The sequence below is a fragment of the Kribbella ginsengisoli genome (genome assembly GCF_039537185.1).
GTDB classification, from domain to species: Bacteria; Actinomycetota; Actinomycetes; order Propionibacteriales; family Kribbellaceae; genus Kribbella; species Kribbella koreensis.
Genome location: NZ_BAABAA010000005.1, coordinates 112,501 through 227,376, shown reverse-complemented (window position 1 = coordinate 227,376; position 114,876 = coordinate 112,501). Strand labels below are relative to the sequence as shown.

Sequence of the window (114,876 nt, the reverse complement as noted above, 5' to 3'; positions counted from 1 at the left end):
CGGCCTCACCAAACACTTCCCCGTCCGCCGGGGGTTGCGCGACCTGTTCACCAAGGAGCGCAAGGCAGTGCACGCGGTGGACGACATCCAGCTGACGCTTCGCCGGGGGCGGGTCACCGCACTCGTCGGCGAATCCGGCTCGGGCAAGTCGACCGTGGCCCGGCTGATGGCCCAGTTGTACGGCCGTACCGCCGGCGACATCCGGCTGCACGGCGAGACGATCACCGTCAAGGGCGGCCGCGGTTTCCGCGCGTACTGCCGCCAGGTACAGATGATCTTCCAGGACCCGTTCGCCTCGCTGAACCCGGTCCACACCGTGCGGTACCACCTGACCCGCGCGCTGAAGATCCACGGCCGGGCGGGCAAGGGCTCCGCCGAGCTCGAGCAGAACCTGAACGCGCTGCTGCTGCGGGTCCAGCTGACCCCGCCGGAGCGCTACCTGGACAAGTTCCCGCACGAACTGTCCGGCGGCCAGCGCCAGCGGGTGTCGATCGCCCGCGCGCTCGGCGCCAACCCCGAGGTGCTGCTCGCCGACGAGCCGGTCTCGATGCTCGACGTCTCCATCCGCCTCGGCGTACTGAACCTCCTGCGTGACCTGAAGGAACGCCTCAACCTGGCGATCCTCTACATCACCCACGACATCGCCTCGGCCCGGTACTTCGCCGACGAGACCCTGGTGATGTACGCCGGCCGGATGGTCGAGGGCGGCGACTCCGAGACCCTCACCCAGAACCCGGCGCACCCGTACACCCGGCTGCTGATCGAGAGCGCGCCCGACCCCGACCGGCTCGACCGGGTTGGGGACGCGAAGGACGCTCCCGAGGACACCGCGGGTGGTGAGCCGCCGAGCCTGATCGCTCCGCCGACGGGCTGCCGGTTCCACCCGCGCTGCATCCACGCGATGCCGAAGTGCTCCACCGAGCTGCCGCCGCGGTTCGAGCTGCCGATCGTCTCCGGCGAGGGCGAACACTGGGCCGCGTGCTGGCTCTACGAGGAAGGGGCCGCGAAGTGAAGTTCCTTCTGCAGCGGATCGCGTTCTACCTGTTCACCGCCTGGGCAGCCGTCACCATCAACTTCTTCATCCCCCGGCTGATCCCGGGCGACCCGGTCCAGTCGCTGATCAACAAGCAGCAGGGCAACATCAGCACCGAGGCGGTCCACTCCCTCTACGTGCTGTTCGGGCTGGACAAGAACGCCAGCATGCTTTCGCAGTACAAGGACTACTGGATCCAGATCTTCCACGGTGACCTCGGGACGTCGTTCACCTTCTTCCCGGCGCCGGTGTCGCAGATCCTGACCCAGTCGCTGCCGTGGACCATCCTGCTGGTCGGCATCACCACCATCGTCAGCTTCGCGCTCGGTACCGGGCTCGGTGTGCTGGCCGGCTGGCGGCGCGGCTCCTGGATGGACGGGCTGTTGCCGGTGACGACGTTCATCTCGTCGATCCCGTACTTCTGGCTCGGTCTGCTGGCGATCACCCTGCTGGCCGGCGCAGGCAGCTTCTTCCCGTCGTCCGGCGGCTACGAGCCCGGCCTGGTGCCGTCCTGGAACGGCGAGTTCATCGGCAGCGCGATCCAGCACAGCCTGCTGCCGGCGCTGACCATCCTGATCTCCTCGGTCAGCGGCTGGATCCTCAGCATGCGCAACATGATGGTCACCGTCGCGTCGGAGGACTACATCACCGTCGCGCACGCCAAGGGCCTGTCCGAGCGGCGGGTGATGGTCAGCTACGCCGCCCGCAACGCGCTGCTGCCGAACGTGTCCGGCTTCGCGCTCTCGCTCGGCTTCATCGTCGGTGGCACGCTGCTGGTGGAGATCGTCTTCTCCTATCCCGGTATCGGCTACAACCTGTTCCAGGCCGTCGGTTCCAAGGACTATCCGCTGCTGCAGGGCATCTTCTTGATCATCACGCTCTCGGTGCTGGTCGCCAACCTGCTCGCGGACGTCGCGTACCTGCTGCTCGATCCCCGCACCCGCAAGGAGGGCTGACCGATGTCCGCACCAGCCAGCACCATCACGGCGGTCACCCCCGGCGGACCGGCCGCGGCGACCGCCCCGGCCAAGCGTCAGCGGCTGCGGTTCGTCGCCAACGGCAAGGCCGCGACCGGACTGGTCACGCTCGCCTTCTTCTGCCTGATCGCGATCATCGGGCCGTGGATCGCGCCGTTCGATCCGTCCAAGCGCAGCAGCGACATCCTCCAGAGCCCCTCCGGCAAGCACTGGTTCGGGACCACGCACCTCGGCCAGGACATCTTCAGCCAGATCCTGGTCGGCACCCGCGGCGTCATGTTCGTCGGCCTGCTGGCCGGCATCATCGCGACGGCGCTGTCGGTCCTGATCGGGGTCAGCTCCGGCTTCCTCGGTGGCGCCGCGGACGAGACCCTGTCCGCGCTCTCGAACGTCTTCCTGGTCATCCCGGCCCTGCCACTGATCATCATCGTCGCCTCGACCATCCCCGGCGCGGGCGACCTGATGGTTGCCTTGGTCATCGGTCTGACGTCGTGGGCCTGGGGAGCGCGAGTACTCCGTGCGCAGACCCTCTCCCTGCGACGGCGTGACTACGTCGAGGCGGCCCGGGCCACCGGTGAGAGCACCTGGCGGATCATCACGGTCGAGATCCTGCCGAACCTGACCGCGATCATCGCGTCGGGCTTCGTCGGTACCGTGATCTTCGCCGTCATGTCCGAGATCACCCTGGCCTTCATCGGCATCTCGACCATCTCCGAGTGGAACTGGGGCACCATCCTGTTCTGGGCGCAGAGCCAGCAGGCCCTGGCCCAGGGCGCGTGGTGGTGGTTCGTCCCGGCCGGTCTCGCGATCGCGATCCTCGGTACGGCGCTGTCGCTGATCAACTTCGGCATCGACGAGTTCGTCAGCCCGCGGTTGCGCAGCAGCGGCCACACCAAGGTGAAGACCGCCGACGGCCACACGGTCAAGATGCGCGTCGGGTTCACCCCGGTCCTGTCCCAGAACGGCAAGAAGGACCCGGTCACGCCCGTGGTGCGGAAGGCCACTGACGAAGCGAAGGGCGCCGCATGAAGCCGCCAGTGCTCGAAATCAAGAACTTCAACGTCGACTACGGTCTGGGCGACCAGGCCGTCCAGGCGGTCCGCGACGTCACGCTGACCCTGCACCGCGGTGAGGTGCTCGGGCTGGCCGGCGAGAGCGGCAGTGGCAAGTCGACGCTCGCGTACGGCGTCACCCGGCTGCTCCCGCCGCCCGGCGTGATCAGCGGCGGCTCGGTCATCTACCACCCGCCGGGCGGCGAGCCGTACGACGTGATGGCACTCAGCAACTCCGAACTGCGCGCGTTCCGCTGGGCCGAGACGTCGATCGTGTTCCAGGGCGCGATGAACTCGCTCAACCCGGTGCACAAGGTCTCCACCCAGATGCTCGACGTGATCCGCGCGCACGAGCCGCAGCTCACCCAGGAGGCACGGGTCGCTCGGGCCAAGGAGATGCTCAAGCTGGTCGGCATCTCGGCGGATCGGATGGACGCCTACCCGCACCAGCTGTCCGGCGGTATGCGGCAGCGGGTGATGATCGGGATGGCGCTGGTGCTCGAGCCCCAGGTCGTCATCATGGACGAGCCGACCACGGCCCTCGACGTGGTCATGCAGCGGCAGATCCTCGCCCAGTTGGTCGAACTGCGCGAGCGGCTCGACTTCTCGGTGCTGTTCATCACCCACGACCTGTCGCTGCTGGTCGAGTTCTCCGACCGGATCGCGATCATGTACGGCGGCCGCATCGTCGAGCAGGCGAAGTCGGCCGACCTCTACAAGGACTCCCTGCACCCGTACAGCGAAGGACTGCTCAAGTCCTTCCCGGCGCTGCGCGGTCCGCGCAAGGAGCTGGCCGGGATCCCCGGATCCCCGCCCGACCTGCGCGGGATGCCGACCGGTTGCGCGTTCCACCCGCGGTGCCCGCACGCGTTCGACCGCTGCTCGACGGAGATCCCCGTCCTCGGCGTACCCGAGGCCAGGAACGACCCGAACCGCGAGGTGGCCTGCTGGCTGCCGGGTCGCGTTCCGGTCGGCTGATCTCTCACCTCTACCTTTCGAAGGGAGCCAGTACGGCGCTCGCCCACCGGCGGGCGCCGTACACACGCCTATGAACAGCACCGCTGCCCCCACCTCCACAGCGTTCACCGCGCCGGCGGCCGAGCAGGCCCTGATCGACACCCTGCCACCGGGCTTCCGCTGGGGCGTCGCGACCTCGGCGTACCAGATCGAGGGCGCCATCGACGTCGACGGCCGCACGCCGTCGATCTGGGACACCTTCTGCAAGGTGCCCGGCGCGATCGACAATGGCGACACGGGTGACATCGCCTGCGAGCACTACACCCGGATGCCGGCCGACGTCGCCCTGATCAAGGACCTCGGGCTGGACACGTACCGGTTCTCGGTCTCCTGGCCGCGGGTGCAGCCGGGCGGTCGCGGTGGGGTGAACCCGGCCGGGATCGCGTTCTACGACCGGCTGGTCGACGAGCTGCTTGCCCAGGGCATCGATCCTTGGGTGACCCTGTACCACTGGGATCTGCCGCAGGAGCTCGAAGACGCGGGCGGCTGGCCGGTGCGCGATACGGCGTACCGGTTCGCGGACTACTCGATGCTGGTGTTCGACGCGCTGAGCGACCGGGTCGACACCTGGACGACACTGAACGAGCCGTGGTGCTCGGCGATGCTCGGCTACGCGTACGGCGCCCATGCGCCGGGCCGGAAGGAGTACCCGGCCGCTGTTGCCGCGGTCCACCACCTGCTGCTCGGCCACGGTCTCGCCACCGAGAGGATGCGGGAGGCAGCGCCTCGCAAGCTCGACATCGGCATCACGTTGAACGCGGCAACGGCGTACCCTGCCAGCGACCTGGAGCCGGACCTCGAGGCAGCCCGTCGCGCCGACGGCATGGGCGCGCGGCTCTACCTCGACCCGCTCGTCCACGGCCACTACCCGGCCGACGTCATCGCCGACCTCGCCGCCGAAGGCATCGAGATCCCCATCCAGGAAGGAGATCTGGCCACCATCTCGGCCCCCTTCGACGTCCTGGGCATCAACTACTACTTCAGCCAGAAGTTCACCGGCTTCGGCGAAAACGGCGAAACGGTCGGCGAAGACGGCCTCCCCATCACCCGTACCCTCCCCCTGAACCGCCCCCGCACCGCCATGGACTGGGAGATCGTCCCCGAAGGCTTCACCGATCTTCTGGTCCGTATCTCCAAGGACTACCCCGGCGTCCCCATGGTCATCACCGAAAACGGCGCCGCCTTCGAAGACACCGCCGACACCACCGGCTACGTCGCCGACGAAGGCCGCACCGCCTACTTCGCCTCCCACCTAGCGGCGGTAGCCTCCGCCATCCAACAGGGCGCCGACATCCGCGGCTACCTGGCCTGGTCCCTCCTGGACAACTTCGAATGGGCCTACGGCTACGACAAACGCTTCGGCATAGTCCGAGTCGACTACGAAACCCAGGCCCGAATCCCCAAGCAAAGCGCCCTGTACCTCAAAGAGGTAGCCCAGCAACACCGCTCCAAGTAGGCAAGAACCGAACGGCCCGGACGCCTCCGTCCGGGCCGTTACCATTCCCCCGTGCCGCCGCCTTCCGCACCCGACCGAGCCTTGGGCCACATCACCGCTCTCTCCTCGGGACCGCCGCTGGATGAAACCCTCCGCATCACCCTCAACTTCCACCCCGACCGCGACGGCGGGTCTACGGCGCCCTCAACTACCGGCACCAGCCCACCGGGGCAGCGCCGCGCTTCGGCTCCGCCCACTTCCGCCTGACCGCCGACGCCCTGGCCGAGGCCGACGACCGAGATGCCCTGGACAACTACGTCGAAGCCCAGGTCCACGGCCCGGTCCGACTGGACCGCGACGTCGAGGCATTGGTCCTGGACCCCAGCCACCGCGGCACACCAATCGAGCAAGCAGCCCGCCGACTCCCCTGCCCAATCGAGTGGCACGCCGGCTTCCGCCTCACCACCGACGACCTACGCCGCCACCCCGACTACAGAGGCCGGCAGTACGTAGACCTCGGCCTGTCGATCGAAGTAGACGGCTGGCTGACGCCGTCAATCCTCGGCGACGCGGCGGCGCTCGGACAGCACGACCCCCAGGCCTTCAAACGCGTCTGGCACTACTTGGCCCGCTTCGGCGACGAGTCCAGGTGACCTCAGCACCGGTCAATCGGATCGAGCGGTGATGCACGGTGTGGCCGGAGGCAACGCTGTGAGTGTGCCCGGGCGGCCGGGTCAAGGGACCTATGGCATGAATCCTCGAACTCTTTCGGCTCTGGCTCCGCCGACGGATGTCGCGACCCTGAAAAGGACTGCTTGGCGCAGGGGACTGGGGGGCGATCCAGGCAGGATCCGAGTCCAGAGGGAGGCTGATCGTGAATGTCAGAAGATCCACCACGTGCCTGACGGTATTGGCGGTGATCGCGGGTTCCATGACGTGGCTGGCGGGGCCCGTCAGTGCGGTCACGCCGGCGCGCGTGTCCGCTGCGGGTCCGGTGTCGCCGACTGACGAGACCAAGGTCCCACACTACTTCGGGCCCTATCCGAACTGGGCCAACAGCCCGGCCACGCTGTCGACCGCGGCGGTGAAGATCAACGGGACGGGGACCGGGGCGGCGGCTGTGGCCCAGGTCGACCCGGCGACCGGTGGGATCACATCGATCACGGTCACCGCTCCCGGTCACGACTACGACGCGACGACGACGGTGACCGTCGATGGCAGCACTGGTACGCCGGCCGGCGCGACTGCGACGGTCAACCCGACCGGCGCGGTCGTCAACCTCACAGTAGGCAGCGCCGGCACCGGGTACAGCGGGTTCGGCGTCGCGATCACCGGTGGCGGTGGCACCGGTGCGACCGCGACCGCCTCTGGGGGCGTGGACGCCGTTCACATCGCCGACGGTGGCAGCGGCTACACGATGCCGACTGTCGACTTCGACCTGCCCGACGATCCCAACGGCACCGTCGCCAAGGGACACGTGCCGATGATCGCCAACGGCGACCCGGTCGACGGGATGAACGCCAACGGCACGATCACCGCGGTCGTCGTCGATTCACCCGGCTCGGGTTACAGCACGGCGCCCGCAGTCACGGTTCGCGACGGCACGATCTTCGACCCGATCACCGGGTCCACCCCGGCCACTGCCACGGCCGATCTGAAGCTGGTCGCTGCCACCGTGACCGACCCTGGTACCGGCTACACGAGTACGCCGGCGGTCGCGGTCACCGACCCGACCGGGACCGGCACAGGGGCGGCCGTGACGGCAGTCACCGACGTCGGCTCGATCAGCGGGATCACCGTGGACACGCCTGGAAACGGGTACCTGTCCCCGGGCCTCAAGAAGTTCCAGGACGAGCTTCCGGTCACCTGCAACCCGGGCACCGACGGTACGGGCTGCCCGCTGGCGCCGAGTACCCCGGCGATGGGGCCGGCCGCGAAGTTCATTCCCACCGCGGTTCCGGAGGCCAAGACCTACAACGGCAAGGCGAGCGACGAGTACGTCATCGGTCTGGTGCAGTACCGGACGAAGTTCTCCTCAGACCTGCCGCCGACCTTGGTCCGCGGCTACGTGCAGCTATCCACCCCTGGAGTTCCGGGCCGGCAGGTGCCGCTCTACAACGAACTGGTGGACGGCACCCGGCAGCAGATCGCCGGCTACACCGGTGTCGCCTCGCCGCAATGGCTCGGCCCCATCATCGCCGCGACGAAGGACAAGCCGGTACGGATCGTCTTCCGCAACCTGTTGCCCACTGGTGCCGCCGGTGATCTGTTCCTGCCCACCGACAGCACCATGATGGGATCGGGCACAGGCCCGACCGGGCAGGCCGCACCGACCAACGCCGGCACCGTCATGGACGGCGTACGCAACCCGGCCTGTACGCAGTACCCGAAGGACGCCGCTTGCTTCAAGGACAACCGCGCCACGCTGCACCTGCATGGCGGGGTCACGCCGTGGATCAGCGACGGTACGCCGCACCAGTGGATCACGCCGGCCGGGGAGAACACCCCATGGCCGCAGGGTGTGAGTGTTCGCACCGTGCCTGACATGGTCGACGGCTCGGGCGCCGAGGTCTGCGCCGCCGCCGACGACGGCTGCTCCACCTTCTACTACACGAATCAGCAGAGTGCGCGGATGATGTTCTACCACGATCACTCGTGGGGGATCACCCGGCTGAACGTGTACGCCGGCGAGGCCGCCGGTTACCTGATCACCGACGACACGGAGAAGGCGCTGGTCAGCAGTGGCACGATCCCTGGTGAGGCCGACAGTCTCCCGCTGATCGTGCAGGACCGGACGTTCACCCCGGACCAGGCCCAGCTCAAGCTGCAGGACCCCACCTGGGACGAGCAACGCTGGGGCGCCAAGGGCAGCTTCTGGTACCACCACGTCTACATGCCTGCACAGAACCCGGGTGACCCCTCGGGGATGAGTGCCTACGGCCGCTGGATGTACGGGCCATGGTTCTGGCCGCCGGCCACCGGCACGGTCAACGGCCCGATCGCCAACCCGTACTTCGACCCCGCCTGCAAGCTCGACGTCCCGTCGACCTGGCAGTACCAGACCGATCCGTTCTGTGAGCCCGAGCAGATCCCCGGGACGCCGAACATCTCAGCAGGGATGGAGCAGTTCAACGACACCCCGATCGTCAACGGGGTGGCCTACCCCAAGGTGACTCTGCAGCCGAAGAGCTACCGGCTGAGGATGCTCAACGCCGCCAACGACCGGTTCTTCAACCTCCAGTGGTACACCGCCGATCCGACCCAGGGTGACGGCACCACCGAGGTAGCGCTGAAGCCCAACGAGCTCCAGGCAGCGCAAACAGATCCGACGGTGTCACCGACACCGGTGGGCGCCAACAACAACGCTTTCGGCCCCGACTGGGTTCAGATCGCCAACGAGAGTGGCTTCCTGCCCGCTCCCGCGGTGATCGACGGCCAGCAGCCGACGACCTGGATCACCGACCCGACCCGGTTCGACGTGGGCAACGTCGACAAGTCGTCGTTGCTGCTCGCACCGGCGGAGCGGGCCGACGTCATCGTCGACTTCTCGAAGTTCGCCGGCAAGACGCTGATCCTCTACAACGACGCTCCCGCCGCGTTCCCGGCCAGGGTGCCGTCGTACGACTACTACACCGGAGCACCGGACCTCCGCCCGGCCGGCGCCCCGTCCCCATTGGCCGGCTACGGCCCCAACACCCGCACGGTGATGCAGGTGACGATCGCCGCCAGCACGCCCGCGGCCGCGTTCGACCTCACCAAGCTCCGCGCCGCGTTCACGCACAAGGCCAACGGTTCCGGGGTCTTCGAGTCGGGGCAGAACCCGATCGTCGTCGGTCAGGCGGCCTACAACTCGGCGTACGGCTCGTCGTTCGCCGCCAGCAGCAACTGCAACGTCGCGAACACCAACGTACAGCGGTGTGACGGCCTGCTCCGGGTGAACGACACCGGCACCTTCGGCTTCAACACGTTGCGGTCGCCGGCCACGAAGGTGTCCATGAAGCTGGAGCCGAAGGCGATGCACGACGAGATGAACTCCTCGACCTTCGACGAGTTCGGGCGGATGCAGGCCAACCTCGGCCTCGAGGCCCAACCACCGAGTCCAGGGCAACAGAACGTCACCCTGTACCCGTACGTCAATCCACAGACCGAACTGATCGACGGCACCAAGCTGCCGACCGCCGACGTCAAGGCCAGTCCGATCAGTGACCTGAAGGACGGCACGCAGATCTGGCGCTTCACCCACAACGGGGTGGACACGCACCCGATCCACTTCCACCTCTTCGATGTCCAGGTGCTGAACCGGGTGACGTGGGACAACATCATCATCCCGCCGGACCCTGGCGAGCTGGGGTGGAAGGACACGGTGCGGATCAGTCCGCTGGAGGACACCATCGTGGCGCTGCGCCCGATCATCCCGAAGGTGCCGTTCGAGGTGCCGAACTCGGTGCGGGCCCTCAGCCCGATGAGTCCGATCGGGTCGGCGGTGGGCTTCAACAGCATCGACCCGCAGGGCAATCCGACGGCGGCGATCACCAACCAGCTGGTCAACTTCGGCTGGGAGTACGTCTACCACTGCCACATCCTGTCCCATGAGGAAATGGACATGATGCGACCGGTAAGCCTCGCGATGCCGCCGCTCAAGGCCGAGAACCTCGCCTTCACCTTCACCGGCAGCGGCGCCAACCGGAGGGTGCGCCTGACCTGGACCGACAACTCGATCACCGAAACGTCGTTCGTGGTCCAGCGCACGACCAACGGCATCGACTGGACCACCGTCTCAACGGTGCAGTCGCCGCTCAACCAGACCAACACGAAGGGATCAACACTGGTCACGGTCGACCCGACGTCCAATGCGACGACGCCTTACCGCTACCGGGTACAGGCTGTGAACACAGTCGGCTACGGGTCGGGCTTCCCGACCATGTCGGTCCAGTCGACCTCGAGCGAACTCGGCGTCAACCTCCCGGCAGCTCCGACACTGCTCACGGCGGCGCTGCAGGCAGGGCCTCCCAGGGTGGTGCTCACCTGGCGTGACAACGCGAGCAACGAGTCCGGCTTCGCGGTCGAGCGCTCGACCGACGGCGGCACGACGTTCAGCAGGATCGCGACAAGGGCCGCCGGCGCCGGCACCGGGAACGTCACGTTCACCGACACCGGCGTGGCACTCGGTTCCACGTACGTCTACCGGGTCGCCGCCGAGAACGCCGCCGGAACCTCGGCATTCACCCCGGCGTTGACCGTCACCGTCGACGTCCCGGCCGTACCGACAGCCCTGGTCGGCAGCGCCGCTCGGCAAGGCGGCGGGGAGCGGGTCACCCTCACTTGGAACGGTGTCGCCGGAGCTTCCGGCTACACCATCCAATGGAGCGCAACCCCAGCATTCACGACGGTTGCCGGCACCACGAACCTCGGAGCCGTCACGACCGTCACGACCGGAACCATCGCTCGACAGGCGTGGTACTTCCGGATCCGTGGCACCAACGCACTAGGTACCGGCGCCTGGTCGACACCGGTCCTGGTGGCCGCTGCTCTCTGACCAATCACCGGCTCATCAAACACCCAGCTGGAGGAGGTACCGAACCAAAGGAACGGAGCGGCGCCGGGTCACACAACGTGCCCCGGCGCCGCTCCACGAGCAGGCGAGCCCGGCGGCGGCTAGCGCCAGGTGATTTCGGGGGCTCGGTAGAAGTTGATGCTTAGGGTGTCCCAGCGGGAGCCTTGGGCGCCTAGGCGGGTTTTGTAGGTGGTCCAGTCGAGGGCGGAGGACGGGGACCAGCCGAGCTCGGCGATGCCTGGTAGGCGGGGGAAGGCCATGTATTCGAGCTTGTCGAGGTTGTCGAGGGTTTCGGACCAGATGGGGGCTTCTACGCCGGCTACTGCGGTGGTGGGGAGGTTCGGGATGAGGGTGGACGGGTTCCAGCTGTAGGACTTCTGGATGCTGACGTAGCCGGCCCAGGACAGGCCGTACGGAGTACTGGAGTTGTACTTCATGTCCAGGTAGGCGCGGTTGGCCGGGGACAGGACTACCTTGGCGCCTTGGGCGGCGGCCTTGCGGGCCAGGTCGCGGGAGCGGGTGTCGTCAGTGCCCCAGTACTGCGCGATGCTGTTGGCCGGGAGGCTGGTCTCGGCGATCTCTTGCCAGCCCATCACTCGCTTGTTCTGCTTGGTGACAAGGGCGGACGCCTTCGGGACAAAGGTCAGGTAGTCGGAGTGCGGGGTCGAGTGCGCCTCATCCCCGCCTAGGTGGACGATGTCGCCAGGGGTCTGCTGGGCCACCTCACGGAACACGTCGTCGAGGAACGTGTACGTGACGGGCTTCGCGACGCAGAGGGAGCTGAAGCCGACATCGGTGCCGGTGTAGAGCGGCGGAGCGACCCCGTTGCAGTTGAGCTGCGCATAGGACGCCAGTGCCGCGTTGGTGTGGCCGGGGGTGTCGATCTCGGGGATGACCTGCAGGTAGCGCTCACCGGCGTACCGGACGATCTCGGCGAAGTCTGCCTTGGTGTAGAAGCCTCCTGGCGTGCCGCCGACCTCGAGGCTTCCCCCGTACGTCGTGAGCCGCGGCCACGAGTCGACCTGGATGCGCCAGCCCTGGTCGTCCGAGAGGTGCAGGTGGAGCTTGTTGAGCTTGTAGAGGGCGGCGAGGTCGATGTACCGCTTCACCTCGGTCAGTGAGAAGAAGTGGCGGGATACATCGAGCATGGTGCCGCGGTAGGCGTAGCGCGGTGAGTCGTCGATCGTCGTACCGGCCACTGTCCACGGGCCGGCCTGCTGGGTCGACGCCTCGGACTTGGCGGGCAGTAGTTGCCTGACGGTGGTGAGGCCGCGGTACAGGCCTTCGGGGGTCGCTGCGGTCACGCTGAGCGCGGTGCTGTCGGCGCGCAACTGGTAGCCCTCGGCACCGAGCGAGGCGGGGCCGTTGGTGGAGAGCTTGATGGTGGCGGTGCCCGGCACTATCGCTAGTGGGTAGCCGGTTGAGACGCGCAGTCTGGCGGCGAACTGTTCTGCGACCTTGCCGGCGGCTTGGCTTTCGGCGGCGTCGGTGGCGACGTTGATCGCGCTCGAGCTGGTCAGGGTGAAGGTCTGGCCGGTGAGCGCGGTTTGGCTGACCGGCTTGGGGATCAGGCTGGGTGCGGGGTCTGCTTGTGGCGTGGCCAGGGCAGTCGTTGTGGGTGCGAAGAGGGGTGTCGCGAGCAGAGCGGCGGTGAGGATGCCGGCTAGCGAGACCCGTCCTGGGCGGCGGGCGAGTCGTGTCATAACCGTGAGTGTTCGGGCCCTCACCGGTCGAGTCAAGGCCCGGTCCGTGGGGTAGCTTTTCGGCATCCGGACATTGGGGAGCGTTATGGGTGAGTACGTGCAATTGGGGGCCGTGAAGACCTGGTACGACGAGCACGGGGCGGGCTCGGGTGAGCCGCTTGTGCTGATGCATGGCGGGCTGGTGGACGCACGGTTCTTCGAGGCGAACACGCCCGCGCTGGCCGAGCACTTCCACGTCTACACGCCGGAGCGGCGTGGGCACGGGCATACGCCGGATGTCGAGGGCCCGATCAGCTACCAACTCATGGCCGACGACACGATCGCGTTCCTCGAGACTGTGATCGGCGGGCCGGCCGATCTGGTCGGGCACAGCGACGGCGCCTTCACCGCGATGCTCGTCGCGATGCAACGCCCTGAGCTGGTCAATCGGCTCGTGCTGATCAGCGGCGGCTTCAACAAGTCGGGCGAGGCGGGCCCGGAGACGGAGTGGGACGTCCCGGCGATCACCCAGTTCCTCGGCCCGGCGTACGGCGAGGTCTCCCCCGACGGCGAGGACCACTTCCCCGTCGTCGCCACCAAGATCGGCGAAATGGCCGCCAAGGAACCCGACCTGCGCGCCACCGACCTCAACGTGATCACCGCCCGCACCCTGGTGATGTTCTCCGACGACGACCTGGTGACGCTCGCCCACGCCGTCGAAATGTACGACAACATCCCCAACGCCGAATTCGCCGTAGTCCCCGGCACCTCCCACTTCCTGCCCCAGGAAAAGCCGGCCCTCGTCAACGCCCTGGTCCTCGACTTCCTCACCAACACCCCCGTCCCAACCGTCGCCCCCATCCGCCGAGCACCTGCCCCCGAAAACACCTGACCCAACCGACCACTGGCCCCTAGCCGCAACGATCCACCACACCGCGACCCAACTCCTCGGCCAGAACCGGCGACCTTGAACAGGTTCCGGTGGGTTTGAACACCGAATAGCTTGTTCAAGGTCACCGTTTGGTGTTCGAGCCCACCAGTGGTGGGCTCGGACACCAAGGGCTGCGCGAGATCTGGTTCGGGTGGCGGGGATCGGTCATGATGGCGAGTTCCGAGTGCACCGATCTGGGGACGGGTGAGCCATGCGCGGAATCGTCAGGGCGGCCGTGGTCGCGATGCTGTTGGTACTTCCGGCGACGGGGTTGGCGCCGGCCCGCGCCACGGTGGGGACCGAGCGGGGAGCGGCCGAGTCGGCGGCGGTTGGGTCCCCGGCGACCGGGTCGGGCGGCGTACCGGCGTACAGGGCTGAGGTGGTGCCTGCGTGGACGCCGCCGCTCAGTACTCGGGGGCGGTGGATTGTGGATGCCAACGGGGACCGGTTTCGGTTGAGGTCGGGGAATTGGCATGGGGCCAGCGGGACCTGGAACGGGTCCGGTGACAGCGAGGTCGATGCCAATCACCATGCGGGCGAGAACAGTGGGCGGATGCCGCTGGGGCTTGATCGGGCGGCGATTGCGGACATCATCGGCGGGTTCGGCGAGCTGGGGCTGAACAGCATTCGGTTGCCGTTCTCCAATGAGATGGTGCATGACGCGCGCCCGGTGACGGACGCTTCGGTGGCGGCCAATCCTGAGGTGCGGGGGAAGACGCCGTTGCAGGTGTACGACGCGGTCGTACAGGCGCTCACCACCGCCGGGTTCGCCGTGATCCTCAACAACCACACGAACACGACCCGCTGGTGCTGCGGCATCGACGGCAACGAGCGCTGGAACAAGAGCCAGTCCGACCAGACCTGGGAGAGCGACTGGCTCTTCATGGTCAACCGCTACAAGACCAACCCCCGCGTCGTCGGAGCGGACCTGTACAACGAGGTACGCCGTGACATCCTCGACGACCCGAACTGGGGCCTCGGCGACGCCCACGACTGGTTCGCCGCAACCCAACGCCTCGGCGACCGCATCCTCACCGAAGCCAACCCGAACCTGCTGATCGTTGTCGAAGGCATCAACTGGACCGGCATCCCGATCGACGGCTTCCCGCACGAACGCCCGACCCTCGAGCCGGCCCGCAGCCTGTCCCACACCCTGGTCGCGTCCAGCAAACTCGTCTACTCCGCGCACTTCTACGGCTACACCGGTCCCCGCCACAGCGGCGCGACCGGCACCGGCGAGACCAGTGATCCGCGCTACCAGGACCTCTCCCCCGCCGATCTGATCAGCGAACTCAACCGTCAAGCCTTCTTCGTCACCGGCGAGGACGGCCACTTCACCGCGCCCTTGTGGATCAGCGAATTCGGCGTCGGCGGCCGCGAGGAGACCGGCGCCAAACCACGCGCCTGGTTCGAGAACTTCGTCGACCAATTGATCCGTACCGACGCCGACTTCGCGTACTGGCCACTGGTCGGCTGGCACACCAACCGAACCGGCAACGGCTGGGCGTTGCTGCACTGGGATTCCGCCGGCCACCGAATGGGCCTGTACGACGGCGACGACTGGCGCGCCTCCGCGTGGACCCGCCTTCTTGCCGCCCCGAGTAGAACCGGCCAGATCCCACCCACGCCGTACTGGAAAATGCTCAGCCCCGACCACGGCGACTTCGTCGAGTCCCTCCGCATGCGAGCCGCCGGCGACTGGGACTCCGGCGCCCGCAAAGCCGCCTGCCCCGACGGCACCCGCCTGATCGCCCTGGCCCACACCAACAACCGAGCCCTCTGCCGCTCCGGCGTCTCTTCGACCGGCTACGAAGTGGTGAAAGACGAACGCCACGTCTCCCCCGACTGGGCCTCCGGCTACACGAAGTACCAATGCGCCCCAGGCTCCTTCGTCATCGGCTACAGCGTCCGCGGCGCCCGCCTCTCCTCCGCCCTCTGCGCCTCCGCCGCCCTCCCCCCAGGCACCTCCGCCCGAACCGTCTGGTTCGACCGAAGCGACAACCGCCCACCCACCAACGGCGGCGACTTCGCCCCCAACAACTACAAAGGCCAGTGCACCGACACCGAATACATCGCAGGCATAGCCTTCACCACCCGCGTAGGTTCCTCCGGCACCCCAGCCGCCCTCTACTGCCGCCAACTCGGATAACGCTCCTCACGCCGGACTAGCCCGCAGTGACACTCCGCCCGCCCCTACAGCCCCCTCGTCAACCGGATCCGGCGACCTTGAACACCCAGCCCACCACAGCCGCCCGGCTCCATCCGCCATCAGTGGTTGGTGCAGAGGGCGTGGTCGATCAGGGCTCCGGTGGCTTTGTCTTGGGCGATGACGTTGGCGACGGAGTCTTGGCGTTCGGTGATTCGGCGCCCGTCGTTGCCGTTGCCTCGGACAACACCCGGCAACCACCGCTCCACCGAGTCGTCCAGCGAAACCTTCCGCTCTCCGACCAGCTGCAGGATCACCGTCGCCACGAACGTCTTCGTACTGCTACCAGTCCGGAAGAACCCGTTCGCCGGTACCGGCGCCCCGGTCCGCAGATCAGCCACCCCACTCACCGCCGTCGTCGTCCCAGACCTGTTCGAAACCCGAGCCTGTACGCCGACCGCCCCCGTCGCACGAATCGCGTCAACATCCCGCTGCAACTCGCCGCCGGCCCGCGCGACCGATGCGCCACCGACCGGCGCGCTCGCCGCCAACGCGGCCGTCGCCGGTGGGGTCGTCGCCGGTGGGGTCGTCGCCACTGCTGTCGTCGCCAGCGCGGTTGTCACCAGCGCCGCACCCAAGATCGCTGTCAGCACACCCCTCGGACAGTTCGTCATCATCATCTCCCTGCCTAGCTTGAACGGTCCTCCTCAAGCTAGGCAGCGCCGAGGACGAGCACAGTCACCCTCACACCCGTTCCGAGGTAGAGCAGACTCAACCATCAGCCCAATCAACAAGCCGAGCGCCCAACTCAGCCACCAGCCGCCGCAACTCCAGCGGCTCCTCAACCACAAACGGCCGATCAAGCCCCGCCAGCAACGCCGGCACCCAATCCAACCGCTCAGCCCAAAACTCAACCCGCACCTCGGCATCAAGCGGGGTGATAAGGGCGAGGCCGAGTGGGAGCTTGCGTTGGACGTCGTCGACCGAGCCTTGAACTCGTACTGAGATCTTGTGGGCCCAGGGCGCGGTTGCCAGTGACCTCAGGACGGTGCTCGGCAGGTCCGCGGGAGCAGGCTCGGAGATGGTTGCTGCTAGCAACGATGCTGATGTGATGCGATCCAGGCGGAAGGTGCGGTCATGGGTGGCGACGTACCAATGGCCGGCATGGCCGACCACTCCATCCGGTGCGATCGTGCGGGTGGTGCTGATGCTGCGCCTGTCGACGTAGGTGATCTCAACGGTCCGGCGGTCGCGGGCGGCCTCGGCGATGGTCAGTAGGAGGTCGGTGTCGACGGCCGTGGTGGATCGCGGCGGAGCGGTGAACGATGAGGTGGCGAGCAACGCGCCGAGTCGATCGGCCAATCGGGTTGGGAGCACTCGACGGAGTTTTGCCAGCGCGCTCTCGGAGGCGTGCGACTCCGGTACCAATCCCGCCCGACGGCCAACCACCAGGCCAAGGGCGACGGCGACCGCTTCGTCGTCCGTGAGCATCAGCGGTGGCATCCGGTAGCCGGGGGCGAGTCGGTAGCCGCCGTAGCGGCCGCGCACCGAGCGGACCGGGATGTCGAGCTCGACGAGATGCTCGGCGTACCGGCGTACCGTCCGCTCGTCGACGCCGAGCCGCTCGGCCAGATCTCCGACCCGCCGCGTGCCACCGCCCTGGAGCAACTCCAGCAGCGCCAGCACCCGCGAAGTCGGCCTCGTCACACCGAGAAGAATACCGGGCGGATCCTGTCCGGTATCACCTCTACCGTCGACGACATGACAACCTTCGCCTCAGTCCGCATCGTCACCGACAACCTCGACCGCCTGACCGCCTTCTACGAACACGTCACCGGCCTCACCGCGAGCCGCCCGGCGCCGGTGTTCGCCGAGTTCCGCACCAACGCCGGCACCTTCGCCATCTCCAGCAGCGACCTGACCACGAAGCTGTACGGCGAAGACGTCGTCCGCCCCGCCGCCAACCACACGGCGTTCCTGGAGTTCCAGGTCGAGGATGTCGACGCCGAGTACGAACGGCTCAGCGACCTCGAGTTCGTCCAGAAGCCGACCACCATGCCCTGGGGCAACCGCTCCCTGCTCTTCCGCGACCCCGACGGCAACCTGGTCAACCTCTTCACCCCGCCCGGCTCCGTCCCGACCGACAGGACATAGTCCTTCGATCAGGCTCCACCGGCGCCTCCGTGAGCGTGGCGAACGGGCGGACCACCGACTATGTCCTGTCGATCGGGACGCCCCACCGGAAGGGGCAGACCGCGTAGGCGATCTGCCCCCTGTACTTCAGCCTCAGCAGGTGGCCGTCGGCGCTGCCCAGTCGGCGCGGTCGTTGTAGCCGCCGTCGCCGGCGTCGCTGACCACCAGGTCGAGGACCCGTACGCCGGTGAGGTCGACATCGACCGGCTTCGGGTGATCGCGATCGACGACCCCGGAGTCGAACAGCACCTTGCCGTCACCGATCACCTGGAAGGTCGAGGTCCCGCCCTCCGGCCCGACGTTCCGCACCGCGTCATCGATCCCGACAGTCGCCGTGAACTTGGTGCACTGCTGCCCGACGTAGTACCGGACCAGCGACGGCGAAGCGACGCCGATACCCGTCGGATACGTCTGGCTGACCAGGCTGATCGGCGAACCGCCGCCGACACTCTCATCGACCGTCGGCGACATCCAGCCGCTGGTCGCGCTGATCCAGGGGTGGTGCGAGAGCGCCGCGACCCCGTCCGGCGGCACCGGCGCGATGACCAGCGGCGACACCGTCACCTGCTGCTGCTTGCCATACCCAAGAGTCTCGTACTGCGTGGTCGCGGTCAGCGACGCGTTCCCCGCAACCGCCGTCGCCGGCAGCGTCACCTTGAAGGCCAAAGTGGTCTTCTGGCCGGGAGCCAGCAACGCCGGAGCCTTGCCGACCGGAGTGACCGTCCAACCAGCAGCGGCGGTCAGCGCGACGGTCGGCTTGAAGACCGGAAGCACACCGTCGTTGCGCACGGCAACCTCTGCCCGCAGCTCGTCGCCACCGGCGACAACGGGAGCGCTGCCTTCCGGAAGCACCTGCGTGCCGACCTGGGTGACCTGCGGGATGCCGGCCGTGACGTGCGGGATGCCCGGGACACCAACTGCCGGGCTGACCCGGAACAGGGCAGTACCGTGAGCCGGTACGGCGGCGCTGATCGTGCCGGCGCTTTCGGTGACCGCGTTGGTCCAAGCGTTCTTCAGCGTGAAACGACCACCCTGCAGACCGACTGCCGAGGCGGTCGTGGTGAGGGTCTTCGCGCTGTCGCCACGGTTGAGCAGTACGACCGCGCGGCTGCCGTCCGCAAGACGCTTGACCCACGTCTCCGTAGTACCGGCCGCACCAACACGCACCGCTTGTACGGCCGCCTTGTCCTGGTTGATCGCGATGACATCGGGGTCGGTCAGCATGCCGATCGTGGTCGCGCTCAGCTTGCGAATGTCGCTACCCACAACGAGCGGAGCGGCCGCAACCGACCACAGCGTCAGCTGCGTACGAAACTCCTCGTCGGACATTCCAAGCTCAGGCGCCAGGTAGTCCGGGTCACTGAACGCGCCGGGCTTGACGACCTCGGGGTGCCGGGCGTTCGCGTCGTAGTTGCGCAGGACGTCCTTGAACTTGATGTCGCCCTGGAAGCCGACATCGGTGTACGTCCGCCACGACTGCGCGATCCCCGGCGCGTACGACCAGGAGTTGATCGACTGCTGCGACTCGGGGTAGTTGCCCCAGTCCGGCGACGTCACCGGGTTGCAGAGGTTGAAGATCAGCGGCCGGTGACTCGCGTTGTTGTGCAACGCGTTGGCGAACTCGGTGAAGACCGTCTTCGGGTCGAGGTTCGCGGCGATACCGCAGAGGTAGTCGACCTTGACCGCGTCGAAACCCCAAGCAGCGAAGGTGTCCGCGTCGTGCTGGTAATACCCGCCGCTACCGAGACCACACTTGCCCGGGATGTACGGGCCGGCGTCGGTGTAGATGCCTGCCTTCAGGCCCTTGCTGTGGATGTAGTCGACGAGCGGCTTGAGCCCGTTCGGGAACTTGGCCGGGTTGGGGACCAGGTCGCCCGCCGCGCTGCGCGACTCGTCGGCCTGCCAGCCGCCGTCGAGCCAGACGATGTCGTAGCCGGCCTTCTTCAGGCCGCGGCTGACCATGGAGTCGGCGACGGAGCGGATGGTCGTCTCGGTGAAGTCGCCGCCGAGGCCGTAGTACGTGTTCCATCCCATGTACGGCGTGGGGCTGAGTACCGGGGATGTGGTGGCGGCTGCTTGGGGCGTGGCGCTGGTGGTCGTGGCTGCTGCGGTGGTCGCGACCGCGGCGGTCACCAGGACCGCCGAGAGCGCGCCGCCGAGCAGGGCGGATAGTCGTTTCACGTCTTCATCCTTTTAGTTGGACGGGGTGATGACCAGGCATTGCGAATCGGTCGAGTCATCCCGGGGGACGCCGACCTGCAGCAGGTAGCTGCCCGGGTAGACCTCAGTTCCCACCCGGTAGTTCTTGGCAGGATCCAGCTGAACGAGCGGGATCCCACGGGGTCGCGTCGGCAGAGTGCCGCGGACGTTGCCGTCGCCCGTGTTCCACAAGAACACGACGCTCCGGTCTTCTGCTACGTACTGAGTGCCCTCGGCAAGCTGATAAACCTTGCCGTGAGCAACCACATCACGGATTTCCTTGTACTGCGCAACGTGCCGCGCCGCCGTCGCCAACTGCTCGTCGGTCCAGCGCGACAGATCCGCGCCGATCCCGAGCCCGCCGGCCATCGCGACATGGAACCGGAAGTCGAGCGACCGCTCGCGCCCGTCATGAGTCCCCTCGGCGTCCGTCACCCACGAGCTCATCAGGTGCGGCGAGTACCCGGTCAGGAACCCACGCTGGATGCTCAACCGATCGAGCGGCGCGGTGTTGTCACTCGGCCAGAGCGTGTCGACGCGAGCAGCCATGCCGAGATCGACCCGCGCACCTCCGCCGGCGCATCCTTCGACGACTACTTGCGGGTGCTCGGCGCGGAGCCGGTCGAGGATCTTGTAGAGGTTCTCGACGACCCTGCCGTCGAGATCGCGCCGCTGATCCCCGGCGTCGAGCCGGGGCCGGTTCGCGTCCCACTTGAGATAGCTGATCTCGTACGACGAAAGCAGCCGGTCGAGCGTCTCCCAGATCCACTCGGCGACATCGTCCCGACTCAGATCGAGCAGCAACTGATTGCGAACCAGCAGCGGCTCGCGACCCGGCGTCTGCAGGATCCACTCGGGATGCTTGGCCGCCAACTCCGACGACGGACTGACCGACTCAGGCTCCACCCACAGGCCGAACCCGAGTCCGAGCTCCTTCAGGTCGTCGATGAATGCGCCGAGGCCGCTAGGAAAGGCCGCCGGATCGACATCCCAGTCCCCCAGCCCGCCGGTGTCATCCGACCGCCCGACAAACCACCCGTCGTCGACGACGAACGTCTCGACCCCGGCCCGCACCGCGCGCTTGGCCAGCTCGAGCTGGTGCGCGGCCCGTACGTCGAACTCGGTCGCGAACCACGAGTTGTACAAGACCTTCTGCGGCAATCCCCGCGAGAAGGTCCGCTGGTAGGCATGGAAGACCCGCGCCAATCCGTCGACACCCTCGGTACTACACCCGCCGACCGCCACCGGGGAGACCCAGCTGGATCCCGGGGCAAGAGCGAGCCCGAGGCTGGACGGAGCCCGGCCCGCCTGAATCCGGGTCTGCCCGGTGGTGTCGACGTCCGCGCTCAACTCCCAGCTCCCCGACCACGCGAGCTGTACGCCCCACGTAGTACCGGCTGGATCTTCCAAGTCGGCAACGGACAGAAATGGCGAGTACGAATGCCCGGTAATCCCCTGCCGGCTGTCGACGGAGAACCGCCCCCGCCGCAACTCAACAGCCCCTCGCTGGAACTCGCTGTTCCACTCCCCCCACAAGTACCTGACAACAGCCCCGTTGCTGGTCGGCACGACAAACCCCGCAGACGCATGCTGCCGAAGCGTCAGTTCCTCGCCGCCAAGGTTGTGCACGGAAACCCACCGCTCAACAACATCGAGTCCCGCGGGAATCCGGTAGTGCAGGACCACACGCACTTCGCGGAGGTCGTCAACGAACGCCAACTCCAGCCAGTCCCCGCCTCCGGCGGCGACGGGCCGGAGGGCGGAGGGAGAGCCGTGCTGCGCTCCAGTGGCGTGGGTTGGGTCGTACGAGGAGGTCTCGGCTGTGGCGGATCCGCTCGCGCCTACGAAGAGCGGGCGTAGCTCGTCCGAGCCGTCTGGGCCGACGACCACCAGGTCGGTCGGGGCGGTGTAGCGGACGCCTCGGGTGGCGTACTCCAGCGGCTCCACGTCAGCGCGAGGGATGAAGTGTTCGGTGCCGACCGGGGCGAGGAGCGACGGGCCGTCCGCTACAGCGTGCGGACCCCAGGCGACCAGGGCCGCCCACTGGCCATGCGACGGGACCTCCACGGCGTACGAGGTGGTTGCTCCGCGCAACGTCCATCGGGTCACTTGACGGCTCCGATCGCGAGTCCCGAGACGAAGTGCTTCTGGAACTTCAAGAAGACCGCAAGGGTCGGGACGGCCGCAATAACGGTGCCTGCGGCAATCACGTTCCAAGACGAGACGAACAGCCCCTGCAGACCGAGCAGCGCCGGCGTGACCGGCATCTTCTCGCCGGACCGGATCACCGTGATCGACCAGAGCAGATCGTTGAAGATCCAGGTGAAGGACAGAGCACCGAGCGCCGCCATCGCCGGCCGCGTGAGCGGCAGGATCACGCTGGCATAGATCTTCCCCGGCCCGGCACCATCGATCGTGGCCGCCTCCTGAATCTCCCGCGGCAGGTCACGCATGAAGCCGTGCAAGACAAAGGTGTAGAACCCAAGCCCAAACCCGACGTGCACCGCGATCAACGCATACAACGTGTCGTAATACCCAGTCAGCTCGACGAACCGCGAGATCGGGATCAGCAAGATCTGCGGCGGCAGCAAGTTCCCCATCAGCATCAGCAACAACACCGTCCGCCGGAACGGGATGTTGTACCGAGCCAACCCGTACGCCGCGATCGAAGCCAACCCAAGACTCAGGATCACCGCCGGGATCGTCACCCCCAACGAGTTCATCAGCGCCCGGAACTCGTCCGCGTCCTGCCAGGCCGACTTGTACGTCGAGAACGTGAACGAATGCGGCAACGACCCGAGCCCATTGGCCGCCACATCGTCGAAGCTCCGCAGCGAGATCACGACCACCCACAGAATCGGCGCGATCCACAGGAACGAGACGATGCTCATCGCCACGTGGTACCCACCGGTCTTGAAGCGGTTCGTCATGTCTCCTCCCGGAAGGCGCGGATCAGATAGCCGAGGATGACGGCGAGCGCGAGGATGAAGATCACCACGGCGATCGCCGACGCGTAGCCCAGTTGGGTGGACTGGAACGCGGTCGAGTACATGTACGTGCTGAGCAGCTCGGACGAGTGGTACGGCCCGCCCTTCGTCATCGACCAGACGATGTCGAAGGAACGTAGCGAGTCGATCACGATCACCGACAGCACGACCGAGTTCACGCCCTTGAGCTGCGGGATCGTCACGTACCGGGTCCGCTGCCAGGCGGACGCGCCATCGACGCGAGCCGCTTCGTAGAGAGCCGGATCGACTGCCTTCAGCCCGGCCAGATACAGCACCATCACGTACCCGATCTGCCTCCACAGAGCCGGCAGGATTACGGCGTACAGGGCAGTGTCCGGATCAGCGAGCCAGGGATGGATCCAGCTCTCGAGGCCGATGCCGCGAAGGATCGAATCGATCAGGCCGTCCGGCTGGTAGAAGACCCGCCAGATCAGCGCGGTGACGACCAGCGAGAAGACCACCGGAGTGAACAGCGCCGCCCGGTAGATGCCGACACCGCGACGCTCCTTCTGCAGGAGCATCGCCATGCCGAACCCACCGATGACACTGAGCCCACCGAACAGCACCAGCCAGATGGCCGTGTTCTTCAGCGCCGTCTTGAAGATCGGGTCGGAGAACATGTCCGCGAAGTTGCCGAAGCCGACGAACTTCGGCGCCGACAACCCGTCCCAGTTCGTCAGCGACAACCAGAACCCCTGCAGTGCGGGCCAGAACACCCACACCGCCTCGACCGCGAACGGAACGAAGACGAACGCCAGGATCAACGGCGACACTCGCCAGGGGCGTCGCTCAGCGCGTCCCGATCCGGCCGGCGCCCTGGGCGGCGACTCCGGTTCCACCGTGGTTGCGGTCACGCCTTGAACACTTTCTCGGCCGCCGCCTGCCAGTCCTTGAGGATCTTGTCGATCTGGTCCGGCTTGTCCATGAACTTGGTCAGCGCGGCGTCGGCGGTCGGCTGCAGCGCGTCGCTGGAGTCACGGTTGAAGAACTGGGTCAGCTCCTTCGCGCCCTCGATCATCGCCTTGCCCTTCTTCACCAGCGCGGTGTCGGCCGATTTGCCCAGCGGGTTCGCCGGGATCGCCGTACCGGAGGAGCTCTCGACGTAGATGTTCTGCGCCTCGGGCGTGGCCAGCCAGGTGAGGAACTTCTTCACGCCTTCGGGGTCCTTGGCCTTCTTGGAGGCGAAGTAGCCGTCGGTCGGGGCCTCTTCGGCGACCGGTACGGACGGGTCGATGATCGGGAACTGGAAGAAGTCGATGTCGTCGAGGGCGTCCTTCGGGGCCGAGTCGGCGAAGAAGGTGCCGATCAGGAACATCCCGGTCTTGCCACCGAGCAGCGCCGAGGTCGCCTCCTGGAAGGGGAACGACTTGCCCTTCGGGTCGAAGTACGGAAGCACTTCCTGCCACTTGGTGAAGACGGCCTTGACCTTCGGGTCGTCGAACCGGCCGCGGCCGGCCAGCAGGTCGCGGTGGAACGGCGCGCCGTTGATCCGGATGTCGAGGTAGTCGAACCACGCCGACGCGACCCACGGGGTGTCGCCGAGGCCGATGCCGATCGGCGGGATGCCCTTGGACTGGATCGTCTTGCAGACCGCGATGAACTCGTCCCAGGTCTTCGGCGGCGTCACGCCCCACTTGGCGAAGTTCGACTTGCGGTAGAACATGCCCCACCAGTAGTAGCTGGTCGGCACGAAGATCTTCTGCCCGTTGCTGCTGGTGGACAGCGTCTTCATCGACTCCGGGTAGTTGCCCATCGTGTCCCAGACGCTGGTGATGTCGAGCAGCAGGTCCTTCTTGGCGTAGGAGTCCGCGACCGATCCGGCGTACCAGGTGTAGACGTCCGGCGGGTTCGCCGAGGTCAGGTACGTCGGGAGCTGGGTGCGGTAGATCTCCGACGCGACGGTGTTGAGCTTGACCGTGGCGCCGCCGGTCTTGTTGTACGCCTCGACCAGCTTCTCCATCGCGGCCTTCGCCTGCTCCGCGGAGAGGTTGGACTGCAGCGAGAGATTGCCGGTCGCCCCGGTACTGGAACCCGAGCCCGGTGACGAGGTCGAGGTGGCGCAACCCGGGATCAGGGTGGCCGCCCCGAGTACTCCGAGCCCCTTGAGGAACGTCCGCCGATCAGCTGCCAGACCCGCCATGACTACTCCAGTCGATTGAGTGGTTCGTTCTGCCGAGGATCTTGCAGCCGGTCCGTCGAGCATGTCAATATTAATTCGTAAATTACGATGAAATCGCTTGACGTGGTTACCTGCTCACGGTCAACTAGTGACTCGTTCATCGTTGGAGATCGGGAGGCTTCTGGTGCGGCTGGCTGAGCGGGTGATCGTGGTGACCGGTGCCGCGACGGGTATCGGCGCTGCTTGCGTGCAGCGGCTGCTCGACGAGGGCGCTTGCGTCGTCCAGGTCGATCTCCAACCGTGCAAGGAGGTCCCGGGCCGTGCGCTGGCGGTCGTCGGCGACGTCTCCTCCCCCGACACCTGGCACGAGGTCCGGTCCCGAAGCCACGACGCGCTGGGCCCGATCGACGGACTCGTCAGCAACGCGTACACGGTCGACGTCCGGCCGGCGCACGAACTGCCGCCGGCGTCGTGGCAACGCCAGCTCGACGTGAACCTGACCGCGGCCTTCCTCGCCTTCCAGATCCTGTACGCCGACCTGGCCGCGCGCGGCGGATCGGTGGTGCTCGTCTCGTCGGTGCACGCGGTCGCGGGCATCCCCGGCCATCCGGCGTACGCGGCATCCAAGGGCGCTCTGCTCGCACTGGGCCGGCAACTCGCCGTCGAGTACGGCGGATCGATCCGGGTCAACACGGTGCTGCCGGGCCCGATCGACACCGCCGCGTGGGACCGTGTCACAGCGGAAGGCAAGGCACAGAGCGCGAAGGCCACGGCCGTCGGGCGGCTGGGTCGTCCGGACGAGGTGGCCCAGGCGGTGGCGTTCCTGCTGTCCGGGCAGGCATCGTTCATCACCGGCGCCGAGCTGCTGGTCGACGGCGGCTGGGCCGCGGCCAAGGACTCGGCATGACGAAGACGGCGGTACCGGAGTACGGCGCGGCGATGCCGGGAACTCCGATGACAGTGAGGTCCGGCGCGAAGCGCGCGAGCAGCGGAGTGGGGAGAGCGGCGTGACGGGGATTCAGCGCGGGATATCGCGGGGACTGCACGGGCAGATCGTGGAGGTGATGGCGCAGCGCATCCTGTCGGGGCAGATCCCCGAGGGGTCGACGATCAACGTGCCCGATCTGCAGGCAGACCTCGGGGTCAGCCTGACCGCGGTCCGCGAGGCGCTCAAGGTGCTGACCGCGAAGGGCCTGGTCGACGCGCGGCAGAAGCGCGGCACGTTCGTCCGCCCGCGGTCGGACTGGAACCTGCTCGACGCGGACATGATCCGCTGGCATTTCGATGACGATGACGTCCGGCCGGAGCTGCTCGAGGAGCTGCACGAAGTACGGGGCATCGTCGAGCCGGCGGCCGCGCGGCTGGCCGCAGTACGGGCCTCTGACGCGCAGATCGATCTGCTCGACACCGCCTTGGCCGCGATGTCGTCGGCGACCAACGACCTCGATGCGGCCGAGGCGGATGTCGCGTTCCACAAGGCTTTGCTCGCCGCCACCGGCAACGAGTTGCTCACCAAGATGGAGGTCGTCATCGAGACCGGGCTGGCTGGTCGCGATCGGCTGGTGCACAAGGTGAAGTCGTCGGACGATCCCGTACCGAGCCACGCGCGCGTGGTGGACGCGGTACGGGCGCACGACCCCGAGGGCGCCGAGCTGGCGATGCGCGAGTTGCTGGCCAAGGCTGCTGAGGACCTGTCCGCAGTACGGAAGACGACCGGCCGGGGTGGCAAGTGAAGATCGAGCGGATCGAGACGTTCCTCGTCGCACCGCGCTGGCTGTTCTGCCGGATCGAGACCAGCGATGGCGTCGTCGGGTGGGGCGAGCCGGTGGTCGAGGGGCGCGCCGAGGTGGTGCGGACCGCGATCGAGGTGCTGTCGGAGTACCTGATCGGCCAGGATCCGTTGCAGATCGAGCGGCACTGGCAGATCTTGGCCAAGGGCGGCTTCTATCGCGGCGGGCCGGTGCTGAGCAGCGCGCTGGCTGGTCTCGATCATGCGTTGTGGGACATTGCCGGGAAGGTATATGGGGCGCCGGTTGCCTCGCTGCTTGGTGGGCGGGTGCGGGACCGGGCTCGGGTTTATGCCTGGGTCGGCGGAGATGAGCCGGCTGAGATCGCGGATCAGGTCGCGGCGCAGGTCGAGGCCGGGATGACCGCGGTGAAGATGAACGCCAGTGGGCGGATCCAGCCGTCGCCTTCGTTGGCTGAGGTGCGGTCTGTTGTCGCGCGGCTTGAGGCTGCTCGGTCGGTGCTGGGTGATTCGCGGGATGTGGCGATCGATCTGCATGGGCGGGTCGGGGTTGCTGCGGCCCGACGGATCTTGCATGCGGTTGAGCCGTTGCATCCGCTGTTTGTCGAGGAGCCGGTGCTGCCGGAGCATCTGCATCACCTGGCGTCGGTGGTCTCGGCGTCGACCGTGCCGGTGGCTTTGGGTGAGCGGTTGTACGGACGGTCGGAGTTCATGCCGGCGCTGGAGGCGGGGGTGGCGGTGGTCCAGCCCGACGTTTCGCATGCTGGTGGGATTTCTGAGTTGCGGCGGATCGCAGTACTGGCTGAGGCACACGGCGCTTTGCTGGCGCCGCACTGCCCGCTCGGCCCGATCTCGTTGGCGGCCTCGTTGCAGGTCTCCTTCGCCACGCCCAACTTCCTGATCCAGGAGCAGAGCCGCGGCATCCACTACAACGCAGACAGCGACCTGACCTCCTACGTGACCGACCCGACCCCCTTCACCTGGGTCGACGGCCACGCCGAATGGAATCCCCTCCCCGGCCTGGGAATCACCGTCGACGAAGACGCAGTCCGCGCCGCCGACAAGAAGGGCCACGCCTGGCGCAACCCGATCTGGACCCAAGAGGACGGATCCTTCGCGGAATGGTGACCACCCCCGGCCCCGGTCCCGACCTGCCAACCTCGACGGCCGACCTGCCAACCTCGACGGCCGACCTGCCGACCTCGGTGGCCGGCCTGCCGGCGAACGAGGTCGCGGTCGACCTGGACGACGGTGGCCGCTGGACGTCGCTGATCCTCGGCGGCCGCGAATGGCTCTGGTCCGGCCCCGGCCTGCTCTCCGGCCCCCGCGACGGTCTGACGACGTACGTCGATGTCGGCGGTCTCGACGAATGCTTCCCCACCGTCCGCGGCCTCCCCGACCACGGCGCCCTCTGGAACCAACCCTGGTCCTCCCTCGACGAAGACGAAGACTGGGACGCCGTCCAACACGCCGAAGCAGTCCTCCTCCGCCGCTTCAACGGCGGCGAACCCCCTGCAGAAATGGACGAAACCGGCGCCATCTGGGTCGACTACCGCCTGATCGCCCCACCCGGCTACCACTTCCTCTGGGCCGCCCACGCCCTCCTCGACTGCTCGGTCGGCACCGTCGTCGACCTACCCGCCGACGCAGTCGGCCGCTTCTACCCGCAGGACGGCACCAACTGGAACGAAAGCAAAACCTGGTCCGAACTCGACCTCGCCACCTACGGCCCATCCGACGGAACAGCAGTTGGCGCCGTCCTCATCGACTGCCCAACGGCATCCGTCGTGGACGGTCCACTGGCATTGGACTTCAACCTCAGTTGCCCCGGGCAACCGGTTTCGACTGCGGTGTGGCGGAACCTGGGTGGGTATCCGGCGGAGGCGCCGTACCGGAGTTTGGGTGTGGAGCCGATGCTGGGCAGGGTTTTCGGGCTGGACGAGGCCGGGCCGGGTGACGCGGCCGTCGTACCGGAGGCGGGTGAGCTGACCTGGCGGCTCGTGGTGTCCGCCAGGTCAGTCTGATGTCTGGCCTACCCGAGCGGCAGGTCGAGTACTACGTTCGGAACCGTCGTGACGTTACTGGTCCGGATGCTGCCCAACTCGGCCGCCGTCAGCGCCCGCTTGTACAACCGGACCTCATCCAGCGACCCGTCGAAGTGATGAGCACCATCGATCCGCTGGCCGACGTACATCTTGAACGGCCGCCCCGGACTGACCGACCCAGCCGGCGACGCCACACTGGCGACCTGAACCCCATCGACCCAGATCGACAGCGTCAACCCCTTCCGCTGCAGCGCAACGTGATGCCAGGCGTTGTCGTTGTACGCCTTGGCCGTCGCGACCACTGCCGTATTGCCGCCGGTAGTGATCAACCCCCGGATCCGGGCATCCGCAGGCTCCGCCCGCAGCCAGAACTGCGAGAACTCATTGATGTTGTACCCCCAGAAGATCGCCTGAGGAGTAGTACGAGCCCCGTACTTTATCCAACTCATAGCCGTAAAGTCTCCAGCTCCAACAGCCAGCGACTCGGCGAACGGCAACTGGATCGCGTCATCCGTCCCGTCGAGATCCCGCGCCTGCCCGAACTTCCCGGCGACAACGGTCGTACCGCCGCGCAGAATCCCGTTGTTCCCCAGCCCGGAAACATCCGGCGTCGTCGGCCCAGCCGGCCCGTCCGGCAGCCCGATGTCCGTCTCGGTGAACCGCGCGAACCGGATCTGATCCCGCGCATCCACCGAGCCGCCCTCGTAGAGCAACCCGATCTCACCGGTATCGAGCACGGTCATGTCGGAGTACCCCGACCAGTCACTGGTGATCCTGGTGCCATCGGCAACGGATTCCCAGGTCTTCCCCTCGTCGAAGCTCGACCGGATCGTCATGTACCGGCGACGATCCGGATCAGCCGGCGAAGCGAACAGGATCCGGTTGTACTTCGCCCCCTGATCCGTCGCCCGCAACCGCAGCAACGACCCCTGGACGGTCGGCGTCGTCAGCCCCGGGACACTCGCGTACGGCGCAACGTAGGTCTCACCACCATCGTTGCTCACGGCAAACGCCCGACTGTTGCCGGCGCTGCCGTTGTTGTTCCGGGCGCCCGCATAGATGCCGCCGTCGACCTTCTCCACGACGCTGATCTCCTGCGGAAGGAGACCGGCGGCGCTGCGCAGATCGGTCGCACCCTTGTGCCAGGTGTCGCCGCCGTCATCGCTGTAGACCAACTGGCCTGCGACCTTGTTGTCATCAGGGTCGTTCGGGTCGCCGGCGACGTCGTAGTTCGTACCGGCCACCAGGCGGCCCTTGTGCGCGCCTCGCGTCAACTGGATGCCGTGCACGGGGCCCGTCGCGTACCAGCCCCAGCTCGGATCGTCGATCTGGGAGCCGATGTTCTTGGCCTCGGAGAACGTCTTGCCGTCGTCGTCGGAGTACTGGACGTACGGCGTACGGGGTTTGCTCGAGGTTCCCGGGTCCATCGTCGTGAGCAGGACGATCCGGCCGGTGTCCATGTCGACGATCGGTGTCGGATTGCCGCGGGTGGCGACGGCATTGGGGTCGGAGTCGGTGCCGGACAGGACGATCTCCTGAGGGGACCAGGTACGGCCGTCGTCTTCGGACCGGCGTACGACCAGGTCGATCTCCTGCGAGTCGGCGCACCAGGTACGGCGGGCTTCGGCGAACGCGAGCAGGGTGCCGAGCTTGGTGCGCACGATGGCGGGGATTCGGTAGCAGCCGTAGCCGGCGCCGCCCTTGTCGAACAGGACGGTCTGGGTCACGGCGGCTTCGGCGGGCTGAGCCTGCTGCGGCACGGCGACAAGGCCGGCGACCAGCAAGGCGAGGGATGCCATCAAGGGGCGGAATTTTGGCATGAGTACGTGGACCTGCCTTCCGGTGAACGGAAAGTAAACAACGGAGCGGGTTGTTCGATCGGTAATTTATCCACAAAACCGCCGCCTGGGAAGGTGAACATCCCACGTCCTATGTCTGAATCGATCCAATCCCCGTCAAAGAGGTGTTCTCAGTGGATTTGCTAGCCGAACTGACCCAGCGCAAGGTGCTCGCGATCATCCGGGCCGACGGCCCCGACCGAGCCCTGGAGTGCATCCACACCCTGGTCGCCGCCGGAATCACCATCCTCGAGGTCTCCCTCACCACCCCCGGCGGCACCGAAGCAATCGCCAAGGCCCGCTTCGAATTCGACTCCTCGGTCCTGATCGGCGCCGGCACCGTCATCACCCCCGCCCAGGCAGACGAGGTAGCCGCGGCCGGCGCCGACTTCATAGTCACCCCCGCCATCACCCAAGGCGCCCACCGCAGCGTGGCCCTGGACCTGCCGCTGCTGTGTGGCGCCCTCACCCCCACCGAGATCATCACCGCCCTGGACCTGGGCGCCCTGGCCGTAAAGGTCTTCCCCGCCAAACTCCACGGCCCCGGCTACTTCCGCGAACTCCGAGCCCCGCTCCCCACCGCTCCCTTGATCGCGGTCGGCGGAGTAGACGCCACCACGACCCCCCAGTACCTGCAGGCGGGCGCCCTGGCTGTCGGCCTCGGCTCGCCCCTCTTGGGTGATGCCGGCAAGGGCAGCTCTCAGACCGACCTCGCCGACCGAGCTGCCACCTTCCTGGAGGCGGTCACCAATGCCTGACCCCGCCGTCAGCGAGATACCCACAACCCCCAGCCCATCAATGCCCGGCATACCGACCGCCGCCCCCGCTCACCGCCACCCCGATAGGCACCGATTGATGGGCTGGCGGTCCGCACCAACCTCAGCCACTGGCCAACTGATGCGCGAGCCCCGGCCAGCCCCACATCCAGGAGCCCTCCATGCCTGACGTCCTGACCATCGGCGAGGCAATGGTCTCCTTGCGTTCCTCCCGGGCCCTCCGCCTAGGCGGCGACGTACACCTCTCCATCGCCGGCTCCGAAAGCAACGTAGCCATCGGCTTGGCGAGACTAGGCCACGATGTCGCCTGGTTAGGTGCCGTAGGCAACGACGAACCCGGCCACCTCATCCAGCGGACCCTCCGCGCCGAAAACGTAGACACCACCCACCTACGCTTCACCGACGTGTCCTTCACCGCCTTCATCGCCTTCGACCAGCCGGCCCACGACATCACCCGAGTCAGCTACCACCGCCGAGGCTCAGCCGCCTCCACCCTCACCGCCGCAGAATGTGTAGGCGCCCTAGAGGCCGCCCCTCCCCGCATCCTCCACGTCACCGGCATCACCCCCGCCCTCTCCGCCACAGCCCGCGAAGCAACCCTCGCCGCAGTACAAACCGCCTCCGCCGCCGGCATCCATGTCTCCCTGGACGTCAACTACAGAGCCCGCCTCTGGTCCCGCCCCGAAGCAGCCACCGCCCTACGCCCCCTGCTCCCCCACCTCACCACCATCTTCGCCTCGGACGACGAACTAGACATCCTCACCGACGCCCCCAACCCCACCGCCGCCCTACTCTCCACCGGCATCAAAGAGGTAGTAACCACCGCTGGCTCCAAAGGCGCCTGGACCCACACAGAATCCGGCACCATCCACCACCCAGCCCTATCAGTCACAGTCGTCGACTCGATCGGCGCCGGCGACGCCTTCGTCTCCGGCTACCTCTCCGCCACCCTCGACAACCTCACCCCCGAAGCCCGCCTATCCCGAGCCACCACCTCCGGCGCCTTCTGCGTAGGCACCCACGGCGACTGGGAATCCCTCCCCACCCGCGCAGACCTCCCCCTACTCGAAACCCCCAACGGCACAGCCCTCCGCTAACTCTCCCGACTTATCCACAACTTCCCCAAACCACCCCACCAGTACTTCCTACCGTTGATGAATGGGGACAACGGGAGGCGATCAACCACCAGGCCTGCACTCGCTCCCCGACCCCGCCCAGCTACACCGCACCTTGAGCCGCCATCACGCACCGAACTGGGGCGAGCCTCTCCCGACCAAGGCTCGACTCGTCGCGGAGTTCGACCACGAGGCAGTGCGACTTGCTCTGGACGCACTGCGCGCGAGGGTCGCAGCCGAGCCTGCTGCAACGGCGGAGTTCGTGGGCGCACTGTCCAACCAGAGCACCGGCTACAAACTGGACTCGAGGGTGAAGTCACCGCAGCCCTCACCCGCAAGTACGCCGACCAGTTGGAAGCTCTCGACGACGGCAAGCCGGACGACATCCTCCGCTACACGATGCTCACGGATTCGCCGGATCAACTCGTCGCCGAGACCCAGTCGACTGTCGACCAACTCCGCAAGGCCGGTTGGCAACCCGAGTCCGCCATGCAGTCGTACACGGAAGGCAGCCGGTACAAGGGAATCCACGTCAGCTTCCGGCGTCCCTCGGGCGAGACCGTCGAGCTGCAGTTCCACTCGGCCGTGTCCGCGCGGGTGAACGAGGCGACCACCCTGTTGAACGGCCTTTGCCTCGACCCCGCCGTGACGGCCGAGTGGGCTCCCCGGCGTACGCCGATCCTGCAACCTTCACCGAGCAGGAGATCGCTCCACCAGCCGATCGGAGCCACTCGATCGGTCACAGTCGTCAGGCGGTCGGAGGCGCCAGGCCGGCGGAAGTCACCAGGGTTGATCGGGTGTCAGCCGCCGGATTGAGAGTCGCAGTTGGACTGGGCTTCGATGTCGGCGGGGGTGGCGCGCTTTCCGTTCAGGTCGTAGGTACCGGCGGGAAGGTCTTTGAGTAGCGGCTCTTCGATCACCCCGCCACCGTACGAGCGCTTCGTCGCGTCGATGTCCATCGTGACCTCTTGGTTGTCGTACATGTAGGAACCGGTCTGCTGCTTCCAGTCGGCGCCGCCCAGGCGGACGACCTTCGACGTCGGTTGCGCCGGGCCCTTGGCGCTCCAGAGTTGCTTGCCGTCTCCACTTGGGTCATCCAGGGTGGCGCCGAGCACCTTCTCGCCCGGACACAACGGGACGTACACGCTCAGCACCCCGTCATCGACGCGGATGCCGATGCTCGGTCCGACCGGATCGCCGGGAAGGAAGCAGCCCGAGGCGGCTGCGAGGACGGCTGCTGCGATGACGAGCCGGCCGGCCGCGATTGACGTCTTCATGGGAGTTCGAGGGTAGAGGAACTGAGCGGCCGCGCCGACCCGATTGCCGCTTCTGACATTGACAGAAGCGTAGTCGATATGGTTCTTTCATTTCATGAGCATCGAAGTAGGAGATCCGTGGTTTCTGCAGAACCTGGCAACGGACGTCGTCCTCGAGGGCGTTGTCATGAACGGGAGCGTGCGCGGCCCCGAGCGGGTGACCGAGCAGATCAGGACCGTGGTCGGGCTGTACCGCGACTACACCCTGCTCTGGAGTGCCGATCTGGACGACCGCCGAGTCCAGGAGTACACCGCCGTCGTGGACGGCCGCCCGGTCACCGGAGTCGGCACCTTCCATCTGAACCCCGAAGGCCAGGTCGACCACATCGTCGTCAACCACCGCCCGCTGTCAGCAGCCCTCACCGTCTCCCGCCTCCTCGGCGAAAGCCCCCTGGGCCAACACCGCGACCCCAACGAGTTCTACCGCCCAACCGGCCAGTCGTACGAGGATCTCGTCGCCTATGCCGCCACGCACGGTTCGGCCAACGTATAAAGAGATGTGGCGACCTATCCGGAGTTGATGCACACCGCGTTGGATGCGACTGACGCTCGGGGACTGGCGGAGTTCTACCGTCAGTTGCTCGGGCTGCGTTACCGGCCGGGGGATGAGCCGGCGGCGGACGGCGTGGAGGATGACGCGGACTGGCTGGTGCTGGTCGATGCCGACGGCAGGCGAAAGTTGGCGTTCCAGAAGGTGGATGTGCTGCCTCGGTCGACCTGGCCCGACGAGGGCGTACCGATGCAGCTGCACCTCGACTTCGCAGTGCCGAGGCTGGATGAGCTGCAGCGGCACAAGAAGCGGGCAGAGGACCTCGGTGCGACCTTGTTGCTTGATCGCACCGAGGAGGAGGGTGAGCCGCTGTACGTCCTAGCGGATCCGGCGGGTCACCCCTTCTGCCTACTGGTCGGGAAGGCCTAGGTCAGGTCGGCCTGGGCTTGGATCTCGGCCTCCGGGTGGATCGGGAGGACGATCTTGAACCAGGTCTCGCCGGGCTTGGAGTCGACCCGCAGGTCACCATGATGCTTCTTCACGACGATCCGCCAGGAGATGTCCAGGCCGAGGCCGGTGCCCTCGCCGATCGGCTTGGTGGTGAAGAACGGCTCGAAGATCCGGTTCTTGATCTCGTTCGGGATGCCCGGGCCGGTGTCGCCGATCATCACCACCGCGTAGGCGCCGTCGCGCTTGGTCCGGATCGTCAGCGTGCCGGAGCCGTTCATCGCGGCGACGGCGTTGTCGATGATGTTGGTCCAGACCTGGTTCAGCTCGGCCGCGTACGCCGGGATCGGCGGCAGATCCGGATCGAGCTCCTTCACCACGGTCAGGCCCTCGAACTTGCCCGACATCATCACCATCGTCGACTTCAGCAGCTCGCGCAGATCGACCACCTGGTACGGCGCCCGGTCGATCTGCGAGTACTGCTTGGCCGCCCCGACCAGCGTCGAGATCCGGGTCACCGAGTCGTCGATCTCGTTCATCAGCGACTCGGTGTCGATCGTGTACATCAGCCAGCGAACAGCGCCTTCCAGGTACTCCGGGCCGACCGCCGTCAGCACCTCCTCCATCCAAGGCACATCCAGCCCGACCGCGGCCAGCACCGGCGCGACATCCCAGCTGTTCCGGACGTCGTGGTCGTCGAGCCAGTCCGACAACGAGTCCTCGGCGTCGGACAACTCCATCGGCGACAACTCGCGGGCCTTGGCGACCCGCTCGACGGCGTCCTCCTGGATCGCGACGATCTTGTGCAGCTTGGTCGAGTCAAGGGTGCCGTCGGCAAGCATCGCGAGCTTGGACCGCATCCCGGCGACCCGTTGCCGCAAGGTCGCCGCAGCTCTAACCGCCGCTGCAGCAGGGTTGTTGAGCTCGTGCGTGAGGCCGGCCGACAAGGAGCCCAGGGCAAGCAACCGCTCGCGCTGCCCCATCGTCTCGTTGGTCCGTTGCATGCCCATCACGAAGCCCTCGATCAGGTGCACCGCCATCGGGAACCAGGTGTTCATCATCTCGGCCATCGCGGCCGCGTCGACGACGAAGAACTCCGAGGGCTCCAGCACGTACATCGACGCGGTGTAACCCTTGCGGTCGTCGGCGCCGAAGAAGGCGTTGAACGCACCTGCGTACACGCCGCGCTGGGTCGAGCGGTTGATCTCGACCTCTTCGCCCTGGAGCAGCTTGCACATCCGCAGCCCGCCGGTCATCAGCACGTAGCAGCAGGTCGCCTCGTCGCCCTCGGCGAAGACGCGACCCTCCTCGACCGCCTCGACATGGCCGGCCCGGACCAGCCAGTCGAGCTGCTCGTCGGTCAGCGACTCGAACAGGAACAGCGTGCGCAGCTCGTCCCGGGTGATCCGGCGCACGCCGTCGTCGGTCCCCGAGCCGGTCTCCGCAGCGGCCGCGGAAACAGAGCCGGACACAGTCTCGGAAGCAGACTCGGTCATCAGAGCATCTCCAGGTATCGGTGCACCAAGGTCACGGCCATCGCGCCGTCACCGACTGCCGAGGCGACCCGCTTGACCGACTCGGCCCGGACGTCGCCCGCCGCGAAGACGCCCGGCATGCTCGTCTCCAGGTGGTACGGGTCCCGGTCCAGCGCCCAGCCCGGTGGTCGCCCACGCAGGTCCGGCCCGGTCAGTACGAACCCTCGCTCGTCACGCAACAGGTCACCCGGCAGCCAGTCGGTCAGGGGCGCCGCGCCGATGAACACGAACATCCACTCCGTGTCCACCTCCCAGCTCTCCCCGGTCGTGCTGTTGGTGAGCGTCACGCACTCCAAGTGATCAGAACCCTTGCAGGACACCACCTGCGTACAGGTGTGCACCTCGATGTTGTCGATGCCGCCGATCTGATCGATCAGGTACGACGACATGGTCGCCTCGAGTGAGGGACCTCTTACCAGCATATGCACGCGTTTCGCATGCCGGGAGAAATAGACCGCGGCCTGACCGGCGGAGTTCGCCCCGCCGATGATGTAGACCTCCTGGCCGGCGCAGGCCGGACCCTCGGTCGTCGCGGAGCCGTAGTAGATCCCTCGGCCGCTCAGGTCGTCCACGCCGGGCGCCTGCAGCGTCCGGTACGAGACGCCGGTCGCCAGGATCACCGAGTGCGCGGCGATCTCGCTGCCGTCGGAGAACTGCAGCCGCCGGGCCGATCCGTTCGTCTCGAGCTTGACCACCTCGCGGGCGGTCAGCAGCTCCGCACCGAAGCGGATCGCCTGCCGCCGGGCCCGATCGGTCAGCTGTGCCCCGGACACCCCATCAGGGAAGCCCAGGTAGTTCTCGATCCGGCTCGACTGACCCGCTTGCCCACCAGTCGCCACCTGCTCGACCAGTACTGTCCTCAGGCCCTCGCTAGCGCCATACACGGCAGCACCGAGCCCAGCAGGCCCGCCACCGACCACCACGAGGTCGTAGAACTCCTCGGCCGGGTGGGTCGACAGCCCGACCTTGTCGGCCAGCTCGGCCTCGGACGGCGCGACCAGGACCGTACCGTCCGGGGTGATGATGACCGGCAGCGTCGTACCGTCGATGTCGGCGGCCGCAAGCAACCGTTGGCTCTCCTCGTCGTCGACGCCCATCCAGCGGTACGGGACGGCGTTGCGGGCGAGGAAGTCACGGGCGGCGAAGGACGGGGCGGACCAGCGGTGGCCGATCACCCGGGTCTCGTCGCTGGGCGCGTCCGGGGTGGACTTCCACAGGTCGAGCATCGAGTCGACCACCGGGTAGAGCTTCTCCTCCGGCGGGTTCCACGGCTTGAGCAGATAGTGGTCGAGGTCGACCACGTTGATCGCCTGGATGGCGGCGTCGGTGTCTGCGTACGCGGTCAGCAGGACTCGGCGGGCGAGCGGGAACAGGTCCATCGCCGCTTCGAGGAAGTCGATGCCGGACATCCCGGGCATCCGGTAGTCCGCGAGCAGCAGGGCGACGGGCTCGCCCCGCAGCTTGAGCTCCTTGAGTGCGTCAAGGGCCTGGTCCGGGCTCTCCGCCCGGACGATCCGGTTCTCCTCGGCGTACCGGCGGCGCAGGTCGCGGGCGATCGACCGGGAGACCCCCGGATCGTCGTCCACGGTCAGGATCACCGGGCGGGTTGTTGACGTTGGCATGCCTCAGTAATACCAGCGCCCGGCGAATTCCGGGCGCTGTTCATCCACAGGCTTACTACGGCAGGGCCGCGAGGTACGGCGCGTGGCTGTTCTGGAACTCCCAGTTGTAGTACTTGTCCCAGTTGATCGACCACGTCATCAGGCCGCGGAACGACGGGGAGGATCCGCCGCGAAGCGTGTACCCGCCGCAGTTCTGGCCCTTCACCAGGCAGTCGAGCGCGGTGTGGACGGCTGCGGGGGCGGTGTAGCCGTTTCCTGCGCTGGTGGCCGCCGGAAGCCCGAAGGCGATCTGGTCCTCACGGAGCCCGGGGAAGGTCTGGCCGGTGGTACCGACCGGGAAGCCGGCTTTGATCATGTCGGTCATCGCGATGTGGAAATCGGCGCCGCCCATCGTGTGGTACTGGTTGTCGAGCCCCATCACGGGCCCGGAGTTGTAGTCCTGGACGTGCAGCACGGTGAGCGAGTCGCGCAGCGCGTGGATCACTGGCAGGTACGAGCCGCGCCGGTTGTCGCCGCCGTTGCCGCCGTCGCCGTAGAACTGGTAGCCGATCTGCACGAAGAAGGTCTCGGGCGCCATCGTCAGGACGAACTTCGTCCCGTACTTCGCCTTGAGCGTCTTGAGCGCGCTGATCAGGTTGACCACCACCGGCGTGGTCGGATTGCGGAAGTCGTTGTCGCCGGGGTTGAGGTAGAGCGAGTGCCCCTCGAAGTCCACGTCGAGCCCGTCGAGGCCCCAGCGGTCGATGATCGCGCTGACCGAGTTGACGAAGGTGTCGCGGGCAGCGGTCGTAGTGAGCTGCACCTGTCCGTTCTGGCCACCTATAGACAGCAGGACCTTCTTACCCTGGGCCTGCTTGGCCTTGATGGCGGCAAGGAAGTCCGCGTCGCTCTCTACGTTCGCGCACTCGCTAGCTGGGCAGCGGTTGAAGCGGATGTCGCCTGACGTGACGGAGGTCGGCTCACCGAAAGACAGGTTGATGATGTTCCACTGCGACGGGATGTCGGCCATCCGGACGTAGCCGGAGCCGTTGGCGAAGCTGGCGTGGAGGTAGCCGATCAGCGCGTGCTTCGGGAGGCCGGTACTGGTGCAGCCTGAGGTGGTACCGGAGGCTGCTGCGCTCTTGGCCGACTCACCGTTGCTGTTGTACGCCGTAACTGTGTAGCTGTGGCTGGTGCACGCCGCTAGTCCGTCGACGGTCGCTGAGGTTCCGGTGACCGTCTTGACGACGGCGGAGCCTTCGTAGACCCGGTAGCCGGTCACTGTCCCAGTGGATGCGCCCCAACTCAGGGAGATCGCGCTGCTCGTAGTACCGGTCACAGAAGGAGTCCCTGGTACTCCGGGAGCGCCACCGGTCGGCGGGGTGCCGCCAGGGCCGTCGAGGTTCACGTCATCGGCCTGGTACGCCGGCTGGCCGTACCAGCCGTGCAGGTAGATCTGTGCCGAGGTCTGGCTCGCACCACTCGTGAAGGCGACCGTCAGCTGGGTGTAGCCGCTCGCTTGTGGTGTCCAGGTGGAGGCACCGCCCGTGACGCCCAGGTAGACGTACGAGCCGCGCACCCAGGCAGACAGCGTGTACGCCGTGTTGGGCTGCACCGCGACTGTCTGGCTGCACTGGGCGAAGTCCGAGCCGGACACTGCTCCATTGAGCGCGAATCCCCCGCTGTGCGTCGGGCTGGTGATCACCGAGCCGCCGGAGCAGGTCCAGCCGCTCAGAGAGCCCGCCTCGAAGCCAGGGTTGGTCAACAGGTTCGCCGCCTGCGCGGTCTGGGTGACGCCGACCAGTCCGGCGATGACGAGCAGGAAACCGAGGACAGCGGCAGAGAGCCGTGAACGCATGGGCGGACCTCCAGCGGTGAGAGTGCATTAAGTAGAGAGCTTTCAAAACTCACCGTCAAGGCATCGCGCTGTCGGATCTCCGCCCCTGTGGGAAACCCGCCGCCAGTCTCTTTCCGTGCCCGCCGGCCCGGCTGGCAGTTTTTCGCCAGCGGCTAGTTGAAGCCAAAACGATGAACTCCTGGCGACTTCTTGGCACTGTCATCGTCGCTAGCCCCCACTGCCCTGGAGGAATCGCGTGAACCACCTGTCCTTGCGCCGACGGACCGCGTTGATCGCGGCCGCCGTGCTCACTACTGCCGCCTTCACCGCATCTGCCGGTAATGCGGCCCTTGGAGAGTCAGCACCCGGCACGCCCCGGCCAGACAACCTGGCGAGCGCGCTGCAGCTCCCTCACTTCGCCCCCGGCCGGTACGTCGTGACGCTGGCCGACAAGCCGCTGGCGACGTACCAGGGTGGTGTGGCCGGGCTGAAGGCCACCAAGCCGGCCAAAGGGAAGAAGGTCGACACCACGGCCCCCGACTCGAAGCGGTACAGCAACTGGCTCGGAAGCCGGCAGAACACCGTCGCGGCCGCAGTCGGCGCCAAGGCGACCCGGCACTACTCGACGGCTGTCAATGCCTTCGCTGCCTCACTGACCAGCCAGCAGGTCTCTGCGTTGAGCAAGACCCCTGGTGTCGTCGCTGTCACCCCGGACCAGCTGCACCAGGCGCTGGACGACAAGAAGCCGACTGACTTCCTCAAGCTGTCCGGCAACTCCGGTGTCTGGAAGGCACTGGGCGGCAACGCCGAAGCAGGCAAGGGCGTAGTGGTCGGCGTCGTCGATACCGGCATCTGGCCGGAGAGTGCGTCACTGTCGGGCCCGAAGCTCGGGACCAAGCCCTCCGCCACCACCCCTTACCGGGTCGGCGACAGCATCGTCATGCACAAGGCGGACGGCAGCGACTTCACTGGCTCCTGCCAGGCAGGTGAGGACTTCACCGCCGACCTGTGCAACACCAAGCTCATCAGTGCCAAGTACTTCGGGGACGCCTGGCTCGGCGCCACCCCGCCCGAGGCCCGCGCCGACTACGCCTCCCCGCGCGACGGTGAAGGCCACGGCACGCACACCGCGACCACTGCGGCCGGCCGTGCGGGTGTAGACGTCTCGGAGAGCGGCATCAACTTCGGCACGATCTCCGGTGTCGCACCGGCCGCCAAGATCGCCGTCTACAAGGCGTTGTGGACCGGCAAGAACGGCGTCGGGTCCGGCGGCTATACGTCGGACATCCTCGCTGCGATCGACCAAGCCGTGGCTGATGGCGTCGACGTCATCAACTACTCCGTGGGCTCCATCTTCGAGTCCGCGCACACTGACCCGGTGCAGCTCGCGTTCCTGTCCGCTGCGTCCGCGGGGATCTTCGTCTCGGCCGCTGGCGGCAACTCGGGGCCGGAGCCGTCGTCGCTCGACAACACCTCGCCGTGGGTGACTACGGTCGGGGCGAGCACGGTTGCGCCGTACGAGGGGACAGTGGTCCTTGGTGATGGCTCGAAGTTCGCCGGGCTGAGCACGTCGATCGCCACGGCTGTCGGCCCCAAGGCACTCGTCACCGGGGCTGCTGCTCGGGTGACCAGCGCTACGGAGTACGACGGATCGCAATGCCTGCCCAACACGCTCGACTCGGCGCAGGTGGCCGGCAAGATCGTGGTGTGTGACCGGGGCGTCGGCGCGCGTGTCGACAAGTCGGCTGAGGTCAAGCGAGCCGGTGGCGTTGGCATGGTGCTGCTTAACCTCACTGATCAAGACATGGTGGCGGACTCTCACGCAGTACCGACTGTGCACCTCAACACGCCTGGATCCCTGTCGGTGAAGGCTTACGCCGGTACTGCGGGTGCCACGGCTCAACTGGTGCCCGGCAACCTGACCTCGACTGTCACGCCGTACCCGCAGATGGCTGACTTCTCGTCGCGTGGGCCGTCACTGTCGAGCCACGGCGACCTGCTCAAGCCGGACCTCGCTGCGCCGGGTGTGAACGTCCTGGCCGCGGTAGCCCCGCCCAGCAACGCTGGACACAGCTACGCCTTCTACTCCGGTACGTCGATGGCTGCACCGCACGTTGCCGGCCTAGCCGCCCTCTACCTGGGCAAGCATCCCGACTGGACGCCCATGATGGTCAAGTCGGCGCTCATGACGACCACTAGTGACGTGAAGACCTCCACTGGTGCTGTGGACAACGACCCGTTCGCTCGTGGCGCCGGTGAGGTCCAGCCGTCGCGCATGCTCGACCCGGGGCTCGTCTACGACTCGGGAGACGCCGACTGGCTCGGGTACCTCGAGGGCAGCGGAGTCAACACCGGTACCGACGTACCGGCGATCGACCCGAGCAACTACAACGCACCATCCATCGCTGTCGGGGAACTGGTCGGCACGCAGACCATCACCCGCCGGGTGACCGCAGTGACCGGCGGGCTCTATCGGGCCACGGTGTCCGTGCCTGGCATGAAGGCGGTCGTCACGCCGTCGATCCTGAACCTGCAGACCGGCCAGACCAAGTCCTTCACGGTCAAGCTCACCCAAGACACCGCCCCGTCGCACGAGACCACCAGCGGCTGGCTCACCTGGCAGGGCGCCGGTACGTCGGTCCGCAGCCCGATCGTGGTCGTCCCGACCTCAGTTATCGCTCCCACCAACGTGACCGGCTCCGGTGGGTCCGGCTCGGTCTCCTTCGACGCGACGGTCGGCAAGGCCGGCGTACCGATCCGGGCCTATGGGTTCACCTCTGCGCCGCAGGTGCCGGGCGAAGTACCCGCAGGTGCCGCAGACGCCGACCTCCCGAACTACCCGGTGACCGTGACGACCGGGACCAAGGCTGTCCAGTGGAACATCAAGACGGTCGACCCGGCCGGAAGCATCTGGATGGTGCTCTACAAGGTCGTCAACGGCCAGATGCAACTGCTCTCCTTCGAAGGCACCGGCGCTAACGAAGCCTCAGCCACAGTCGCCGCGCCTTCGCCGGGCGTGTGGGGCGTACTAGCGATCACGCTCTCCAACCCGCCTGGCGCCGACACCACGAAGTACACAATGCAAACCAACGTGGTGACCGGCGGCAACTCCCTGAACGTCACCCCAACGGCAGCCCCCGCCGCCGGCAAGCCCTTCCAGGTAACAGCCTCCTGGTCCGGCCTACCCACCGGCCAACGCTCCACCGGCTTCGTAGAGTTCCCCAACCGCGCGGGAACAGTAGTAACCGTCAACTGATCCACCGCCGGGTGGACGGCAGCAGGTCAGCTGCCGTCCACCCGGTCACCGTGACCGTCAACTGATCCACCGCCACGGGTAGAGGGCAGCAAGCAAGACCTGATGGCATCCACCCCGCGCGGAGATCGAAGGGTTGGCAGTCAGCACAGGCCGGTGGATCGATGCGCCTTCACCACCAAGTCGCCCGAGCTAATCACCACCGGCCCGGGCCGGCCAATCACCCCGGCCCGGCCACCGACGGTTCGGGTTAGCGCAGGAGGTTCGCAGCCTTTGGCGGTGGGTGGGGCGACGCACCCCGTGCTCCACCACCACGCCACCACCGAGCCTGATACCCGTCGGGCCCGACTCGCCAGTGGTTGGGTGGGCTCAAGACGGTCGCAGCAACACGAGTACGGGTGGGGCCAAGTACCTCCGCCACCACCCCGCAACCGCTGCTGGTGACGTACTAGATCCAGCGCCGGCGTGCAGCTTGTACGCCGGCCTGGAAGCGGGTCTGGGCGCCCAGGGACTCCATGAGCGCTCGGACCCGGCGCTGCGTAGTACGGGGGCTGATGCGGAGATGGCGGCTGATCTTGTCGTCAGTTGCTCCGCCGGCGAGGAGGAGAAGGATGTCTCGGTCGGCTGGGCGTAGGCCGGCGATGTCGCCGTTGAAGGGGAGGGCGGGCATGGGGATCGCCAGAGCCCACAGCATCTCGAAGGTGGCGATCAGCCCGTCGAGTAGTCCGGACGAGCGGATCAGCAGGTGGTAGTCACCTGCTGACCGCTTGGTCATCCCAATGAGCGCCGTGTCGTCGTCAGCGATCGCCATCTTCATCGGCACCTGCGCGAGCACCCGGCTGACCTCACCAGCCGACTGCAGCTCCGGCAGCACCCCCATGATGTCCTGGCTCTCGAACACCTCCGTGCCGTAGATCGCCCGATACCCCACGCCCGCATGCAGCCGATCCAGCTCCAGCTGCTGCTGTGACGACGGCGGAGTGACATACGGCGGCCGATCCAGCACTCGTACTTCGCGCTGCGCGTCCTCCTGCAGCCGTTCGTAGGTACGAAGCAGCGTCGGCCCGTCCTCGATCAGCTCAACCTGATCCCCCGCCAGTACCGGCTTCCCCCGCGACCCCCGCAGCTCATCAGCAACGCTACGCAGCCGGTTGAGCTGAGCATCCAACTCGTCCAGCGGATCGGTGAGGATGGACTGCCGAGCGGGAGACGGCCCGCCCTGCCCCTCGACTTCATCTACCAACTGCGGCCTCTTCGAACGTTCCATTTCCAACGATGGACCACAGACTAGACCGCCCTCCACCCGGTTGACAGCGTTGTCTCGTCACGGCCCACAACTCAGACAAGGCCAAACACCCCCACACGTAACACACCTCCCATCTACCCCAGCCGCCGCCAACCGCAACCCACTCAGCCCTGTGAGCATCGACTCGGGCGCCCGGACAGAGTCGGCAGTACCGGCCGCCAGGGCGGGACCGTTCCTAGTACCGGGCGGCGTGGCGGAGGCGCTCGCAGTACCGGGCGGCGTGGCGGAGGCGTTTGTAGTACCGGGCGGATTGGTGGAGGCGTTCGCAGTACCGGCTCGTGAGGTCGAGGAGTTTGTACTACCAGCCGGCGCCGTTGGGAGCCAGCGGACTTTGGTGGTGCCGTTGCGGCCGTGGACTGCGAGGACCGCGGCGATTCCGCCTTCCCAGGCCGACGTCGCCGGCCAACGCCCCCGCCAGCGAAGCGTCACCGTGCCGTCGGACCACTCGACTCCCTCAGCGACGGTGACCAACCCCGGCGTACCAGTCGACGCTCCAACCACAGCCCCCGCCATCGGCGAGGAGCCGGACGGGCGAACCAGGTGGAAGAGCCTTGGCTCTGGCTGCGGGGTGCTCATGGTCCGAGGCTCGTAGGTGATGGGGTGTGGTCACCAGGTGTGAGCTGTGGGCTGTCTAAACAGCCCACAGTCACCACCGCCGCCCACAGCCCCGCAGTACCCCGAGCATCCGGAACGCCTTGCAATGTTGAGCTTCTGGCGGCACCGCGACAGGTTCTGTCGGTAGGGCCTTGTACGTTCTCGCTACGCACCGCAACCACCAGGCGTGACCGGTAAGCCGGCCAGACCGGCAGCTCGAACAGGGAGGATTCCTGTGGCTGAGTTCGGAGTGCAGTTAAGGCAGTCCCGCCAAGCAGCAGCCATGAGCTTGCGGCAGCTTGCCACCCGAGTCGGCTATGACCACAGCTACCTATCCCAGGTAGAACGCGGCCGTCGCCCCGGCTCAGCCCACCTCGCCACCCTGTGCGACAGAGAGCTGGGAACCACACCGGCCCTGTCAGCCGCCTATGAACAGTCCCACCCCACACATCGACCAACCGCCGACCTCGGACGAACCACCTGGCCGACCACCGACTCCGCGCCGGTTACTCCTGGGACCACCGCCCCTGGATCAGCCTCCTGGCCGACGGCCGCCAACTCCCCCGTCTCTCCGGCCACCACCGACTCTGGATCAGCCTCGCAGCAGTCCGCCAACTCCGGGCCAGTACCTCCGGCGGCCGCGGAACTCGGATCAGCCTCGTGGCCATTAGCCGAATCCGGTACTGCACCTACTGCACCCTGGACAACCGTCGACGCCGGATCGGGCCTACAGCTGGGCGATAGCGATGGCGGACGCCTGCGGGTGGGCGCCGGGGTGGAGTTGTTGGAGGTGGTTCGGCATGGGTTGGCTGGGGCGTTTGGGCCTGGGCGGGAGGTGGCTGAGTGGCGGACGGTTGTGGGCGGACATGCGGGTGGGTTTGCTACCGCTCCCCCGGCTGAGCGGTTGCCTGAGTTGACTGCGGATCTGCAGTTGCTGCGGTCGGGGGCCGCGGCGGGGTCGGCGGCGTTGGCTGTTCCGGCGGCTGAGTTGGCGGTGCTGATTGCTCTGACGCTCGCTCAGCTCGGCAGGCTTCGGTCTGCTGAGCGTTGGTGGCGTACCGCTCGTGCTACCGCCGACGGCTCCGCCGAGCGGCGGATTGCCAGTCTGGCGCGCAGTTGGGAGGCGACTAGTGGGCTGGCTGAACGCCGCTCGCTGCCCGGGCTGCTCGAGCTCGCCGATGACGCGTTGACGCTGGCCGATCGACCAGAGGAAGTCGCTCGCGCTCTGGCTGGGCGCGCCCAGGTGTTGGCCGCACTGGGTGAGCCAGCCGAGGCACTGCAGGCCGTACGCGATCTGCACGCGGTGACGACCGATCTACCCAGCACGGTCAGGGCGGTTGGGGCTCGGACTAGCAGTTCGGCGGTGAGCGGCTCACCGGTGAGGGCGGCTGGTCTAGCCGGCTCCTCGGTGGTGGGGAGCTCGCCCTTCGGGTGGGGCGGGTTCGAGGCTGGTGCCGTCGAGGGGCGGGTGTGCGCGGCTCTTGGCGACACGCTCGGTGCCTATTTGGCTCTTGATCGGGCGTTGGGGGCTGGGGTGTTTGGGGCTAGCGAGCGGGCTGAGTTGGAGTTGGTGGTCGCCCAGTGTTTGGTGATGGATGGGGATACCGCGGCTGGGTTGGCGGTGGGGATGCGGGTGTTGGTGGAGTTGCCGGATGAGTGGCATACCCATCATTTGTATGAGACGGCGGGACGGGTGCTGAGCGCAGTACGGGGTGGTGATCTTGCGCGGCGGGCGGTGCGGGACTTCCGGGAGTTGTTGGGGCGTCGGCCGTATGAGAGCCGCAGTGTGGGCAGTGGGTCGAGGTATGGCGGGTGGCAGGGGTAGCGTGCCGAGAGTGACGGGTGAGAATCAGGTGGCGACATTGACAGACGCGTGGGACTTCGCGGTCGAACTGCGGGCCGATCCGGCTACGGCTGAGGCTCGGGGTGCGGTGCTGGCCAAGCCTGGGTTTGGGCAGGCGTTCACTGACCACATGGTGGTGGCCAACTGGACCAGTGAGCTTGGGTGGCATGGGGCGAAGGTGACGGGGTATGCGCCGTTGAAGGTCAGCCCGGCTGCTGCGGTGCTGCACTACGCGCAGGAGATCTTTGAGGGGCTGAAGGCTTACCGGCATGAGGATGGGTCGGTTTGGGCGTTTCGGCCGGAGGTCAATGCGGGGCGGTTCAAGCGGAGTGCGGAGCGGTTGGCGTTGCCGGTGGTGCCCGAGGAGGCGTTTCTTGGAGCGCTGCGGGCGTTGGTGACGGTGGATGAGGTGTGGGTGCCGGCGGCGGGTACTGGGGAGACCAGCTTGTACTTGCGGCCGTACATGATCGCCACTGAGGCTGCACTGAGTGTGAGGCCTGCGCGGGAGGTGCTGTTTGGGGTTATTGCCTCACCTGCTGGCGCGTACTTCGATACGGGGCCTAAGCCGGTCTCTATTTGGCTGTCTAGTACGTCTATCCGGGCTACCCCGGGTGGGACGGGAGCGGCTAAGTGCGGCGGCAACTATGCGGCCAGCTTGGCTGCGTTGGCTGAGGCAGTGGCCAATGGGTGTGACCAGGTTGCCTACCTTGATGCAGTGGAGCGCCGCTGGATCGAGGAGAGCGGCAGTATGAACCTGTTCTTCGTGTACTCCGATGGCCGCATCGCTACGCCGGAGCTGTCGGGGTCGATCCTGGAGGGCGTCACCCGGGACTCCGTGCTGCAGATGGCGGCGGATCTGGGGCACGAGGTCGAGGAGAAGCGCATCTCAGCTGATGACTGGCGGGACGGCGTACGCAGTGGCGAGATCACTGAGGTCTTCGCCTCCGGTACTGCGGCCGTCATCACCCCCATCGGGCGCCTGGCCTGGGATGGCGGTGAGGTGGTGATCGGCGACCACTCGGTGGACCACGGCGTCGGCCCGGTCACCGCTACCCTCCGCAAGTCCCTCCTGGACCTCCAGCACGGCCGCTCCCCCGACCCCCACAACTGGCTCACCCGCCTCGCCTGATCCACCTCCCTTACGTCCGAAGAACCCGACAACACGTTCCGCAAGTTCTTCGGACGTAAGGAGTCAGCGCTGTGGGAGGGGTTCGTTGCGGCCTACGCCGGGTTCGTCGGAGTCGTCGGTGGTGACTATGGCGTAGGGGCCGGGTGGGATGCCGGGGAGGCGGGCCACGTCTGCGGCGATGGCCAGCAGGGTCTGCTCGTCGGCGCCGGTGAGGAAGAAGAGGTAGTCGCCCCCTAGTTCCTCGCCGTCGGCGTACAGCTCGAACTCGCCGGATTCCTCGCGCTTGGCGAGGTAGTCCTCGACGACGGAGATCCAGCCGAACTCGACCTCCAGGCCGGGCTCGGGGGCTTCTTCGGAGCCTGGGTCGTCGAGTAGGCGGACGCGGGTCTCGACCAGCGGAATGTGGATCTCGACGACGGGTTGAGCCATGGCGGTGGTCTCCTGGATGGATCGGGAACGAATACTTCTGACGATGATGATGCTTGATGTCCGTTCCGGCCGTTAGGTTGACGGTATGGCGGAGTCGAAAGCGGCGAAAGCGAAGACCCCGGCGGTCGAGGTGGAGGTCGGCGAGCGGACGGTGCGGATCTCCAATCCGGACCGCGTCTACTTCCCGGCCCGCGGGGAGACCAAGCTCGATCTGGTCAAGTACTACCTGTCCGTCGGCGACGGGATCGTCCGCGCGCTGCGGGAGCGCCCGTGCATGATGCACCGCTTCCCGTCGGGCGTGTCCGGCGAGAAGGTCCACCAGAAGCGGCTGCCGCACGGTGCGCCGCCGTGGATGGAGACCGTCAAGGTCACCTTCCCCCGGTACAACCGGACCGCCGACGAGCTCTGCGTCACCGAGCTCGCGCATGTCGCCTGGGCCGTGCAGATGTCGACGGTCGAGTTCCACCCGTGGAACTCCCGCCGCGCCGACACCGAGAAGCCCGACGAGTGGCGGATCGACCTCGACCCGATGCCCGACTGCCCGTTCGACCGGGTACGCCGAGTGGCGCACGTCGCGCATGAGGTACTCGATGACCTCGGCGCGACCGGTTATCCGAAGACCTCCGGCGGCTCCGGCATCCACATCTACGTGCGGATCAAGCCCGAGCACGGCTTCTCGGATGTACGCCGGGCCGCGCTCGCCTTCGCCCGCGAGGTCGAGCGCCGCGCCCCCGACGACGTCACGACGACCTGGTGGCGCAAGGACCGCGACCCGAAGAAGCTCTTCGTCGACTACAACCAGAACGCCCGCGACCACACGATCGCCAGCGCGTACTCCGTCCGCGGCAACCCCGAGGGCACCGTCTCCACCCCGATCCGCTGGGACGAGATCGACGACGTCGACCCCAAAGCCTTCACCATCGCCACCGTCCCCGCCCGCTTCGCCGAACTCGGCGACCTGCACGCCACCATCGACGACGACGCCTACTCCCTGGACACCCTGCTCGAGTGGGCCGCCCGCGACGAGGCCGAAGGCGCCGAAGAGCCACCACCGCCAGACGAGTAGAACCACCCCGTACGGAGGACAGGCCGACGCGGTCGCGGGGTCAGCCGGCGCGGTCGCGGGGTCAGGCGGAGCGGACTTCCAGCCGTGCCTCGGTGGGGAAGGTTGCCAGGAGGGGGCGGAGTTCGTCCGCCGTCAGCGGTTGGTCGCCGAAGACCTCTGGGTCGGGGCGGAAGTGGACGACCGTACCGGTGGGTCGGCCTGGTTCGACCTCGGTCAGGGCGGTTTCGGGGAGGCCGTACTCGTAGCGGCGGGTCCAGGCGCCGTCCGAGCGACGGTTCTCGTGGATGAGCCAGCTGCTCAGCGCGGCGACGACCGACATGCCGGTGCGGGGCAGGCCGTCTGGGAGTGACTCGGCCGAAGGGTTGTCGAAGAAGCGGACGTCGCGGGTCGCCATGATCGGCTTGACCATCGGTTTGCCGTGCTCATCGAAGTACACGTTGGTACCGCGCCCGTTGTCCTCGACCGAGATCGAGCCGTCGGAGTGCAGGGTGACGAGCACGCGGTCCGTCGTACCGGCTTCTGCTTCGTCGACCGGGTAGGCGACGACTTCGAGGACGAGATGAGCGAGGCCGCCGCGGGAGTACCGGGCAGAGCCCGCGCGGATTGCCGCGATGTGGTCGGCATCAGGCACATGCGTCCACTCATGGGTGGTAACAGGTGGAAGCTCGGTCATGCGCGGCGGGCCGGTGCGTCGAGGGCAGTCATGCGCGGCCGGCGAAGCCGTGGTGGAGGAGGTTGGTGAGGAGGTCGATGGCTTCCTCGTCCGGGATCGTGCGACCGGAAGGCGGGTTGACCAGCCAGGTGTAGGCGAAGCCTTCCAAGAGCGAGTTCATGGCGGAGATTTGGAGTAGCGGGTCGGGCTGAGGCTGAGGCAGGTACGAGAGGTGCCTGATCATGTGGGTGTCGTCGTCGGCCATGATGCGTTGGAGGCGTTGGCCTAGCTCGGGATCGACCATCGCCGCCTGTTTGATGGCGATCATCTCCGGCAGGTGCGCCTTGTAGAAGTTCCAGAACGCGGCGACGTGCCAGCGGACCGACGAGATCTTGCTGAAGTCCTCGTCGTGCGCCAGATCGCCCAGTACTGCGAGGTCGGCCGTCGCCAGCAGGTCGACGAGCAGCGCCTCGAGCAGTTCCTCCTTGCCGGCGAAGTGGTTGTAGAACGAACCCGTCGCGCGCCCGGCCGCCGCGGTGATGTCGGTGATCTTGGTGTTCAGGTAGCCGCGCTCGGCGAACACCTCCCGGGCCGCCTGCTTCAGCGCCGCCTCGGTCCCGGCCGCCTGCTCCTTGCGTGTGCTCGTCACCCGCGACACCTCCTCCTTGACAACGAACCCTAGTCAGGTCCAAGCTGAATCTACATTCAGTGAATCGCAATTCAGCGAAGGAAGCATGATGACCGTTCTGATCGCAGGTGCCGGACCGACCGGACTGACCCTCGCCATCGAGCTCGCCCGCCGCGACATCGCCGTCCGGGTGATCGACAAGGCCGACGAGTTCTTCCAGGGCTCCCGCGGCGACGGGCTGCAACCGCGGACGCTCGAGGTCTTCGAAGATCTCGGCGTACTGGACCAAGTGCTCGCCCAGGGCATCCCGCTGCCGGTCATGAAGATCACCATCGGCGGCCACCCCGTCGGCGAACGCCGGATGGCCGACCCCGTCGACCCCACCCCCGACCGCCCGTACCCGAACGCCTGGATGCTCGGCCAGTCCCGCACCGAGGCGATCCTCCGCAACCGCCTCGCCGACTTCGGCGTCAGCGTCGAGCTCAGCACCGCACTGGTCGGCTTCACCCAGTACGACGACCGCGTGGTGGCCGAGCTGTCGACCGGCGAGACGGTCGAGGCCGACTACCTGGTCGGCGCCGACGGCGGCAAGAGCGTCGTCCGCAAGCAGCTCGGGATCGCCTTCGAAGGCACCACGGACGACTCGATCCGGATGCTGCTCGGCGACGTCTCCGCCGACGGGCTGGACCACGACTACGGGTACTGGTTCGCCGGCCCGGACAACCCGATGGAAGGCATCGCCCTGACTCCGCTGTCGGGTGGCGAGCAGTTCCAGTTCGGCGCCCCGCTCGCTTCCAACGACGCCGACACGACGCTGGAAGGCCTGCAGAACCTGGTCGACCGGTACGCCGGTGAGGGCGTGACCAAGCTCCGCGACCTCACCTGGTCGACGGTCTGGCGGCCCAACATCCGGCTGGCCGAGCGCTTCCGGGTCGGGCGTGTGTTCATCGCCGGGGACGCCGCCCACGTTCACCCGCCGACGGGCGGTCAGGGGCTGAACACCGGCGTACAGGATGCGTACAACCTCGGCTGGAAGCTTGCCGACGGGCGCGAGGAGGTCCTGAAGACATACGAGACGGAGCGGCGGACCAACGCCATGCGCGTGCTGGGTATCAGCGAAGACCTGATGCAGAAGCACATCGACGGCGACGAGAGCGCGATGGACCGGGGCGAGGAGGTTCAGCAGCTGGACATCAGCTACCGCTCCCCCGACGCCACCGCCGCGCTCACCACCGGCGACCGCGCCCCCGACTCACCGCTCACGGATGCCGACGGCAACCAAACCCGCCTCTTCACCCTCTTCCAAGGCCCACACGAGACCCTGCTCCGCTTCAACCCCAGCACCACAAGCACCCACCCGCACGCCGTCACCATCAACCGCACGCCACAGCCCGGCGCCTACACCTCGCCCGAGGCGTTCACCTACTACCACGCCGCAGACGGCGACGAGTTCCTGATCCGCCCGGACGGCTACGTCGGCTGACAAGGGGCCGATTGCAACAAGCTGCAGCGACAGGCCTAAGGCGATGGTTCCGTGGTAAGCATGGTCGTTTGCTTCAGGGGCGGGACAGGCGGAGGCACTGATGGGTCGGCGAACGTTGGGCGGTCTACGCGAGTGGGTGGCGGTGGCCGGGGTGTTGGCCATCGTGGCCGGCGGCGCCGCGGATGGAGCCGCCGCTAGCAGCTCCGCCGAGGTACAGGTGGACGCTGCTGCGCAGGTTGCTGCCGTGGAGGCGGTTTTGGAGCGCCGGGCGACCGCGGTCCTGGAGCACGACGAAGACCAGTTCCTCGCCGACATCGATCCGTACAACAAGAACCTGCGGGCCTCGCAGAAGGTCTTGTTCGAGAACCTGGTGCAGTTCGGGTTCTCCAAGCTCGCCTATCGGCAGGGCGAAGCCCAATACGATCAGGCGCTGCTCGACAAGTACGGCCCGACGGCGTACCTGGTGGGCGGGGTGATGGACTACCAGATCGACGGGATCGACGAACTGCCGGCGCAGACCCCGGTGGGCTACACGTTCGTGAAGCGTGCCGGACGGTACGTGCTGGTCGATGACAGCTATCTCGACACCGACCAGCCGGACAGCCCGAACCAAGAGGCCTGGGACACCGGCCCGGTGCTGGTTCAGCGAGGTCCACGGACGCTCGTCGTCGTCGAGCCGGGCAGGACGGAGGTCGCCAAGACGATCCTCGCCGATGCGCAGGTCGCGCTGAAAGCCGTGAACCGGTGGTGGTTGCCCGATTGGAAGGGTGGTGCTCTGGTGATCGCGCTCGACGACACCAAGGTGCGATCGACCGACTTCAAGGGGCCGGTATGGAACGACACCGCCGCGGTGGCGACACCTGTACGCCGGGCTGACGCCGGGTTCGGCGGCTCCTACGTCGTGCTGAACCCGCGCGATCGCGGCCAGATCGATGCCCGCTCGCTGGCGCACGAGTTCACCCACGTCGCCACCGCGCCGGACGGCCCTTCTGCCCCGTTCTGGCTGGTCGAAGGCATGGCCGAGTACGTCCGGGGGATGCCGATGGCCGGCGAGCCCGCTGTCGATCTGGCGAAGTACCGCAAGCTGGTGCGTTCGAGGTACCTGGACAAGGCGAAGGCGCTGCCGACCGACAAGCAGTTCCTCGGCCCGACCAAAGAGGGCTCCTACGCGATCGGCTGGTACGCCGTCGACTATCTGGTCCGCAAGTACGGCCTGAACCAGATCGTCGGGCTCCACCAGGAGATGGCCTGGCAGCTGAATTCGCAGGGCCGGCGCGACACGATCATGACCGCCCAACTCGGGCGGACCGAGGCGCAGATCTTCGCCGAGCTCAAGGCTTCGCGCGGTTCGTGATACAGATAAGCGCTTGCTTTTAGCGTGGCCGGGGGGCCTGGGGAGGGGAAATCATGGGTCGGCGTGCGTGGCTGGCTGCCGCTGGGGTGGTGGTTGTCGTGGGCGGCGGGGTCGCGGGTGGGGTGGCTTTGCACTCGCGCGGGAGCGGGACGCCGGAGCCGGTGGCGGTGGTGAGTGCGCCGCGGCCTACCGCAGTACAGGTCGATGTGACTGCGCAGAGTGCTGCTGTGGATACGATTCTGAAGCGCCGTGCGGCGGCGGTGCTCGAGAACAACGAGGCTCAGTTCCTGGCTGACGTGGATCCGAAGAACAAGCTGCTGCTGGCGAAGCAGATGGTGCTGTTCGAGAATCTGGTCCAGTTCGGATTCGTGAAGCTCGACTATCTGCAGGACCGGCCGCAGTTCGAGCAGGGGCTGCTCGACAAGTACGGGCCGACGACCTACCTGGTCAGCGTGGTGATGTCCTACCAGATCGGTGGCATCGACGACGGGCTGGTGAAGGCCCCGCTGGGCTACATGTTCGTCCAGCGCGGCGGGCGGTACCTGCTCATCAACGACACCTACCTGGACAGCTCCCTGCCGTTCGGCGCGCACAAGGAGGCCTGGGACGTCGGTCCCGTGCTGGTACGCCGATCAGCCCGCGCCCTCGTGGTTGTCGAACAAGGCAAGACACAACTGGCCAAGTCGATCCTCACCGAAGCCGAATCCGCCGTTCGCGCCGTCAACAAGCTCTGGTCGGCCAACTGGCGCGGCGGCGGACTGGTCATCGCGCTGGACGACCGCAGGGTCCGGATCGCCGACTACACCAAGCCGAAGGACGCCGAGGACTTCCTGGCGACCGCGACGTTCGTCTACCGGACGCTGCCGGGCGAGGTGCAGAGCGAAGGCACGTTCGGCGGCGCCTATGTAGTGGTCAATCCGCGGTACCGCGACGAGCTGGACGCGCGAGTGCTGGCGCACGAGTTCACCCACGTCGCGACCGCGCAGTACGGGGTCGACGCGCCGGTCTGGATGGTCGAGGGCACGGCCGAGTACATCGAGCAGTTGCCGATGCAGGGTGAGCGCGACCTCGATCTGGCCCGCTACCGCACGATGGTCCGCTCGAAGTACTTCAGCAAGCTCAAGGCGCTGCCGACCGACGAGCAGTTCTACGACACGGTGAAGAGCTCCTACCCGGTCGGCTGGTACGTCGTCGACTACATCGTCGACAAGTACGGCGCGACCAAGCTCGCCAAGGTCTACAAGGAACTGGCCCGGCAGGGGTTCAGCCAGAACCAGCGCGACCTGATCTTCACCGCGCAACTCGGCCGCACCGAGGCCCAGCTCTTCAAGGATCTCCAGCAGCGCTAGCAGTCGAACTCGAACACCAGCAGGGCTTTGCCGGTCGGCGAGGTCCACCGGTACGCGACCAGGCACTCGTCCGAGCCGGCCGGCGGATATCCGTCGTCGCGGATGTAGTTGGCCAGCACGAACGGCCGCCACACCCGGCTCCGGCCGTCGAAACGGTGGGCGCCGACGCCCCGATCCTCGAACCGGCCGATCAGGACCGGCTGTACGTCGGGATCGCGCAGCAATCCCTCGACGACGGAGCGGTCGAGCCACTCCCCGTCGTCCTCGGTGAACGGCTGTCCGCGCAGCACGATCTCGTCTCCGTGCACCGTGTTCGGACGGATCGAGAACTCCGGTGCGGGGATGAGCAAGTTGGCGAGTTCTTGCAACATCCGACCGAGAGTAGCCGAGAAATCACCGGTTGTGGATGGCTCAGCCGGTCCTGGCGATCTGGTCTTCGACGGTGAACTCGAGACCGTTGGCCGAAGCGAGATAGACGTCTTGGTCCACGAGGTTTCCGTCCAGCCGCATGAGCCCGCGCGGGCTGTCGTAGAAGTGGCCGGTCGGCAGCGCGGAGACCGCGTCGATACTGATCGAACCGGCCATTTCGCCCAGCCGGGCAAGGAAGCGGACGGCCTCGTAGCAGGACTCGCCGACCGCGTTGAGAGCCGGCGCCCAGGTGCCGAACCGGGCGTAGTAGTCGCGGGCGAACTCGCCGCTCTCGGTGGTGGAGAGGCCGTCGAAGTACGCGGCGGCGGCATACAAGCCCTTGTTTGCGGTGGGTCCGGCAGCGAGCAGGGTGTTCTCCTCGATCGCCGGGCTGAGGCGGAGTAAGCGTTCGCTCAAGCCGGCCTTGGCGAACTGGCGGTTGAAGTGGACCGCGTCCTGACCCATCAGGAGCATGATCACACCCTCGACGTCGGCCTGTTCCAGTCCTTGGATCACGCTGCCGAAGTCCGAGGTACCGAGCGGAACGAAGTCCGACTGGACGATCGAGGAAGCCGAACCCTGTAAGGCTTTCGTGGTAGTCGCCGCCGTCACTCGCGGGTAGATGTAGTCGTTGCCGACCACCGCCCAGCGCCGTACGCCGTGCTGCGCGCCGATCCAATGTGTTGCCGGAAGCAACTGGTTCACCGGCCGCTCGCCGAGCATGAAAACGCCCGGCGTATCGTCGCCGCCTTCATGCATCGCGGCGAACGCGTAGACGACCTTGCCGCCGATCCGCCGGGTGAGGGCGACCCGTACGGCGGAGATGTGCCAGCCCGCGACCGCGTCGACGCGACCGCTGTCCACCAGCCGGCCGACCTCCTCGGCCACGATCTCAGGCGCCCGGCCGGCGTCGACCTGGACCAGCTCGACCTGGCGGCCGGCGATCCCGCGACTGGCGTTGAGTTGCTCGACGGCGAGCTGGCCGCAGGCCAGGCAGGACGGGCCGTAGATGCCGGTCGGTCCTTGCAAGGGCACGACGAAGGCGATCGACAGCAGCTCGCGCACGCCGGACCTCCTTCAGCCTTTCGGACAGTGTGGCTCAGTCCTGCTCGGTACTCCGAGCTCTGAGCTATATTCACCAGAACGTGAGACACGGGGAGGGACGATGACCGCCAGTCTGCTCCTGCTGCTCAAGCAGGCCGAACGCCGGATCGAGCACGAACTGCGGCCGATCCTGGCCGACTTCGACCTGTCGCTGGAGCAGTGGCGGGTGATGTCGGCGCTGGCCGACGAGCCTGGTCAGCCGATGTCCACACTCGCCGCCCAGGCGGTACTTCCGAACGCGAGCCTCACCCGTCACGTCGACAAACTGGTGGAGCGCGGCCTCGTCGTACGCCGGATCCACGCCGACGACCGCCGACGCGTCGTCACCGCGCTTTCCCCGGTCGGCACAACGGTCGCCGAGCGGCTGCGGGCCGAGGAACGCCGAGTCGAATCCGCCATCGCGACCGAGCTCGGCGACGACCGGCTGCAGCATCTGGCGGGCGGGCTCCGCCGGCTCCAGCGCTCGCTCTAGATCCTTCCAGATGGAAATACACGGTCTTAGCGGTTTGGAAACACCGGCGTAACGCGGCGTTCCTAGGTTCCTTCCATTCGGGTGCATCAGTCCGGCAACGTCGCCGGGCGCCCTGCACCGTCTCCGCCCGAAGGTGCCGCAGGAGTTCGCCATGACCGTTGAACCCTCCATCGACCACCGCACCGCTCCCCCGTCGGAGCCCACCGCCGCCACCCGCGAGACACTCGAGGACTACACGCTGCGGTTCGCGCCGCGGTCCTACCGCAAGTGGTCGACCGGCGTCGTCGCCGTCTCGGCGCTCGGCGGGATCGCCTACCTCGCCGACTTCGCGATCGGCGCGAACATCGGCATCTCGTACGGCACCACGAACGCCTTGTGGGGCATCGGGATCTTCGCCGTCGTCATCTTCGCGACCGGCCTGCCGCTCGCGTACTACGCCGCGCGCTACAACATCGACCTCGACCTGATCACCCGCGGCAGCGGCTTCGGGTACTACGGGTCGGTGGTGACGAACGTGATCTTCGCGTCCTTCACCTTCATCTTCTTCGCGCTCGAAGGCTCGATCATGGCGCAGGGACTCAAACTGGGTCTGCATGTGCCGTTGGCCCTCGGGTACGCCGTCTCGACGCTGGTGATCTTCCCGCTGGTGATCTACGGGATGAAAGTGCTGTCCACGCTGCAGGTGTGGACGACCCCGCTGTGGTTGCTGCTGATGGTGCTGCCGTTCGTCTACCTGGTCGTGTCGCACCCGGAGTCGGTGTCGTCGTTCTTCGAGTACCAGGGTGAGGACGGCAAGGGCGCGACCGATGTCGGCTCGATGCTGCTCGCGGCGGGTGTCTGCCTCTCGCTGATCGCGCAGATCGCCGAGCAGATCGACTACCTGCGATTCATGCCGCCGAGGACGCCGGAGAACTCGCGGCGGTGGTGGACGCACATGTTGCTGGCCGGTCCGGGGTGGGTGATCTTCGGTGCGATCAAGCAGGTGATCGGGCTGTTCCTGGCCGTCTACATCATCGCGTCCGTGACTGACGGGGCTTCGGTCGCCAACGAGCCAGTGCATCAGTTCCTGGAGATCTACCGTGGGTTTTTGCCGGGGTGGCTGGCGATGACGCTGGCCGTAGTACTGGTGGTGATCAGTCAGGTGAAGATCAACGTGACGAACGCGTACTCCGGGTCGCTCGCGTGGACCAACTCGTACACGCGACTGACCAAGCACTACCCCGGGCGGCTCGTCTTCCTCGGCTTCAACCTGGTGATCGCGCTGGTGCTGATGGAAGCCAACATGTTCGACTTCCTGAACACCATCCTCGGCTTCTACGCGAACTGCGGGATGGCGTGGATCGTGGTCGTTGCCTCCGACATCGTCTTCAACAAGTACCTGCTGAAGCTGTCGCCGAAGGTGCCCGAGTTCCGTCGCGGCATGCTCTATGCCGTGAACCCGGTCGGCTTCGTGTCGATGGCGGTCGCCGCGGGCGTCTCGATCCTGGTCTTCTTCGGCGGACTCGGCGACGGGATCAAGCCGTACTCGCCACTCGTCGCCATCGTGCTTGCGCTCGTTCTGCCGCCGGTGCTGGCTATCGTGACTCGCGGGAAGTACTACCTCCGGCGCACGAGCGATGGGATTGAGCTGCCGATGTTCGACGAGCACGGGAACCCGTCAGGCGCAGTACTGACCTGCCATGTCTGCCGGCAGGACTACGAGCGCCCCGACATGACGGCCTGCGAAACGCACGACTCCTATGTCTGTTCGCTCTGCCTGAGCACAGACAAGGTCGCCGACCACGTACTGGCGGCCCAGGCGTGAACTTCACCCCGTCCGAGATCGAGAAGCTGCTGCTCTCCGTGGCCGGGATGGTCGCCCGCGACCGCCTGGCCCGGGGAGTCCGGCTCAACCACCCCGAATCGGTCGCCCTGCTGAGCACCTGGGTGATCGAACGCGCCCGCGAAGGCGCCCTCGTCGCCGACCTGATGGAACAAGGCCGCACAGTCCTCACCCGAGACCAGGTCATGGACGGCGTCGCCGAACTTCTCACCGACGTCCAGGTCGAAGCGACCTTCCCAGACGGCCGGAAACTGGTCACTATCCACAGCCCCATAATCTGATCGGGGATCTGATGAGCAACCAGATTAGACTTAGCAATGAAGGACAGGGGGCGGGCAACTGGGGGCCCGGCGCAGTACGAGTCGCCCCCGGCACGATCGAACTGAACGCCGGACGCCAGAAGTTGACGCTGGTGATCGTCAACACCGGCGACCGGCCCGTGCAGATCGGCTCCCACCTGCATCTCCCCGACGCCAACACCGCCCTCGCCTTCGACCGCGAGGCAGCGCAAGGCTTCCGACTCGACATCCCCTCCGGTACGTCGCAACGCTTCGAGCCCGGCGCCTCCCGCGAGGTCGTCGCCGTCGCGCTGGCCGGCCGGCGCCTGGTACCAGGCATCCAACTCAAGCCGACGCCGGCTGACCTCAAGCCGACCCCGGGCGGCGCAACCCCACCGGCGGTGGACCATGGCTGAGATTTCGCGGGCTGCGTATGCGGCGTTGTATGGGCCGACTGTCGGGGATCAGGTTCGGTTGGGCGATACGGATCTGTGGATCGAGGTGGAAGAGGATCGGACTGTCGGGGGCGAGGAGGCGATCTTCGGGGGTGGGAAGTCGATCCGGGAGTCGATGGCCCAGGGGACGACGACTCGTGGGGAGGGGGCTCCGGACACGGTCATCACCAACGTACTGGTGCTGGACTGGTGGGGTGTGGTTCGGGCTGATGTGGGGATTCGGGATGGGTTGATCGTCGCGCTGGGGAAGGCGGGCAACCCGGATATCGCCGACGGCGTTCACCCGGATCTGCGGATCGGCCCGTCGACGGACGTCATCGCCGGCGAGGGACGGATTCTTACGGCCGGGGCGATCGACTCCCACGTACACCTGCTGTCGCCCTCGCAGTTGCACGAGGCATCCGCCACCGGGATCACCACGATCGTGGGGGGTGGGACGGGGCCGAGTGAGGGGTCGAAGGCGACGACGGTGACGCCGGGGGCTTGGCATCTGGCGCAGATGCATCGGGCTCTCGACGCCCTTCCGCTCAACGTTTTGCTGCTGGGCAAGGGGAATACGGTCAGCGCTGAGGGGCTGGCCGAGCAAGCGCTCGCGGGGGCGGCCGGTTACAAGGTGCACGAGGATTGGGGTTCGACGCCCGCGGCGATCGACGCGGCGTTGACGGCCGCGGACGCATGGGGGTTGCAGGTCGCGCTGCATGCGGACAGTTTGAACGAGGCCGGTTTCGTGGAGTCGACGTTGCGGGCGATCGACGGCCGGTCGATCCACGCGTTCCATGTCGAGGGCGCCGGCGGTGGGCATGCGCCGGACATCCTGTCGATCGCGAGCCATCCGCACGTCATCCCCGGCTCGACCAATCCGACCTTGCCGCACACGGTCAACACCGTCGCCGAGCACCTCGACATGCTGATGGTCTGCCATCACCTCAGCCCCGACGTACCGGAGGATCTCGCGTTCGCCGAGTCGCGGATCCGCGCGACCACGATCGCCGCCGAAGACATCCTCCACGACCTCGGCGCGCTGTCGGTCACCTCGTCGGATGCCCAAGCGATGGGCCGAATCGGCGAGGTCATCACCCGCACCTGGCAAGTCGCCCACGTGATGAAGGCACGCCGCGGCTCCCTCGGTACCAGCCTCCCCGCCGACAACGAACGCGCTCGCCGGTACGTCGCGAAGTACACGATCAACCCGGCCGTTGCCCACGGCATCGATCACCTGGTCGGCTCGGTCGAGGTCGGCAAGCTCGCGGACCTCGCGCTCTGGGATCCCGCGTACTTCGGGGTACGCCCCCGCCTGGTGATCAAAGGCGGCGCAATCGCCTGGGCCGCACTCGGCGACCCGAACGCCTCCATCCCGACACCCCAGCCAGTCCTCATGCGCCCCGCATTCGGCGACGCGATCGGCGCCGACCTCTCCATCACCTTCGTCTCCCCCGCCGCCCTGGACGACGGCCTGGCCGACCGCCTGCAACTCAGACGACGTCTAGAAGGCGTCCGCCCCACCCGCGACGTCGGCAAAGCCCAGATGAAAAACAACAACGCACTACCCACCATCGACATCGACCCGGAAACCTTCGCCATCAAAGTCGACGGCGACCTCATCGAGCCTTCCCCCGCCACCGAACTCCCCCTAGCCCAGCTCTACAACCTCTTCTGATGAACACCTCCGAAGAGGCGACCGGCGACCAGTCGCGGCGACCTCGAACACCTAACGGCGACCTTGAACATGAAATAGCTTGTTCAAGGTCGCCAGAAGGTGTTCACGCCCACCAGACCATGTCGCCGTCAGCCGGGCAGAACGCCGCCGGAGGAAGCGCAGGGGCAGTTGCGGCAGCCGGAGCCGGGCCGGTGGGGATCGCAGCGGGGTCGCCGGAGCTGGTTGCGATGATGCTGGCCGATGCGCGGTTGCCGACCGGTGGGCATACGCAGTCGGGTGGGTTGGAGCCTGCTGTGCGGGCGGGGCTCGGAGGAGACGGCGCGCGGCTGGGTGAGGTTGCGGGCTATGCGGCGGATCGGTTGCGGACGATTGTTCGCGTGGAGGCTGCTACTGCGGTGGTGGCGCGGCGGCTTGCTCTCGATGGGGAGTTGGTGGAGGAGGCTGAGGCTGCCTGGGCGGCGAGGACTCCTAGTCAGGCGTTGCGGGCTGCGTCTCGTCGGCAGGGGCGGGCTTATCTGCGGTTGGCTTCGCGGGTGTGGCCCAGGACTACTGAGTATTTGAAGGCTGATGCGGAGATCGCGCGGCCGGTGGTGGTTGGGGTTGTGGCGGCGGTGACCGGGTTGTCGGCGGAGCAGACTGCGCGGTTGGTCGGGTACGACGATGCGCAGACGGTCGTGGCCGCTTCGCTCAAGTTGTTGCCGGTGGATCCGGCGGATGCGGCGAGTTGGCTGCTCAAGCTTCATCCCGCGATCGAGGAACTGGTCAGCGCGGTCAGCGGGACGACGACGGTCGCTGCGATTCCGGCGTACGGGGCTCCGTTGGTGGATGTGTTCGCACAAGCTCATGCTGTCGAGAGAATGAGGTTATTCCATGCCTGAGAACACTCGCTCGTTTCGTCTGGGCGTCGCCGGGCCGGTCGGTACCGGCAAGAGTTCGCTGATCGCGATGGTCTGCCGCGAACTCGCCGATGAGCTCCAGCTCGGCGTCATCACCAACGACATCTACACCGATGAGGACGCGCGGCTGCTGCGCGCGGCCGGCGTACTCGATCCCGAACGCATCCGCGCAGTCGAGACCGGCGCCTGCCCGCACACGGCGATCCGCGACGACGTCACCCCGAACCTGATCGCCGTCGAGGACCTCGAACGCGACTTCGCCCCACTCGACGTCGTCCTGGTCGAGTCCGGCGGCGACAACCTCACCGCGACCTTCTCCCCCGCACTGGTCGACGCGCAGATCTTCGTACTGGACGTAGCCGGCGGTGGCGACGTCGCCCGCAAAGGCGGCCCCGGCATCGCCCGCGCAGACCTTCTCATCGTCAACAAAACCGACCTGGCCCCGTACGTCGGAGTCGACGTCCCCCAAATGGTCGCCGACGCCGAGGCAGCCCGCCAAGGCAAGCCGGTGCTGGCGTTGTCCCGCACCGACCCCGACTCAGTCCGCCGTCTGAAGGACTGGGTCCTCACCATGACCCAACTAGTCCACACCGGCACCCACACCCCAGTAGACCCCGGCCCGATGGCCCCCCATTCCCACACCGACGAAAACGGCCAACTCATCTCCCACACCCATGCCCACTCCCATTAACCCGACTCGGATAGAGGTAGTTGCCGATCCAGTGAGGGATCGGTGCCTACTCACCACCGGGCTGCTCTCGCCGCGTCGGTTGCAGGCGGCTGACGGGGTTGTCCGAGTCGCGTTGGTCGCCGCCTCAGCTCTGCTGCTTGCCGGCGATCAGGTGGAGATTCAGGTCGTGGTCCGTGGGCCGGTTCGGGTCGAGATCGTTGAGACGGCGGGCACCGTCGCGTACGCGATGCGTGGTGGATCGGCTCGGTGGGACGTATCCGTCCAGCTGACTGACGGAGCCGAGCTCAGCTGGCATGGTGAGCCGTTCGTTGTTTCGGAAGGGGCCGATGTCGCCAGGTCGATGACGGTCGAGATGGAGACCGGTTGCGAGCTGGCGGTGCGCGAGTCGCTGGTGTTCGGGCGCCACGGCGAAATCGGCGGCACTCTGCACTCCTCTCAGCGAGCACACCTCGATGGTCAGCTGATCCTCGCCGAAGACCTGGACCTCACCCCAGCGGCGCGACCCGGTTGGGCGATTCTCGGCGGCGCGCGCTGCCTCGACTCGATCACCACCCTCGGCCGGCGCCTCCCGGACTCCCCCGACACCCTGCAACTCGAAGGACCGGGCTCGATGGTCCGCCGACTGGTTCAGGATCAGCATCTGAGCGATCTTGCGCAAAGCTGGGCAGCGTCGAGCAAGCCTGACAAGATCTCCGAGTGCAGCTGAATCGAGAGACCGCGTTCGCCAGGGCCGTGGCGCTCGCCACCAAAGGACAACGAGCGATCCTCGGCATCACCGGAGCCCCCGCGGCCGGCAAATCGACGTACGCCGAACGGCTCACCGCGGACTTGGTTGCCAACGGCCACAAGGTCGCACTCGTCCCGATGGACGGCTACCACCTCGCCCAGACAGCACTCGAAGACCGCGGACTCGCCGCCGTCAAGGGCGCCCCCCAGACCTTCGACGGCTGCGGCTTCGTCGCCCTCCTCAAAAGGCTCAAGGACTCACCGACCGAAACAATCTGGGCCCCCAGATTCGACCGCTCCCTCGAAGACTCCATCGCCGCCGCCATCCCCGTCCCACCAGAGACCACCCTGGTGGTGACCGAAGGCAACTACCTGCTCTTCGACCAGCAACCCTGGGCGACCGCGCGCACACTGCTCGACGAGTGCTGGTACATCGACCTGGACGACAACCTCAGACACGCCAGGCTGGAAGCGAGGCACCAGAGATTCGGCCGCTCACCCCAGGAAGCCCACGACCGCACCTACGGCTCCGACGAAACCAACGCCCAACTCATCGCCGCCACCAAACCCAACGCCGACGCGATCCTGACCCTCGCCTGACCAGCAGCAGCCTCACTAGGAGACCCACCGCTACTCGGCCCGATCGATGAACCCGGCCACGCCGTTCAGATAGAGCTGAAGCCCGAAGTCGAAGTCGGCCTCCTCGGTCACCTCGAAAGCATCGACCTGGTCGAACACGCCCGCGGCCAGCACCTTCGCCAAGGCAGGTAGCTCACGGGGATCGACGACGCGCGACAACGTGGCGCCGTACCGGGTGAAGGCATCCGGGTTCTCGGAGAAGCCGGTGGCGAGGTCCATGCTCAGCCGCATCTCACCCTGCACGTACGTCATCAGCCCCATCACGATCCCGACCTTGCTCTCCTCGCTCAACCCGGTGTCCTTCAGCGCACCGAGCGCCGAGTCGAACCACGCAAGATTGTTGGGCCCCGCAGGCGGCCCCGAGATCGGCAGCTTCGCGTACCACCGATGCCGGCGTACCGCCGTCAGCACCCCCTTCGCCCAGAAGGTCAACCCCGCCCGCCAATCGGCGCCGGCCGGCAACGGCTCCGGCCGCTCCAACGCGGCATCCGACATCAGCACAAGAAGCTCATCCTTGCTCTTCACATGCCGGTAGAGCGCCATCGTCGAGTTCCCGAGCCGCTCGGCAACGCGCGCCATCGAGACGGCGGCGAGCCCCTCGGCATCAGCGAGCTCGATCGCCGCCCGAGTGATGTCGCCGACCGACAACGACGGCTTCGGCCCGCGCTTGGTGACGTCCCGCAGCCCCCACATCAGCGCCACGTCCGCCGGCAGTTCGGGCTGCTCGCTCATCTCCACCGCCTCAGTCTAGGAACCGTCGCACTGGACACCCGCACTGCGTATCGCCTACGCTAATTAGCGTAGCAAGTACGCAGTACAGGGGAGGGTGAATGATCATCGAAGCCACCGGCCTGCGGAAGTCGTACGGCACCACCGAAGTACTCAGAGGCATCGACCTCGACGTACAGGAAGGCTCCGTACTGGCCCTGCTCGGCCCGAACGGAGCCGGCAAAACCACCATCGTGCGAATCCTGACAACCCTCACCCGCCCCGACGCAGGCAAAGCGGCCATCGCCGGGTACGACGTAGTGCGCGACCCGGCCAAGGTCCGCGGCGTCATCAGCCTCACCGGCCAGTACGCCGCGGTCGACGACAACCAGACCGGCCGCGAGAACCTCGTCATGATCGGCCGCCTGACCCACCTGGGCGGGACCACCGCCACCAAGCGAGCGGCCGAACTCCTCGAGCGCTTCGAACTCACCGACGCGATGAACCGCCGAGCCAAAACCTACTCCGGCGGCATGATGCGCCGACTCGACCTGGCCATGAGCCTGATCGCGAGACCGCGAGTGATCTTCCTCGACGAGCCGACCACCGGGCTCGACCCGGCCAGCCGGCTGACCATGTGGGACGCGATCGGCGAGCTGGTCCGCGACGGTACGACGATCCTGCTCACCACCCAGTACCTCGACGAGGCCGACCGCCTGGCTGACCGGATCGTGCTGCTCGACGACGGCCGGATCACCGCGTCCGGCACCGCCGACTCACTCAAAACACAGGTCGGCGGTGAACGCATCGAGCTGTACTTCGACGACGAGTCGACCGCGGCCAAGGCCAGCGACCTGCTCGGCGGCCTCACCGACGGACGAGTGGTCAACCTGCCGTCCGACGGTTCGGCCGCTCACCTGCTGCACGTACTGGATCTGCTCCGCGACCACGACCTGCCACCGGCCCGAGTGTCGTCACACCGCCCGACGCTCGACGACGTCTTCCTCACCCTGACCGCGTAGGAGCGACCCGATGAGCACTCACCAAGGATTCGGCGCCGCCGTCAGCGACGTGACGACGATGGTCGATCGCAGCGTGCGGTTGAGCCGGCGCAACGTGGACACCCTGTTCGTCGCGATCCTGTTGCCGCTGATGATGATGGCGCTTTTCGTGTACGTCTTCGGCGGCGCGATCGACACCGGTACGCAGTACATCAACTATGTCGTGCCCGGCATCCTGCTCCTGACCACCGGGTACGGTGCGGCCAGTACCGCGATGGCTGTCGCCGACGACATGACGACGGGCATGATCGACCGCTTGCGCTCGCTGCCGATCCGCAGCTTCGCCCTGCTGACCGGCCACGTCACCGCGAGCGTCGTACGCAACGCAGTGTCCACCGGTCTCGTCATCCTGGCCTCCCTCGCGATGGGTTTCCGCCCGAACGCCGGCGTGGTCGACTGGCTCGCGGCGATCGGTCTGCTGCTGCTCTACGTGATCGCGTTGTCCTGGCTCGCCGCCGCGCTCGGCGTGATCGCGAAGTCGGTCGAGTCGGCCAGTGCACTGGGCTTCTTCATGTTGTTCGTGCCGTACCTGAGCAGCGCGTTCGTCCGGGCCGAGACGATGCCGGCCTTCCTCCGGCCGATCAGCAAACACCAGCCGATCACGCCGGTGATCGAAGCAGTCCGCAGCTTCCTGACCGGTACTCCGCTAGGCTCGAACGGCCGGCTCGCACTGGCCTGGTGCGGCGGCCTGCTCCTCTTCTCGACCACTCTCGCGACGGTGCTCTACCGCCGCAGAACCACTCGATGAGTCCGCAACGAACAAGCCTTTGACCCGACCGTTGGGCGCACGGTTCGAACCGCTCGGCTTTTGGTGATTCGGGAATCGCCGCAAAGGTGCGACCCTGACCCCCGATCGGGGATAAATTCGAAGTCCCCCCACGTGTGGAGGTCCCACTCCCCCCGGGACCCGCACGGACGAATGCCCCGATCATCGATCGGGGCATTCGTTTTTTACCAGGCCTTTACTCAATCCTCTCGGCTCCTGGAAAAAGTTCTGGCCGGATGTCGAAATCGGCGATCCGGATCCGACGTAGCAGTAAGAGCAGGAACCACGGATCGAGGAGAGGGTCAGGATGTCCGAGAACAGCGCACAGCAGATGATCGTCACCATGCTGGCCGAGGGAAACCCGGTCTGGTACGTCGCCGCGATGGTCAACATGCGCAGCCACGACGTGTACCTGATCGGCCGCGCCGCAGGCTACCCCGACAAGGCCAAGCTCCGCCGCGCGGTCTGGGCCCGCAAGAACGCCGGCCAGCAACTCGCCGCCTGAGCTACAGCCATCTGAGACACAGCTATCGAGGAGCCGGTCCGGTGCTGTCGCGGATCACGAGCGAGGTGCGCAGGAGTTGCGCCGAGTTGACCGGCTGAGTGCCTTCGTCGATGGCACGCAAGAGCAGTGCGGTGGCCTGCCGGGCCATCTCGCGACTGGGGATCGCGACCGCGGTGAGCGCCGGATGCGTCAACGCCACCGGCGCCGTGTCATCGAACCCGATCACCGAGACATCGCCCGGTACCGACCGCCCGGACTCCTTCACCGCCTCGAGCACCCCGAGCGCGAGCAGATCGTGCGACGCGAAGATCGCCGTCAGCTCCGGGTCCGCCGCCAGCGCCGCCTGAGCCGCCGCGAACCCACCGGCCGGTGTCGGCTTCGTCGGCACGAACACGTGGTCGTCGCTCACCTTGTCGTGCCCAAATGCACGCCTGAGACCAGCCAGCCGTAGTTCATGCGTCGGCAGCTCGACCACCGCGGCGATGCGCCGATGCCCGAGGCTCCGCAGATGCTCACCGGCCAGGAACCCCGCGTGCTCGTAGTCGATCGTGACCACCGGCAGCGAGTCAGGGATCTGGGTCTCCCAGGCACACAACGCGATCGGGAACCGCGCGTCCGGAAGCAGCGCGAGCGGATCGGTCAGATCGCGATCGCCCGCGATGAGCAGTGCATCGACCAGCCGGCTCGACAGGCCGGCCAGTTGGCGCTTGGCGCGGTCGCCGTCGGCTCGCGTAGTACAGAGGACGAGGTGGTAGCCGTGCTGGTCCAGCACGTTCTCCACTTCCTCGACGATCTCGGAGTAGAACGGGCTGGCGACGGTCGGCACGATCAACCCGACGGTCATCGTCGAACCGGTCGCCAGCGAACGCGCCACCAGGTTCGGTTCGTACCCGAGGTCGGCGATCGCCGCCCGGACCCGCGCCTCGGTGTCCGGCCGGACGGCGGCGCGGCCGTTCACGACATTCGAGACGGTCTGCTTGGTGACGCCCGCCCGATTGGCCACGTCCTGCATCGTCACCACGGGCGACCCCAAAGTTGTTGGACCGGTCAACTACATCCCAGCAGTATTGGGCGGTCCTGACGCCACGTCAATCCCACCCGCTGCGCATCGAGGTCTTGTTTACCGGTCAAATGGATCCTATGGTGCAGCGATGTCGACACTTCAGAGAGTCTCCGTCGCGATCATGACCGCCGCCGCGCTCGCCGGCAGCGGCCTGCAGGCAGCCGCCACGCCACCTGTCCCGCCGGCGACCACGTACACGGTGTCGGTCGGGTCGAGCACAACGGCGTACCGGTTCCCCGATGACTCGCCGGCCAGTCCGTACATCGACAAGGACGGCACGTTCTACTTCCAGCAGTCGCACGCCCTGTACGAAGCGACCGCCTCCCGTCAGTGGAACTTCTACACGGGCAGCAACTTCGACACCGCCACCAAGTCGACCGCGATCAGCGGCGCGGTCAATCCGGCCGACAGCCGCGACAAGAACAGCGACACCACCTGGCGCTGCAACAACAGCCCGACCGGTCTCGAGTCGACGTACGTCAACGGCGGCGCGGGCTCGTACTCGCAACGCAACTACTGCGACCTGATCGGCACCTGGGTCGATCCGGACACCGGCAACTGGATCGGCCTGGTCCACAACGAGTTCACGCCGCAGCCGTTCGGCGACGGCCTGCACTACGACTCGATCGACTACGCCGTCTCGACCAACCAGGGCAAGGTCTGGACGATCAAGGGTCACGCGATCACCTCGCCGTACAGCATCAAGCGCGGCGACAACACCGCCTTCCCGCACGAGACCTACGACTACGGCGACGGCGACCAGCGGCTCTTCGTCGACACCGCGTCCGGCTACTTCTACGTGTACTACGGATCGCGCATCATCCCCAAGGCCGGCGAAGGCGGCAGCAACGGCGGACTCGCCCACGTCGCCCGGGCGCCGCTGTCGGGCAAGATGGCGACCGGGTCGTGGTCGAAGTGGTACGACGGAGCTTGGTCACAGCCCGGCGTCGGCGGACTCGAAAGCAACCTGGTCCCGGTGACGGCCGCCAATCAGAACGGCTACACGCCCACGGCTGACGACTACAGCCCTGCCAACACAGGCAACGTGGACGAGCAGGTCGCGGCCGGGCAACTGCCCGCCAAGTCGGATCTGTTCATCATGAACATCACCTACAACGCGTATCTGGGCCTGTATCTCGGTGAGCCCGAGGTCGTCTCGGGTGTTCAGACTCAACGCTTCTACGTCACCGACAACCTCGCGACCCAGAAGTGGTACCTGATCGGCGACTCGGGCAGCTACAAGTCAGGCTCCTGGTACCGCTGGTTCCTCGACCCGGTGAACAAGACGAGCTCGACCATCATCGGCCGCTCCTTCCGTTCGTACTGCTCGATCGCCTGCGCGGGGTCTGACGGTGAGTACGCCGATCTGGCGATCGACTCGACCACGCCGGCCGCGCCGCCACTCGACCCGGCCAAGACCTATCGAGTTGCCAACGGCAACGGTCGGGTGCTGGCTCAACTGTCTGGCGGTACTACGACGACGTCACTCGCCAGCGCGACCGGATCAGCCCTTGAGGCCTGGTCGTTCGCTCCCAACGGCGACGGCTCGTACCGGATCGCGAACGCGTCGACCGGCCGGCTGCTCGGCGTCGACCCGACCGGCGTCGCCGGCCGCGCTTGGGGCGCATCGTTGTCCGTCACTTCTCCTGGTGCGACCGGGCCGACGGTCGGGCAGCAGTGGTTCGTCGTACCCAACACCTCGTCGACCGGTGCGTTGAGCGGTGGGTATCGGCTCGTCAACCGGTACAGCGGGCTGGTGCTCGGGATGTCGTCGCAGCAAGGGCGGCTGACCGAGTCGACGCCGGTGCGGCACTGGACCAACAGCACGGGCGATGCCGTCGGCGGGTCGCGTACGGCGGCCGAGCAGGCGCTGACCATGACAGCGGTTGGTGTTGTGGCGGGGCTCAGCGGCGTACACGTTCTGAAGGCCAACGGTAAGGCGCTGGACGATCCGGACTGGTCCAAGACCGCTGGCACCCAGCTCATCACCTGGTCGCCGTCCGGGCAGCAGAACCAGAGCTGGAACTTTGCTCTCCAGGCGGACGGCACCTACACGATCACCAACGTCTACTCGCAGTTGTGCGCCGACGCCGAAGGTGGGTTCACCGCGGCCGGCACGAAGGTGATCCAGTGGACGTGCACCGGCCGACCCAACCAGCGCTGGATCGTCACGGAGGTCGCATCCGGCGCGTACCTGATCGTCAACGCGCACAGCGGGTTGCCGATGACCACTGCCTCCAGCACAGACGGCAGCAAGGTCACGCAGGAGCCCGCCACCGGCGCAGCCGGCCAGCAGTGGTCCGTCAGCTGACCATCCCGTCACAGCCCGCCCCGGCCCTCTCGGGGCGGGCTGTCTCTTTTTGACACCTCCCGCCAGGCAAGCCGCCGCTACCATCAGCGATGTCCTGTTCTCGCCTGTCTGGAGCCCTCAAATGATCTTCATCACCGCGAAATTCAAGGTCCTCCCCGAACACGCCGACACCTGGCCCACCATCACCGCCCCCTTCACCGAAGCCACCCGCGCCGAACCAGGCAACCTCTGGTTCGACTGGTCCCGCAGCCTCGACGACCCCACCGAATACGTCCTGGTCGAAGCCTTCGCCGACGACGAAGCCGCCGGCGCCCACGTGAACTCCGCCCACTTCAAATCCGCCCAGTCCGACCTCCCACCCCACCTCGCCGAAACCCCCCGCATCGTCAACTTCAAACTCGACCAATCCAACTGGTCCGACCTAGCCGAACTAGCCGTCAACCGCTGACCTGTGGTTCCGGCCTGAGACGGCCAGGGACCAGCTACTCGCACGCGACGCCGTCACCGTCCCGGTCGAGTTTCCTCGAGTAGCCGGGTTCGCCTGCGTGGATCGGGGCCTTGCCGGCGGCTCGGACTTCGGAGCAGTTGGCGTAATAGGCGGATTCTGTTGTTTTGGTGGGGGTTGGCCTGGGTTTTGGTTTGGGCCTGGTGGTGAGGCGGACTGTTGGCTTCTTGGTCGGTTTGTGGGTTGTGACTCTCGGCTTCGGCTTGAGGGTTGGTACTGCGGTGGCAGTCGGCTTCTTGGGCGGGATCGATGCCAGTGGGGCCGGCTTGGCGGCGGGTGTGGTGGTGATGGTTGTGGTGACCGTGGTTTGGGATGCGGCGCGGTTTTCGGTGGTGGTGGCGCCGCAGGCGGTGGTCAGGGCGGTGGCTGCGATGAGGCCTGTCAGGGCTTTCAGGGCAGGGTGGAATCTGGTCATTGCTCCCCCAACCCGTCCTCGGTTCCCCCCGGGACGGGATCGTTGTCGCTCGGGCCCCCTCGGTCCGAGCGACCCCATGCCTACCAGTCGTTCATCACACTCCGCGACGGGTGAACGGCCATTACTGGTGAGTCGTCCCTGTTTCGTTACCTAGCGCGATCACGGCTCCGGTACTACGACAGTGTTCTGCGCGGCCGCGATCCGCCATACCCCGTCGTCCTTGGCCAGGAAGTACACAGGACTGCCGGTATCAACGGGCAGCTCGCTGGTGGAGCCCGGTCGGAGGGCGTACTTCTGGTTGACGTTGACGACCGCGATATCGGGCCGGACGAAGAGCAGGTGGTCGGGCGTGTAGGTCGCGTAGGACTCCACGGTCGCGCCGGGCAGTACGCGTCGGGTGAATTCGGCAATGGTGTCGCGGCCATACAGACGCTTGCCGTGCCCGGTCACCCACAACGCATCCTCACGAAACAAAGCAAGAAACGCATCTGCATCTTCTTTGCTCTGCGCCTCCTCAACAGTCGCCACCAGGGCAAGAATCGCGTCGACGTCGGCCTGGCTGGGGATCTGTCCGGTGATGTCCATGCCCGACATCGTCGTAGTTGAAGCTAACTTGAGGTCAAGGACCGGAAGGACTTGACGATCTGGCCGAGATCCTCGTCGGCGACCTCGGGATAGTCGGTCAGGCGGGTGTGGACGGCGTGCGCGATCGGGAGGTCGGCGGCTGCGGTGGCCAGGGCGACGTCCTTGGCGGCTAGGCGGACGGGGAAGTAGGCGTCTGTGGTGAAGGCGCGGCCGGCCAGGCCCGCGAGGGGTGAGGTGGAGAGGGCGGCTTTGACCTGGGCTTCGGGGAGGCCTAGGGAGTCGGCTAGAGCCATGGCTTCGGCTACTACCGCTACTCCGTTGATGACGGCGTTGATGAGGACGAGTTTCAGGGCGGCGCCGGTGCCGACATCACCGGTGCGGTTGACGGTGCCGAAGAGTTCGAGCAGAGGTAGTACGGGGTCTGCGTCGCCGCCGACCATCAGGAGGAGTTCGCCGCTCGCCGCTCGGTCGACGCTGCCCATGACCGGGGCGTCGATCAGCTGGACGTCGTGCGGGAGGAGGCCGGCCAGTTCGCCGACGACCTCCGGGCCGATCGTGGACGCGTCGATCAGCACGGTGCCTGGCTTCAGCGAGCTCGCGAAGGCTCCCACGACCTCGCGAACCGCCGGCGGATCCGCCAGCATCGTGATCACCACATCGGCATCCCGCACCGCCTCGGCCGGCGAGTCCACCACCTTCACCTCAGAAGCGCCCGCGCCGGAACCGACGGCTGCTCCGGCGAAGGCGAGGGCTCGGGTGGTGGTGCGGTTCCAGACGGTCAGCGGATAGCCGGCGGCCAGGACGCGGCGGGCCATCGGGGCGCCCATCGAGCCGAGGCCGAGGAAAGCGATCTTCGTGTTCTTGTCCATGCCCCAAACCTAACCACCGGCAACCAATGTGAGTAGCGAATGTCTAGCATGGAACCCATGCCGATCCAGCATGACTTCTCCACCCCGCTGCTCCGGGTCTTCGTCGCCGTCGCCGCCCGTGGATCGTTCACCGCGGCCGCCCCGGTCCTCGGCTACACCCAGTCCGCGGTCTCCCGGCAGATCTCAACCCTCGAAGACGAAGCCGGTACGACGCTGTTCGACCGCCTCCCCCGAGGCGTCCGACTCACCGAGCCCGGCCGCCGCCTGCTCCCCCACGCCCAAGCCGTCCTCGACCGCCTCGACGCGGCCCGCCAGGAACTCACCGACCTGAGCGAACTGTCCACCGGCCGACTCCGGGTAGCAGCCTTCGCCACCGCCGACGCCGCGCTCATCCCGCAAGCCATCGCCACCTTCCAGCGCCGCTACCCCGACGTCCGGATCACCCTCCGCGAAGGCTTCACCTCCGGCCTCCTCGAACTCCTCGGCGCCGGCGAAGCCGACGTCGCCGTCGTCAGCTACCCGACGGTCCAGCACCTCGACGGCTTCGACCTCCGCAAACTGCGAGACGATTTCATGTACGTCGCTCTGCCACCGGCTCACCGCCTCGCCCGCCGCCGCCAGGTCCGCCTCACCGACCTGCAGGACGAGCAGTGGATAGCAGGCAGCTCCCGCCCCGAGGACACCCTGATCGCCGCCTGCCTCCGCACCGGCTTCCAGCCTCACATCGGCTTCGTCGCCCGCGACTGGATGGCCAAACAAGGTTTCGTTGCCGCAGGCACCGGAATCACCCTGGTCCCGTCCCTGGCCGCCGAAGCAGTCCGCCCCGACATCAAGCTGGTCCGCATCCACCCCGACGACATGCCACCCCGCCAGATCTACACCGCCACCATCAACGGATTAACGCCGTCCCCGGCAACACGCGCCTTCCTCGACGTCCTGCACAGCTGACCGCTCCGACCGACTCGCCAGGCGTGGACCCAGGGCAGGGGTGGGGGCGCCGGGGCGCGGCCGGGCGAGCTGGGGGCTGACGAGCCGCGTGCACTTGCTGGCTGGCGACCGCCGGGGCGGCGTACGCTCGGGGCGTGGCTGGTACTTGGGGTGGGCGGTGAGGTTGCTCGAGTGGCTCCGGGCCAAGGATGCGGGGTTGTCTGCTACCCGGCGGGCTGGGCGGGCCGCGGTGGTGATGCCTTCGGCGTTCGCGTTCAGTTACCTGGTGCTGGACAATCCGGTGATCGCGATCTTCGCGTCGTTCGGGTCGATGTCGACCGTACTGTTCGTCGACTTCAGTGGGAGCAAGCTCGAGCGGATCCAGGCCCAGCTGAGCCTGATCGTCGCCGGCCTGGTCCTGATCTCGATCGGTACCGTTGCCTCAGGCTCCGCGGGAGGCGCCGCCCTGGCGACCCTGATCGTTGCCTTCGTCATCTTGTTCGTCGGCGTCATCAGCTCAGTGCTCGCCAGCGCCACCACCGCCCTCCTGGCCAGCTTCATCCTCCCCGTCAGCCTCCCCGGCGGCATGACCACGCTCCCCGACCGCCTCATCGGCTGGCTGCTGGCAGGCGCCGCCTCCCTCATCGCCATCACCTTCCTCTGGCCGGCCCCCACGCGAGAACCCCTCCGTGGCCCCACCGCCCACGCCTGCACCCTCCTCGCCAGACGCCTCCAAGCCGGCCTCGCCTGTCTCCGCAACCCAGCCGACACCGAGAGCAAAGCCGCCCTCATCTACGAAGCCGGCGAAGCCTCCGCCGCAGTAGCCGAACTCCGCAAGACCTTCTTCGGTACGCCGTACCGCCCCACCGGCCTCTCAACCTCCGCCCGAACCCTGGTCCGGGTCGTAGACGAAGTCATCTGGCTCAACTCCGTCCTAGAGCCCCACCCCCGCATGCCCGCCCCCGGCCCCGCCGCCCCCTACCTGATCGCCGTCTACGAAGCCGCCGCCGACCTCCTCGACCGAGCCGCCAACGTCCTCGACAACGACGACGGCAACCTCACCGGCTTCGAGGAGACCCTCGGCCGACTCCACGAGGCACGACTCGCCCTGGAACAAGCCGTCACCGAACTACCGCCGTCACCAGGCAGAGACGACAGCATGGTGAAGGCCTTCGTGAGCGCGCTCGAACCAACCTTCCGGGCCCAGGAGATGAGCTTCGCCGTAGCAGCCATCGCGGAGAACATCGAGCTAGCAGTAGCCGCCCGCGGCCGCAGCTGGTGGGGTCACCTCCTCGGCCGCGGCCCCATCGGCCCCGGTTCACCCCTGTCATCTGTCAAGGAACGTGCAGGCGCCCACCTAGAGCTCCACTCCGTCTGGCTCCACAACAGCATCCGTGGAGCGGTAGGCCTCGCTCTAGCCGTCCTGATCGCGGACCTCACCGGCGTACAGCACTCCTTCTGGGTAGTGTTCGGCACCCTCGCCGTACTGCGCTCCAACGCCTTGAGCACCGGCCAGAACGCCCTCCGCGGTCTAGCCGGCACGGTGGCCGGCATCATCATCGGCGGCGCCGTAGTACTGGCCATCGGCTCCAACACCACCGTCGCCTGGTTCCTCCTGCCGATAGCAGTACTGCTCGCAGGACTAGCCCCTGCAGCGTTCTCCTTCGCAGCAGGCCAGGCCGCGTTCACCGGCGTACTGCTGATCCTGTTCGACATCATCTCCCCGGCGGGCTGGGAGATCGGGCTAGTACGCATCGAGGACGTAGCCATCGGCTCAGCGGTGAGCCTGCTCGTCGGACTCCTCCTCTGGCCGCGCGGAGCAACAGCTGCTCTGCAGCAGGCGCTCGCCGAGGGGTACTCCGACAGCGCCCACTACCTGCGCCAGGCGATCGCCTATGCGGTGAGCCGCTGCGATGCGCGAACCCCGCCGGCCGCAGTACCGGATGAAGCGTCCCGCAAGGCTGCGAATGCCGCACGCCGGCTGGACGACGCCTTCCGGACGTACCTGGCCGAGCGGGGCGGCAAGCAGCTCCCCCTGGCCAATGTGGCGACGCTGGTCTCCGGGGTAGCGGTACTGCGCATCACTGTCGACGCCATCCTCGAGCTGTGGAGTCGCGGCGACTCCCCCACGGGCGACCGCACAGCAGCCCGGATGGAGCTGATCGACTCCACCGGTGTGCTCGTGGACTGGTACCAGGAGACCGCTCTCGCACTGGCCGGAGCAGGCGAGGTGCCGACACCGATCGAGCGCGACGGCGACGCGGAGGAGCGGCTGGTCAGCGCAGTACAAACAGACCTCACCGCAGACGACGGTAGCTGGACCGCGACCGCAGTACGGATGCTCTGGACGGCTGATCACCTCGACGGATTGCGCCGTCTGCAACGCGCCCTCGAGGTCTGACCCTGTTGTTGCGCAGGGCAATTGACACCCACCGGTCAGCGCGTTAACGTCCGACGGAATATCAGGTAACTTTCCTAACAGTTCGGATCAGGAGCTGTGCGAATGCCTCGAATCCGCCCCGCCAAAGCCCTCGCCGCCACCGCCGCCATCGCCCTCGCGACCGCCGCCTGCACCGGTACTCCGGACGCCCCCAAGGCGAGCGACGACGCCACCAAGGACACCACGATCATCTTCTGGTACGGCTGGAGCGCCCCGAGCGAGGTGGCCGCGATCGAGGCCGACGTGAAGGCATTCGAGGCCGCGCATCCGAACATCCACGTCAAGGCTGTCGGCAACATCAATGACGACAAGATCAAGCAGGCACTGCGGGCCGGCGGGCCGAACGCCCCGGATGTGGTGTCGTCGTTCAGCTCGGCCAACGTCGGCGCGTTCTGCAAGTCCAACGTGCTCACGGATCTGAAGCCGTTCCTCGACAAGTCGGGCATCGACCTGGACAAGACCTTCCCGAAGGCGATCCAGGACTACACCCAGTACCAGGGCAAGCGATGCACGCTGCCGCTGCTCGCGGACACGTACGGCCTGCACTACAACAAGGATGCGTTCAGGGCCGCGGGGATCACCGCGCCGCCGAAGACGTTCTCGGAGTTCGAGGCGGTCGCGAAGAAGCTGACCAAGCCGACTGCCGACGGCTACACCCAGCTCGGCTTCATGCCGAACTTCCACGGCTACACGTCGACGCTGCTGCTCTACGGCTACCAGTTCGGTCTGAAGTACTTCGACGACCAGGGCAAGGCGAACGCGTCGCGCGATCCCCGGTTCACCCAGCTGTTCACGACCCAGAAGAAGCTCGTCGACGAGCTCGGCGGCTACGCGAAGCTGGAGAAGTACCGGACCACCTTCGGCGACCAGTACGGCGCGAAGAACCCGCTGCACACCGGCCAGGTCGCGATGAGCTTCGACGGCGAGTGGCGGGCCGGGATGGCGAAGGAGGCCGGGATCAAGTTCGACCTCGGCGTCGCCCCGATGCCGGTCCCCGACGACCAGGCCGACACCTACGGACGTGGCGGCCTGTCGGGCACGATCGTGGGAATCGCCAGCACCAGCCAGAAGCAGAACGCGGCCTGGGAACTGGTCAAGTTCATCACCACCGACACCGACGCGGTCGTCAACTTCGCCAACGCGATCCACAACGTCCCGTCGACCCTGGATGCGCTGAAGTCGCCGAAGTTCGCCACCGACCCAGCCATGTCGGTCTTCCTCGATGTCGCCCAGAACAAGGACAGCATCAGCCCGCCGGCCACCCCGAACGGCGACGCCTACCTCCTCACCCTGCAAGACGTCGGCTACCGCTACGAATCCGGCACCATCAAAGATCTGCCCGCCGCCCTCAAGAAGGCCGACGAGCAGATCGACAAGGACATCGCCCAGACCAGGTGAAGGGTTGATTTAGTCAGAGACTCGTACCATATTGGTGCGCAGGGGGTGGCTGACATGAGTACTGCGGTGCAGGTCCTCGCCGTCGTGATCGGCGTGATCCTGGTATCGGTCTGGGCGATGGAGCTGTGGTTCTACAAGAACCGCCGGCTCTACTTCATGTTCCTGATCAAGCCGGCCGACTACGACGGTGTCCGGCTGTGGCGGATCTGCATCGCGTACTACAACCTGACGACGGCGGCCGCGCTCTTCATCGGCACGTACCTGCTGCACACGAGTCATCCGGATGCCGGGCAGGCGCTGATCCTGTTCACCGCGTGCCAGCATGTCTTCCTTGCGGTCGTCATGCTGGTCACGCAGCCGAAGCTCTGGCTCAACTCCGTGATGGAGGCTGTGCCGAACCTCGTCCTCCTCGTCGTCGCTGCGACGACCTGACGGGCTCAGCGGCGACGGCGGCCCCACTTGGCGGCAGCGCCGACGCCGGCCAGATGGAGGGCCATGCAGAGCAGGCCGGCCATCAGCAGGGTCTGCGGGGTGAAGGCATCGCTGACGGACGCGTCGGCCCAGTCGAGGATGAGTGCGAGTCCGAAGATCACTGCGGCGATAATGGCGAACATGGTGTTTCTCCTGTCGATACTTCGGGCGGGGAAAGACCCAGGTACCCGTCGCAAACCCTCCACTAACGGACCCTTGGGTATCGCTTCGATCAACACTCGTGGGATACCGGTCAGAGGCTCCCAGCTCAAGCTCCGGTACGCCGAGATCGCGCGCGCCTTCGAGGCATCGACGACACACGTCGTCAACTTCCAGGAGGTACTGACCTACTACCACCTGCGCCGGCTCGCGGCCGGCCTGCCGTCGTTTCGAGCCGCCTACCGCCCGTCGCTCGCCGGGCCGGCCGGTGGGGTCGTGACGTTCTCGCGACTGCCGGTGGAGTCCACGCGATATCGGCGGTTGCCGGCGCCTCGGAGTACGGAACGGTCGTTGCGCTGGCGGGGATTCCTGAAGGGCGCGTTGGTGACTGAAGTCGCCGGCGTATCCGTGGTGAACGTGCACCTGCTCGCCAACACCGACGGCACCTGGTCGGCGTCGAACAGGTTTCATCCGATCCATCGCGCTCAACTGACCGCGCTCGCGCAGCTCGTCGCCGGGCTTCCGCAGCCCTGCGTCGTGACGGGCGACTTCAACATCCCGCGCCACAAGCCTTTGGTACAAGAGTTTCTGGCCACCACGCAGCTCACCGACGTGTTCGGCGGCGAGTGCCCGCCGACGTTCCAGCAGGCCTATCTGCCGGCCGGGATGCAGTCGCAGTGCATCGACTTCATCCTGACCACAGGGTTGACGACCGAGTCGGCCGAGGTGGTGTTCGAGGAGGAGTCGCCGTCACTCGGCTACCTCTCCGACCACCTCGGCCTGCAGGCTCGGCTCAGCCGACCGGCTTCCAAGGACCGCTAGGCGCGGCGCTCGGCGGCTGGTTGTTGTTGAACCACTTGGCCTCGTACAGCTGGCCCTCGTACAGCGCGCGGTCGCCGGTCCGGAACACCCGCGACGCCGTCCAGATCGTCGTACCGTCCTCGGTCATGGCCAGCTCTTCCCAGGCACCGTACGGCGCGCCCGGCTTCTGGTTCTTGCTCGCCCAGGACGCCAGGTAGATCTTGCCGTCGAGGCTGACCCTGGTGCCTGCCTTGTACGAAGCACTGGGGCTCCAGACCGGCGGCAGGTTCACCGTGGCTGAGACAGCGCCGGTAGCCGCGTCGAGCGAGTCACTGCCGGAGTACGAGACGGTGAGCGGGTGCGTGCCGGGTGAGAGACCCACTGGCAGCGGGAAGCTCGCAGTACCGGCATTGAGAGTCGCGGTGCCACGTACCTTGTCGCCCTCGCGCAGTTCGACCGTGCCGGTGACCGGTAGGTCATCAGCGGTCACCTTGACAGTCACCTTGGCCGCAGTACCCCAGTCCACCGGAGCAGACGTCGCAGTGACAGTCGCCTCACCCTTGACGGTCCGGAATACCGCAGGCTGCGCTACCGCAGTACCGGCGTCTGCACTGACCGCCGAGACGATCCACCCGTACGACGTCGCCGGTGCGAGACCCGACCAGGTCACCGAGGCCGTGCCGTTGGCCACTACGTCATCCGACCCGATCTCGGCAGTCGGTACGTACGCAGCGAGCGAGTCCGTCGAGAAGGACGTCTTGCGCGTCGTCAGGTCGACCGGCAGCGTGAGGTTGTCCTCGGCGCCGTTGTAGCGCGGCTTGGTCTGGCTGCCGTCCTGGCGTACGTCGTACTCGGTCGCCCCGAAATTGCCGAGGAACGGCGAGTACGTGTCGATGTGCAGCTCGGCCCGCTTGATGTCGAACTGCAGCAGCCGCAGGAAGCTCGCGCCGAACTGCAGCCGGTCCGTCGCCTTGTGGTCCGGCTTGCCGTCACCATTGACGTCGATGTTGCCCGCGGCATCGACCAGCTTCGGCCACAGCTCACCGGCCGGGACTGTGTAGAACTGGTAGTCCGCGAGCAGCTCGACGACGTCGTGCGCGACCGTGACGCCGACCTTCGTCTTCAGGTTGGTGCCGACGCCGTGCTCGTGACCGGCCAGCACCAGGAAGACGTTGGGGTTGCTCTCGACGACCTGCTTGTACAGCGGCGACCCGTCCGGTGCGGAGAAGTCGGCGCCGCGGCCGTCGGGGTTCGGTGACGGCTTGAGGTAGTCGTGGGACAGCAGGATGCCGTTGCGATCCTTGTAGCGCTTGAAGATCGAGTCGGCCCACTTGGCCTCGTCGGGCGTCACGCCGTACGAGAGGCCGACGGCGACGAAGTCCAGTCCGCCGGCGGAGTACAGGACGTAGTTGTTCTGGTTGTCCTTGCCCGGCGTGATGCTGCCGTCGGGGTTCACCCTCTCGTCCCACGCGTGGTACTCGGTACCGGCCGGCCAGGTCTTGGCCAGCGCGTTGTACCGGTCGGCGCTGAACATCTTGCTGAACCGCGAGTCCGGTCCGGTCTCGGCACCCAGCTGGTTGTCGTGGTTGCCGGCGATGACCTGGTTGACCACGCCGTTGTCGTCCAGGATCTTCTGGTAGCTCGACGCCGCGGCAAGCTCTTTGTCGACTTCCGCGTTGAGACCGGGCCGCTGCAGCGAGCCGTCCGGGTTCTTGGCCAGCGGGTCGTAGTAGTCGTTCTCGATGATGTCGCCGGTGTGCGCGGCGTACGCGATCTTGCGGCCGGCCTGGTTGTCCGCGATCCACTGCGTCTCGTTGCGGTACGCCGCCGCCCAGATCGCCTGCTCCTCGGCTGTCTCGACATCCGACGCCTCGCTCTGCCCGTCCCAGTCGTCGTACGTTCCACCGGCGGCACCCTCGGTCAGGTATTGGGTGTCGGTGAAGTGCGCGATCGAGAAGTCATAGGTCGACGGGTCCTCGAAGTGGTCCTTGTCGTTCTGCGCCGAGGCATCCCGGGGCGACAGGTCATCGGCGAAGGGGTCCTCGCCAGTGATCAGCACATGCGCCACGTTGCCGTCGCGGTACTGATCGTCCAACTGCGCAGTCAGTACCGTGCTCTGGCCGGTCTTGCCTCGGGAACTGGTCAGCGCGACCCACTTCTGTGTCGCCTTGTCCCAGACGCGGAGTGCCGCGACGCGGGCCGGGTCGATCGTGCCCTCCCATCTGATGGTGGGGATCTGTGCGGTGGTACCGAGGTTGAGGTCGTAGCGCTGGAAGACCACGTCCCGCGCGGACTGCGTGTCGATCGTCTTGCCGTCGAGCGGCTTGAGCGAGTCGACCTGCACCGATCCGTCGTGGGTGATGTCGAGCGTGGTCGGTACCGCGCTGGCGATGCCTTGGTACCCGCTGGACGGCAGTACGACATCCGCCTTGGTGAAGGTCGCCTTGAGCGCCACCCCGTCTTCGCCGGGGATCTTGGCAGCGAGGGTCGCAGACGGCGCTTTGCGGCCGGCGATCGTCGCCTTCAGATCGGTCGGTACGTCCGGGATGCTCGCGCTGGTGAAGTGCACCTGCCTCGTCGCCGTGTTGCCGAGCGAGTCGGTCGCGGTGACCGCGATCGTGTGCGCACCGGCGGGCAGCCCGTGGCCGATCTGGTCGCCTTGCTTGACCGCCTTGCCGTCGAGGGTGATGGCCGGCGTACCGACGATTGCCGAAGCGTCCTTGACCTTGACGGTGAGCGCGACGGTCGAGGTCAGCTTCTGGCCCTCGGCCGGAACACTGCTGTCGATCTCCGGCGCGGTGTTGTCGACGGAGAAGCGGCGGGTCGAGGTCTTGTCGCCGACGACGGCCTCGAGCGTGTGGGCGCCGTCCGCGATCGTCTTGGTGTCGACGTCGGCGCGCAGGCCTCGCGCTGACGCCGAGGTGCCGTCGGCGGCCGTCACGTCGAAGAGGATCGCCTTGTCCAGCACGGAGTTGAAGCTGTTGCCGCAGGTGCCGTCGCCGATGTAGATGGTGACCGGGGTGCCGGCCGGGTAGCTCGCCGAGCCGATCGTGACGGTGGTACCGGCGGTCTGCTTGGTCAGCTGGGTCGCCTTGATCGCTGGTGCCTGAAGGTCCAGGTCTCTGATCGTGAAGTCGTCGTAGTTGTCGCAGCCGCCGGCGTTGGCGCTGCCGTGGTCGCTGCCGGCGACGAACTCGATCGTGTTGACGCCCGGCACGAGCCACTCGTTCGGGAAGGCGAGGTCGGCGGTCTCCTTCTCCCAGATGCCGAGCTTGAGCGGGATGCCGTTGATCAGCACGAGGTTGTCGTAGCCGTTGTCGGAACCGTTGCCGCCGATGAACAGCTTCAGGTGCGCGTCGCCACCACTGCCCAGCGTCTCGATCGTGCGCGTCGTCGGCGCATCGGCGATCGTGAAGTGGAACTCGGCCTCCTTGTTCGGGCCGCAAGTGCCATCGCCCAGCGCGAGCGATGCGTCCGTGGTCGGCGTCTTGGTGACCGTCGATCCGGTCGTGGTGACCAGGTACGTCGTACCGGCGGCGACCGTGCCCGCGGTGCTCAGCGCGAGCGCTGCGGAGGTACGGGTGAGCTTGAAGTCGTCGTGGTTCGCACAGGTCGCGCCGGCCGATGTGCCGTTGTAGTCGCCGGTCTTGACCTGGACCGTGTTGTCGCCGGGCTTGAGGAAGCGCTGCGGGAGCTTGAGACTGATCGCTTCTGCGCCATTGACGCCGTAGTCGCCACCGAGGTCGACACGGTTGCCGTTGACCAGCAGATAGTTGTGGTACTTCGCTTCGGCGGAGTTGCCGGCCTCGATCGTGAGGTTGAGGGTTGCAGTCCCCTGGGCCAGGGTCTCCGCGTTCTGGGCCGGCTGGTCGTCGATCGCCAGCGACTCGACCTGGTCCTGGCCGCCGTTCGGGAGGGCGGCGATGATCGGCTGGGTGCTCTTGAGCAGCGCGCCGTCGGCCGGGGTCAGCTCGGCGGCGCCGGCCGGGGAGTTGTTGACCTCGATGCTGACGGTCTGAGCCTTGCCCGACTTGCTGGTCGCCGTGACGGTATGGGTGCCGTTGGCAAGCGTCGTGGTGTCGAGATCCTTGCTCAGGCCGGCTGTGCTGCCCGGTTCCCCGGAGAGTACGAAGGTGAGGTCCTGGGTGAGGAGGTGCTTCGAGCTGCCGCAGGTACCGTCGCCGAAGCTGTAGCTGAACGCGTTCTGCTCGCCGTCGATGACCACGCCGAGCAGGCTCAGGCTGAGGCTCGTCAACGGGAAGTCGTCGTAGTTGGGGCAGCGCGCGCCTTCACCGTTCGGCAGTACTTCGTACCCGACCGCGGCGGTGTTCGTCGTGTCGACCCAGTTCGCGCCGGCGTGGACGGTGACCGTGTTGACGCCGGTCTTCAGCCAGTCGCCTGGCAGGTCGAGCGTGCCTGCGCGACCGCCGGGGATGTCGGGGAAGAAGATGCGGTCGGCGTCGGAGGTGTGGCCGTTGACGGTGATGTAGTTGTGGTACCGGGCCTCGGTACCGTTGCCGCCCATGTCGAAGCTGAGGTGCGCCGTGCCGGCTGTCTTGTCGGCGTCGAGCAAGGTGTCGTCGATGGTGAGCGCGTCGACCGAGTCGTTCTCGGTGGCCGGCTCGGCCTGGACCTTGACCGTGCCTTCCAGCGTTTGGCCGGCGCGCAGATTGAGAGTCGGGGCGGTAGTACTGGGTGGCGCGTCCTCGGCACCTGCGGTGGACGGGACGATCGCGGCACCGGAGCCGGCTATCAGCGCTGTCGCTGCCAGTGCGATCAGGACACGTGTTCGCCGGCCTGGGCGCAGTCGGGGTGTCATGTTTGTTCGGTGTCTCCTTCAGAGGACAGCGGTGAGGTGGAGAGCAGCTAGGACGGTCATGCCTAGTCCGGCGATCGTTAGGCCGGCGGCGGCTAGTACGGGGGCTACGCGGGTGGCGAGGCGTAGTACTGACTGGGTCTGGGCGCCGCGGACGACGACGGTGCTGCCGGCGATGGCGAGCAGCCCTACGCCGAAGAGCACAACGGCCATACCGACGCCGAAGGTGATCACGAGCAGCAGCGCGAAGCCGGCCCGCCCGATGAACAACCCAGCCACCAACACGAGAAACGCCGCAGGGGAAGGGGTGAGGCCGCCGGAGATCCCCAACATCAGCAGCCCTGGTCGCTTTGCTTCCCCCTGCCCATGCCCATGGCCGTGCCCGTGACCGTGTCCATGTCCGTGGGTCGCGGATCGGAAGTGGCGGCGTGCCAGGTACAGCCCAGTGGCGGCAACCAAGATCCCGGCGATCAACTGCAGGGTTGTCGTGAGCTGCTGCATCTGCACCACATCGGCCAGCGACAGAAAGGTCCAGGCCAAGGCAATGACCAACACAGAAACCGTGTGCATCACAGCCACCGACCCGCCCAGCCAGGCAGCGTCCTTGACCTTTCCCTGGGAGCCGACAAGATAGGCGGCCGCAAGACTCTTCCCATGCCCCGGCATCACCGCATGCCCAGCCCCCGCCAGAAACGCCAGCCCAAACGCAACCGGCGGCACCCCAGGCGAGTTAACAAAGCTCTGCAACTGATCAGACATCGCCAGCGCAATCACACAGCCACCTCCTGCCGCTGCGCACGTACTCGTCGTATTACGACCAGACCTACTGCTGCGACGAGTACTACTCCTCCGACCACCACCGAAAGCTGGATCGCCGCACTCCGCCCGGCACGCTTTTGTGTGACTGCCGTTCCGCTACCGAACGACCAGTCGTAGGTGTCTTTGTCGGTGGAGTAGACCGTGCGGTCGCCGTTGGGGCCGGTGGCCAGGGTTCGGTAGGCGGGGTTGAGGTCGGTCAGCATGCGGACGGTGATGTCGGCCTTCGCGATCGGCTCCGGACAGGTGAACGCGACGGCGACGCCGGTCTTGGCCAGTTCCTTCGGCGGCTCGACGACCCCGGCGCACTCGTGCCCGTTGGCGCGTACCTTGATCTGCCGCAACAAGTAGGCACTGAACTTCGCCGACGGACCGACCGCCATCGCATCCGCCGGCTCGAAGAAGGCGGCTCCATCGAGCATCACCCGGCTCTGCGGCAGTACCCCGAGCGCGACACCGAGCAGCGTCAGATCGTCAAGCCCGCCGACCTTCCAGCGCACCCGGACCACATCGGCCCGCCCCGAATCGAGGCTGATCGCAACGGTCTGCGGATCCCCGAACGGATGCGCCTGGGCCGGCGCAGCTGTGACACCCGCTCCCAACCCAACCGCGGCAAGCACGCCAACGACGGCGAGCGTACGCAGTACCGGCTGGCGCACGTGCCGCCCGCCCGGCTCCCGCCGGACCAGCCGGCCCCGCGCCGGCAGCCGGACTGGGCGCAGCAAATGAAGCACCAACGCCCCCACCCCTCAGCCCCGAGCGCGTCGATCAACGCAACCCCCGGACTTTCCCGCCGCAGCGAAAACACCAATGCGTCTCTTGGTGATCACCAAGAGACGCATTGGTGAACGATTAACAGCAAGCTTCTAGCGATGGTGAGCAACAAACCCCGAAGGGTGACGGCCTCGCGGCCGAACGAGCGGCGACCTCAGAGGCTGAAGGCGATCGACCGCACGATCAGCGCCGCCACGAACACGATCGTGAACGCCAGATCGAACGCGATCCCGCCCGCGCGCACCGGCCGCACGCGACGCCGTACCGGCTCGAGCACCGGCTCCGTCCAGGCGTGCGTCAACGTCCGCGCCTTCACGGCCCAGGCCGGCCCGCGACCGACCACACCGCCCCAGTCCAGCAACATCCGGGCAATCAGTACCAGCAGAAACGCTGACAACGCGTACCCGACAAGGGCTCCAAGCAAGCTCATGACCAACTCCTTTGTTCCATCCTGCCAGGAACAACGAAGCAGCCAACCCTGAAATGTCCCCCATTCAGACTTCTTAGCTGACTATCAGTTACAGCCCGAAGACCCGTTGGGCGTTGCCGCCGAGGAACAGGTCGGTCGCTTCCTCGTCGAGCTGGAGGCTTGCGAGGTCCTGCAACGCCTTGGCCGGGCTGATCATCGGGTAGTTCGAGCCGAAGAGGACCTTGCGGCGGCCGTGGGCGCGCAGGTACTCGACCAGCGCGGGCGGGTAGCGCTTCGTGGTGTACGCCGAGGTGTCGATGAAGACGTTCTCGTGCTTGGTGGCGACCGCGATCGCCTCGTCCGTCCACGGGTAGCCGATGTGGCCGCCGACGATCTTCAACTCCGGGAAGTCGAGCGCGACCTGGTCGAGGTAGATCGGGCGGCCGACCTCGGACGGCATCAGCGGACCGGTGTGGCCGATCTGGGTACAGAACGGGACATCAGCTTCGCAACAGGCGACGTACACCGGATAGAACCTGCGATCCGTCGGCGGCACCTCCCACAGCCACGGCAGCACCCGGATCCCCTTGAACCCAAGCTCTTCCACGCACCTGCGGATCTCCCTGACCGCCTCCATCGGCTTCCTGATGTCGACCGACCCGACCCCCACCAACCGACCGGCCGCCTGCTCGACAAACCCGGCAACCTCATCGTTGGAGATCATCACGTTCCCCGGCGCAACCCAGGCCGAGATCAGCGACTTGTCAATCGCGGCCTCGTCCATCGCCTCAACCGTCGTGCTGACCGGCTGCTCCTCCAGCGGAATCCCCGGCTGCCACCGCCGCAACGAATCCAGCATCGGATCAGCCAAGTGCCTGGTCGTCGAATGCTGTGCCCAAGCGTCGATGATCACTTTCTACTCCTGGTTCTCCAGCGCGATGGTGGTCAGCAGGGTGTTGAACTTCTCGGCTTCTTCGAACGGCATGAAGTGGGCCGAGTTCTCGAACCAGTGCAGTTGTTTGGACGGTGCTTCGATCGCCTCGAAGTACTCGACCGCCTGCTCGGCGGGGGTGACCTGGTCGTACCGGCCGACGACGAGGTGGACGGGGATCTCGAACCGGCGATTGGTCTGCAGCAGGTCGGTCTCGAAGGTCTCCGGCATCAGGTGCCGGAACGAGAACTCCTGGGCGATGTCCCGGAGCGTACCGAAGTACTCCCGCAGCAGGGCCGGCTCGATCCGCGCGAACAACGCCTCATGACTGCCGTTCACCGTGCCGCCGAAGTACTGGACCCAAGCACGATGGACGACCGCGTTGGCGAACGTCGGTCCTCCGTCGGCAGCCGACTGCTGCATCTCTTGGAGAGCGCTGACGGCCTCGTCGTGCTGCTGCTCGGTCGCCTTCCGCAAAGCGAACTCGTACGCCGTCCGCGCCGCACGCCGCCCGGACACCAACTGGCCGGCCCCGACGTACGCGTGCACCTTCTCCGGGTACTCGCCAGCGATCATCGCGCCAAGCAACGTCCCCCACGAGTGCGCAACCAGGTAAACCTTCTTCTGCCCGAACTCCCCGGTCAGCACCTCAATCAACTCGACCGCGTCGGCAACAAACTGCCGCAACGTCATCGACTCAGCCGGAATCCCAGCGTCGTACGACCGCCCCGCGCCCCGCTGATCCCAATGCGCCACCAGAAAGTGCCGCTCCAGCTCACAGTTGTACGCCGCAAACAACGGCATCTCAGCCAACCCCGGCCCACCATGCAGCACAAGCAACAACGGATTGCCCGAGTCATCCCCCCGCACAGAAACCTCCTGCCCAAACCCCCCAAGCACCACCCGCCGCCGAAACTCCACTCCCTCAGCCACCCACCGACTCTAACCGCGCACCAGCGCACCAAAGGCCCCCACGCACCCGACGCCGCTCGCTCCTACGTCGCGCGCTTCGCGAAAGCGTCCGCGCCGGCCGTGCTTCGTAGACACCAACGGGTGGGTGGTTGCCGACCCGCGAACTCCGCCGAGGAGTAGACCGAGGACGGCCCTACCCCCGTACTCCCGCCCCGGCCCACCAGCTCACAACCGCCAGGCAGACTGGCCCCATGACCGACCTCCCCGCTGGCCTCCTGCAACTCCTCCACCAGCCGAGCCCCTGCTTCATCGCCACCACCCTCCCCGACGGCTCCCCTCACCTGACCCAAACTTGGGTCGACACCGACGGCGAACACATCCTCATCAACACCGTCCAGGGCTACCAAAAGCTCCGCAACATCGAGCGCGACCCCCGAGTAGCAGTCACCGTCTCCGACCCAGACGACACCGCCCGCTACTACTCCGTCCGCGGCCGCGTAACCCACACCACGACGGACGGCGGCGCCGAAAGCATCGAGAAGCTCTCCCAGAAGTACGAGGGAGTCCCCTACTCCTGGCACGGCGGCCGAACCCAGACCCGGGTGATCCTCACGATCACCGTCGACAAGGTCATCCACGCCCCCTGGAGCTGATTCCTGTCGACGACGGATCCAATGTGGGGATGAGTTCCTACGCAGGACGGTGGGATCGTTGCCGCGTCGTCCGTTATCCGCACGCGTACCGAGGGTGGATGACTGTTGGCGAGGAGTGAGCGACTCGGCGAGTGGACCAGACGCAAGCTTCCAACGGTCGCTCGGAGCCGGACGGTTGCGAGGCGGATGCTCGGCAACTGGAGTCTGGTTGTGAGGGGGATGACAGGTGTTGACGCAAGACGAAGGCCCGGACCAATGGTCCGGGCCTTCTTTGGTAGCGGGGGCAGGATTTGAACCTGCGACCTCTGGGTTATGAGCCCAGCGAGCTACCGAGCTGCTCCACCCCGCGCCGCTGTCTTACGAGTACAAGTCTAGGTCATGGCTGTTGAGGGTCCAAATCGGGGTGCCGGTCTGCAGGCGGGCCGCGACCTTGGCGGGTGGTGCCGTGAGGGTCGGCTTGGGCAGGTCGGGAATGACAAAGGCCCTTCGGATGAGTTGCCTCGTCCGAAGGGCCTTCTTTGGTAGCGGGGGCAGGATTTGAACCTGCGACCTCTGGGTTATGAGCCCAGCGAGCTACCGAGCTGCTCCACCCCGCGCCGCCTTGCTGTGTTCAGATTAGGGGATCTGGGCTGAGAGTCCAAATCGGGGGCGGGGAAGGAAAAGGTGTGTCGTGGACGGTGGGGTGCGGCGTAGCGTTTCGGTATGAGCAATGGGGTGGTTCGGGAGTTCCAGAGTGGGGATCTGGGGGCGGCTGCGCGGTTGCTGGCTGAGCGGCAAGGCCGGCATCGGGTCCGGCATCCGTTGTTGCCGGCGGAGTATGAGGATCCGAAGGTTGCGCTGGTCGAGGTAACTGCCGCTTGGGAGACCGAGGGTGCGTCGGGAGCCGTGCTGGTGGAGGGCGGGGAGGTCACCGGATATTTGCTGGGGGCCCCTAAGAGTTCGCCGGTATGGGGCGAGAACGTTTGGGTGGAGCGGGCGGGGCATGCGGTAAGGGAACCCGAGAAGGTTCGGGATCTCTACGCTGTCGCGGCAACGAAGTGGGTGGCGGAGGGGAAGACGGCGCAGTACGCGTTGGTGCCTGATGATCCAGAGTTGGTGGATGCCTGGTTCCGGTTGGGGTTTGGCGGGCAGCACGCGCATGCGGTGATGCCTGCACCGAGCGAGCCGTTGCCCGCGCGGCCGGGGGTGATGGTGCGGCGAGCTGGGCGTGGGGATATCCAGGTGCTGGCTGAGCTGGATCTTGTGTTGCCGCGGCATCAGGGGTTGGCGCCGACGTTCAGTTCCGGGGAGATGCCGACGCTCGAGGAGGCGCTTGCGGACTGGGAGGAGTCGATCGACGACCAGGACTACGCCACCTTTGTTGCTGAGAGCAACGGGAAGGTGATCGGGTCGTCGATCGGGTGCTCGTTGGAGAAGTCGAGCGCGCACAGTGGGCTGGCGCAGCCTGACAACGCAGGTTTCCTTGCCTATGCGGCAGTGTTCCCGGAGGCTCGTGGCGCGGGGGCCGGGAGGGCACTTGGCGAGGCAGTGATCAACTGGGCTGCGGGAGTCGGCTACACCTCAGTGGTGACGGACTGGCGGGTGACGAATCTGCTCTCATCCAGGGCCTGGCCGCGGCTCGGATTCGTGCAGACATTCCATCGTCTGCATCGGCTGATCGGGCACTGATCAAGCCATCGTTTGCATCGCGCAACGACAGCTGCCTAATCAAACGCTCTGTACACAAGGGCTTACGGTGAGCTATTGCCAATCGCTGATTGCGCATGCTTGCATTCCCCCAGTAATCGTTCCTAAGGATCGTTTCCTTAAAGGGGGGAATCCGATGCCACGTCCGTCTTTGCTTGCCCGCCTCCTAGCATGTGTGTTGATGCTGGCGGGGGCCCTCACGATCATCCAGCCCGCGAACGCCGCCGTCCCGGACCGCAAGGCCTGGGTGCTGTGGAACCAGACCGCGAGCACCGTCATCCCGACCGGCACCTGGCCTGCGCCCAGCAGCGTCATCCCGGTGGCCTTCGGCCGGTACCAACTCAAGTTCCCCGGACAGGGTGCGCCCGGTGGGGTCGTGCACGTCACGGCGATCAACAACGCGCCGCACTGGTGCCAGGCCGAGAACTGGTTCCAGTCCGGGCCGGACGAGATCGTCAACATCCGCTGCTACCGCGCCGGCGGTGCGCTCGACGTGACGAGCTTCAGCGCGTTCTTCGTCAGTGCGTCCGGCGGCCCGGCGCCAGGTCTGTTCGGGTACGTCGATTCGCAACCGAACGGCGCACTCGTCAGCACGTACAACTCCGCCGGTGCTCCGAATACCTCGACGCCGCTCGGTGTCGGGCAATGGCAGGTGAAGTTCCCCGGACTGGTGGCCGGCGGGACCCTCGACGGCAGTCTGCAAGCCACTGCCGTCAACCCGCAGCAAGGCGCGCGCTGCAAGGTCCGCGTCTGGAGCTCCAGCGGTGCGGGTCAGGACGTGAGGGTGCTCTGCTTCGACGCCGGCGGCGCCTTGCTGAACACGCGGTTCACGCTCACCTACCAGTACAAGGCCTCGCTGTACGGAGCTGCCGTCCCGCCGAAGTACTTCGGCTTCTTCCTCAACCAGCCGCCGGCCGGGCCGCCGAGCACCAACATGAACTCGGTCCTCGGGCTCGGTGCGAACACGATCCTGCCGGCTGGTGTCGGATTGTCGATGGTCACCTTCCCGAAGATCGCCTTCACCCAGAACACGGTCCAGGTGACGGCGTACGGGTCCAACTCGAACTTCTGCGGGTTGAACACGTTCTGGACCAACAGCACCTCGGGTCCGGACCTGATCGTGCGGGACGTCAACTGCTTCACCAACGCCGGAGCACTGGTGAACACCGGCTTCACGGTCAGCGCGAACTCGATCCTGTGAGCTGACAACAGCCGCTGACGCGAGGGCTGTGGGGCCCACACCGGCAACGCTCGGTGTGGGCCCTGTGCCCTGTCAGGCGGTGTCCTCCGGGTGGAAGCCCATTGCTGTGGCGAGCAGGTCGTCGTCGGTGAAACGGGTGCGGTCGATCGAGACCTCGGCGGCGATTCCTGGCGAGACGAAGAAGAAGACCTGGTCATCGGCGCGGTAGCCGCCGTAGCCGGCGACGTCGATCGCGGTCAGCTCCCAGGTTGCCGGGTCGTGCTCGTGATACTCGGTCAGGAAGGTACGCAGGGACTCGAGGTCGATGATTTTCTCGCCGCGGATGGTCTTGACGGTGAGGTCGACCTTGGTGGCGCCCTCGGGGTCCGGGCCGGTCTCCCAGACCCGGCTGTGGAAGACGACCTCCTCCCACTCGTACTCGAAGTCGCTCGGCGTGCCGATGCCGCCGGGCAGGTGGTCGATGGCGAATCCGTCCAAGATGCACGCCCTCTGCTGGGTCGATGGGGTCGTCCGGTGCAGGCCGGACGGTGTCGCTGGTGCCACTGCGTTGGCTGCGGCGGTCGGGAGCAGAACAGTCACTGCGGCCGCGCCGCCGATCACGATACGGCGGGTGGCGGGGCGGACGGCGGACCAGGACAACGAAAACGACATAGCTGCCTCCTCAGACGAAGTGCGGGGTTCCTTGTCAGAGAAGGTGCCGCGGGTTTGGCCGGAAGCCGGAGTGAGTTTGTTGCCTGTGGAAAAGCAGATCCGGCCGGCGACACCTTGGGTGTCGCCGGCCGGATCAAGAAACGCGGGGAGTCAGCCCGTTGGGGAACTCGGTGGGCTGGTCGGGGTCGTGGGGGTTGAAGGAGTGCCCGACGGCGGGACTGTCGGGTTGGTGACCGGGGCGTTGCCGGCGGCTACCGCTCTGTCGAGGGCGGCCTTCACGAGGTCGAGTTGCTTCTGGTACTCGCCCAGGTTTCCGGTCTTCAGGGCTGCCTGGGCCGCGTTCCACGCGGTCTGGGCCTCCGCCAGTGCCTGCTTCACCGTCTGGTTGGCCGGTGGGGTCGTCGGCGTCTCACCCGGCGGTTTCTCGCCGGTGTCGACGTTGGCGTTGAAGACCTTGTCGAGGGCTTCCTTCAGAGTCGTGCCGTAGGCGACCCGGTCACCGAAGCCGACCAGCACGTACCGGAGGACCGGATAGCTGCCCTGACCGCTCGTCCGAGACGAGTAGACCGGCTGCACATAGAGCAGACCACCACCCAGTGGCAGCGTCAGCAGGTTGCCGAACTGGGCTCTGGCGCCGCTGGACGGCTGGTTGATCGGCAGCAGCGCCAACCGGATGCTCTCGTCGGTCTGGAACTTGTTCGAGACCTGCCCAGGTCCGGGTATCTGTACGTTGCCAGGCAGCTTCAAGATCCGGAACTGCCCGTAGTCCGGCGACGAGGCCTCGGAATCGACCGCCAGGAAGCCGGTCAGGTTCTCCCGGTTCGCGTTCGGCACGTAGACCGAGGTCAGCGAGAACTTCGTGTCGGTCTGGTCCGGCATCCGCAGCGACAGGTAGAACGGCGGCTGGTCCGGCGTCGGCGAGTCCGAACCGCCGGGGCTGACGGTCGGGTCGGCCGGCACCCGCCACAGGTCGCTGTTCTGGTACCAGGTCGTCGAGTCGGTGACGTGGTACTTCGCGAGCAGGTCGCGCTGCACCTTGAACATGTCCTCGGGGTAGCGCAGGTGCGACATCAGCGCGGGCGAGATGTCCGAGCGCGGCTTGACCGTGTTCGGGAAGGCCTTCATCCAGGTCTTCAGCAGCGGGTCGCTCTCGTCCCACGCGTACAGGTCGACCGAACCGTCATAAGCGTTGACGACGGCCTTGACCGAGTTGCGGATGTAGTTGATCTCCTCGCTCGGCTGCGAAGCGACCGTGCCACGACCGGTGGTGGTGTCACGGGTGCTGTCGTCCAGCGCGACCTTCTGCGAGTACGGGTAGTTGCCCGAGGTGGTGTAGCCGTCGACGATCCAGACCACCTGGCCGTCGACGATGGCCGGGTACGGGTCGCCGTCCAGGGTCAGCCACGGAGCGGCCTTCTGGACCCGCTCGCGCGGGCCGCGGTCGTACAGGATCTTGGAGTCGCTGTTCACCCGGCTGGACAGCAGGATGTTCGCGTCGCGGAACTTGGTGGCGTAGAGCAACTTGTTGCCGAACGAGCCGAGCGAGACGCCGCCCTTGCCCTCGTACGTGTTCAGCGTGGGCGGGCCACCGTCCTTGCCCTCCGGCGTGTCCAGCTCGACCGCGGAGGAGCCCTTCGGGCCACCGACGATCGAGTAGTTCGGGGACTGCTCGCCGAAGTAGATCCGCGGCTCGTAGTCGCCCAGCTGTCCCTCGGGCGGCAGGTCCTGCTCGGACCAGACCGGCGTACCGTCCGACTTGCGCTGGTTGCCGTTCGCGGCGACGACGCCGTAGCCGTGGGTGTAGACCGTGTGGTCGTTGTTCCAGTTGCGCTGGCCGGCCGGCAGCCGGTCGATCTCGACCTCGCGGACCGCGATGACGGTGTCGCGGACCTCCTTGCCGATCTTGTACCGGTCGACGTCCAGGTCCGTCGGGAAGGCGTAGAAACCACGGACCTGCTGGAGCTGCTCGAAGGTCGGCCCGACGACGCTCGGGTCGATCAGCCGGATGCCCGGCAGGACACCGGCGTCAGCGACCAGCTGCTCCGACGTCGCCTGGGTCTTGGCCTCGTAGTTGATGACCTTGGTCTTCTCCAGGCCGTAGGCCGCTCGGGTCGCCTCGATGTTCTTGGTGATGTACGACGCTTCCTTCACCGGCTCGCTCGGACGCACCCGCAACTGCTGCAGGGCAGCCGGCCAGAGCGCACCGAGCAGGATCGCCGACAGCACCAGTACTACGGTGCCGACGCCCGGCAGCAGCCAGGTCTTGCGGACCACATTGGCGAAGAAGAGCCCGGCACAGATCACCGCGATGACGGCCAGGATCTCCTTGCTGGGCAGGACCGCGTTGTCCCCGGTGTAGGAGATACCGGTGAAGAGTCTGCTGTCGGAGGTCGCGAGCCCGAAGCGGTCGAGCCAGTAGCTGAACGCCTTCAGCAGGACCAGCAGGCCGAGCAGCACCGAGAACTGCACCTGCGCGGCACCGGAGGCCTTCTGCCCCTTCGCCGACGGGCGGAAGCCGCCGTACAGGTAGTGCGTGATGATCGCGGCGACGAGCGACAGCAGGACGATCGAGTAGCCGAAGCCGAGCAGGACGCGCAGCCACGGGTAGTCGAAGACGAAGAACGAGATGTCCTTGCCGAAGTGCTTGTCGGCGACACCGAACGGGGTCCGGTTGCGCCAGGCCAGGAAGACCTTCCACTCCCCCGACGCGGCTGAGCCGCCGAAGACCAGCATCAGGGTGGCGAGCACGCCGATGGCGATCTTGCCGCGTTGCTGCAGCAGGTCGCCGTACCGCTCGAAGCCCGGGCTGGGCGACGGCGCGAGGGCGATCCGCGGCCGGGTCCGGAAGGCGACGATCACGTTCGCCACCACGGCGGCGGCCATCAGCAGGCCGACCACGACGAACAACAGCACCCGGGTGCCGAGCACGGTGCCGAACACCGACCCGAGGTCGAGAGACCGGTACCAGAGTCGCTGGGTCCACACGTCGGTGAAGACGCTGAACAGGATGAGCAGCACGATCAGGGTGGCGATCGTGGGCAGCAGAGCCCGCGGGCGCTGGCCGGGCGTACGCCGCGACCGCCTCGGCTCCTCCGGCATGTCGTAGACGCCGTCACTCATGGCAGCTTCTCCTCGTTGTCACTCGTACCGCCGAGCACAGAGCCGGGACCGCCCGCGGTCGTCGGCTCGAATGTCAATGACAGTACTTGGCAAAGCGTAGGGACCAAGTCGACGCCGGTGAGTACCGCGCTGTCCTCGTCGTGAGTACGCAACCGGACGGCGCCGAACCGGTCCCCGTCCCGCAGGACCGCGGCCACCATCCGTACTTCGTGACGCCGCGGATCCGATCCCGCCAGGCGGGCCAGTTCGGCATCGGTGTCGGCGCCCGTCTCGGCCGACGCCGGCAACACGATCCGCTCGACCGCGACGGCGCAACCACTGACGCCGTCCGGCCACTCGATCCGGGCCAGCGCGTCGGCAAGGTGCTCGTCGTCGCCACCGGGCAGCTCGCCTTGAGCGACCGGGGTGAGCGGCTGGGACGCGTCGTCCGCACCCAGCTCGGCGGCCAGCTGCGGCTCAGCCGCGAGCAGCTCGGCGGTCGGGACCAACGCGAACAGCTGCGCCGGCTGATCCCAGCCCGCGCTGCTGACGTGCCGCTCGATCTCGATCACCGCCCGGCCGAGCGCGTCCGAAGGGATGGTGCTGTCAGGGCCTACTTCGTGCATGCCGGGACGTCTCCAGTTCCACTGGCCAGTGCTTTCAATGCGCCGATCGCCTCGTGCAGGGTGGTGATCTTCACCAGGCGGATGCCGTCCACGCCTGCGTGCAGGGCGGCTTCACAGTTCGGTTCGGGGACCAGGAAGACGGTGGCGCCGTCGTTCTTGGCGCCGGCGATCTTCTGCTGGATGCCGCCGATCGCGCCGACCTGGCCGAGTGCGTCGATGGTGCCGGTACCCGCGACGTGCTTGCCTGCCAGCAGGTCGCCGTCGGTCAGCTTGTCGTAGATGGCCAGCGCGAACGCAGTACCGGCGCTCGGCCCGCCGATGTCCTGGCCGAGGTTCACCGTCACCTTGACCGGCGACTCGACGCCGATCGTGATGCCGACCATCGGCCGGGTCTTGTCGCCCGGGGTCGCGGCGGTCTTCAGGACGACCGTCTGCTCCTTGCCACCGCGGCTGATCAGGAAGCTGACGTCCTCGCCGACCTTGTGCTTGCGGACCAGCTCGCCGACCTGCGGGACCTGGGTCGGCGTGGTGCCGTCGACCTTCAGCACGATGTCGCCGGGCTTGAGCTTGCCGTCGGCGGGGCTCTTCTCCGAGACCGTCGAGACCTTCGGCTTGAACGGCACGCCGGCCTCTTGCAGGGCGGCCGCGACGGCGCTGTCCTGCGAGCCGGTCATCTCGGCGGTGTTCTGCTGCTCGACCTCGTCGGCGCTCTGCTCCGGCGGGTAGATGATGTCGCGCGGGAACAGGTCGTGGTGCGGGTCGAGCCAGTTGCGCATCGCCTGCGGCAGGGTCAGCTCACGGTCCGGCGAGGTGACGCTGACCGTGGTGAGGTCCAGCTCGCCGGTGGTCGGGAAGGTCTCGTGGCCGGTGATCTCGATCACCGGCTTGCCCTTCGCCTCGCCCAGGGTGTTCTTCACCGGCCCCGGGCTGAAGGACACGAACGGCACCGGGAAGACGGTGACCAGCCCGAGAGTGAGGAGGAGCACGACGATCGAGGTGACCAGCGTGGCGGTACGACGTGTCACGAACCCTGCCCTGCGATCTTGAGTTTCCGGAAGAGACCGCGCAGCCCACGGCGCGGCTCGGGGGTGGATCGAGGACTCGGTGCTGCCACCGCCTCGTTGAAGCGGCGGAAGTCCTCCACCGACGCGAAGGCGCCCGAGGACCGGCGGGGGCCGCGACTCCGCCCGCGCCAAGCCGCCCAGCACATCGCCAGGGCGGTGGCGACCAGCGGGAACGCCAGCCACGCCAAGACCTTCATCCGGCCACCTTCATGCGCCCAGCGTACGGGTCAGCAAGCGCCGACCCACTCGCTCGCACCGTCTGCGAAGCGCTGCTGTTTCCAAATCGGGACCTCAGCCTTGAGCTCGTCGATCAGCTGACGGCAGGCGGCGAAGGCGACATCGCGGTGTGCCGCGGCCACGGCGACGATGACGGCGATGTCCCCGACGGCCAGTACGCCGGTGCGGTGCACGGCGGCCAGGGCGGTCACGGCCGGGTTCTCGCAGACCCGTTCGGCGACCACGCGGAGGTGCTTGAGCGCTTCCGGGTGGGCCTCGTAGGTCAGCTCCTCGACCGCAAGATTGTGGTCGTGGTTGCGGACGGTACCCAGGAACAGCGCCGTACCGCCGGCTGTGGGGTCGGCGATCGCGGCCAGCACCTCGTCGCTGGACAGCGCGGTGTCGCGGATGTCCAGCAGCCTGATGGTCTCGGTCATGATCGGTCCTTACTCTCTGCGCGCACCATACTGTCTACATCGTCGCACCAGCGCGTGCCGCCGCGTGACCAAGGTAATCCGTTCGCCTACGGAGGAACGGAACCGGGGAACCAGTACGTTGGAGTAGTACGCCCCACCTGCACAGGAAGGCCCACTCCGATGAGCGACGAACCGGACAACCCGTTCAAGGGAACTCCGTTCGAGGCCATGTTCCAGCAGTTCTCCGGTGCGGCCGGCCCTGGCGGCGCTGACGGCGTAGACCTGAACGCGATCTTCGCGCAGGTCCAGCAGCTGCTCAGCGGTTCGGGCGACGGCAAGCCGGTGAACTGGGACCTGGCCAAGGACATCGCCCGCAAGACCGTTTCAGCAGCCGGGGACCGCTCGGTCACCCCGGCGGACAACGAGCGGGTCGCGGACGCAGTACGGCTGGCAGAGCACTGGCTGGACCCAGCGACCACGCTGCCCGAGGCATCGGCCACGTCAGCGGCCTGGAGCCGGGCGGAGTGGGTGGAGAACACCCTGCCGGTCTGGCAGACGGTCGTGGACCCAGTCGCCGAGCACGTTGCCGGTGCGATGGGCGGCGCGCTGCCCGCGGAGGCCCAGCAGATGGCCGGGCCGATGGGCGGCATGCTCCGACAGCTGGGCGGCTCGATCTTCGGTGCCCAGGTCGGGCAGGCGCTGGGTGAGCTCGCCGGCGAGGTGGTCAGCTCCTCCGACATCGGCCTGCCGCTGGGCCCGGCCGGCCAGGCAGTACTGATCCCGGACAACGTGGCGAAGTTCGCCGAGGGTCTGGGGCTCACCGACGAGGACGTACGCCTGTACCTAGCCCTGCGCGAGTGCGCGCACCAGCGGCTGTTCGCCGGGGTGCCGTGGCTGCGCCAGCACCTGTTCGCCGCGGTCGGCGACTACGCGTCGGGGATCGAGGTCGACAGCGGCAAGATCGAGCGCGCGATGTCCGAGATCGACCCGCAGAACCCCGAGGCGATCCAGGAGGCTCTCCAGGGTGGCCTGTTCGAGCCCGAGGACTCCGAGGCGCAGAAGGCGGCACTGGTCCGGCTCGAGACGGCGCTAGCGCTGGTCGAGGGCTGGGTCGACGATGTCGTCCGCGAGGCGACGAAGGACCGGATGCCTTCCGCAGTGCAGCTTGCCGAGACCGTACGCCGCCGCCGCGCGGCCGGGGGTCCGGCGGAGCAGACCTTCGCCACCCTGGTCGGGCTGCAGCTCCGGCCGCGGCGACTGCGGGACGCAGCGAACCTGTGGGCCGCAGTGCGGGATGCCCGCGGAGTGGATGGGCGCGACGAGTTGTGGTCGCACCCGGACCTGCTGCCGAGCGCTTCCGACCTGGACGATCCGATCGGGTTCGCCCAGCACGCGGGCGAGCTGGCCGACATCGACATCTCCGACTTCCTGGGCGAGGAGGACGGCGGGGCTCCTCAGGACAAGGGCGGCTCGGGTCCCGACGACAAGTGAGCTTGCACGCTGATGCGACCGCAGTACTGACCGGCTGGGATCCACCGGATGCCGAGCAGGCGGAGCTGCGGGAGCACTATCTGAAGTACTTGGCCGGGCATGAGGACGGGATGTGGCGCTCGTCGCGTCCGGAGCACCTGACGGCGAGCGCGCTGGTCGTGGATGCTGCCGCGCCCAGGGTGTTGCTGACGTTGCACGGGCTGGTGAACCGGTGGCTGCAGCTCGGCGGGCACTGCGAGCCGGGCGACACGACCCTGGCAGGCGCTGCGTTGCGTGAAGCAACCGAGGAGTCCGGCCTGACCGGGTTGCGGATCGATCCGCAACCGCTGCAGTTGTCACGCCACGAGATCACGGCCGGCGGCTGCCGGGGGACGTTCCACCTGGACGTTCAGTTCCGGGTGACGGCCGCGGCGGGCACGGCGTACGTGGTGAGCGACGAGTCGCACGATCTGGCCTGGTTCGCGGCCGGCGAGCTGCCGGACGGAATCGACCAGACCGTTTCCGACTTGGTCGCGCGGGCCTATCCGATCAGCTAGCTGCCTGCGGACCGACGCTGCCCGAAACCGCCAGTGGCGGGCTCGGACACCTAACGGCGACCGTGAACACGTAATAGCGTGTTCACGCCCGCCACAAGGTGTTCAAGGTCCCGGCGATTGGCTGGCTGGCGGCCGGGCGCTCGTTGGCCACATTTCCTGGTAGCGAGGTGACGCGAAGCGTCACAAGCCGGACCAGCGCCGGCCTGGCTGGGGTGAATCCCCGGCGTGCGGTTGAGCGAGGGTGTGCGGGCCGGTCCCTGTAGGCCGGCCCGCACACGTCTGTCTGGGTGTGGACCGTCGTCGCTCCCCCCTCCCCCGGCTGCCGGTAGCACCGCCCCTGAACGGCACCGACAGTCGGTTGCGACGACGGCCACTAGGTCCCCGTGGAAATCCCCCATGTCCCCGCTGCCTGGGAAAACGAGCCAATCGTCAGAAGGTGACGGCTCAAGCACCTCGGAGTAGAGATCTGGTCGCGTCCCAGCCTTCGAGGCCCGGATCCAGTCGCGCTAAGTCAGCATTCGATCGCAGACGGTGCCAGCCTGGGCCGACGCCGATCGCGTGGCGGCGGGGTTTGATGCTCTCCAGTTCCGCCAGTCGGGTGTCGAAGGTCAGCGCGGCCTCCGTGACCCAGGAGGCGGTCGGGATATTGACACCGATCGCGGCGAGCGAGCCGTCCTCTGCAGGCGTGACGGCCAAGTCGGCCGAGCCGAGTGCCCGGAACAGTTTGCCGATCAGGAGCCCGGGGAGATCCGGTACGTCGAAGCTGACGGCTACCACCGCCGCTGCAGGGCCGGTCTGCTCCACCGCGTCCAGCACGGGCCGCGTGGGGTCGACGGAGTACACGGGAGTACCAGGCCAAGTGAGCGCAGCCACCCCAGCCAGCGCAGAGTCATCGCCGCCCACAACAGCCACTGCGACGTCTACGCGATCAAGGGAAGCCAGTACTTCGTACGTGTCCTCCGCCAGCGCCAACCGCCAAGCGTCGGCCGTGCGTCCCGGCGGCGCCCAGGTGCCGGCTGCCGGAACGACTAGTACGACTACGCGCCGGTCATCCACCGGCTGAGAGTAGCTCTCCGGGGCTAGGAGGACTCGAGCAGGCCGAGCTTCAGGGCGCGCATGATCGCCTGGGCCCGGTTGGAGGCTTCGAGCTTCTCGTAGAGCCGCGCCACGTAGGTCTTGGCCGTCGAGAGGCTGACGCAAAGGGACGTGGCTATCGCACGGACCGAGAGTCCCTGGCCGAGTAGTGAGAGCACCTCGGCCTCTCGGGGGCTCAGTAGCGGCGGTGCTGGGGGTTGGTCGCGCCTGGCCATCGCTGGACCCAGACCGGTCGCGGTGAAGCTGGTGGCGGCCACTGCCGCATGGCGGATCGCTGCGAGCACTTCCTCGATCGGTGCCGTGTTGGTGACGAAGGCGGAGACTCCTGATTCGAGCGCTTGGAAGAGGACGGCGTCCTGACCGTCGGAGGCGAGCAGGACGATGCCGAGCTCGGAGTACTGATCACGGATCTCGCGAGCGACCTGGAGGCCGTCGACGTCCGGTAGTACCGAGTCGAGAACCAGCACGTCGGGCCTGGTGGTCGCCACGATCGCCATCGCCTCCGCGCCGAGGCCGGACGCGCCGACGATCTCCAGGTCCGGCTCCTGCCCGGCCAGCCCGGTCAGGCCGAACCTGACCAGCGTGTGGCCGTCCACGACGACGACCTTGACCTGCTCACTCATTGCTTCTTCTCCCCCGGCCACCGATTGCACCCACGACTGCGTCTGAACTCCCATCAGCCGGGCCGCCACCAGCCGAGCACGGTCACCTTCCGCCGCCCGGCATCGGGCGACGAGGGATCGGCGTCGACGAGCCCGATCTTGGCTTGCAGTGCCGGTCGCCCGCTCGGCACGCAGACCAGCGCGCCCGGGCAGAGATAGACGGACAGGTGCAGCCCGAAGGTGAACCCGGGTGAAACGTCCGGCAAATCGATCGCCACACCACTGAGACTTCCCGTAATCGAAACCCGCAAAGCACGAATCACCACACCGGCTTCGATCAGTGGCCGATTTCCGCCGGTGGAGGTGAGGTCGAGCGCGGCTTCCGGGGCGTAGACCGTGCCGTTCACGGCAACGTTGCCGGAGATCAGGGCGCAGCCGGTGGCCGGGTACGGGCCGTCCGTCACACAGCCGTTTCCCTTGCGGAACGAGGGTTCTCGGTAGTTGAGCTCGATCCGGATGGCATCGATGTCTTCGGTGTCGTCCTTGGCGGTGAGGCCGACGGTGAGCGCGATCGAGGCGCCGGTGAACGTTCCACCGTAGATCGCGCGCGCCAATTGGCCGGTCCGGGAGGCGTCGAGTGGAATCGTTGTCACCCCGTACGCCGATCCGCCTGGCCGGCCGCTCACCGATGCGGTGACCGGCGTGCCGGGGCCGACGTCGACCGAGAGGTCGAGTTTGTCGGTCGTCAGCGGGTCGCTGTGCCGGTGGGTGATCTTCAAGTCGGCGGATTCGAGCACGGAGCCGACTGGGATCGCGCCGGACTGGTTGTAGCCGTTCAAGGTCAGCCCAGCGCTCTCGCTCGCCACCGTGCTCTTCCAGCTGGCGGCGACACCGTCCTCCGTGCCCAGGCGCCCAGGGGTCGCCGACAAGCCGAACTTACTGAGCAAGCTGACCGCAGTCGGCTTCAGCACGTCGCTGCTGACGGTCTCCGAACCGCTGGTGAGTCCGTAAACAGCTATCGGTGGCCTACTGGCCGAGTAGGTGCCGCAGAGTTCGGCCTTCCCACCGTCGACTGCCAGTCGGCTGTTGCCGCCAAAGATGAACTGCACGCCAGCGGCTGCGCTGGCGGCGGAGGTGGGAGAGGCACAGGCACCGGGGATTGGGGCGGGGACCGGCGGGGCCGGGATGGCGGCTCCAGCTGCATTCACCGGGGCGCCGGCTACGAGGGTGCCGGCTGCCATCGTCCAGGTGTTGGTGCCGGTGAGCAGTGGGTTGGTGGTGTTGTGGAAGTCGAAGTAGTACGTGCCTGGCTTGAACCACCAGGTGCTGCCATGGCACGGGCTGGTGGTGGCCATCATCTGGGTCAGGGCGTCGGCGTCGTCGTAGTAGCCCGGGGTGAAGGTAACCAGCGAGTCGGGTGTGGTGCAGGGCGGTAACGAGCGGTGGGCGGGGACAGTGGTCACCGCGGCGTCGTAGATCGGTGCCGATTGGATGGCGCCTCCTAGGCCGCAGAGGGGAGCTAGGACACCGGCCGAGCACAGGCCCCGGGCTGAGAGGGTGCCGCTGGCTGACAGGCTGCCGGCGGTGAGGTCGATGCTGGAGTTGGAGAAGACCTTGCCGTGGATGCGGAAGGTGGAGGCGGCCGGCTGAGCTACGGAGATCGCTGCCTCGCCGGGGATGGTGCTGAGGGCGAGGATGGCGTTGTCCGGGCGGTTGCAGTTGGAGTCGGTCTGGCATTGGACCACTGCTTGCTTGGGATCCGGTTGGCACTTCACGGCAACAGGGTTGAGGCCGTCGAAGGCCAGCAGCGACAGCGTGTCCGAGAGGCCGAAGCAGTGCTGGCCTGCGTCGCCGTTGTAGGTGCTGTTGCGCAGGTTGTTGATCGCCGCCTGCATAGCGCCGTCAGCCGTGTACGACGAGGCTGCCTCCTTCCGCAGGCTCTCTGTCACCTTCTGCGCCGCGTCCGACCTCGTCAGGAGCGCAGACAACGCCAGTGCCACCACAGTGATCACTACGAGCACCATGAGCAGAGAGGAACCGCGCTCATCGCGGCGCCTCATGACTGTCTCCGTAGGCCGCTCAAGACGACGACCTGGTCGCCACTGGACGGTTTGGTCGCGGTGTACCGCAGGGTCACCGACAGCGGTGCGAGTACCGCAGTACACGGTGTCGAGCAGCTCACGGACACGCTCCCGGGTTTGACGCTCTGGGACAGCCGGACATCCGACGACGGAGTGCTGGAGCCGACACACCTCGCTCGGTGCAGCTCGAGCACCCCGTCGACGGGCTGGAGGTAGTACGCGACCACGGCGGTACGGCGTACTGGTGGGACGACGGACAGGTCCCAGTCATCCGAGAGCAGGCGCAGGGCCGAGACGGGGACCGGGCCGCAGGTCGTGCCGCCGGCGTCGTCGGCCGCGTCCAGCTGGATCGACGGCTTGAACGGCAGGGATCCCCCGCCGATCGCCGCACCGTAGTCCCGCACTCCGAACGCCGCAACGTCTCGCGCGAAGTAGACCGCGCCGAGCTGCTCGTCCTGCGACACGTCGAGCCGGTCCGAGGTCGCGCTCATCTCCTTGAGCGCGCTGATGACAAGGTCGGACAGCGCGAGGCCGACCACCCCCATCAACGTGATCGTGATCAACACCTCGATCAACGTGAAGCCCCGCTCGTCACGCTTCAGGAGCACGGCGGATCATCCACCCCACAAGACTTCCGGAGTACCACGTCCAGGTACTCCGAGGCGCGGCCGTCCGTACTGTCCACCTTGACCCGTAGCTTCTGAACCCCACGATCGGGAAGGCAAAGTGGCAGCCAGAGCGCGCCCGTCCAGTACAGGACCGACCCGGGAACGATCCGCGCGGTGAAACCAGTCGGCGGCGCGAAGCCCGGTACCACGTAGGATCCGGCGCCGGCGCACGCGACATAGTGGCCATCAGCAACAAACTGCTGGAGCGCCTCGGCGTAGTTGCGCACCGTGGACGACGCCGTCGCCTCCTTGCGCTGGACGTCGGACAGCAGCACGGTCGTGGTCAGCCCGGACATCACCGCCACGATCGCCACCCCCATCAACGCGATCGCGATCACCAGCTCGAGCAGGCTCTCGCCCCGTTGCCCACGCATCAGCCCTGCACCTGCCGGAAGACGCCGTACATCGCCGACACCAAGGCGATCGCCACGAATCCGACGACGACGCCCATCACGATGATCACCACCGGCTCGAACAGCCCGATCAGCTTCTTCAGCTTGTAGTCGAGCTCGCCCTCGTAGTACTGCGCCGTCACCTCCAGCTGCCGGTCGAGCGTCCCCGTCTCCTCCCCCACCCGCAGCATCTGCGCGGCCGTACCGGGGAACAAACCCGTCGCAGCCAACGGCCGCGCGAGCCCGTCCCCCGCGAGCATCGACGCCATCACCCCGGCCAAAGCACGCCGGAACACCCGGTTGGGCAGCGACCCGGTTGCGATCCGCAAGGCCTGCGGAAGTTGCACGCCGGCAGCAACCATCGACGACAGAATGCGGCAGAACCGCTCCACCAAAGCGAACCGAACCGTTGCCCCGATCACCGGCAACGCCAGGAACAACCGATCCCGCAGATACCGGCCGGGCGGCGTGCTCAGCACATAGACCAGCGTCAGAATCACCAGCCCGGTACCGATCATCAGCGCCCACCACCAGGCAGTGAGGAAGTCCGTCATCCCGAGCAGGATCCGTGTCGGCAGCGGCAACTCGGCGCCCAGGCTGTTGAAGAACTCCTTGAACCGGGGCAGCACGAAGCCGGCCAGCACCACCATCGTCACCAGCGACATCCCGGCCACCACCGACGGATAGATCAAGGCTTGCTTGATCCGCCGCCGCGCCTCCAGATCACGCTCCATGTAGCGCGCGAGCTGGGCCAGGACGGTATCGAGCCGGCCACTCAACTCGGCCGAGCGCAGGATCCCGCGGTAGTACTCCGGAAAGATCCGCGGATGCCGGTCGAAGCAGTCCGACAGCTTCTCGCCGTCGCGCAGCCCGTCCTCGACCTCGTACATCATCCGCCGCACGGTCAGGTTGTCCGACTCGCGCCCGAGGCTGTGCACCGACTCCGTCAACGGCATCCCGGCCGACACGAACGCGCCGAGCTGCCGGGTCAGGTGCATCACCTCCTCGCGTTTGACCCGCTTGGCGGTGAGCTCGATCTTCAGCAACCCGGGCTTCTCGGTCAGCCGGATGTTGCGCAGCTCGCGCTCGTAGAGGGCCAGCTCGGCGTCCTCGCGGGTGTCGGCGCGGGTAGTACCGTGCTTGGTCTTGCCGCTCGGCTGGATCGCGACGTAGGAGTATCGCGTCATTGCATCCCCACCGTGTAGATCGAGCGGACCACTTCGGCGACGGTCGTGACGCCGGCCTGGACCAGCCGCGCGCCTTCCTCCTGAAGCGTCCGCATCCCTTCGTAGCAAGCGGTTTTGCGGATCTCGGCGAGCGGCGCGCGTTCGACCACGAGCTCGCGGATCGCGTCGGTGACCGGCATCAGCTCGTACACGCCGGTACGTTCCAGGTAGCCGGTCCCGGCGCACTGCTCGCAGCCGACACCACGGACGAGGCCGCCCAACGGCACGGCAACCCCGGTCGTCCGCAGAAACGCGACCTCGGGCGGCGGCGGTTCGTAGTACGAGCGGCAGTTGAGGCAGATCCGCCGGATCAACCGCTGCGAGATCACCGCGCTCACCGACGATGCGACCAGGAACGTCTCGATCCCCATGTCCAGCAGGCGATGCAGCGCTGTCGCGGTGTCGGTCGCGTGCACCGATGACAGCACGAAATGCCCGGTGAGCGCGGACTGGACGGCGATCCGGGCCGTCTCGGCATCGCGCATCTCGCCGACCAGGATCACGTCGGGGTCCTGCCGCAGGATCGACTTCAGCCCGGTGGCGAAGGTGATCCCGGCGGCCTCGTTGATCTGGATCTGGTTGATCGAGGCGTAGGAGTACTCGACCGGATCCTCGATCGTCATGATGTTGCGCTCGGGGGTGTCGATCTCGCTCAGCGAGCCGTACAGCGTCGTCGTCTTGCCACTCCCGGTCGGCCCGGCGCAGATGACCATCCCGTACGGCGTACGCAGCAGCGTCGAGTAGCGCTCGGCCAGATCCGGCGGCATCCCCAGTTGCTCCAGCCGGAACAGCGGCCGGCTCTTGTCGAGCAACCGCAGTACCGCCTTCTCGCCACCGACCACGGCCGTCGTGGAGACGCGGATGTCGACGTCGCGCTCCTCGATCCGCATCCGGATCTGGCCGTCCTGGGACCGGCGGCGCTCGATGATGTTGAGATCGGCGAGCACCTTGATCCGGCTGACCACGGCCGGCCCGATCGCGCCCGGCAGCTCGATCTTGTCCCGCAACGCGCCGTCCACCCGGTACCTCACCCGCACCCGGTCGTCATGCGGCTCGATGTGGATGTCGGAGGCGCGGTCGCGCAGGCCCTGCGTGATGATCAGCTGGACCACCTGGACGACCGGCGCGTCCTCGTTCTCGACAGCGACGTCATCGGGCGTCAGATGTCTTGCCTGGAACGCTTTCACCCGCTCGGCGACGCCGGCGAGCGCGTTCTGCTCCGGATACTGGTTGTCTGCGGCCTGCTGCGCCAGTGGCGCGGTTCCCCGTCCGCGATGTTTCATGGTCTGATTCCCACTCCTGCCCTCGGCCGGACTTCGAGTTCCTTGGGATGCGCGCAGCGCGAGACGGCATCGGCGTACGAGATCTCGCCGGCCTGGAGCAGCGCCGACAGCGACTGCTCGAGCGTGATCATGCCCTCGCGGCGGCCGGTGACGAGCGCGTTGCGCAGCTGGTGCGTCTTGCCTTCCTTGATCAGGTTGCGGATGCCCGGGTTGGCGATCATCACCTCGAAGGCGGCGACCATGCCGCCGCTCGTTCGGGGGATCAGGCGCTGGTGCACGACCCCGCTCAATGCCGCACTCAGCTGAACCCGTACCTGGGACTGCTGCTCGGCCGGGAAGACATCGATGATCCGGGCCAGCGACTGCGCGGTGTCGTTGGTGTGCAGGGTGGCGAAGACGAGGTGGCCGGTCTCGGCGATCGTCAGCGCGAACCGGATCGATTCCAGGTCGCGCATCTCGCCCACCAGCAAGACATCGGGGTCCTCCCGCAGCGCCGCGCGGAGGGCGTCCGGGAACGACGCCGTATCACTGCCCACTTCGCGCTGATTGACCGCCGAGCGGCGATGTTCGTGCACGTACTCGATCGGGTCCTCGATGGTGATGATGTGGCAGGCCCGGTCGGTGTTGATCTGGTGGATCACCGAGGCCAGCGTCGTCGACTTGCCCGAGCCGGTCGGGCCGGTGACCAGGACGAGCCCCTGGTGCAACTGGGCGAACTTGCCGATCGCCGCCGGCAGGCCGAGCTCCGACATGGTGGGGATGCTGCGCGGGATGATCCGCAGCGCGAGGGCGGTGTCACCTCGCTGGGTGAAAGCGTTCGCTCTGATCCGGGCGCTCTGCCGCCAGGAGAACGAGAAGTCGTGCTCGTACGTGGTCTGCCAGACGTTCGACCGGTGCGGGTTGAGCATCTCGGCCAGCAGGCTGTCGGTGTCGGTCCGGGTCAGCGGGGTGCGGTCGGCGACCGGGCGCAGTACGCCGTGAACGCGCAGCTGCGGCGCCATCCCCACTGTCAGAAGCAGGTCGGTGCCGCCGGCGTTCCAGAGTTCTTCGAGCAGCAGGTCCACCCGGCTGCCTGGCGCGGGGACTTTCATGGAATCCCTTCCGATCGATCGGGACCGCCCCACCGAGATGGCCTACCGGTTGCGAGGACAACCGGTAGACCGGCGGCGATCCGGTACGACGGTCCGGGTCGCCGGCTTTCTCGGGTGGCGCTGCCCGGTCCCGGGCAGCTTCCTTGGGCGGTACTGCGGTGCGCTCCCTCAACGGGTGGACCGGCCCTCCTCCGAGCCGGTCCACCCGCGCCGCGCCGTGAGGTGCGCGGGAGGGGCGGGGTATCGATCAGGTACAGGCGCCGGACGCGGTGACCAGGCCGTTGGCGCCGAGGGTGATCGTGTAGCCGGTGCCGGTCGGCCGATCCCGCAGGAGTTGGTCGACGCCGACGGTGAGCTGGAGCCAGCCGGCGTCACCGGCGGCCGGATAGGTGCCGTTCTTGGCGTAGAACGCCTCGACGGCGACCAGCGTGGTCTTCTTGTCGGTCCGGCAGGCGGCAGCGTTGCCACGATCCTGGATCCCGCTGACGGCGAACACCACGATGCCGGACAGCACACCGAGGATGACGATCACGATCAGCAGCTCGATCAGGGTGAAGCCGCGCTCGCGAGCGGAGGAGCGGCTGTGGATTCGATGCCAGCGGACCCGGCGGGTCGGGCGGTTCGAGGCGCGGTGGATGGTTCGGGCGGCCAGGACGGTGGCCCGAAGGCGGTCTTTCATGGTGCTTCCTTCGCATTTGCTCCGGCAGGCGACGGAGACAGGGTCTTCCAGGCGCGGCAACCCGCGACGGACCGACCGGCGTACCGGACGTCCGACCCCTGGACCCGATGCGCGAAGCCGTCGATCATCCCCCAGATGCCACTAGCTGCCGCGTCAAACACTCGCCTCTGCAAGGCCCGCGTCACAGCGGGTGAACGCCCGACTGTCCTGGCCACTCACCCGACACGCCGTCGGCCGTTCAGCCGACAGCGCGCTGGTCAGGCAGGTACCGAAAGGTTCTGCTCGATCAGGCCCTGCCGCAACGCGGACATGATGGCCTGGGCACGGTTGCAGGCGCCGAGCTTCTCGTAGAGCCGCGCCACGTAGGTCTTGGCGGTCGACGGGCTGACATACATCGACCGTGCGATGGCGGGCACGGACAGCCCGTCCACCAGCAAATTCAGCACCTCACGCTCGCGCGGGCTGAGCACCAGCCCGGCATGCCGGGTCGCACGGCGGCCCAGGGCCAGCGCGAGACCGGTGGCCGTGAAGGACGACGCCGCCACCGAGGCGTGCCGGATCGCGGCGAGAACCTCCGCATTGGGCGCGGTCTTGCAGACGAATGCGGAGACGCCTGTCTCCAGGGCACGGAAGAGGACGTCGTCCTCCGTGTTGGAGGTGAGCAGCACGAGACCGAGTTCGGGATAGCGGTCCCTCAGCTCACGGGCGACCCGCAGCCCGTCGCCATCCGGCAGGGCGACATCGAGCACGACCACGTCGGGTTCTGTGCTCGCGACCAGAGCGGGGGCCTCGGCGGCCGAACCACACTCCCCCACCATCCGGATGTCCTCGGCCGAGCCCACCAGGGCGACCAGCCCGTACCGCGTTAGCGTGTGCCCGTCGATGACGGCAACACCGATTGAGTTTGTCATGCGGTTCCCCCCGCTGAAAATAACGTTCCGTGACAAATAGGCGACAAGTGACGATAAAAATTACCTTCTGTAACCTTGATCGTTGAACGTACACCCATTGTTACGAGGTTGCGAGAGGTGCTTTCAACCGTTTGCCCGGCCGATCATGTGAGCCGCTGACGAAGGAGGTGGACCGGCGATGACCGTCGTGCTCGCCCTGCTGCTGGGGACCGCCGTGGGCTCCTTCCTGAACGTCGTGATCCACCGGGTGCCACGCCACGAGTCCGTCGTCCGGCCGGCCTCACGCTGTCCGCAATGCGGTACTCCGATCCGGTCCCGGCACAACCTCCCGGTCGTCGGCTGGCTGATCCTGCGCGGGCGCTGCGCGGACTGCGGTACGCCGATCAGCGTCCGGTATCCCCTGGTCGAGCTCGCGACGGGCCTGCTGTTCGCCGCGCTGGCCTGGCGTCTCGACCGACTCGACCTGCTGCCGGCGCTCCCGGCGTACCTGTGGTTCGCCGGCGCAGGGGTCGCGCTCGCGCTGATCGACCTCGAGCTCCGGGTCCTGCCGAATGCGATCGTGCTGCCGTCGTACCCGGTGACCGCGGTACTGCTGACAGCCTCAGCAGCCTGGCAACACGACTGGTGGCCGCTGGCAAGGGCCGCCCTCGGAGCGGCGGCCCTGTTCGCGTTCTTCCTGCTCCTGGTACTGATCGCCCCGTCGGGGATGGGCTCGGGCGACGTCAAACTCTCCGGCCTGCTCGGCGGCGTACTCGCCTACCTCTCCTGGTCCACCTTGCTGATCGGCGGCTTCAGCGGCTTCGTCCTCGGCGCCGTCGTCGGTGTGGCAGCAATGGCCGTCGGCCGCGCCGGCCGGAAGACCACCCTCCCGTTCGGCCCGTTCATGATCACCGGCGCCCTACTGGCAATCTTCTTCGCCGGACCGCTGGCAACCGCCTGGCGCCACCTGATGAACTGAGCTCAGGCGCTGACCGGTTCCTTGCGGATCAGCCCGAGCCGGAGGCCGGCGATCAGGGCCTGCGCACGGTTGGAGGCGCCCAGCTTCTGGTACACCCTGGCGACATAGGTCTTGGCCGTCGAGTGGCTGACGAACATCCGGCCCGCGACGGCCTGGATCGACAGTCCTTGGCCCAGCAGCATCAGGACCTCGGCCTCGCGCGGACTCAGGATCGGCCCAGTGGGGGCCGACTGCCTGCGGGCATAGGCCTGGCCGAGCCCGCTCGCGAGAAAGGACCCCGCGGCGGCTGCGGCGTGCCTGATGGCCGCCAGCACCTCGGCGACCGGAGCGGTCTTGCTGACAAAGGCCGACGCCCCGATCTCCAGTGCGCGAAAGAGGACGTCGTCCCCGCCTTTCGACGTCAGCACCACGATGCCGAGACCGACGTACTGATCACGTAGCTCACGAGCGACCCGCAACCCGTCGCCATCCGGCAACACGGTGTCCAGCACAACCACATCAGGCTTCACCGCCGCCACCAGAGCCAGCGCCTCAGCGCCCGACCCGGTATCCCCCACGATCTCGATATCGGCCAGCCCACTCACCAGCCCCGACATCCCGAACCGCGTCAACGTGTGCCCGTCGACCAGAACGATCCGAATCCGATCAGTCATGACTCCACCCCCGTGGGAGTCACACTAGGTACCCCCGCCCAGCCTCAGACAGGGACCTTCGGCCCTATTTTCGTGGGCGATTCGGCTTATCCAGGCCGCGACCAGCTGAGGATCGTCACCTGGCGGGCGCCTGCGTGTGGGGTGGTGGGGTCGCTGTCCACCAACGCAACCTTGGACCGTAGGGCGGGCGTGCCGGTCGGAGTACAGGTCGGTGACTTCGGACAGATGTAGACGGACAGGTACATGCTGAAGACGAAGCCTGGCGAGTCGTCCGGGACCTCGATCACCACGCCCCCGTACGAGAAGCTGCCGGTCTCTCTGACCCACAGGGACCGGGAGATGACCCCGAAGCGGAAGACCTGCTCGGCCGCGTTGTTGAGGGTGATGTCGAGTGCCGCCTTCGGCGCGTACGTCGTGCCCTGGACGTAGAACTGATTGCCGGCGTTGTTGACCGCCGTGACCAGAGAGCAGTTGGCCCCGTCCTGACCGCCGCCCGCATACGGCGTACTGGTGACACAGCCACTGCTAGCCCGAAACGCCGGCGGAACGAAGGTGAGTTCGAGCTGGATCGAGTCGATGTACTCGGTGTCGTCCTTGGGACTGTTGACGAGATTCGTCTTGAGGTCGATGGTCGAGCCGCTGTAGGTTCCGGCGTTCACGGCCTTGGCGAGGGCTCCGGTCCGCGCGGTGTCCAGCGGGATCGTGTCGACCTTCAGGACCCCGCTGCCGAGCTGGCCGGAAGTCGACCCGGTCAGGGCCGGGCCGCCTGCGGTGGTCAAGGAGACATCGAAGGAATCGACATCGGTGATGTCCGTATGCCTGTGCAGGATCTTCACCTCGGCGGACTTCAGCACCGACCCTGCCGGAATCGGCGTGGTCGGCGCGAAGCCGCTCACCTTGAGGATGGTCGAGTCACTCTTCTTCTTGCTGTTCCAGGACGCGACCGGGACATCGCCGCCCGTTGCGAGGTTTGCGGTCGTCGCATTCGTGAAGTCACCCGCAGACGTCACACTGGAGAGCTTCAGCGAGTTGTTGTTGCCGGTCCACGCAACCGGCGCGTCCGCACCTGTGGTCAGGCCGTAGATGGCGACGGGGGCCTTGTCCACCCGGTACGTCCCGCAGATCTCGGCCTGGCCGGACTTGATGGCGAAGCGGCTGTCGGCGCCGAAGATGAACTGCACGCCGACCGCGCTCGCGTTCTTGATCGGGTTGTCGCAGGAGCCGGGGATCGAGGCCGGTACCGGCGGGCTGCCGATGACGGCGCCGGCGGAGTTGACCGGCGTACCAGCGACCAGATAGCCGTCGTTGACCGTCCAGGTGTTGCCCTCGCTCCCCGGGTTGGGGAGCAGCGGGTTGGCGTTCACCCCGGTGTTGCGGAAGTCGAAGTAGTACACCCCAGGCTTGAACCACCAGGTGCTGTTCTTGCAGGAACTGTTGCCCTTCATCATGTCGTTCAGCCCGACCACGTCGTCGTACGTGCCGGGAAGGAAGGTCACCACCGAGTTGGCCGTCGTGCAGGACGGCACGTTGCGGTGCACCGGCGGATCGGTTGCCGAGGGCGAGTATCCGGGATCGTCGCCGAGGGCGTTCGGCGTACTTCCGTAGTTGCACGACGGTGCCGGAGTGCTCTGGATCGCGCCCGTGCAGGAGGTCCTGGCCCAGGTCGAGGCGTTGGTGTTCAGGGTGCCGTTGACGACGTTGATGTTCGAGTTGGAGAACACGTTGCCGCGGACCCGGAAGGTCGATCCGGTGTTCTGGCGGATGTTGAGACCGTCCTCCCCGCTGACCTTGCCGAGCGTCAGGATCGCGTTGCCCGGCCGGTTGCACTGCGACAGCGACGGGCACTGGATCAAGACCTTCTTCGGGTCCGCGGAGCAGGTCACCGCGGCCGAGTCGGCACCGTAGAAACCGTTCAGCGGCAGGGTGTTCGAGGCCCCGAAGCACTTCTGGCCGGCGGCGTCGTTGTAGGTGCTGTTGCGCAGGTTGTTGATCGACGCCTGCAAGGCGCCGTCGGCGTTGTACGTCGCGGCCGCCTGGTCGCGCAGCCCCACCGTCGTCCGCAGGCCGGTGTCCGATCTGGTCAGCAACGCGGCCAGTCCGAGCGCGATCACCGTGACCAGGATCATCACCAGAACCAGCGCGGCTCCTTCCTCGGAGCGGGCGCGAGCGAACCGGGATTTCATGACTGCCTCCGCTGACCGTTGAGCGTGATCGGGTAGTCGCCCACCGATGGTTTCGTGGTCACCAGCCGGAGCGTGATCTCGTTCGGCACCGTCGCCGACTCACACGTCGACGAGCACGTCACGGTCACGCTGCCTGCCTTCACGTTGTGCGCGATCGGCACGTCGACAGGGGTGTCGCTGCCCGAGCACTTCAGCCGGTGCAGCTCGATGCCACCGGCAACCGTCTTCAGGTAGTAGGCGACGACGACCGTCTCCGGAGTCGTCATCGAGTCGGCCGGGTCCCACGAATCGGACAGCAGTCGCAGCGCAGCGACCGGAGTATCGGCCCCTCCGCAGGTGTAGCCGCCCTGGTTGTAGGCCGCGTTCCGCTGGACGGACGACTTGAACGGCAAGGAGTTGCCGTTGACGCTGTCGTAGTCACGGATGCCGACGCCGGCCACATCACGGGCGAAGTACGACGAGCTGAGCTGCGCGTCGTGCGACACGGCCATCCGGTCCTGGGTCGCGCCGGTGTTCTTCAAGGCGCTGACCACCGTGCCGGACAACGGAACCGTGATGATGCCGAGGATGACGATCGCCACCAGCAACTCGACCAGGGTGAACCCGCCTTCGGAGCGGATCCGGTCTCTCAGCTGCATAGGACATCCCCCAGTCCACAAGGCTTTCTCAGTACTACCACCAGCTGCTCGCTCGCGCGGCCATCGGCGCTGGCCACCTTGATGGTCAGCTTCTGCAAGCCCTTGTCCGTGCCACAGGCCGGCTGCCACGCCGTACCGTCCCAGTACCGGATCGACCCGGCGACGACCGAGTGCTGGAAGCCCGCCGGATCCACGAAGGTCCCGAGCGTGTACGGGGCCGGCGAAGCACAGCCGTCGACATAGTTGCCATCGGCGACGTACTTCTGCAGCGCCTCGGCATAGTCGCGGACCGTGGTACCGGCGGTCGCCTGTTTGCGGTGGATGTCCGACATCAGCACGCTCGTGGTCAGGCCGGCCATCAGCGCCACCGCGGCGATGCCCATGATCGCGACTGCCAGCAGCATCTCGACCAGGGTCTCCCCTCGCTCGCCGGCGACCGGGGGGAGAACACGGTGGCGGCCGGACATCAGCCCTGGACCTGACGGAAGATGCCGTACATCGCGGACACCAGCGCGACTGCGACGAAGCCGACGACGACCCCCATCACGATGATGACGGCCGGCTCGAACAGGCCGATCAGTTTCTTCAGCTTGTAGTCGAGTTCACCCTCGTAGTACTCCGCGGTGACCTCGAGCTGGTTGTCGAGCGTTCCGGTGTCCTCACCGACCCGCATCATCTGGGCTGCGGTGGTCGGGAAGAGGCCGGTCGCGGCCAGCGGCCGGGCCAGGCCTTCTCCCTCGAGCAGTGCCTCACCGGCTCCACCGAGCGCACGCCGGAAGACGAGGTTCGGCAATGAGCCGGTCGCCAC

Annotated in this window: 105 protein-coding genes, 2 tRNA genes and 1 pseudogene (2 of these 108 cut by a window edge); 53 read left to right on the top strand and 55 right to left on the bottom strand. The window is 67.0% G+C overall.

Annotated elements, in window-relative coordinates:
• The 5 genes from ABD768_RS19810 to ABD768_RS19790 all read left to right on the top strand — a co-directional run.
• Positions 1–1,012, top strand: partial view of an ABC transporter ATP-binding protein gene (locus tag ABD768_RS19810; protein ID WP_343964472.1) — the 3' portion only. It extends 56 nt beyond the left edge of the window; only the last 1,012 of its 1,068 coding nucleotides appear in the window; its start codon lies off the left edge, out of view; it ends in the stop codon at positions 1,010–1,012.
• Positions 1,009–1,989: an ABC transporter permease gene (locus ABD768_RS19805; RefSeq protein WP_343964470.1), complete on the top strand. Its 981-nt coding sequence runs from the start codon at positions 1,009–1,011 to the stop codon at positions 1,987–1,989. Before ABD768_RS19810 ends, ABD768_RS19805 begins: the two co-directional genes overlap by 4 nt.
• A 3-nt stretch (positions 1,990–1,992) precedes the next feature.
• Entirely contained in the window at positions 1,993–3,039 is a 1,047-nt protein-coding gene (locus tag ABD768_RS19800) for an ABC transporter permease (RefSeq protein ID WP_343964468.1), read from the top strand.
• Positions 3,036–4,040, top strand: coding sequence for an ABC transporter ATP-binding protein (locus ABD768_RS19795; protein WP_343964466.1), 1,005 nt, complete (start codon positions 3,036–3,038; stop codon positions 4,038–4,040). The genes ABD768_RS19800 and ABD768_RS19795 overlap by 4 nt, the downstream gene beginning before the upstream one ends.
• A 70-nt stretch (positions 4,041–4,110) precedes the next feature.
• A complete protein-coding gene (locus ABD768_RS19790) occupies positions 4,111–5,535 on the top strand; it encodes a GH1 family beta-glucosidase (protein ID WP_344842611.1) in 1,425 nt (474 codons plus the stop codon).
• Positions 5,536–5,573: 38 nt separating this feature from the next.
• Here the strand turns inward: ABD768_RS19790 and ABD768_RS19785 are convergent, their stop codons facing one another.
• Positions 5,574–5,903, bottom strand: a complete 330-nt coding sequence (locus ABD768_RS19785; RefSeq protein ID WP_344842609.1) for a hypothetical protein — start codon at positions 5,901–5,903, stop codon at positions 5,574–5,576.
• Between ABD768_RS19785 and ABD768_RS19780 the strand changes: the two genes are divergently transcribed.
• Together ABD768_RS19780 and ABD768_RS19775 are read left to right on the top strand one after the other, a co-directional pair.
• Positions 5,793–6,167 (top strand): DUF3626 domain-containing protein, encoded by a 375-nt coding sequence (locus ABD768_RS19780; protein ID WP_344843018.1) that lies wholly within the window; start codon positions 5,793–5,795, stop codon positions 6,165–6,167. The two genes, ABD768_RS19785 and ABD768_RS19780, sit on opposite strands and share 111 nt — an antisense overlap.
• 221 nt (positions 6,168–6,388) lie before the next feature.
• Positions 6,389–11,050, top strand: coding sequence for a multicopper oxidase domain-containing protein (locus ABD768_RS19775; RefSeq protein ID WP_344842607.1), 4,662 nt, complete (start codon positions 6,389–6,391; stop codon positions 11,048–11,050).
• A 119-nt stretch (positions 11,051–11,169) separates the two neighbouring features.
• On the opposite strand, the gene ABD768_RS19770 is transcribed toward ABD768_RS19775, so the two are convergent.
• Positions 11,170–12,771: a beta-N-acetylhexosaminidase gene (locus tag ABD768_RS19770; protein WP_344842605.1), complete on the bottom strand. Its 1,602-nt coding sequence runs from the start codon at positions 12,769–12,771 to the stop codon at positions 11,170–11,172.
• 85 nt (positions 12,772–12,856) lie between these two features.
• Here ABD768_RS19770 and ABD768_RS19765 point away from each other — a divergent pair, with 85 nt between their 5' ends.
• The gene (locus tag ABD768_RS19765; protein WP_344842602.1) at positions 12,857–13,642 is read left to right on the top strand and encodes an alpha/beta fold hydrolase; all 786 of its coding nucleotides are present in this window, start codon (positions 12,857–12,859) and stop codon (positions 13,640–13,642) included.
• Between the two features lie 250 nt (positions 13,643–13,892).
• Entirely contained in the window at positions 13,893–15,830 is a 1,938-nt protein-coding gene (locus ABD768_RS19760) for a glycoside hydrolase family 5 protein (protein ID WP_344842599.1), read from the top strand.
• 119 nt (positions 15,831–15,949) lie between these two features.
• Here the strand turns inward: ABD768_RS19760 and ABD768_RS19755 are convergent, their stop codons facing one another.
• Together ABD768_RS19755 and ABD768_RS19750 are read right to left on the bottom strand one after the other, a co-directional pair.
• Positions 15,950–16,501 (bottom strand): serine hydrolase, encoded by a 552-nt coding sequence (locus tag ABD768_RS19755; protein WP_344842597.1) that lies wholly within the window; start codon positions 16,499–16,501, stop codon positions 15,950–15,952.
• Positions 16,502–16,598: 97 nt separating this feature from the next.
• Positions 16,599–17,534 (bottom strand): helix-turn-helix transcriptional regulator, encoded by a 936-nt coding sequence (locus tag ABD768_RS19750; protein WP_344842594.1) that lies wholly within the window; start codon positions 17,532–17,534, stop codon positions 16,599–16,601.
• A 54-nt stretch (positions 17,535–17,588) separates the two neighbouring features.
• Between ABD768_RS19750 and ABD768_RS19745 the strand changes: the two genes are divergently transcribed.
• Positions 17,589–17,981, top strand: a complete 393-nt coding sequence (locus tag ABD768_RS19745; protein WP_344842591.1) for a VOC family protein — start codon at positions 17,589–17,591, stop codon at positions 17,979–17,981.
• A gap of 132 nt (positions 17,982–18,113) precedes the next feature.
• Here ABD768_RS19745 and ABD768_RS19740 read toward each other — a convergent pair whose 3' ends face one another.
• The 5 genes from ABD768_RS19740 to ABD768_RS19720 are packed head-to-tail and all read right to left on the bottom strand — an operon-like array spanning position 18,114 to position 25,367.
• Positions 18,114–20,201 carry an NPCBM/NEW2 domain-containing protein gene (locus tag ABD768_RS19740; protein ID WP_344842588.1) on the bottom strand — a complete coding sequence of 696 codons (2,088 nt, stop codon included), beginning with the start codon at positions 20,199–20,201 and terminating at the stop codon, positions 18,114–18,116.
• 12 nt (positions 20,202–20,213) lie between these two features.
• Complete coding sequence (locus ABD768_RS19735) at positions 20,214–22,328, bottom strand: alpha-galactosidase (RefSeq protein WP_344842585.1); 2,115 nt, start codon at positions 22,326–22,328, stop codon at positions 20,214–20,216.
• Positions 22,325–23,149 (bottom strand): carbohydrate ABC transporter permease, encoded by an 825-nt coding sequence (locus tag ABD768_RS19730; protein ID WP_343964442.1) that lies wholly within the window; start codon positions 23,147–23,149, stop codon positions 22,325–22,327. Before ABD768_RS19730 ends, ABD768_RS19735 begins: the two co-directional genes overlap by 4 nt.
• On the bottom strand, positions 23,146–24,081 hold the full coding sequence (locus ABD768_RS19725; RefSeq protein WP_344842582.1) for a carbohydrate ABC transporter permease: 936 nt from the start codon (positions 24,079–24,081) through the stop codon (positions 23,146–23,148). Before ABD768_RS19725 ends, ABD768_RS19730 begins: the two co-directional genes overlap by 4 nt.
• Positions 24,078–25,367 carry an ABC transporter substrate-binding protein gene (locus ABD768_RS19720; protein WP_344842580.1) on the bottom strand — a complete coding sequence of 430 codons (1,290 nt, stop codon included), beginning with the start codon at positions 25,365–25,367 and terminating at the stop codon, positions 24,078–24,080. The genes ABD768_RS19725 and ABD768_RS19720 overlap by 4 nt, the downstream gene beginning before the upstream one ends.
• 127 nt (positions 25,368–25,494) lie before the next feature.
• Between ABD768_RS19720 and ABD768_RS19715 the strand changes: the two genes are divergently transcribed.
• The 4 genes from ABD768_RS19715 (at position 25,495) to ABD768_RS19700 (ending at position 29,117) form a co-directional block, all read left to right on the top strand.
• Positions 25,495–26,253 (top strand): SDR family NAD(P)-dependent oxidoreductase, encoded by a 759-nt coding sequence (locus ABD768_RS19715; protein WP_344842577.1) that lies wholly within the window; start codon positions 25,495–25,497, stop codon positions 26,251–26,253.
• A gap of 100 nt (positions 26,254–26,353) precedes the next feature.
• Positions 26,354–27,079, top strand: a complete 726-nt coding sequence (locus ABD768_RS19710) for a FadR/GntR family transcriptional regulator (protein ID WP_344842574.1) — start codon at positions 26,354–26,356, stop codon at positions 27,077–27,079.
• A complete protein-coding gene (gene dgoD, locus ABD768_RS19705; RefSeq protein WP_343964432.1) occupies positions 27,076–28,221 on the top strand; it encodes a galactonate dehydratase in 1,146 nt (381 codons plus the stop codon). The genes ABD768_RS19710 and dgoD overlap by 4 nt, the downstream gene beginning before the upstream one ends.
• On the top strand, positions 28,215–29,117 hold the full coding sequence (locus tag ABD768_RS19700) for a hypothetical protein (protein ID WP_344842571.1): 903 nt from the start codon (positions 28,215–28,217) through the stop codon (positions 29,115–29,117). Before dgoD ends, ABD768_RS19700 begins: the two co-directional genes overlap by 7 nt.
• Before the next feature lie 8 nt (positions 29,118–29,125).
• Here ABD768_RS19700 and ABD768_RS19695 read toward each other — a convergent pair whose 3' ends face one another.
• Positions 29,126–30,937 carry an exo-alpha-sialidase gene (locus ABD768_RS19695; RefSeq protein WP_344842568.1) on the bottom strand — a complete coding sequence of 604 codons (1,812 nt, stop codon included), beginning with the start codon at positions 30,935–30,937 and terminating at the stop codon, positions 29,126–29,128.
• A 173-nt stretch (positions 30,938–31,110) separates the two neighbouring features.
• On the opposite strand from ABD768_RS19695, the gene ABD768_RS19690 reads away from it, so the two are divergent.
• From ABD768_RS19690 to ABD768_RS19680, 3 genes are all read left to right on the top strand, one after another.
• Positions 31,111–31,734 carry a bifunctional 4-hydroxy-2-oxoglutarate aldolase/2-dehydro-3-deoxy-phosphogluconate aldolase gene (locus ABD768_RS19690; RefSeq protein ID WP_344842565.1) on the top strand — a complete coding sequence of 208 codons (624 nt, stop codon included), beginning with the start codon at positions 31,111–31,113 and terminating at the stop codon, positions 31,732–31,734.
• A 179-nt stretch (positions 31,735–31,913) separates the two neighbouring features.
• A complete protein-coding gene (locus tag ABD768_RS19685; RefSeq protein WP_344842562.1) occupies positions 31,914–32,849 on the top strand; it encodes a sugar kinase in 936 nt (311 codons plus the stop codon).
• Between the two features lie 369 nt (positions 32,850–33,218).
• Complete coding sequence (locus tag ABD768_RS19680) at positions 33,219–33,683, top strand: hypothetical protein (protein WP_344842559.1); 465 nt, start codon at positions 33,219–33,221, stop codon at positions 33,681–33,683.
• Here ABD768_RS19680 and ABD768_RS19675 read toward each other — a convergent pair.
• Positions 33,668–34,144, bottom strand: a complete 477-nt coding sequence (locus tag ABD768_RS19675) for a hypothetical protein (RefSeq protein ID WP_344842556.1) — start codon at positions 34,142–34,144, stop codon at positions 33,668–33,670. The two genes, ABD768_RS19680 and ABD768_RS19675, sit on opposite strands and share 16 nt — an antisense overlap.
• A gap of 94 nt (positions 34,145–34,238) precedes the next feature.
• Here ABD768_RS19675 and ABD768_RS19670 point away from each other — a divergent pair, with 94 nt between their 5' ends.
• Positions 34,239–34,676 carry a hypothetical protein gene (locus tag ABD768_RS19670; protein WP_344842553.1) on the top strand — a complete coding sequence of 146 codons (438 nt, stop codon included), beginning with the start codon at positions 34,239–34,241 and terminating at the stop codon, positions 34,674–34,676.
• A gap of 6 nt (positions 34,677–34,682) precedes the next feature.
• Positions 34,683–35,102, top strand: coding sequence for a VOC family protein (locus tag ABD768_RS19665; RefSeq protein WP_344842550.1), 420 nt, complete (start codon positions 34,683–34,685; stop codon positions 35,100–35,102).
• Here ABD768_RS19665 and ABD768_RS19660 read toward each other — a convergent pair.
• Genes ABD768_RS19660 through ABD768_RS19650 form a run of 3 tightly spaced genes read right to left on the bottom strand, consistent with a single transcriptional unit; the run spans position 35,099 to position 40,114 of the window.
• Positions 35,099–36,616, bottom strand: coding sequence for an ATP-binding protein (locus tag ABD768_RS19660; protein WP_344842547.1), 1,518 nt, complete (start codon positions 36,614–36,616; stop codon positions 35,099–35,101). The two genes, ABD768_RS19665 and ABD768_RS19660, sit on opposite strands and share 4 nt — an antisense overlap.
• Positions 36,616–38,277 carry an NAD(P)/FAD-dependent oxidoreductase gene (locus ABD768_RS19655; RefSeq protein WP_344842544.1) on the bottom strand — a complete coding sequence of 554 codons (1,662 nt, stop codon included), beginning with the start codon at positions 38,275–38,277 and terminating at the stop codon, positions 36,616–36,618. Before ABD768_RS19655 ends, ABD768_RS19660 begins: the two co-directional genes overlap by 1 nt.
• 55 nt (positions 38,278–38,332) lie before the next feature.
• On the bottom strand, positions 38,333–40,114 hold the full coding sequence (locus ABD768_RS19650; RefSeq protein WP_344842541.1) for a chitinase: 1,782 nt from the start codon (positions 40,112–40,114) through the stop codon (positions 38,333–38,335).
• A 235-nt stretch (positions 40,115–40,349) separates the two neighbouring features.
• On the opposite strand from ABD768_RS19650, the gene ABD768_RS19645 reads away from it, so the two are divergent.
• Positions 40,350–43,349, top strand: a complete 3,000-nt coding sequence (locus tag ABD768_RS19645; RefSeq protein WP_344842538.1) for a S8 family peptidase — start codon at positions 40,350–40,352, stop codon at positions 43,347–43,349.
• A 445-nt stretch (positions 43,350–43,794) separates the two neighbouring features.
• Here ABD768_RS19645 and ABD768_RS19640 read toward each other — a convergent pair whose 3' ends face one another.
• Positions 43,795–44,589, bottom strand: a complete 795-nt coding sequence (locus ABD768_RS19640; RefSeq protein WP_343964406.1) for a helix-turn-helix transcriptional regulator — start codon at positions 44,587–44,589, stop codon at positions 43,795–43,797.
• A 175-nt stretch (positions 44,590–44,764) separates the two neighbouring features.
• Between ABD768_RS19640 and ABD768_RS19635 the strand changes: the two genes are divergently transcribed.
• The 4 genes and pseudogenes from ABD768_RS19635 to ABD768_RS19620 all read left to right on the top strand — a co-directional run bounded on the left by ABD768_RS19635 (position 44,765) and on the right by ABD768_RS19620 (position 48,218).
• The gene (locus ABD768_RS19635; protein WP_344842534.1) at positions 44,765–45,244 is read left to right on the top strand and encodes a hypothetical protein; all 480 of its coding nucleotides are present in this window, start codon (positions 44,765–44,767) and stop codon (positions 45,242–45,244) included.
• Positions 45,245–45,529: 285 nt separating this feature from the next.
• A pseudogene (locus ABD768_RS43130) lies at positions 45,530–45,607 on the top strand (helix-turn-helix domain-containing protein); the annotation flags it as partial.
• A gap of 414 nt (positions 45,608–46,021) precedes the next feature.
• Positions 46,022–47,071, top strand: a complete 1,050-nt coding sequence (locus ABD768_RS19625) for an XRE family transcriptional regulator (RefSeq protein ID WP_344843021.1) — start codon at positions 46,022–46,024, stop codon at positions 47,069–47,071.
• A gap of 37 nt (positions 47,072–47,108) precedes the next feature.
• Positions 47,109–48,218, top strand: a complete 1,110-nt coding sequence (locus ABD768_RS19620) for a branched-chain amino acid aminotransferase (RefSeq protein WP_425558440.1) — start codon at positions 47,109–47,111, stop codon at positions 48,216–48,218.
• A gap of 63 nt (positions 48,219–48,281) precedes the next feature.
• Here the strand turns inward: ABD768_RS19620 and ABD768_RS19615 are convergent, their stop codons facing one another.
• Positions 48,282–48,647 carry a hypothetical protein gene (locus tag ABD768_RS19615; protein WP_344842528.1) on the bottom strand — a complete coding sequence of 122 codons (366 nt, stop codon included), beginning with the start codon at positions 48,645–48,647 and terminating at the stop codon, positions 48,282–48,284.
• 85 nt (positions 48,648–48,732) lie between these two features.
• Here ABD768_RS19615 and ligD point away from each other — a divergent pair, with 85 nt between their 5' ends.
• Positions 48,733–49,713, top strand: a complete 981-nt coding sequence (ligD, locus tag ABD768_RS19610; RefSeq protein WP_344842526.1) for a non-homologous end-joining DNA ligase — start codon at positions 48,733–48,735, stop codon at positions 49,711–49,713.
• Positions 49,714–49,774: 61 nt separating this feature from the next.
• On the opposite strand, the gene ABD768_RS19605 is transcribed toward ligD, so the two are convergent.
• Together ABD768_RS19605 and ABD768_RS19600 are read right to left on the bottom strand one after the other, a co-directional pair.
• On the bottom strand, positions 49,775–50,344 hold the full coding sequence (locus tag ABD768_RS19605; RefSeq protein ID WP_344842523.1) for a DNA topoisomerase subunit B: 570 nt from the start codon (positions 50,342–50,344) through the stop codon (positions 49,775–49,777).
• A 70-nt stretch (positions 50,345–50,414) separates the two neighbouring features.
• Entirely contained in the window at positions 50,415–51,014 is a 600-nt protein-coding gene (locus tag ABD768_RS19600) for a TetR/AcrR family transcriptional regulator (RefSeq protein ID WP_343964392.1), read from the bottom strand.
• A gap of 88 nt (positions 51,015–51,102) precedes the next feature.
• On the opposite strand from ABD768_RS19600, the gene ABD768_RS19595 reads away from it, so the two are divergent.
• The 3 genes from ABD768_RS19595 to ABD768_RS19585 all read left to right on the top strand — a co-directional run bounded on the left by ABD768_RS19595 (position 51,103) and on the right by ABD768_RS19585 (position 55,179).
• Positions 51,103–52,476, top strand: coding sequence for an FAD-dependent monooxygenase (locus tag ABD768_RS19595; RefSeq protein ID WP_344842520.1), 1,374 nt, complete (start codon positions 51,103–51,105; stop codon positions 52,474–52,476).
• A 100-nt stretch (positions 52,477–52,576) separates the two neighbouring features.
• Positions 52,577–53,830 (top strand): hypothetical protein, encoded by a 1,254-nt coding sequence (locus ABD768_RS19590; protein ID WP_344842517.1) that lies wholly within the window; start codon positions 52,577–52,579, stop codon positions 53,828–53,830.
• 53 nt (positions 53,831–53,883) lie between these two features.
• Positions 53,884–55,179, top strand: a complete 1,296-nt coding sequence (locus ABD768_RS19585) for a gluzincin family metallopeptidase (protein ID WP_344842515.1) — start codon at positions 53,884–53,886, stop codon at positions 55,177–55,179.
• On the opposite strand, the gene ABD768_RS19580 is transcribed toward ABD768_RS19585, so the two are convergent.
• Both ABD768_RS19580 and ABD768_RS19575 read right to left on the bottom strand, forming a co-directional pair.
• On the bottom strand, positions 55,176–55,550 hold the full coding sequence (locus tag ABD768_RS19580) for a hypothetical protein (protein WP_343964384.1): 375 nt from the start codon (positions 55,548–55,550) through the stop codon (positions 55,176–55,178). The genes ABD768_RS19585 and ABD768_RS19580 overlap by 4 nt on opposite strands.
• 40 nt (positions 55,551–55,590) lie before the next feature.
• Complete coding sequence (locus tag ABD768_RS19575) at positions 55,591–56,652, bottom strand: substrate-binding domain-containing protein (RefSeq protein ID WP_344842512.1); 1,062 nt, start codon at positions 56,650–56,652, stop codon at positions 55,591–55,593.
• A gap of 100 nt (positions 56,653–56,752) precedes the next feature.
• On the opposite strand from ABD768_RS19575, the gene ABD768_RS19570 reads away from it, so the two are divergent.
• The 9 genes from ABD768_RS19570 to ABD768_RS19530 all read left to right on the top strand — a co-directional run bounded on the left by ABD768_RS19570 (position 56,753) and on the right by ABD768_RS19530 (position 64,288).
• Positions 56,753–57,163 (top strand): MarR family winged helix-turn-helix transcriptional regulator, encoded by a 411-nt coding sequence (locus tag ABD768_RS19570; RefSeq protein ID WP_344842509.1) that lies wholly within the window; start codon positions 56,753–56,755, stop codon positions 57,161–57,163.
• Between the two features lie 151 nt (positions 57,164–57,314).
• Positions 57,315–58,967: a purine-cytosine permease family protein gene (locus ABD768_RS19565; RefSeq protein WP_344842506.1), complete on the top strand. Its 1,653-nt coding sequence runs from the start codon at positions 57,315–57,317 to the stop codon at positions 58,965–58,967.
• Positions 58,964–59,266 (top strand): urease subunit gamma, encoded by a 303-nt coding sequence (locus tag ABD768_RS19560; RefSeq protein ID WP_343964376.1) that lies wholly within the window; start codon positions 58,964–58,966, stop codon positions 59,264–59,266. Before ABD768_RS19565 ends, ABD768_RS19560 begins: the two co-directional genes overlap by 4 nt.
• An 11-nt stretch (positions 59,267–59,277) precedes the next feature.
• On the top strand, positions 59,278–59,679 hold the full coding sequence (ureB, locus tag ABD768_RS19555) for an urease subunit beta (RefSeq protein WP_344842503.1): 402 nt from the start codon (positions 59,278–59,280) through the stop codon (positions 59,677–59,679).
• Positions 59,672–61,375 (top strand): urease subunit alpha, encoded by a 1,704-nt coding sequence (locus ABD768_RS19550; protein ID WP_343964372.1) that lies wholly within the window; start codon positions 59,672–59,674, stop codon positions 61,373–61,375. The genes ureB and ABD768_RS19550 overlap by 8 nt, the downstream gene beginning before the upstream one ends.
• A 191-nt stretch (positions 61,376–61,566) precedes the next feature.
• Positions 61,567–62,253, top strand: a complete 687-nt coding sequence (locus tag ABD768_RS19545; RefSeq protein ID WP_344842499.1) for an urease accessory protein UreF — start codon at positions 61,567–61,569, stop codon at positions 62,251–62,253.
• On the top strand, positions 62,246–62,962 hold the full coding sequence (gene ureG / locus ABD768_RS19540; RefSeq protein WP_343964368.1) for an urease accessory protein UreG: 717 nt from the start codon (positions 62,246–62,248) through the stop codon (positions 62,960–62,962). The genes ABD768_RS19545 and ureG overlap by 8 nt, the downstream gene beginning before the upstream one ends.
• 31 nt (positions 62,963–62,993) lie before the next feature.
• On the top strand, positions 62,994–63,668 hold the full coding sequence (locus ABD768_RS19535) for an urease accessory protein UreD (protein WP_344842496.1): 675 nt from the start codon (positions 62,994–62,996) through the stop codon (positions 63,666–63,668).
• A complete protein-coding gene (locus tag ABD768_RS19530) occupies positions 63,659–64,288 on the top strand; it encodes a nucleoside/nucleotide kinase family protein (protein ID WP_344842493.1) in 630 nt (209 codons plus the stop codon). Before ABD768_RS19535 ends, ABD768_RS19530 begins: the two co-directional genes overlap by 10 nt.
• A gap of 30 nt (positions 64,289–64,318) precedes the next feature.
• Here the strand turns inward: ABD768_RS19530 and ABD768_RS19525 are convergent, their stop codons facing one another.
• Positions 64,319–65,059, bottom strand: coding sequence for a TetR/AcrR family transcriptional regulator (locus ABD768_RS19525; RefSeq protein WP_343964877.1), 741 nt, complete (start codon positions 65,057–65,059; stop codon positions 64,319–64,321).
• Between the two features lie 98 nt (positions 65,060–65,157).
• On the opposite strand from ABD768_RS19525, the gene ABD768_RS19520 reads away from it, so the two are divergent.
• From ABD768_RS19520 to ABD768_RS19510, 3 genes are all read left to right on the top strand, one after another.
• Positions 65,158–66,057, top strand: a complete 900-nt coding sequence (locus tag ABD768_RS19520) for an ATP-binding cassette domain-containing protein (protein ID WP_344842489.1) — start codon at positions 65,158–65,160, stop codon at positions 66,055–66,057.
• Between the two features lie 10 nt (positions 66,058–66,067).
• Positions 66,068–66,844, top strand: a complete 777-nt coding sequence (locus ABD768_RS19515) for an ABC transporter permease (protein WP_344842487.1) — start codon at positions 66,068–66,070, stop codon at positions 66,842–66,844.
• 325 nt (positions 66,845–67,169) lie between these two features.
• Positions 67,170–67,367: a hypothetical protein gene (locus ABD768_RS19510; RefSeq protein WP_344842484.1), complete on the top strand. Its 198-nt coding sequence runs from the start codon at positions 67,170–67,172 to the stop codon at positions 67,365–67,367.
• A gap of 22 nt (positions 67,368–67,389) precedes the next feature.
• On the opposite strand, the gene ABD768_RS19505 is transcribed toward ABD768_RS19510, so the two are convergent.
• The gene (locus tag ABD768_RS19505; RefSeq protein ID WP_344842480.1) at positions 67,390–68,370 is read right to left on the bottom strand and encodes a LacI family DNA-binding transcriptional regulator; all 981 of its coding nucleotides are present in this window, start codon (positions 68,368–68,370) and stop codon (positions 67,390–67,392) included.
• Positions 68,371–68,518: 148 nt separating this feature from the next.
• Here ABD768_RS19505 and ABD768_RS19500 point away from each other — a divergent pair, with 148 nt between their 5' ends.
• Entirely contained in the window at positions 68,519–70,741 is a 2,223-nt protein-coding gene (locus ABD768_RS19500) for an RICIN domain-containing protein (RefSeq protein ID WP_344842477.1), read from the top strand.
• A gap of 121 nt (positions 70,742–70,862) precedes the next feature.
• Positions 70,863–71,189 (top strand): putative quinol monooxygenase, encoded by a 327-nt coding sequence (locus ABD768_RS19495; protein ID WP_344842475.1) that lies wholly within the window; start codon positions 70,863–70,865, stop codon positions 71,187–71,189.
• 34 nt (positions 71,190–71,223) lie between these two features.
• Here the strand turns inward: ABD768_RS19495 and ABD768_RS19490 are convergent, their stop codons facing one another.
• The 3 genes from ABD768_RS19490 to ABD768_RS19480 form a co-directional block, all read right to left on the bottom strand.
• A complete protein-coding gene (locus tag ABD768_RS19490; RefSeq protein ID WP_344842473.1) occupies positions 71,224–71,661 on the bottom strand; it encodes an excalibur calcium-binding domain-containing protein in 438 nt (145 codons plus the stop codon).
• A 159-nt stretch (positions 71,662–71,820) separates the two neighbouring features.
• Positions 71,821–72,246: an SgcJ/EcaC family oxidoreductase gene (locus ABD768_RS19485; RefSeq protein ID WP_343964350.1), complete on the bottom strand. Its 426-nt coding sequence runs from the start codon at positions 72,244–72,246 to the stop codon at positions 71,821–71,823.
• A gap of 23 nt (positions 72,247–72,269) precedes the next feature.
• Positions 72,270–73,115 (bottom strand): NAD(P)-dependent oxidoreductase, encoded by an 846-nt coding sequence (locus ABD768_RS19480; protein ID WP_344842469.1) that lies wholly within the window; start codon positions 73,113–73,115, stop codon positions 72,270–72,272.
• 57 nt (positions 73,116–73,172) lie between these two features.
• Between ABD768_RS19480 and ABD768_RS19475 the strand changes: the two genes are divergently transcribed.
• The 4 genes from ABD768_RS19475 (at position 73,173) to ABD768_RS19460 (ending at position 78,312) form a co-directional block, all read left to right on the top strand.
• A complete protein-coding gene (locus ABD768_RS19475; RefSeq protein ID WP_344842468.1) occupies positions 73,173–74,063 on the top strand; it encodes a LysR family transcriptional regulator in 891 nt (296 codons plus the stop codon).
• Between the two features lie 157 nt (positions 74,064–74,220).
• Entirely contained in the window at positions 74,221–76,443 is a 2,223-nt protein-coding gene (locus tag ABD768_RS19470) for an FUSC family protein (RefSeq protein WP_344842466.1), read from the top strand.
• A 102-nt stretch (positions 76,444–76,545) separates the two neighbouring features.
• Complete coding sequence (locus tag ABD768_RS19465) at positions 76,546–77,880, top strand: ABC transporter substrate-binding protein (RefSeq protein WP_344842464.1); 1,335 nt, start codon at positions 76,546–76,548, stop codon at positions 77,878–77,880.
• Between the two features lie 54 nt (positions 77,881–77,934).
• Entirely contained in the window at positions 77,935–78,312 is a 378-nt protein-coding gene (locus ABD768_RS19460; RefSeq protein WP_343964340.1) for a DUF1304 family protein, read from the top strand.
• Between the two features lie 5 nt (positions 78,313–78,317).
• Here the strand turns inward: ABD768_RS19460 and ABD768_RS19455 are convergent, their stop codons facing one another.
• Positions 78,318–78,494, bottom strand: coding sequence for a hypothetical protein (locus ABD768_RS19455; protein WP_343964338.1), 177 nt, complete (start codon positions 78,492–78,494; stop codon positions 78,318–78,320).
• Positions 78,495–78,567: 73 nt separating this feature from the next.
• Between ABD768_RS19455 and ABD768_RS19450 the strand changes: the two genes are divergently transcribed.
• Positions 78,568–79,332, top strand: coding sequence for an endonuclease/exonuclease/phosphatase family protein (locus ABD768_RS19450; RefSeq protein ID WP_344842461.1), 765 nt, complete (start codon positions 78,568–78,570; stop codon positions 79,330–79,332).
• Here ABD768_RS19450 and ABD768_RS19445 read toward each other — a convergent pair.
• From ABD768_RS19445 to ABD768_RS19420, 6 genes are all read right to left on the bottom strand, one after another.
• Positions 79,304–84,130, bottom strand: a complete 4,827-nt coding sequence (locus tag ABD768_RS19445; RefSeq protein ID WP_344842459.1) for an Ig-like domain repeat protein — start codon at positions 84,128–84,130, stop codon at positions 79,304–79,306. The genes ABD768_RS19450 and ABD768_RS19445 overlap by 29 nt on opposite strands.
• 18 nt (positions 84,131–84,148) lie before the next feature.
• Positions 84,149–84,901 carry a cobalt transporter gene (locus ABD768_RS19440; protein WP_344842457.1) on the bottom strand — a complete coding sequence of 251 codons (753 nt, stop codon included), beginning with the start codon at positions 84,899–84,901 and terminating at the stop codon, positions 84,149–84,151.
• Entirely contained in the window at positions 84,898–85,680 is a 783-nt protein-coding gene (locus ABD768_RS19435) for a hypothetical protein (protein WP_344842454.1), read from the bottom strand. The genes ABD768_RS19440 and ABD768_RS19435 overlap by 4 nt, the downstream gene beginning before the upstream one ends.
• Positions 85,681–85,871: 191 nt before the next feature.
• Positions 85,872–86,147, bottom strand: a complete 276-nt coding sequence (locus ABD768_RS19430) for a YggT family protein (protein WP_343964328.1) — start codon at positions 86,145–86,147, stop codon at positions 85,872–85,874.
• A gap of 88 nt (positions 86,148–86,235) precedes the next feature.
• Positions 86,236–87,039: an amidohydrolase family protein gene (locus tag ABD768_RS19425; protein WP_344842450.1), complete on the bottom strand. Its 804-nt coding sequence runs from the start codon at positions 87,037–87,039 to the stop codon at positions 86,236–86,238.
• A 3-nt stretch (positions 87,040–87,042) separates the two neighbouring features.
• Complete coding sequence (locus ABD768_RS19420; protein WP_344842447.1) at positions 87,043–87,927, bottom strand: alpha/beta fold hydrolase; 885 nt, start codon at positions 87,925–87,927, stop codon at positions 87,043–87,045.
• A gap of 293 nt (positions 87,928–88,220) precedes the next feature.
• Between ABD768_RS19420 and ABD768_RS19415 the strand changes: the two genes are divergently transcribed.
• Positions 88,221–88,622, top strand: a complete 402-nt coding sequence (locus ABD768_RS19415; protein WP_344842445.1) for a PPOX class F420-dependent oxidoreductase — start codon at positions 88,221–88,223, stop codon at positions 88,620–88,622.
• 272 nt (positions 88,623–88,894) lie between these two features.
• On the opposite strand, the gene ABD768_RS19410 is transcribed toward ABD768_RS19415, so the two are convergent.
• Both ABD768_RS19410 and ABD768_RS19405 read right to left on the bottom strand, forming a co-directional pair.
• Positions 88,895–88,971 (bottom strand) — tRNA-Met (locus tag ABD768_RS19410).
• Positions 88,972–89,141: 170 nt separating this feature from the next.
• Positions 89,142–89,218, bottom strand: a tRNA-Met gene (locus tag ABD768_RS19405).
• Between the two features lie 106 nt (positions 89,219–89,324).
• On the opposite strand from ABD768_RS19405, the gene ABD768_RS19400 reads away from it, so the two are divergent.
• Positions 89,325–90,290 (top strand): GNAT family N-acetyltransferase, encoded by a 966-nt coding sequence (locus ABD768_RS19400; RefSeq protein ID WP_344842443.1) that lies wholly within the window; start codon positions 89,325–89,327, stop codon positions 90,288–90,290.
• A 199-nt stretch (positions 90,291–90,489) separates the two neighbouring features.
• Positions 90,490–91,509, top strand: a complete 1,020-nt coding sequence (locus ABD768_RS19395) for a hypothetical protein (protein WP_344842440.1) — start codon at positions 90,490–90,492, stop codon at positions 91,507–91,509.
• A gap of 72 nt (positions 91,510–91,581) precedes the next feature.
• Here the strand turns inward: ABD768_RS19395 and ABD768_RS19390 are convergent, their stop codons facing one another.
• The 6 genes from ABD768_RS19390 to ABD768_RS19365 form a co-directional block, all read right to left on the bottom strand.
• Positions 91,582–92,160, bottom strand: coding sequence for a hypothetical protein (locus tag ABD768_RS19390; protein ID WP_343964310.1), 579 nt, complete (start codon positions 92,158–92,160; stop codon positions 91,582–91,584).
• A gap of 150 nt (positions 92,161–92,310) precedes the next feature.
• Positions 92,311–95,280: a UPF0182 family membrane protein gene (locus tag ABD768_RS19385; protein ID WP_344842437.1), complete on the bottom strand. Its 2,970-nt coding sequence runs from the start codon at positions 95,278–95,280 to the stop codon at positions 92,311–92,313.
• Positions 95,277–95,885 (bottom strand): PPA1309 family protein, encoded by a 609-nt coding sequence (locus ABD768_RS19380; RefSeq protein WP_343964306.1) that lies wholly within the window; start codon positions 95,883–95,885, stop codon positions 95,277–95,279. Before ABD768_RS19380 ends, ABD768_RS19385 begins: the two co-directional genes overlap by 4 nt.
• A complete protein-coding gene (locus tag ABD768_RS19375) occupies positions 95,873–96,910 on the bottom strand; it encodes a YlbL family protein (RefSeq protein ID WP_343964304.1) in 1,038 nt (345 codons plus the stop codon). Before ABD768_RS19375 ends, ABD768_RS19380 begins: the two co-directional genes overlap by 13 nt.
• Entirely contained in the window at positions 96,907–97,146 is a 240-nt protein-coding gene (locus ABD768_RS19370; RefSeq protein WP_328327667.1) for a hypothetical protein, read from the bottom strand. The genes ABD768_RS19375 and ABD768_RS19370 overlap by 4 nt, the downstream gene beginning before the upstream one ends.
• A 30-nt stretch (positions 97,147–97,176) precedes the next feature.
• Complete coding sequence (locus ABD768_RS19365; RefSeq protein WP_343964301.1) at positions 97,177–97,602, bottom strand: molybdenum cofactor biosynthesis protein MoaE; 426 nt, start codon at positions 97,600–97,602, stop codon at positions 97,177–97,179.
• A gap of 159 nt (positions 97,603–97,761) precedes the next feature.
• Here ABD768_RS19365 and ABD768_RS19360 point away from each other — a divergent pair, with 159 nt between their 5' ends.
• On the top strand, positions 97,762–99,072 hold the full coding sequence (locus tag ABD768_RS19360; RefSeq protein WP_343964299.1) for a zinc-dependent metalloprotease: 1,311 nt from the start codon (positions 97,762–97,764) through the stop codon (positions 99,070–99,072).
• Positions 99,069–99,608 carry an NUDIX hydrolase gene (locus tag ABD768_RS19355; RefSeq protein ID WP_344842432.1) on the top strand — a complete coding sequence of 180 codons (540 nt, stop codon included), beginning with the start codon at positions 99,069–99,071 and terminating at the stop codon, positions 99,606–99,608. The genes ABD768_RS19360 and ABD768_RS19355 overlap by 4 nt, the downstream gene beginning before the upstream one ends.
• 444 nt (positions 99,609–100,052) lie before the next feature.
• Here ABD768_RS19355 and ABD768_RS19350 read toward each other — a convergent pair whose 3' ends face one another.
• The 10 genes from ABD768_RS19350 to ABD768_RS19305 form a co-directional block, all read right to left on the bottom strand.
• A complete protein-coding gene (locus tag ABD768_RS19350; protein ID WP_344842429.1) occupies positions 100,053–100,664 on the bottom strand; it encodes a DUF2064 domain-containing protein in 612 nt (203 codons plus the stop codon).
• A gap of 23 nt (positions 100,665–100,687) precedes the next feature.
• Complete coding sequence (locus ABD768_RS19345; protein ID WP_343964293.1) at positions 100,688–101,326, bottom strand: response regulator transcription factor; 639 nt, start codon at positions 101,324–101,326, stop codon at positions 100,688–100,690.
• A gap of 53 nt (positions 101,327–101,379) precedes the next feature.
• Entirely contained in the window at positions 101,380–103,329 is a 1,950-nt protein-coding gene (locus ABD768_RS19340) for a hypothetical protein (protein WP_344842426.1), read from the bottom strand.
• Positions 103,330–103,361: 32 nt separating this feature from the next.
• A complete protein-coding gene (locus tag ABD768_RS19335) occupies positions 103,362–103,994 on the bottom strand; it encodes a PulJ/GspJ family protein (RefSeq protein ID WP_344842424.1) in 633 nt (210 codons plus the stop codon).
• Entirely contained in the window at positions 103,985–104,428 is a 444-nt protein-coding gene (locus tag ABD768_RS19330; protein ID WP_344842421.1) for a type IV pilus modification PilV family protein, read from the bottom strand. The genes ABD768_RS19335 and ABD768_RS19330 overlap by 10 nt, the downstream gene beginning before the upstream one ends.
• Positions 104,428–105,633: a type II secretion system F family protein gene (locus ABD768_RS19325; protein ID WP_344842419.1), complete on the bottom strand. Its 1,206-nt coding sequence runs from the start codon at positions 105,631–105,633 to the stop codon at positions 104,428–104,430. Before ABD768_RS19325 ends, ABD768_RS19330 begins: the two co-directional genes overlap by 1 nt.
• Entirely contained in the window at positions 105,630–106,955 is a 1,326-nt protein-coding gene (locus tag ABD768_RS19320; protein WP_343964283.1) for a GspE/PulE family protein, read from the bottom strand. The genes ABD768_RS19325 and ABD768_RS19320 overlap by 4 nt, the downstream gene beginning before the upstream one ends.
• A complete protein-coding gene (locus ABD768_RS19315; protein ID WP_343964281.1) occupies positions 106,952–108,046 on the bottom strand; it encodes a type IV pilus twitching motility protein PilT in 1,095 nt (364 codons plus the stop codon). Before ABD768_RS19315 ends, ABD768_RS19320 begins: the two co-directional genes overlap by 4 nt.
• A gap of 247 nt (positions 108,047–108,293) precedes the next feature.
• On the bottom strand, positions 108,294–108,725 hold the full coding sequence (locus ABD768_RS19310; protein WP_344842417.1) for a type II secretion system protein: 432 nt from the start codon (positions 108,723–108,725) through the stop codon (positions 108,294–108,296).
• Between the two features lie 257 nt (positions 108,726–108,982).
• Positions 108,983–109,636 (bottom strand): response regulator, encoded by a 654-nt coding sequence (locus ABD768_RS19305; RefSeq protein WP_343964277.1) that lies wholly within the window; start codon positions 109,634–109,636, stop codon positions 108,983–108,985.
• Positions 109,637–109,814: 178 nt separating this feature from the next.
• Between ABD768_RS19305 and ABD768_RS19300 the strand changes: the two genes are divergently transcribed.
• Positions 109,815–110,594, top strand: coding sequence for a prepilin peptidase (locus tag ABD768_RS19300; RefSeq protein WP_343964275.1), 780 nt, complete (start codon positions 109,815–109,817; stop codon positions 110,592–110,594).
• Positions 110,595–110,596: 2 nt separating this feature from the next.
• Here the strand turns inward: ABD768_RS19300 and ABD768_RS19295 are convergent, their stop codons facing one another.
• The 5 genes from ABD768_RS19295 to ABD768_RS19275 form a co-directional block, all read right to left on the bottom strand.
• On the bottom strand, positions 110,597–111,247 hold the full coding sequence (locus ABD768_RS19295; protein ID WP_344842414.1) for a response regulator: 651 nt from the start codon (positions 111,245–111,247) through the stop codon (positions 110,597–110,599).
• Between the two features lie 86 nt (positions 111,248–111,333).
• The gene (locus ABD768_RS19290; protein WP_344842412.1) at positions 111,334–113,430 is read right to left on the bottom strand and encodes a pilus assembly PilX family protein; all 2,097 of its coding nucleotides are present in this window, start codon (positions 113,428–113,430) and stop codon (positions 111,334–111,336) included.
• Positions 113,427–114,068, bottom strand: a complete 642-nt coding sequence (locus ABD768_RS19285) for a PulJ/GspJ family protein (RefSeq protein WP_344842410.1) — start codon at positions 114,066–114,068, stop codon at positions 113,427–113,429. The genes ABD768_RS19290 and ABD768_RS19285 overlap by 4 nt, the downstream gene beginning before the upstream one ends.
• Positions 114,059–114,535, bottom strand: coding sequence for a type IV pilus modification PilV family protein (locus tag ABD768_RS19280; protein ID WP_344842407.1), 477 nt, complete (start codon positions 114,533–114,535; stop codon positions 114,059–114,061). Before ABD768_RS19280 ends, ABD768_RS19285 begins: the two co-directional genes overlap by 10 nt.
• Positions 114,535–114,876 carry the 3' portion of a type II secretion system F family protein gene (locus tag ABD768_RS19275; RefSeq protein WP_344842405.1) on the bottom strand. Its footprint extends 864 nt past the window's final position, so the window shows 342 of its 1,206 coding nt (coding positions 865–1,206); the start codon falls outside the window, past its right edge; its stop codon occupies positions 114,535–114,537. Before ABD768_RS19275 ends, ABD768_RS19280 begins: the two co-directional genes overlap by 1 nt.

What these genes read in the sequence shown, in the direction of transcription:
- ABD768_RS19800 (WP_343964468.1), top strand. Translation starts at nt 1,993, where the DNA reads ATGTCCGCACCAGCCAGCACCATCACGGCGGTCACCCCCGGCGGACCG.
- ABD768_RS19795 (WP_343964466.1), top strand. Translation starts at nt 3,036, where the DNA reads ATGAAGCCGCCAGTGCTCGAAATCAAGAACTTCAACGTCGACTACGGT.
- ABD768_RS19790 (WP_344842611.1), top strand. Translation starts at nt 4,111, where the DNA reads ATGAACAGCACCGCTGCCCCCACCTCCACAGCGTTCACCGCGCCGGCG.
- ABD768_RS19770 (WP_344842605.1), bottom strand. Translation starts at nt 12,771, where the DNA reads ATGACACGACTCGCCCGCCGCCCAGGACGGGTCTCGCTAGCCGGCATC.
- ABD768_RS19765 (WP_344842602.1), top strand. Translation starts at nt 12,857, where the DNA reads ATGGGTGAGTACGTGCAATTGGGGGCCGTGAAGACCTGGTACGACGAG.
- ABD768_RS19760 (WP_344842599.1), top strand. Translation starts at nt 13,893, where the DNA reads ATGCGCGGAATCGTCAGGGCGGCCGTGGTCGCGATGCTGTTGGTACTT.
- ABD768_RS19755 (WP_344842597.1), bottom strand. Translation starts at nt 16,501, where the DNA reads ATGACGAACTGTCCGAGGGGTGTGCTGACAGCGATCTTGGGTGCGGCG.
- ABD768_RS19745 (WP_344842591.1), top strand. Translation starts at nt 17,589, where the DNA reads ATGACAACCTTCGCCTCAGTCCGCATCGTCACCGACAACCTCGACCGC.
- ABD768_RS19730 (WP_343964442.1), bottom strand. Translation starts at nt 23,149, where the DNA reads ATGACGAACCGCTTCAAGACCGGTGGGTACCACGTGGCGATGAGCATC.
- ABD768_RS19720 (WP_344842580.1), bottom strand. Translation starts at nt 25,367, where the DNA reads ATGGCGGGTCTGGCAGCTGATCGGCGGACGTTCCTCAAGGGGCTCGGA.
- ABD768_RS19700 (WP_344842571.1), top strand. Translation starts at nt 28,215, where the DNA reads ATGGTGACCACCCCCGGCCCCGGTCCCGACCTGCCAACCTCGACGGCC.
- ABD768_RS19695 (WP_344842568.1), bottom strand. Translation starts at nt 30,937, where the DNA reads ATGGCATCCCTCGCCTTGCTGGTCGCCGGCCTTGTCGCCGTGCCGCAG.
- ABD768_RS19685 (WP_344842562.1), top strand. Translation starts at nt 31,914, where the DNA reads ATGCCTGACGTCCTGACCATCGGCGAGGCAATGGTCTCCTTGCGTTCC.
- ABD768_RS19675 (WP_344842556.1), bottom strand. Translation starts at nt 34,144, where the DNA reads ATGAAGACGTCAATCGCGGCCGGCCGGCTCGTCATCGCAGCAGCCGTC.
- ABD768_RS19670 (WP_344842553.1), top strand. Translation starts at nt 34,239, where the DNA reads ATGAGCATCGAAGTAGGAGATCCGTGGTTTCTGCAGAACCTGGCAACG.
- ABD768_RS19660 (WP_344842547.1), bottom strand. Translation starts at nt 36,616, where the DNA reads ATGACCGAGTCTGCTTCCGAGACTGTGTCCGGCTCTGTTTCCGCGGCC.
- ABD768_RS19655 (WP_344842544.1), bottom strand. Translation starts at nt 38,277, where the DNA reads ATGCCAACGTCAACAACCCGCCCGGTGATCCTGACCGTGGACGACGAT.
- ABD768_RS19650 (WP_344842541.1), bottom strand. Translation starts at nt 40,114, where the DNA reads ATGCGTTCACGGCTCTCTGCCGCTGTCCTCGGTTTCCTGCTCGTCATC.
- ABD768_RS19615 (WP_344842528.1), bottom strand. Translation starts at nt 48,647, where the DNA reads ATGGCTCAACCCGTCGTCGAGATCCACATTCCGCTGGTCGAGACCCGC.
- ligD (WP_344842526.1), top strand. Translation starts at nt 48,733, where the DNA reads ATGGCGGAGTCGAAAGCGGCGAAAGCGAAGACCCCGGCGGTCGAGGTG.
- ABD768_RS19595 (WP_344842520.1), top strand. Translation starts at nt 51,103, where the DNA reads ATGACCGTTCTGATCGCAGGTGCCGGACCGACCGGACTGACCCTCGCC.
- ABD768_RS19590 (WP_344842517.1), top strand. Translation starts at nt 52,577, where the DNA reads ATGGGTCGGCGAACGTTGGGCGGTCTACGCGAGTGGGTGGCGGTGGCC.
- ABD768_RS19585 (WP_344842515.1), top strand. Translation starts at nt 53,884, where the DNA reads ATGGGTCGGCGTGCGTGGCTGGCTGCCGCTGGGGTGGTGGTTGTCGTG.
- ABD768_RS19580 (WP_343964384.1), bottom strand. Translation starts at nt 55,550, where the DNA reads ATGTTGCAAGAACTCGCCAACTTGCTCATCCCCGCACCGGAGTTCTCG.
- ABD768_RS19570 (WP_344842509.1), top strand. Translation starts at nt 56,753, where the DNA reads ATGACCGCCAGTCTGCTCCTGCTGCTCAAGCAGGCCGAACGCCGGATC.
- ABD768_RS19565 (WP_344842506.1), top strand. Translation starts at nt 57,315, where the DNA reads ATGACCGTTGAACCCTCCATCGACCACCGCACCGCTCCCCCGTCGGAG.
- ureB (WP_344842503.1), top strand. Translation starts at nt 59,278, where the DNA reads ATGAGCAACCAGATTAGACTTAGCAATGAAGGACAGGGGGCGGGCAAC.
- ABD768_RS19550 (WP_343964372.1), top strand. Translation starts at nt 59,672, where the DNA reads ATGGCTGAGATTTCGCGGGCTGCGTATGCGGCGTTGTATGGGCCGACT.
- ureG (WP_343964368.1), top strand. Translation starts at nt 62,246, where the DNA reads ATGCCTGAGAACACTCGCTCGTTTCGTCTGGGCGTCGCCGGGCCGGTC.
- ABD768_RS19525 (WP_343964877.1), bottom strand. Translation starts at nt 65,059, where the DNA reads ATGAGCGAGCAGCCCGAACTGCCGGCGGACGTGGCGCTGATGTGGGGG.
- ABD768_RS19520 (WP_344842489.1), top strand. Translation starts at nt 65,158, where the DNA reads ATGATCATCGAAGCCACCGGCCTGCGGAAGTCGTACGGCACCACCGAA.
- ABD768_RS19515 (WP_344842487.1), top strand. Translation starts at nt 66,068, where the DNA reads ATGAGCACTCACCAAGGATTCGGCGCCGCCGTCAGCGACGTGACGACG.
- ABD768_RS19510 (WP_344842484.1), top strand. Translation starts at nt 67,170, where the DNA reads ATGTCCGAGAACAGCGCACAGCAGATGATCGTCACCATGCTGGCCGAG.
- ABD768_RS19500 (WP_344842477.1), top strand. Translation starts at nt 68,519, where the DNA reads ATGTCGACACTTCAGAGAGTCTCCGTCGCGATCATGACCGCCGCCGCG.
- ABD768_RS19495 (WP_344842475.1), top strand. Translation starts at nt 70,863, where the DNA reads ATGATCTTCATCACCGCGAAATTCAAGGTCCTCCCCGAACACGCCGAC.
- ABD768_RS19490 (WP_344842473.1), bottom strand. Translation starts at nt 71,661, where the DNA reads ATGACCAGATTCCACCCTGCCCTGAAAGCCCTGACAGGCCTCATCGCA.
- ABD768_RS19485 (WP_343964350.1), bottom strand. Translation starts at nt 72,246, where the DNA reads ATGGACATCACCGGACAGATCCCCAGCCAGGCCGACGTCGACGCGATT.
- ABD768_RS19480 (WP_344842469.1), bottom strand. Translation starts at nt 73,115, where the DNA reads ATGGACAAGAACACGAAGATCGCTTTCCTCGGCCTCGGCTCGATGGGC.
- ABD768_RS19475 (WP_344842468.1), top strand. Translation starts at nt 73,173, where the DNA reads ATGCCGATCCAGCATGACTTCTCCACCCCGCTGCTCCGGGTCTTCGTC.
- ABD768_RS19465 (WP_344842464.1), top strand. Translation starts at nt 76,546, where the DNA reads ATGCCTCGAATCCGCCCCGCCAAAGCCCTCGCCGCCACCGCCGCCATC.
- ABD768_RS19460 (WP_343964340.1), top strand. Translation starts at nt 77,935, where the DNA reads ATGAGTACTGCGGTGCAGGTCCTCGCCGTCGTGATCGGCGTGATCCTG.
- ABD768_RS19455 (WP_343964338.1), bottom strand. Translation starts at nt 78,494, where the DNA reads ATGTTCGCCATTATCGCCGCAGTGATCTTCGGACTCGCACTCATCCTC.
- ABD768_RS19445 (WP_344842459.1), bottom strand. Translation starts at nt 84,130, where the DNA reads ATGACACCCCGACTGCGCCCAGGCCGGCGAACACGTGTCCTGATCGCA.
- ABD768_RS19430 (WP_343964328.1), bottom strand. Translation starts at nt 86,147, where the DNA reads ATGAGCTTGCTTGGAGCCCTTGTCGGGTACGCGTTGTCAGCGTTTCTG.
- ABD768_RS19415 (WP_344842445.1), top strand. Translation starts at nt 88,221, where the DNA reads ATGACCGACCTCCCCGCTGGCCTCCTGCAACTCCTCCACCAGCCGAGC.
- ABD768_RS19400 (WP_344842443.1), top strand. Translation starts at nt 89,325, where the DNA reads ATGAGCAATGGGGTGGTTCGGGAGTTCCAGAGTGGGGATCTGGGGGCG.
- ABD768_RS19395 (WP_344842440.1), top strand. Translation starts at nt 90,490, where the DNA reads ATGCTGGCGGGGGCCCTCACGATCATCCAGCCCGCGAACGCCGCCGTC.
- ABD768_RS19390 (WP_343964310.1), bottom strand. Translation starts at nt 92,160, where the DNA reads ATGTCGTTTTCGTTGTCCTGGTCCGCCGTCCGCCCCGCCACCCGCCGT.
- ABD768_RS19385 (WP_344842437.1), bottom strand. Translation starts at nt 95,280, where the DNA reads ATGAGTGACGGCGTCTACGACATGCCGGAGGAGCCGAGGCGGTCGCGG.
- ABD768_RS19380 (WP_343964306.1), bottom strand. Translation starts at nt 95,885, where the DNA reads ATGCACGAAGTAGGCCCTGACAGCACCATCCCTTCGGACGCGCTCGGC.
- ABD768_RS19370 (WP_328327667.1), bottom strand. Translation starts at nt 97,146, where the DNA reads ATGAAGGTCTTGGCGTGGCTGGCGTTCCCGCTGGTCGCCACCGCCCTG.
- ABD768_RS19365 (WP_343964301.1), bottom strand. Translation starts at nt 97,602, where the DNA reads ATGACCGAGACCATCAGGCTGCTGGACATCCGCGACACCGCGCTGTCC.
- ABD768_RS19360 (WP_343964299.1), top strand. Translation starts at nt 97,762, where the DNA reads ATGAGCGACGAACCGGACAACCCGTTCAAGGGAACTCCGTTCGAGGCC.
- ABD768_RS19345 (WP_343964293.1), bottom strand. Translation starts at nt 101,326, where the DNA reads ATGAGTGAGCAGGTCAAGGTCGTCGTCGTGGACGGCCACACGCTGGTC.
- ABD768_RS19340 (WP_344842426.1), bottom strand. Translation starts at nt 103,329, where the DNA reads ATGGTGCTCGTAGTGATCACTGTGGTGGCACTGGCGTTGTCTGCGCTC.
- ABD768_RS19330 (WP_344842421.1), bottom strand. Translation starts at nt 104,428, where the DNA reads ATGCGTGGGCAACGGGGCGAGAGCCTGCTCGAGCTGGTGATCGCGATC.
- ABD768_RS19325 (WP_344842419.1), bottom strand. Translation starts at nt 105,633, where the DNA reads ATGACGCGATACTCCTACGTCGCGATCCAGCCGAGCGGCAAGACCAAG.
- ABD768_RS19320 (WP_343964283.1), bottom strand. Translation starts at nt 106,955, where the DNA reads ATGAAACATCGCGGACGGGGAACCGCGCCACTGGCGCAGCAGGCCGCA.
- ABD768_RS19315 (WP_343964281.1), bottom strand. Translation starts at nt 108,046, where the DNA reads ATGAAAGTCCCCGCGCCAGGCAGCCGGGTGGACCTGCTGCTCGAAGAA.
- ABD768_RS19310 (WP_344842417.1), bottom strand. Translation starts at nt 108,725, where the DNA reads ATGAAAGACCGCCTTCGGGCCACCGTCCTGGCCGCCCGAACCATCCAC.
- ABD768_RS19305 (WP_343964277.1), bottom strand. Translation starts at nt 109,636, where the DNA reads ATGACAAACTCAATCGGTGTTGCCGTCATCGACGGGCACACGCTAACG.
- ABD768_RS19300 (WP_343964275.1), top strand. Translation starts at nt 109,815, where the DNA reads ATGACCGTCGTGCTCGCCCTGCTGCTGGGGACCGCCGTGGGCTCCTTC.
- ABD768_RS19295 (WP_344842414.1), bottom strand. Translation starts at nt 111,247, where the DNA reads ATGACTGATCGGATTCGGATCGTTCTGGTCGACGGGCACACGTTGACG.
- ABD768_RS19290 (WP_344842412.1), bottom strand. Translation starts at nt 113,430, where the DNA reads ATGAAATCCCGGTTCGCTCGCGCCCGCTCCGAGGAAGGAGCCGCGCTG.
- ABD768_RS19285 (WP_344842410.1), bottom strand. Translation starts at nt 114,068, where the DNA reads ATGCAGCTGAGAGACCGGATCCGCTCCGAAGGCGGGTTCACCCTGGTC.
- ABD768_RS19280 (WP_344842407.1), bottom strand. Translation starts at nt 114,535, where the DNA reads ATGTCCGGCCGCCACCGTGTTCTCCCCCCGGTCGCCGGCGAGCGAGGG.